This is a genomic window from Streptomyces sp. NPDC002911 (assembly GCF_053591835.1).
The window spans coordinates 113,069-196,335 of record NZ_JBSFUO010000013.1; the positions used below are offsets into that span (position 1 = coordinate 113,069).

The window sequence follows — 83,267 nt, forward strand, 5'->3', positions numbered from 1 at the left end:
GCGGCTGCGGAATCGGGTCAGGCGCGGGGCCGGGCGGCACAGGGCCCGGCGGTACGGGCGGTGGGGAGGGAACCGGTGTCGGCGGCCCCGGCACGGGCGGGGGCGTCGGCGCGGGCGGTACGGGGTCGGGATTCGGGTGGGTCATCTCGGTCCTCCAAGGGCGGCGAACGGGACGAGTGGATCTCATCTCCACCGTCTCCCGGAGCGGCTGCCCGCGCCTGCCGAGTCCATACGTATGCGCCGTGACTCCTGTTCCCGGACGCTTCCCCGGCCGACCTCAGAACAGCTCGGGATGAGACTCGAGCTGCCGCTCGGCCCCGCGCATCAGCTCTTCCGGGGCCTCCGGCGCCTCCTCCGGATGGCGTCGGGCCCACCTGACGACGTAGGAGCAGAGAGGGGCGACGGGCACCCCTTCCCGGGCCGCCATGGCGTAGAAGGACCGCGCGAGGGCACCGCCGATGCCCTCGCCCTCGTGTTCCGGCTCGACCCTCGTACGGTGGACGGCGTGAGCGGCTCAGCTCCGCGCGGGCACGGCCTGCGGGCTGCGCTCGGTGGGCGTACCCGGCACGGGCGCCGAGGCGTCGTCTCCCAGCTCCACGATGCGGTTCCCGGCGTCCACGTGCACGACGCTGGGCACGAGCGCACGCGCCTCCGCGTCGTCGACCTGTGCGTAACTGATGAGAATGACCAGGTCACCGGGGTGTACCAGGTGGGCGGCGGCGCCGTTGATCCCGATGACACCGGAGCCGCGCTCCCCCTCGATGACGTACGTCTCGAGCCGGGCGCCGTTGTCGATGTCCACGATGTGAACGAGCTCGCCGGGCAGCAGATCCGCGGCGTCCATCAGGTCGGCGTCGACCGTCACCGAGCCGACGTAGTGCAGGTCGGCCTGGGTCACGGTAGCTCGATGGATCTTGGACTTGAACAGAGTGCGCAGCATATGGGACTCCTGGAAGACGGCTCCCTGCCTGCTCTTTGCAGGTCAAGGGCGATCTTCACTGTACATCGACATGTATTCGACTCGAAGACTTTCCAGAACATCGTGCGCCGTGGGGAGCGGGCTTCTCACCCGCGCGATCCATGCAGAACAGGCTGCCGCGGAGCCATCAACCGGGAGTATGTACGGAGGACCACCCCGTCCGCTCTGAAGCGCACGTCAGAGCAGCCTCGTGATGCGTGCATCCCCGGCGGGGACTCCAGGGCCTTCTGCAAGGACCCCGGCAAGCCCACCTGCCGGAGACCAGGCGAAGTGAGCCAGGAGTCCCCTCCGCCAGGAGAGGGAGGAGTCAGCAGGGCTACTCAGCCTAGCTGCGTCTTCAGCCACCGCAGGACATCAGGTGTAACCGGGTCCGTGATGTCCGCGAACTCATCGTGCCGCTTGAGGAACTTGGCGACGTAGGGGCAGACCGGGACGATCCGCATTCCGGATGCGCGCACGTCGACGAGTGCCTGCTGGACCAGCTGTGGGGCCAGCCCCTGGCCGGCGAAGGCCTCGTCGATCTCCGTGTGGAAGAAGACACGTTGCACACCCAGGTCACGGTAGGCGGTCAGACCGGCGCGTTGGCCGTCGACCAGGATCTCGTACCGGTGGTCGGCGTCCGCACGCTCGACGACCGTGGTGGTGGAGGGCTCGCTCATGGTGTGCCTTTCGCGAGGGAGGTCACCGGGCCGGTGGGTTCCGGCGCGGTGCGATGACGGCGTTCGGCAGGGCCGGTGCGGGCAGGGGGCCGCCGGGAAAGTCCTCGATGACGCCGAAGCGGTCGGAGGAGGCTTCCCAGTCCTCGCGGGCTTTCACCATGTCCTCGTGGCTGCGGCCGACGAAGTTCCACCACATGACGATCTCCTCCCCGAAGGGAGGTCCTCCGATGAGGATGGCCCGCGCCGGGGCGTCGGTCTCGTTCACCATGGTCAGGGTGTCCGCGCCGCGAGGGACGTAGCCGAGTTCGGCAGGCCGCAGCACAGTGTCGACCATGCGGATGTCTCCGCTGTCCACGAGGAGTCCGTGCTCGAAAGTCGCGTCCACGGCGAGAGTGAGCGTCACATGGGGTTCGATGACGATCTCGGCGCCGAGCAGCGGCGTGAAGGTCCGGGCCAGGGAGGTTTGGCCGACGAGCGAGCCCAGGAAGACCCTGATCTCAGCGCCGTCTACCCGCGCGGGTTCGGGCACGTAGTGCTGGAAGTCCCGGGCAGCGTGGCGGTGTTCCTCGGGCAGCGCGACCCACAACTGGACGCCGTGGAGGACGGCGGTGTTCGGGGTGGAGACCTCTGAGTGGGCGATGCCATGTCCGCCGGTCATGAGGTTCATCTCACCGGGCCGGATCAAGGCATGGGTGCCGAGAGTGTCGCGATGTTCGACCTCTCCGCTGAACAGCCAGCTCACCGTCTGCAGTCCGGTGTGCGGATGCGGGGGCATGTTCATGCCTCCCGATACGGCGACCTGGTGCGGGCCGTAGTGATCGGCGAAGCACCAGGCGCCGATGAGTGTGCGCTGCCGCTGGGGCAACGTCCGCCGCACGCTCATCGCGCGTGGACCCCCGAGAGGAACTTCGCGCGCCGATAGGACATCGACCCTGGGGACTCCTGCCGGCCGGTCGCCTTCGACGAGCGCACCGCAGCGCAGAGCCGCGGCATCGGTTTCCGCGTTGCTCACCGAGAGCACCTCCCACACGATTTAGTTGTCACGTCAACCATCATGCCACAGTGCAGGCCGATAGCCAAAGCACCCGCACGAACACAGGCCACTCCGAGCGTGGCCCGAAGGAGGCCCCGACGTGAGCGACCGCACCCGCTTGTCCCCGCCCCGCAGGATCTTCATCGACAAACAGAGCCCCGAGGTCTCCCATGCCCTGGTCCAGGTATCGGAGGCGGTCCGAGCAGCCCCCGAGGCCGGACTCGACCACACCACCACGGAACTGAGCAACCTCCGCGTGTCGCAACTCGACGGCTGCGCCTACTGCCTCGACGTGCACACCAGAGCGGTCCTGTGCGCCGGTGAATCACCACAGAGAATCGGAATTCTGAGCGCGTGGCGGGACGCCGGCCTGGTCACTCCCTCGGAGCGCGCCGCCCTGGCTCTGGCCGAGGCCACAACCGATCCGGTGAACGCCACGACCCACGCATCCGCTCACGAGGCCGTCCGGGAGGCTCTCTTCGAGGACCAGATCTCAGCCGCGATCCGGGTGGCGCTCACCATCAACGCGTGCAATCGCGTGTCGATCATGAGCAAGCACCCCGTACCGTCGCTTCACAACAAGTGGAGGTGGCCGGCCCGCCCCACCGCTGCGTCACGGAGAGGTGTTGCGACGACCGCCAGAACCCAGAGGGCAAGCCGGGGTCCAGGATGTACGTCATCTCGTAGGTGAGCCGCTCAGTGCTGATGCCGGCCTGATCCCACGGCGGCCTGGGCACAGTGGACCGCGCCGGTGCCCGTCAGACGGCCGGGGACATGAAACCGGTCTCGATCTCGCTGTGGACGGAGACCGCCTCAGGGGCGGGGCAGGTTTCGCAGGTTGGCGCGGGCAAGGTCGAGCATCTTGCCGACGCCGCCGTCGAGCACTGTCCGGCCCGCGGCGAAGGCGAATCCCTTGACCTGGGCGGCCGAGACGTGCGGCGGGATCGACAGCGCGTTGGGGTCGGTCACCAGGTCGACCAGGAACGGTCCGTCATGGGCGAGCGCCTGCTTGAGTCCCTGGACGACATCCCCGGGGCGCTCGATGCGGATCGCATCGATGCCCGCACTGCGGGCTATCGCCGCGTAGTTCACCGGCTCGTGGTCGGTCTCGTGCTCGGGCAGCCCCTCGACCAGCATTTCCAACTTCACCATGCCCAGGGAGGAGTTGTTGAAGACGATCGTCTTCACCGGCAGATCGTGCAGCTTCACCGTGAGCAATTCGCCCATGAGCATGCTCAGTCCACCGTCACCCGACATCGAGATCACCTGACGGCCGGCGTATGCGAACTGGGCGCCGATGGCGTGCGGCAGCGCGTTGGCCATCGTGCCGTGCAGGAACGAACCGATCACCCGGCGCCGTCCGTTGGGGGTCAGATAACGCGCCGCCCAGACGTTGGACATGCCAGTGTCCACGGTGAACACGGCGTCGTCGGCCGCGAGTTCATCCAAGACGGAGGCCGCGTACTCAGGGTGGATCGGGGTGTGCCCCTCAACGTCGTGGGTGTAGGCGGAGACCACCCTCTCCAGCGACTTGGCATGCTTGTGCAGCATCCGGTCCAGATAGGTACGGTCCCGCTTCGCCTCGATCAACGGCAGCACAGCCCTCAGCGTCTCCCGGACGTCTCCGTGGACCCCGAGTTCGAGAAGAGTGCGACGGCCGAGCCGGCCCGCATCGTGGTCGATCTGCACGGTACGCGCCTGCGGCAGGAAGTCGTTGTACGGGAAATCGGTACCGAGCAAGACGACCAGGTCGGCATCGTGCATCGCGTCGAAGCAGGCGCCGTAGCCCAGTAGACCACTCATACCCACGTCGTACGGGTTGTCGAACTGGATCCATTCCTTGCCCCGCAGGGTGTGCCCGACGGGGGCGGCAGCCTTCTCTGCGAGCGCCATGACCTCAGCATGCGCGTCCCGCACTCCCGCACCGCAGAACAGCATCACCTTCCGTGCCGCGTTCAGCTTCTCGGCCAGCACCCGGACCTGCCTGTCCGGCGCGACGACGCGGCCGCGCTCGGTGACCAGGTCGCTGCTTCCCGTCGGGTGAGTCGCCTCGTCGTGCGCGACATCGCCCGGTATCACCAGGACTGACACGGCACTGTTACCAAGAGCCCGCTGCATGGCGATCCGCAGAACCCGGGGCATCTGCTTGGGGGTGCTGATCATCTCGCAGTAGTCACTGCACTCCGTGAACAGCCGTTCCGGGTGCGTCTCCTGGAAGAAGCCGGTACCGATCTGATGGGACGGGATGTGTGAGGCGAGTGCCAGCACGGGCGCACCGGAGCGGTGCGCGTCATACAGTCCCTGGATCAGATGGGTGTTTCCGGGGCCACAGCTTCCGGCACACACCGTGAGCCTGCCGGTCAACTGGGCCTCCGCTGCCGCAGCGAAGGCGGCAGCCTCCTCGTTCCGTACATGCACCCACTCGATGCCGTCGGTACGACGCACCGCGTCGACCACCGAGTTCAGACTGTCACCCACCACGCCGTAGATCCGCTCCACGCCCGCCTGGCGCAGAATGTCCACCATCTGCTGGGCCACTGTCATATTTCGCATCATCGGCCTTCTCCCCTCGCTGCGCACCTGTCCCACATGACTCTCGCCGGCCAATATAGTTGATGGATCCACTTTCGAAGTATGGGCGCCGGGAGTACTCCAGTACGGTTTCGTGATCTATCCAGCAGATTCGTCGGTGGTCCGTCGTTGGTAGTGGCTGCGTCGGGCTGTTGCCTGGTGGTGTCTGCGCCAGTTGGACCAGTGCACCAGCCTGGCCGGCGGGTGGAAGACGGCGGCGAGGAGGTGGCGGATCTCCGGGACGGTCAACGCGATGGGAGCGCTGATGCGGGCGGGCCGGTGCTGGCCGGCGGGCCGCTGTGGTGCCGCATCGGCGGTGAGGGCGGTCAGGAAGGCCAGGGCGAGCATGGCGAGGGTGATGTGTCGGTGCCATGAGGTCCAGTGGCGGACCTGGTAGTGGTCGAGTCCGACCTGGCCCTTGGCGGCCTGAAGGCACTCCTCGACGCTCCAGCGGACACCTGCGACGCGTACCAGCTCCGCAAGGGTGATCGTGGCGGGTGACCAGCACAGGTAGAAGGCGAGTTCGCCGGTGGTTCGGTTGTGGCGGATGAGCAGGTGACGGTGCTCGTCGGTGCCGATGTGGATCCAGGCCCAGTCGTAGTGGCGCGGGCCCTTCGCGCCGTTGCCCGCGTTGTGGCGTTGTCAGGCGGTGGCGGGCAGGCGGGCGGCGACGTTGTCCGCGCGGACAGGGGTGCGGCCGTGGTTGATCCGCACCCGCGTCGAGCAGGCGACGGCCATCACGTAGCCGGTGCCGCGTGTCTCCAGGGCGGCACGGAGCTGCGGGTCCTGCCCGTAGGCTTCGTCGCCGGTCACCCACCGTGCCTTCACCCCGGCCTCCAGCGCGGAGACGATCATTCCCCAGGCCAGGCGGGGTTTGGTCGCGAACTGCACCCCCTCGGGTGTCCCGGTCGTCCGGCGTCGCTCAGGATCGCCGCACCAGGAGTGCTCGGGCGGGTAGAGCCGGCGGTCGACCAGTGCCCGCCCGCGCACCGCCCGCTGCGGTTTCCGCCCTCCCCGAACGGCCGGGCCGAGACGTTGTCCGCGGACAGTGCAAACAACCCTGTCACCAGCCACGAAGCTGGTTCAGCTTGCCTGCGTCCGGAGGGCGCGCGCCGTCCACCGGTCCTCCAACCGCCCTCTCGCCGGGCGGTGTTGAAAGGCGCCGCCGTTCGCGCCCGACCTGAACCCCGTCGAGGCCCTCTGGTCACTCGTGCGCAGAGCTATGACCAACACCGCCTTCGACACACCCGACGACCTCGGCCGTGTCCTCCGCCGAGAACTACGCAGGATCCAACTCCGGCCCCACCCTGAAAACCTCAGTAACGCTGCCCTCGAAGGGCAGTGGGCCGCACCGTCAGTTCTCCCCGGTCACCATCTACTCTTGAGCCGTTACGGTGGCGGTGGTGCCGGTCTGCCTGATCGTTTCGCTCATCAACCCGCGGATGCTTGGGCTGATGGACGCCTGGAGGCCGCCGGACCGCCGGATGATCCAGTGATCGACCGCTGGGAGGACCACCCTCGACTGCCCGCGTGCCGACGGCTGATCGGCCCGGAAGACCGCCCGCTACCCCGCCGGCCCTGGACACCCTGACCCGCATGCTCACCGGAGTGACCGCGTCCACCGCCGAAGCGGAGCCGGCCTGAAGCCATGGACGAACGGGCCGGCTCAGCCGGGGAGACGGGTGAACTCATTGCGGAGATGGCTGATGAGCCCCTGAGCATCGAGCGTGGCGTGTTCCACCCCGGCGACGGTGATGAGGCTGCCGTCCGTCTTGCGTGCCGCGCAGACCCACTCGGCCCTGAGCGTGCCGTCATCAAGGACCGTGGTGTTCCAGAAGTGCTTCATTTCGGCGTGGGCGGCGAAGTGGGCATGGTAGAAGGCTGCGATGGCCTCACTGCCGTGCGCCGGCTCCGGGCCGATCTCGACGGTCGCGTCCGCCGCGAAGAGCGCCAGCGCTTCGTCCAGAGCCACTTCGTCATGGACCGCCCGGTCGGACAGACCTATGTAACGGTCCAGTGCGGTGGAGGTCGTGGTCATGGTCATGATGGCCGTCACACTCTTCTCGTCATGTTGGGGTTCTTGAACGATCAGCCCGACGGAGCCGTGAGCACCGTCAGGTGCTCCTCGGTACGGAAACCCGCGGAGGCGCAGAGCGGCTCCCCATCGAGCTCGCGTACGGGTACGCGGTTCCGACGCCCGCGGCCAACTTCGCGCGGAGCCTTCTACGCGCGTTGGTACTCCAGTGTGACTTCGCGATCTTGTCGCGGACCCGGCTGGGGACGGGTGCGGCCATCGCGTGCCCATCGATTGGTGTCACGGGTGCCGCACTCGGAGAACTGCACTGCCGTGTCACTGACCGCAGGACCCCGCGTGGTCGCAGTACGGCTGGAGACGGCTCCGCCCGCAGCCGCACAGCACGACCCTGGTCTCGGCGCGTACGCCCTGCGGCGTGTCCACACTCAGGTCCCCGCGCACGGTCAACTGCCCGGTGGCACTACGGGTGATCGTGGTGGGCCGGTCGGGGGTTTCCGTCCCGCCCTCTACGAGTTCGTACCGAAGCGCGCCCGAGGGACAGCGCCGCACCACTTCCGCCAGGCGTTCGGCCGTGGATTCATCCGGCTGGATCCACGGCCGCTTCGTCGTGTCGAACACCTCGGGCAGGCCATGGACGCATTCGGCGGCATGGAGACAGCGCCCGGCCTCGAAGGTCACCGTCATCGACTCCATCCGGTATGCCTTCAGCTCGGATTCGCCGCTCATGCCCGACTCCCTCACTGCCATGCTCGGCTTCTCAGTCACTGACCTTGCTGCGGGACTGGTACAGCAGGTCCTGGTACTCGGGGTGCCGGCTGATCCAGCCCCCGAAGAAGGGACAAGTGGCCAGCACCCGCAGGTTCGCGGCGCGTGCCTCGTCAAGGGCGGTGCGGGCCAGCGCGGACCCGACTCCCTTGCCCTCGTACTCCGCCTCGACCTCGGTGTGCACGAACGCGACGAGCTCCGTCGTACGGATGTATTCCGCGACGCCCGCCACTTTGGACTCTCCATCGACGCGGGCCTCATAGCGCTTCGCCTCGGGCACGTCTCTCACTTTGACCGTCATGCGTCCTCCTCGTAAGTCCGATCCCGCTCGACTCGGCAGAATCCCGTCAGCCGGGATATCAACCTAGCCCCATCAGGTTGATGGATCAACTTAATGGTCGACGAGGGAGCGAGCACGCGATGCAGGAGATCCGCAGACACGTCCTGGAACTTGACCCGCAGGAGACGGGGCTCGCACCACTCGCCCTTGACTTCGAACCGGACAATTTCGGCACGTTCTCCACCCGCCCGACGGACATCGACCCCGGCACCTTCCCACTCGCACGCCAAGGCCCGGTCTGCACCGAAGCATCTTGGTCACGACGGACGCGGCCTCGCCGAAGGTCACGTCGCCGCCACCGCGAGTGGATGAGCTGTCAACAACTTCGTTAGACCGCCCTCACGGACGCACCACCACGCTGGTTCGACCCAGAAGAAGACCGCTTGGGACAACTTCATCCGCATGCGGATGAAACTCGTCGGACGGCTGTCCCGCCACCTCCAGGCCGACTCCGGAATGTCCGCCTCCGACTACATCGTGCTCGTCAGCCTCACCAAAAGGGGCGACGGGCGGATGCGCTTCGTGGACCTGGCCAAACTTGTGCAGTGGGAGAAGAGCCGGATGTCCCACCAGGTCACGCGGATGGCGAAACGCGGGCTCTATCCAGGGAGGAATGTTCCGACGACGGACGCGGAGCATTCATCGTCGCCACCCCGGCCGGTTACAAGGCGATCGAAGAGGCCGCGCCCCAGCACGTCGAGCACGTCCGCCGCCTGTTCATCGATGCCCTGACCCCGAACCAGCTCAGCACACTCGCCCGGCTCAACAAGCGCGTCCTGGACCACATGGAGAAGCAGCCGGACCGACCGGGTGAGGGGATGCAGCTCCCTGGATCACTGGACGGCAGCCCTGCACCAGTCCGGCAGGGACGTCCTGGTGCGCGGGCCGCCGGCCGAGTTCGCGACGGGCGCGCTCATTGCTGAGCCACTCGCCCGGGTCAGAGGGCCGGCCGGCAAGCCGAGCATCCCGCGGGCCTCCTCGAGCACCGGATGGTGTCTCTTGCCAGGGGCCTCAGAGGCCATGGCTGACGTTCCGACGACGGGACAGTTCCTCGCCGCTCTCACCCACGTCGTTTCGATCCGCTCGTCGGAGCACGGCGCTGGGACGGCCCTGACCGGCGCACCCTCGCAGGGGGTTAGTTACCCGTCGGTGCGGGAGCTGGGACCGGACCCAGGTAGAACCGTGACCGGGCGATCCGTCCGTCTCGGGTCCATATGATGGCAGGCCCGCCCAGCACCACCGTCGCGCCGTCCGGCCCGGTACCCACCATCTCCCACTCTGTCCAGAATTCCGGGCCTGCGGTGGCACGGCGCAGGAGCTGTGCCCGTATGTCAGGAAGCCGGCCGTAGATTGCGGTCCAGTTGGCGAGTACATGTTCGTTGCCAGTGAACCCTTCCGCTGGGCGATGCGGCACCTCGGCTACGTAGTCCAGGGTGAAGCAGTCCGCTACCCGCTGAGGATCATGCGAGTTGATCGCGTCCCTGAGGCGCTCGACCGGGTCCTGTCGGCTCATCGTGCTCATCTCCATGTCGTCCATCATCGACTCCGTCCCTTCGACGTCTTCCGGCCATTGGGCTCCCGGTACCACCGGCTCGCATGGCCACGGTCAGGCGGCGCGGGTCTCCGACTCGGTCGCGCCGACGCCGAGTTACGTCTCCTGGTAGTGCACGCCAACATGGTTGAGGAGACGCTGCCAGATCCGAGCCCGGCCGATGTCCAGACCGCGCGAGACACGCTGGTCGAGCTGACCACTGCGGTGACGCACCACAGCTTCGACGACATCGATACCCGCCTTGCCCCGGCCCTCGCCCAGGCGGCGAAGAACCTCGCGGAGGAGCGGCTCGCCGATGTCGATCTCTCACCAGCGATGCCGGCCCGAGAGCTGAACGTTTCTGTGCGTACTTTGCAGCGTGCGTTCGCAGCGGGTGGAGAATCGGCGATCGCCTACATCCGCGAACGGCGCTTGGAGTCGGCCAGACAGGCGCTGTTGGCGTCTCGGCTGACCGTCTCGGAAATCTCCCCGCACCGACAGTTCGCCGACGGCAGCCACTTCATCCGCGCCTTCAAGCAGCGCTATGAGCTGGCACCTGCCGAGTTCGTCCGGAAGAGTACCTCATCAGAGGCTGGCCGCCGCCGCGTTTGCCGGGTTGTGACTATTGCCGGAACCAGCTCATGATCGTCGAGGCTATCTCATTCGATCTGTTCGAAAGCGGGTTACCGCTCCGCGACGAAGCTCACCGGCGCATCGCTGTGCCCGCACCCGGCGCAGAGCATGGGTCACGTCTCGCCCAAGGTGGCGACCAGCGCATGGCCGGCAGTTGGAGTCAACGCATAGAGGCTCCGCCGATCGTGGAGCGGCTCATTGCCCAGTCGGAAGATGTCGACGATCACCACCGGGCCGGGCCCCGGCCGCGGACGAGGCTGTGCGTGAACACGGGGCCGCCCTGGGCTGCGATGCGCTTCGGCTCCCAGGAGAATTCCTGCGTGCCGGCCACCGCAGCGCGCAGTGCGTCAAGGCCGTTGGCCATGTGCGGGCCGTGCCGCACATACGGCTCGGCCCAGCATCTGGACCATACGATCGCCTGAGTCCCGTCGAGCCTGTTGAGAGTGGCGACCCCGGTCGGCGAACCGCCCGACCAAGCCGCGGCCGACCCGATTGTGGACCAGGCACCGACTCGCTGACGTGCAGCTGCACCAGCCACGCCACGATCTAGTTGACATGACAACAATGGGGTGTCATGTTTACGCACCAACTAGATCGGTGGAGGTGGTGTGGGTGACGCAGGGGCCTGCGAGACGAGTCCTGTTGTTCGGGTTGGAGAGCGGGGATCACACCTGCACCTCATGAGCGGGCGGGAGATCGAAGGCCAGGTCGACCGACACAGACGTCCCGCCCGCTCGTCACGAACCACGCACTGCCACACCCCGACACAACGAAAGCGTTGAACGAAGTGAACACGATGGATGTCTCGCAAATGGAGTTCGGTATCGACAGTTTCGGAGACCTGCCCCGAAACGACCGGGGCATAATCGTCTCGCATGCGCAGGCGATCCGCGCTGCAGTGACCGAAGCGGTCCTTGCCGACCAGGTCGGTATCGACGTCGTTGCGTTGGGCGAGCACCACCGATCCGAGTATGCGATCTCCAGCCCTGAGACAGTACTGGCGGGCATCGCGACGGCCACGAAGCGCATCCGGCTCGCCTCGGGCGTGACAGTGCTGTCCTCGGACGACCCGGTGCGAGTGTTCCAGCGGTTCGCCACGGTCGACGCACTCTCCAACGGCCGCGCCGAGGTGATCCTCGGACGCGGTTCCTTCACCGAGTCGTTCCCCCTGTTCGGGTACGACCTGAAGGACTACGAAGTTCTGTTCGAGGAGAAGATCGATCTTTTCCATCGACTCCTGGACGAAAAGCCGGTCACTTGGGAGGGCACCACGCGAGCCGCCCTGCACCATACAGACGTGTACCCGAAGACCGATTCGGGACGCCTCAACACCTGGGTAGGGGTTGGCGGGTCACCGCAGTCCGTGCTCCGCACCGCTCAATATGGCTTCGGGCTCATGCTCGCCATCATCAGCGGCACCCCCGACCGGTTCGCGCCCTACGTGGATCTGTACCGGCGTGCCAGCGAAGAGTTCGGCACGGCCGCACAGCCGATCGGAATGCATTCGCCCGGCTTCGTCGCCTCCACCGACGAAGAAGCCAAGGAGCTCTTCTACCCCGGGTACAAGGAAATCCGCGACCGGATCGGGGCGCAGCGCGGCTGGCCGCCGCTCCGCCGGAAAGAATTCGACGCCGAGGTGGACAACGGATCACTGTATGTCGGCTCGGTCGAGACGGTCGCGACCAAGATCGCCCATGCTGTCCGGGTACTGAACGCGGGCCGGTTCGACATGATCTACTCCGCCGCCGGCACCGTTTCAGCCTCCGCACGTCTACGTTCGGTCGAGTTGTACGGCACCCAAGTCATCCCTCGGGTCCGCGAGCTTCTGACCGAGCAGCCCGGGGTCACAGCGGGAGCGACACGATGACCAACCCCGTCACCACTATCGGGATTCTGGGAGCCGGGAAAGTCGGCACCGTCCTGGCGCGCCTGGCGGTCGCCTCCAGCTTCCGAGTCCTGATCTCCGGGTCCGGTGACCCCTCCAAGATCGCGCTGACCACCAGAATTCTCACCCCTGGAGCGACCGCCGTGTGGCCGGCCCAGGCCGCGAGTGCCACCGACGTGGTGGTCCTGGCTCTCCCGCTTGGCAAACATCGCAACCTCCCGGTTCCGCAACTGGAAGGAAAGCTGGTCATCGATGCGATGAACCACTGGTGGGAGGTCGACGGTCGCCGCGACGCGATCCTCCCGCCCGACACCTCATCGAGCGAAGTCGTTCAGCGGTTCCTGCTGGGCGCGCGTGTCGTGAAAGCCCTCAACCACATGGGCTACCACGACCTCGAAGACGAGGCTCGTCCAGCCGGCCACCTCGGACGCAAGGCCATCGCAATCGCCGGTGACTCGCTCGAGGATCTCGCCATCGTATCTGCGCTGATAGACACTCTCGGGTTCGACCCACTCACCATCGGCGACCTCGCAGCGGGCGTGCGACTCGAGCCCGGAACTCCCGCCTTCGGAGCCAATGTCGACGCCGACCGGCTCCGCGTGCTTACCGCCGCCCTTGCTCCGACAAGACTCTCTGAGCACTCGTAACAGAAAAACAGAAACACCGCGCGAATTGGAGAACTGTGGCCACGCTGCGACGCTCTCTAAAGAAAGACAGTCGGATGACTCAAGAATTGACCGGCAACACCGGTGCATCCATGACAGTCGAGCTCGATCTCGCCAGCCCGATCAGCTCCTACTCCATCAGACGCGCCGACAAAACACCCGTCGGCACGGCCGACTTCGTCGCCATATCCGATGTACGCGAAGATCGGATATTTTTTCATACCGAGGTGTTCCAGGTTTTCGGTGGACGTGATCTGGTTGAGCTTCTGGTGAGCAAGGCGCTCACTGACAGCATTCGCGAAAATGCCACCGTTGTGCCCTTATGTCCGATGTTTGCTCGCCATCTGCGGGTACATAGCGACCAATTCATCGCGAGTGGTGGCGTGTTCCGCCAGCCGATACCTGGCGACATAGGAATAATCACGCGCGCCGCGCTTGGCGAGGCGTGAAGTCATCTCCCCGATGCATCGACAATGTGACGCGGTGAAGCGCTGCCAGGTGTAGCCTCGCGTTACGGCGGACACAGCAATTACGCATGGAGGACGAATGCGGCCAATAATTCCGGACTATCTGGCCGAGGCGCTCGGAGATGTGAAGTCGGACACGTCCGGAAGGCCGGCGGGATATATACCTGAGCTCGCAGCTGCGGACCCCGAGCGCCTCGGCGTGGCTTTTGCCATGCTTGACGGAAAAGTATATGGCGCCGGTGACATCGATATCGAGTTCACGATCCAATCGATCTCCAAGCCGTTCGCATATGCCCTGGCACTTTCTGATCGCGGATTCGACCCCGTGCTCGCCAAAGTCGGTGTCGAGCCCTCTGGAGAAGCGTTCAACGAGATATCACTCGAAAGCGGTACCGGGCGACCTCTCAATCCCATGATCAACGCTGGCGCGATCACCGTCCACTCACTGGCCGGCGCAGAGGACCTGAATCCGGCAGGACGCGTGGAGCGCGTGCTCCACGGCCTCTCAGCGTTCGCCGGTCGTCGACTGGAGATCGATGAAACGGTATACGCGTCAGAGATCGAGCACGCGCACCGCAACCTCGCCATTGCACACATGCTCCGCAGCCACAACGTCCTCACCGGGGACGCGAGAACCGTCGTGGACGGCTACACCCGCCAGTGTTCCGTGCTCGTCACCACGCGAGACCTGGCCATGATGGCCGCGACGTTGGCCAACCGCGGGATAAATCCTCTTTCGGGTGAGCGGGTGGTGCCTGAAGCGGTGGTGCGTCAGGTGCTGAGCGTCATGTTCACCTGTGGAATGTATGACGCCGCTGGTGACTGGGCGACCCAGGTGGGAATTCCGGCAAAGAGCGGGGTGGCCGGGGGCCTGATCGGTGCGCTCCCCGGACAGATCGGCATCGCCACGTACTCACCACGATTGGACCCTCACGGGAACAGCGTTCGCGGGGTGTCACTGTTCGAACGATTCTCTTCAGACATGGGTCTGCATGCGATGGATGTTCCCGTCACTGCGCTTGCGGTCGTGCGATCCAACCATGTCGTAGGCAGCGGACCGAACGCGCTCCGGGTTCTGCAACTGCAAGGTGGAATCGGTTTCGCCGGAGCCGAAAGGGTGGTCAAGGAAGCCGTGGACACCTCGCCTTGGGAAGTCAGGGTGGCTCTGGACCTGACAAGGGTCTATTCAATCGACGACGTGGCACGGCGCATGCTGCTCGAGGTCGCACGCCGGCTGACGCTGAGCGGTCACGACGTCTACCTCGTCGACCCAGAATCGGTCATGCCGGATCCCGACCCCGGCGATGGTGGCCGAGTCACAGTCGTGGACAACGTGGATCAAGCCGCGATTCCGACGCGGGGTGGCTCAGCACAAGAGCCAGCCTGATGCGGAACGGCGAAACCTCTGACCCGCCTCCGGTAACACAGTTTCCGCACACAGATATGGCCGAAATTCATTTTCTTCGGCAAGGAGGGAAAGAAATCATGGGTTACATCACCGTCGGCACGGAGAACAGTACGCCGGTCGAGCTCTATTACGAGGATCAGGGTTCTGGGCAGCCGGTCGTCCTGATCCACGGGTATCCACTGAACGGGCACAGCTGGGAACGTCAGACGCGCGAACTGTTGGCCCAGGGCTATCGGGTCATCACTTATGACCGTCGTGGCTTCGGTCAGTCGTCGAAGGTGAGTTCCGGTTACGACTACGACACCTTCGCCGCTGACCTGAACACGGTCCTTGAGGCCCTCGACCTGACGGATGTTGTCCTTGTCGGCTTCTCGATGGGCACCGGGGAACTTGCCCGATACGTGAGTCGCTACGGTCATGAGCGTGTCGCGAAGCTCGCCTTCCTCGCCTCGCTCGAGCCGTTTCTCGTCACCCGCGACGACAACCCCGACGGGGTGCCGCAGGAGATCTTCGACGGCATCGCCGCGACCGCAAAGGAGGATCGGTACGCTTGGTTCAAGCAGTTCTACGCGGACTTCTACAACCTCGACGAGAACCTCGGCACCCGTATCAGCGAGGAGGTCGTGACCGGTAGCTGGAACGTCGCGATCCGCAGCGCTCCGGTGGCTGCGTATGCGGTCGTACCGGCATGGATCGAGGACTTCCGCGCTGACGTCGAGGCGGTCCGTCTGAGCGGCAAGCCCGCACTGATCCTGCACGGAACAAACGACAACATCCTCCCGATCGACGCCACTGCGCGCCGATTCCACAAAGCACTCCCCGAGGCCGACTACGTCGAGGTCGAAGGAGCGCCGCACGGCCTGCTATGGACCCACGCCGACGAGGTCAACACCGCGCTACGCGACTTTCTCTCGAAGTGACGGTGGATGACTGAGCGTTTTCAGAGTGCCCACCGGTCGGGTGACGGGGTGGTCTCCCAACAACGCACAAGGCTCCTGTGCCGTTGAGAGAGGTGCCGACCTGCACGCCGTTGCGGCCCCGAACGCAGCCCACTCGCTCAGGACCCGTGCCGCGGACGAGCTGTCGAGTCACGCAGCGACCCTCCCAAGCGGGAGCCAGGCACCTGTGTCCACGTCCCCCGTCATGGCGGTCACCCGGTCAGCAAGCTGAAACCCTCCCGCACCCCATGCTGACCGTTGGCTGACCCGACCAGCTCTACCACGCCTCCGACCTGCACAAACATCCGCACGCTAGATCTTGGACTTGAACATGGTACGCATCATGGAGCTACTCCCGGGCTAGGCTTCCTGCCTGCGTTTTTGCAGGTCAAGTGCTGTTTCCCTACCTTACAACGAGTCGCAGGTCCGGTCAGCTTCGTGGGCCCGCTCACGGGAGGGCCTCGACCAGCAGGCTCGCGGCCACCGCCGCTCCGTCGGTGCGGATCCGGCTTCCCAGAGCCTTTGCCCGCGCCTGGGTCTCGGGTGTCAGGGCCGTCCTGAGCGCGCCACCCAGGGACTCGACGGTCGGAGGCGGACCATCGAGTGCCGCACCGATGTCCAGGTCCGCCACCCGGCCGGCCCAGTACGGGTTGTCCGACAGCTGGACAGGTATCACCACTTGTGGCGCGCCGGCCCGGGCGGCCGTCAACGTCGTGCCCGCGCCGCCGTGGTGCACCACGGCGGCCACCCTGCCGAACAGGCGCTGGTGGTTGACCTCGCCTGTGGCGAAGCAGTCGTCTCCCTCGTCGGCCAGGTCCTGGTCCGCCCAACCGGTTGATACGAGAACACGGCGTCCCTGTGCGCGGATCGCCTCGACGGCCATGCGGACGATGTCCTGCGACGGGCGCAGGCTGCCGAAGCCCACGTAGACCGGCGGCGCGCCCGCGTCCAGGAACGTCATCAGGTCGCCCGGCAGCGGGCGTTCGTCCGCCAGGCTCCATGCACCTGTCTGCACGACGTCGAGGCCCGGGGTCTCCCGCCACGGTCCCAGGACCGGGTCCGCAGCCAGCCACGGCTGGCCGGTGAAGACGTGGTCGCGGACGTTGTCCACCGGTGGCAGAGCGATCGCCGCCCGGTGGGCGTTGAGCGTCTCGCTGAACTGGGCGTTCACATGGTGGGCGTCCAGCTCCCACAGCGTCCGGTTGTCGTTCGCCTCCGGCTCCGGCCAGCCCGGCCGCGGTGGCGGCGCATGGTGCGGCGACGGCAGGTGTACCGCCGCATAGCTCGCGTACACGTAACGGATGCCCGCAGCCTCGGCCACAGACCGTGCGGCGATCTGTGCAAGGCCGGCCGCCACCAGTGCGTCACACCCGTCGACCGCCGTGGGGAAGACGCTGAACTGTGTCTCGACCAACTCGGTCCTGTACCGGGACAGGTCCGCTGCCGACGGCAGAGTCGTCCCGCGCATCAACTCCCGCACCGGTGGCCCGACCGGCACCAGTTCCACCCCGAGACCTGCGAGCCGCTCAGCGAAGTCCTCGTCCGGCGGGGCGCACATCCGCACCTCCACACCGAGCGCCCGCAATCGCACCGCGAGTGTCACCAGCGGTTCGACATCGCCACGCGTCCCGTATGTGGACAACAGCACTCGCATCCCGCGTCCTCTTCCGTTGAGTCTTCCCATGCTGCCCGTTGACGGCGATGTATCGGTGGTCAAGAGTATGCGGCAGCAGTCCAGGTCGCGGGATGCTGAACGCGGCGGTGGTCCCCCACTCCCGTGATGACGGCGCCGCGCACGGCCCGTCCTCGCCCAGGTCGATGAGCAAGTGAACTCTGCCGGAACGGAGATGGCTCTGATGACGGTAGGCGTCCGGAGGTGCCCGCTACGGACTGGGAGGTGGTCGGTCGCGTCCTTCTCACGAGTCAACCAGACGATCCCGGGGTGAACTTGTGTGTCCTGGAGCAGCGGCGAGCTTCCGCCGGGCCCTCCGCGGACGATCAGGTCCATCAACGCTACGTTTCCCTCGTGGGAGCCGGCCTCAGCGACTACGTTGAGCGCCAGCGTGTCTTCGGGCCGACGGTGCAACGTCGACCTGCCTTGGGCTGCCCGTACCGGCGAGGTACATAAGGTTCCCGATCGTCAACACAATCGGAGAGCTACTCAATGCGGAGTTCGTCCGTGGTTGTCCCTGATGTTTCGGTCATCTTGCCCTGCGCTGGATTCGGAACGCGTTTCGGGGCGCCCTACCCGAAGGAGCTGCACTGTCTGGCTCCTGGGGTCACCGTGCTGGACCGCAGTCTGGAAGCCGTTGTCGAACTGGCCAAAGGCGGCCTCAATGTGCGCGTGGTTGTCGTGTTCGGGACGCACAAGCTGGAGACGGTGAGTTACCTCACGCGCTACGCCCGAGACCTTTCAAATGGTTTTCGTCTACCAGGACGAGCCGTACGAACCAGGTCTCGACGGCGCGATCCGGTCTGCCCTGCCGATGACACAAGGGCCAGTGGCCCTTGTCCTGCCTGACATCGTTGTTACCGGCGCGGACACGGCCGGCGTTCTCCTCGCCGCGGTGCGGCGAACAGAGGTGACCGGTTGGAGCGTAGTGGCCACTGAAGAACGGGATCCCGACAAACTGCAGCAGATGGGCGCGCTGGCCGTGGCCGAGGTAGGCGGTGTCGTGACAGTGGGGGCGGCCACCGACAAGCCGGTGGACCCTTCGGGCTTCAACGCGTTCTGGGGCATGGTGGCAGTCGCCGAGGACGAGGCGCACAGGCTGCCTGATGTCGTGGGGAGAGGGGTGGCCAGCCCTCTTGCCGGTGCGGCCGCCCTCATGGTGGAAGGGATCGTCAACTACAACACCGTCGCGGGCTGACGCTCCGCACACCGGCGGACTCGTGCGTGGATGGCCCTGCGCACGCTCGATGCCCGGGCCCGAGCTGGAGCGTTCGCCCACGCTGAAAGGGCCGGTCCCGCGCCGCAGGCCGTCGCCGCGGCAAAGCCGGCCCGGCTCATGGGGGCCGCCACAAGCCGCTTACGCCAACGGTTCGGCACGTGATCGGGGCCGGCCGCCCAGGAGGCCCGAGGGCGCCTTCGTGACGGCTTCCGACGCGGTGGGCCCGCCACGGGGCCGTGAGCAGGGACCGGCGAGGCGTGTGCACGGGCCCCACGGTCCCGCACAACGCCTCCTCCGGTCGCGCCGTCAGCCCTTGACCGGGCCGCCGTTGATGGCGATGCGCCGGCCGTAGCGGGAGTAGGGGTAGTAGTCGTACGTCGCGTGGTGCTGAACGCAGCGGTTGTCCCAGATGACGAGGGTGCCCGGGGTCCAGCGAACGCGGCAGTGCAGGACCGGCCTGCTGGCGATGGTGTCGAAGAGCATGTCGAGCAGGGCCCGGCTCTCGTGGGCGGAGAGCTGCGGGATGCGGCTGGTGTAAGCCTTGTTGACGTAGAGCAGCTTGCGGTCGGTCTCGGGGTGCCGGGCGACGAGCGGGTGCTCGCTCTTGGGGATGACGTAGTCCGCGGGCGGGGTGTAACCCGCCAGAGCCTGGGCGCCGTCGTGCAGGGCGGTGAGCTGGTCCAGCAGGGAGCGCATGGCCGGCGAGAGCATGTCGTAGGCGAGGTGCATGTTGGCGAAGAGGGTGTCGCCGCCGCAGCCCGGCTCGGGTATCTCGGTGATGTAGAGCATCGACCCCATCGACGGTTCGGCGTCGGCGGTGCCGTCGGCGTGCCAGCCGTTGCCCGCGACGTCCGCCGCGGCTGATGTCGTGCGGATCTCCAGGACGTAGGGGTCGCCCTCGGGCGGCGGCGGGTTCACGGGACGCAGCTCGCCGAAGGCTGCGGCGAAACGCCTGTGGTCCTCGACGGTGATCGTCTGATCGCGGAAGACGAGGACGTGGTGATCGCGGAAGGCGGTGCGTATCTCATCCAGTTGCTCCGCCGGAATTTCCTTCGACAGGTCGACGCCTGAGACCTCCGCTCCCAGAACGGGAGTGATCCGTTCGACGGTGAGCGTGCGGTGCGCGTACACCGGACGCGTGGTCACCGCTTCCAGTGCTTCGCGCTCGTATGACTCCATGACATCCTCCAGAGGGGGTTACAGGCCTCGGTCGAGCAGTTCGACGAGGATGATGCGGCCGGAGGCGAGGTCGCCGTGGACAGCGTCGTCCGCCTCGCACAGCTCGGTGCGCTGCCGTCCGTCCGAACCGGTGGTCCGGCGGTACAGGTCCACGATCCCGGGCTCCTCGATGTCCAGTGGATCCGGCTCGGCGACCACGGGCCTCCGCAACGGCCGGACGGGCAGAAACCGGCAACGGTTCACCGGGCGCGCTCCGAGTCCTGCTCGCGGCAAATACCGGCTGCCGGGTCCGCCAGCGTTGCGGTGATGGTCTCGGCCACCGTGTGCACATGGGGCGTGGCGACGATGCCGTAGTGGTCGGTGGGCAGGTACCGCCGCACGGCGGAGGGGGGCAGACAGGCACTCCACTGCCGGTCCGTCTCCTGTGGATCGCCGGGCGCGGGCATACCCGCCGTGGGTTGTTCGGCCAGCCACAGGAACGTGGGGATGGACACGAGCGGCCGCACCCGGTGCTCACCCAGGCTGCGGAGGTTCGCCCGGCAGCAGCGGGCCAGCCTTTCGGCGTACGCCTGCGCGTGATCCGCCGACGTAGCCGGGACGCCGGTGCCGAGTTCGGCGGCGAACACCTGCTCGAGGTGAGTCTCGTCGTAGGCGGCGAGCAGCCCGTCCGCCCGCGGCACTGGTGGGTCCAGCAGGTGGAGCGCCTCCAACGGCCGCCCGGTCGACTCGGCCAGGCCGGCCATCTCCATGGCCACCCGGGCGCCGAAGGACCACCCGGCCAGGTGGAGCCGGTGGTCAAAACCGCCGAAGTGGTGACGAAGTTCCGCATCGTAGTGGCGGGCGCGTTCGGCGAGTGACCACGCGGGCATCGCGGAGTCGCGGAGTCGCGGATCGGCGATGAGGCACACGGTCGGTGCCGGCCCGAGCGCTGCCACCAGTGGCCGGTAGGCCTGGATGTCTCCGCCCACGGGGTGTACCAGACACAGGACAGCCGAGCCGGTTCCCTCCTGCCAGATGTCCAGGGCGACCTGCGAGGCGGTGTTCCTTGCCGCGCTGGCGGTGGGTTCGGCGCAGGTGAGGGCTGTCTCGATGTGTTTCAGGATTTCGGCGAGGCTGACCCGGTGGCTGAAAGAGGCCAGGTCGAATTCGACGCCGTAGTCGTCCTCGATCCGGGCGATCAGAGTGATCAGGGTCAGCGAGTCGGCGCCGAGGTCGTACAGGGAGTCCTCCGGCTCCAGTTCGTCCACGCCCAGCAGATCCTGGACCACCCGGGCCATGGCGCCTGCTCGGTCCGCGTCACTGTCCGGGTCCGAAAGGCCCGCCTCGCCGTCCGTACGGTGCGCCGGCCCGGGCCCCGGTGCGAGTTGTTCCGCACGGCCGCCGGCGGACGGTTCGTAGAACGCGCGGGAGGCATCGATGTCGGTGGTGGAGACGAGAAGCTGCGGCAGTTGCAGAGCCAGGGCTTGGGCGAAGACGGCTTTGCCTTCCTCGACCGTCAGACCGACCTCCAGGTGGGCCTGATGGCGGCTGTCCGTGTCGAGGACCCGGGTCGCCATTCCGGTCTCGCTCCAGACGTCCCAGTCGATGCCGATCCGGACGGTCGTCTCCGTTTCTCCGGCACGGTGGTGGGCGAAGCCGTCGAGGAGGCTCGCGCCGGCCGCGTAGTCGCTCTGACCGACGCCGCCGAGCAGGGCGGACATCGAGGAGCAGTAGACCGCGATCTCCGGATGGAAGGTCTCGATCAGGTGCTCCACGACGAGCGCGCCCGTCTCCCGGGCCGCGGCGGCCTCGCGCATCGCCGTGGTGTCGCGTCGTACGAGCAACCCCCCGTATCCGAGGCCGGCCGCGTGGATCACGCCGTCCAGCCGCGGTGTGTGCTCGGCGACGGCCGCCACCACTTCGTGCACGGGCGTGGCCGCCAGATCCGCTGGTACGAGGCCGACGCGGTCGCCCCAAAGGGTCAGTTCCGCGGGCAGCCGCGGATTCCTCGACAACAGCAGTACCCTGCCGCCGGTGTGCTCCAGCAGCCACGCGGCGATGGCGCGGCCTATGCCACCTGTGCCGCCCAGCACCAGGTGGACCGTGTCGTCACCGGACGGTACGAGGGGCTGCGTGTCGGACGACGCCTGCACGGGCGTGGTGCCCGGTCGCCACCAGTAGCCCTGCCGCAGCGCGAGCTGCCGGGGCAGAGCCCGGCCGGCAGGATGTCCGGCTCGGCCTGCTTCGGCGACGGCCGAGGCCACGTGTCCGGCCCAGCGGGTGAGGTCGGCGTCGGGGAGGTCCAGCCAGTGGCCGTCCAGGGCAGCCTCCTGGGGAGCGACCTCGACCGGGCCGGCGAGGAGGGCCAGTTCGGGCCTGTCCACCGTCCCGGCCACGGGCCGGGCGCCGTACGACAGCCACCACACGCGCGGGGAGCCGGTCCGCCCGAGCAGCGCCTGGGCCAGGGCAGCCGTGGTGTCCAGGCAGGCGTGGCGGGCATGTCCCAGCGTGCCGGGACCGACCGGCCCCGTCACGTCCAGGGGCAGCGCGTGCACCCACTCCGCGTCGGCAAGGAGGTCGTCGGTGCTGTCCTCGGACAGTGCGTCGAGCAGCAGGCGCAAGGACGCCGGGTCGGCCGGGTCGGCGTCGAAGACGTCGGGCCCCCTGCGGGCGAAGGCGTCGGACGGGTGCACTCGTACCACGCGTGTCGCCACGGCCTGGAACGGCACGAAGGCTGCCTGCGGCGTGCTCCGGGAGGCGACGACGACCACGACGGACGCGCGGTCGGCTCGTGCGGTGGTACCCGCGATGGTGGCGCGGCGCAGCCGGACCCAGTGCGGCTGGTGCAGCCAGTCGGCCTGGGGCAGTCGCTGGGGTTGTGCAGTCAGAGCCTGGGGCGTGCGGTCGAAGTCGTACTCCCCGAGCGCGAAGGCCGGGGGCGGGAAGTCCCAGGGCGCCGGGGCGGAGCCCGTCTGCCAGTCGACGGATCTTCCGGCTGTCCACACCTCGGCGAGGTCGTGGGCGGTGCGGCCGACGGCGGAGATCGGCGCGGTGTCCGGGTCCGCAGTTCCGTGCGCGATCTCTCCCCCGGCCACCGCGCGCAGCCAGTGCGCGGCGGCGGCGGCGTCCTCGAGGGGTGCCGCGATCCGCAGGTGACGGGCCGTACGTCCGGTCTGCAGATGGCGCAGCACGGACTCGTAGCGCTCGGGCCGCAGTTGAAGGTACTCGGCGATCCGGGCGGCGTCGGCGGCGAGGGCGTCCGCGCTGGAGGCGGACAGCACCAGGCACTTCGGTACCGTGCCGGTTGCGGCGGTGCCGGTCCCGGAGCCCTGTTCCACGATGACGTGGGCATTGGTGCCGCCGATCCCGAAGCTGCTCACGGCGGCCACCCGTTCGCGTCCCGCGGGCCAGGGCGTGGCCTGGGCCGGGACGTGGAAGGGGGTGGGGTCGGGGCCGATCTCCGGGTTGAAGGCGCGGAAGTTGATGTGGGGCGGGATGCTGCTGTGGTGCACGGCGAGGACGGCGCGCACGAGGCCCACCACACCGGCGGCCGCGCCCATGTGGCCGAGCTGGCTCTTGACGGAGCTGAGCGCGCAGCGACCGGACTCGCTCACGTCGAATGCCTGTCGGAGCGCACCCACTTCGATCGGGTCGCCCAGCCGGGTCCCGGTTCCGTGCGCCTCCACGTAGCCGAGGTCGGCACCCGTGCGTCCGGCGCGGGCCAGGGCGGTCCGGATCACCTCGCGCTGCCCGGCCAGGGAGGGTGCGGTGTAACTCATCTTCTTCGCACCGTCGTTGTTGACAGCGGAGCCTGTGATTACCGCGTAGACGGTGTCGCCGTCGCGGCGTGCCTGCCGCAGCGGCTTGAGGACCACGACGCCGACGCCGCTCGCGCCGACCGTCCCGGTCGCGTCGTCGCTGAAAGGGCGGCAGTCGCCGTCCGCGGAGAAGATGTGCTGTGGGCGGTAGCGGTAGCCGCCGGTCAGCCCCGGGTCGACGAGGACCCCTGCGGCGAGCATCGTCTCGGCCTCGCCCTGCCGGAGCATGCCGGCCGCGAGGTGCACGGCGACCAGGGAACTCGAGCACGCGGTCTGGGCGCTGAAGACGGGCCCGGTCAGCCCGAGGTGGTAAGCCACCTTGGTGGCCAGGAAGTCCTTTTCGTGGTGCAGGGCGAGCTGGAAGCCGTCGGGCAGCCGGCCGGGGTCGGCTTCCCGCAGCACGGACTGGAAGTAGGTGCTCTCCCCGGCGCCGGCCACCAGGCCGACGCGCGCGGCCGAGGTGTCCGCGACTCCGGCGTGTGCCAGTGCTTGCACGCAGGCCATCAGCAGGTGACGCTGCTGGGGGTCCATCAGGCGCGCTTCTTGCGGGCTGATGCCGAAGTGGCCCGGGTCGAAGTCGAGCATTCCGTCGAGGGTGCTGTGCGCGCCGATGACGCCCTCCGGGGCGTCGACTCGCCGGATACCGGTGCCGCCGGAGACCACCAGGTCCCAGAAGGCCGCCAGGTCCGGGGCACCGGGCACCCGCACCGCCATGCCGACGACCGCGATCGGTTCGTCCGGCTCCGGGGCCCCGCTGTTTCTCCTGGCCGGTGCGGCAGGTGTCCCGGTCCCGGGGAGGTCGCCGGCGGCTAGGTGGCGGGCCAGGGAGCGGACAGTGACGTGCTCGAACAGGTCCGCGACGCTGAAGCGCAGACCGAGTGCCGTGGTGCAGCGCAGGTGGAAACGCATGAGCGTGAGGCTGGAGGCACCCGCCTCGAAGAAGGTCTGGTCCGGTTCGATCGTCGCCCCGGTGACTTCTTCGAAGGCGGCGGTGAGCCGCTTCTCCGCGGTCGACAGCCCGGTGCGGGCGACAGGCGAACGGCCTATCTCCCCGCTCGGTGCCCGAAGCGCCGCCTGCCGGTCCAGCTTGCCGCTGGGGGTGCGCGGCAGCGTCTTCAGTCTGCGGAAGCGGTCCACGCGAACGTAGGAGGGCAGCAGAGCGGAGAGATGTGCGGTCAGGTCGTCGGCGGACGGGGCTTCGCCACGGACCTCCAGACAGGCCGTCAGCCGGTCGTCCTCACGCGCGACGACGGCGTTGGCCACCGCGGGATGGCGGAGCAGGGCCGCTTCGACGGCGCCGAGTTCCAGCCGGTGTCCGCTCATTTTGATCTGCTGGTCGTCGCGGCCCGCGTAGTGCAGCAGGCCCTCGCGGTCGAACCACGCCCGGTCGCCGCTGCGGTAGAACAGACCCTCACCGGGCACCTCGACGAAGCGGGTGTCGTCGAGAGCGGGTTCGTCGAGGTAGCAGCGGGTGGTCATGGTGCCGCCGATCAGCAGCTCGCCGGTGCACCGGGACGGCACCGGGTCGCCCTGGGCGTCCACCACACGCAGGTCGGCGCCGGCCACCGGGTGTCCGATGGCGGGCAGCTCGGGCCACTGAGCCGGGTCGCCGTCCAGGCACAGAGCGCTGACCACATGCGTCTCGGTCGGCCCGTAGTGGTTGAACAGTCGGGCGCCGGGGAGCCCGGCGAACCAGCGACGGATGGTGTCGGTGCACACGAGCTGCTCCCCCGCGGTGACCACCTCGCGCAGCCGGGAGGGGAACCTGCCCAGGCTGACCGCGTATTCGGCGAGCAGTTGCAGGGCCACATAGGGCATGAAGATCCGCTCAGTCCCCGCAGACTCCAGTCGCTCCAGCAACGCGGGGGCGTCCTGGCGCCACTCGGGGCGTATGAGCTGGAGGCTGCCGCCGGTGCACAGCGTCCCGAAGATCTCCTGGAAGGACACGTCGAACGCCAGCATCGAGAACTGCTGGGTGGCCGCCGGGGAGGTCAGGCCGCCGGGGCCGGACTGCCACTGGATCAGGTCACAGAGCGTGCGGTCGGAGATCTGGACGCCTTTGGGGACGCCGGTGGAGCCAGAGGTGAACAGTGTGTACAGCGGTCGGGTGCCGTCGTGCGGGCGCCCTTCGTACGGTGCGCTCGCGCCGACGCTCTCCTGCGGCGCCGGGTCCGTCAGGACGACGGGGTGGCGCACCACGCCGTCGGGGAGCAGCGTGTCCAGCGTCGGCGCGCCTCCGGGCGTGACCAGGACGCACAGCGGGTCGACCCGCTCCAGTACGCCGCGCAGCACGTCGACCGGGTAGGAGGGGTCGAGAGGGACGGCGGTGACGTTCAGCAGCGCCAGCGCCAGCAGGGCCACCACGTGCTCGGCGGACGGGTCCAGGTACAGGGCCGCCCGGCAGGGACTGCCGTCGGCCGGGATCGGGTAGCGGTCGGCCAGTTCCGCGGCGAGGGCCACGGCGCGGGCGTCGAGTGCCGCGTAGCTCAGGGTGCTCCCGTCGGCCGTGATCACCGCGGGGGTGTCCGGTGTGCGGGCGACCTGCCGTGCGAAGCCCTGGGCGATGGTGGTGAATCCCGGTTCCGGGACGGGCCCGCGCCCGTGCTCCGGCAGGGACCGCCGGTACGGCGCGACCAGCTCCCGCGCGGTGGAGCGGCCTCCGGACGCGAGCGCGTCCACGCCCCGCCGGAACAGCTCGGCCATCGCCTCGACGGCCTCGCCGGTGAATCGGTCCTCGGCGTACTCCCACAGCAGGTCGAGTCCGTCGGGATGCTCGAGAACGGAGACCGTCATCGGGCACTTGGCCTCCGGCGCGGCCCACCAGAGGGGGCGCTGGACGCAGCCGGGCAGCCGCAGCCCCCCGAAGTCGGTGTTCTCCAGGACGAACAGGAGATCGAACGGAGTGCCGTCGCCGACGGCCTCCCAGCCGGTCAGTACGTCCGCGAGCGCCACGTCCTGGTGTCGGAGCACCTGCCCGGTGCCGGTCGCTGTGCGGGCGAGGTGCGAGCGCAAGTCCTCACCGGGCGCGACCGTCACGGGCAGCAGCACGGTGTTTGCCATCATGCCCACGCTGTCCGCGAACTCACGCACCGGGCGGTTGGCGACCGGGGCGGCGATGCGCGGGCGGACCACCCCGGTCACGCCGTACAGACTCCAGGAGAACACGCTCAGCAGCACCTGGAAGCGGGTCAGCCCGAGCTCGGCGCAAAGCTGGTTCACCTTGGCCCGGCGTACGACGTCGAGTGACATGTGCAGCAGCCGCGCCCGCGGTGCCGGATCCGCGTCCTGGGCGGGCAGCGGTTCCTGGGGCTCCTCCAGGCCCCGGTAGTACGCCAGGAGTTCGTCGCGCTGTGCCTGGTAGGCCGGAGTCGCGAACCAGTCGCTCTGCCAGGCGGCGAAGTCCAGTGGGGTCGGAGCTGGTGCCCTGTTCCGGCCGGTTTCGGCGCCGGCGCCGGCGCCGGTGGTGTCGGCGTAGGCGGTGGACAGGTCCTGCAGCAGGATGCTCAGTGACCAGCCGTCGACGGCGATGTGGTGCAGGTGCAGCAGAAGCGTTCCGCCTCCGTCGCGGGGCAGCCAGCAGGCTCGGAGCATGCGGGGGTCGGCGAGGTCGAAGGGCTTGGCGAAGAAGGCGTCGGCGAAGGCGCGCGCTTCGTCCTCGTCCCATGCCTGCTGTGTGCCCGGCTCGTGCCAGGGGTCGTATGGTTCGCCGGCTGTCTGGCGGAGTCCCTGCGGCCCGAGGGTGAAACCTGTCCGCAGTGCCGCGTGGCGTGTCACCAGGGTACGCAGGGCCCGCCGGAGGGCAGCGGCGTCGACGGGCCCGTCCACGCGGAAGGCCTGGTTGACGGAGTATGCGCCGGATTTTGGTGCACTGCGCTGGAGCAGCCACAGCCGCTGCTGCTCGCTCGTCGCGGGTGCCGAGTGGGCGCCTGCGACCACCGGTGCCGGATAGACGCTTTCCTCGTCAGGGCCAGCCGTGGTGACGGCCTGGGCGATTGCGGCCAGGTCGCTGCGCAGGACGGTCGCCTGTGTCAGGTCGTGGCCCCACCGCTGCCGGATGGCGAAGCGGAACCGCAGGGCCTTCAATGAATCGCCGCCGCTGGCGATCCACCGGTCGCCGAGCCCCAGGCCGGTGACACCCAGGATCTCCTCGGCCAGCTCCAGGACCTCGCGCTCCGCACCCGTCGCGGCCGGTCCGTCGGAGGCGGCTGGCCGCCAGGGCCGGTCAGCCCGCTCGAGCAGCGCGGCCTGGTCGACCTTGCCGTTGGCGTTGAGCGGCAGCTCCTCCACGAGATGAATCTGGTGCGGGCGCATGTAGACGGGCAGGAGGGCAGCGAGGTGACTGTCGAACTCTTCGTAGGACAGCTCCCGTTGCAGGACGACGAACGACAGCAGTTCGTTCGGCCCCTCGTGGCCCGCGCGGCGAGTGCACACATAGGCCCGCCGGACCGCCGGGTGGGCGAGAACGAGCCGTTCCACCTCACCGCACTCGATCCGGAAGCCGCGGACCTTGACCTGACGGTCGGTTCGACCGACGTATTCCACCCCGCCCTCGTCGTCGGCTCGTACGAGGTCACCGGTGCGGTAGTACCGCTCCTCGCCGCCGTCGAGCCATGTGAGCCGTACGAAACGCCGCTCGGTCTCCTCTGGAAGGTTGCGGTACCCCACCGCAAGCCCTGCGCCGCTCAGCAGGAGTTCGGCGACCTCACCGGGTGCGGCGACCCTCTCCTGGCCCGGCACGACCAGGATGGCGCCGGTCTGCGGCAGGGGCCGGCCGATCGGCACCACGTCACCGTCGAAGTCCCTCGGGATCGGATGGAACAGGGCGAAGGTGGTGGACTCCGTGGGCCCGTAGACGTTGAACAGGCGGGTGCTGCTGTCGGCGTTGTCCCGGTACCAGCGGCGCATCACCTGTGGGGTGAGCTGCTCACCGCCCACCAGAACCTCGCCGGCCGTGGCGAAGCAGTCCGGCACGGCCGTGACCATCATGTTGAACAGTGCGGTCGTGATGAAGACGGTGTCCACCCGCTCGCGCCGCAATGCCGTGGCGAGCCGCTCGGGGGTCTGCACGTCCCCGTCGCGCAGGACCACACAGCAGCCACCGGTCAAGAGAGGCGTCCACACCTCGAAGCTCAGCGCGTCGAACGCCGGATTCGCCAGACAGGAATAGCGCAGACCGGGCTCGACACGGATGTAGCCGGGCCGTGCCAGCCGCATGACTCCGGCGTCGCGGACCTCTACACCCTTGGGCCGTCCGGTCGTCCCGGAGGTGTAGAACAGGAAGGACACCCCGCCGGGGACGGGCGGCGTCTGCACGGTGGCCGCGACATCCGGGAGTCCGGGCAGCAGACTGTCCAGGGCGAGCGCCTTCATGCCCGGCGGAAGCTCGGTAATACTCTCGGGGGCGGCGTACACCAGGGCGGCCGCTGCGGAATCCTGCAGGATGAAGAGGCGGCGTTCGGCAGGGCTCTGTGTGTCCAGCGGCACCACCTGAGCACCCAGCCGCAGAATGCCCAGCATCACGCAGACCAGCCGCCACGAGCGCGGCAGCGCCACCGCTACGGCCTGCCCGGCAGTCACGCCCCGGCGGCCCAGAGCCTCGGCCACGGCGGCGGCGGCGGCGTTCAACGCCGCGTAGTCCAGCCGTACGTCGCCGTCGGCCACCGCATCCGCCTGCGGTGAGCGCAGGGCCTGGCGGTGTATCTCGAGGGCGAGCCCGACCGGTGCACTCAGGCCCTCGGCCACGCCGCCAGGGGAAGGTTCGACACGCGGTTCCATCATGCCTCCGACGTACCAGAAAGTGTCGTGCGCTCCGGCTCGGTCCCGCCCGGACCCGTGGCCAGCCGGTTCAGTTCCGCGGTGAGGACGCCTGCAACGCGTGGCAGTTCGTCGCTCTCCAACATGTCCCAGTGGCCGCAGGCCACCGGCTCGACGACGAACTCACCGCTGACGCGGCGCCGCCAGAACGCCCGCAGGCGGGTGGCCGTGGCGTCGCCGTCCTCGTCCTCCACTGCCGTCGCCTGCAACAGCACGACACGAGCCGGCGATTCAGGCACGGCGTAGTCGCGCGCCGTCTCGCGGTGGTGGTTGTAGACGGTCAGGTATCGGGCCACCTGGTCGTCGTCGATGCCCGGGTACATGCCGTTGAAGCGCACCAGCTTCTCCCGGAACTCTTCCATGCCGATCGGCACGATCGCGGCGCGCTGCTCCACGTCCTCCGTGCCATGGGTGTCGAGCAAAACCACGCTCACCCTCGCATGTCCGGCCGCCACCAGGTGGCGGCCCATCTCGTACGCGATCAGACCGCCGTAGGAAAGCCCGCACAGCACCAGCGCCTCGTCCGGGCGGGGGCCGACGAGCCGCAGATACTCCTGGGCCATCGCCTCGACACCGGGCAGGGTGGGCTCGCCGGGGTTGATGCCGGGCGCCTGCAGTCCCACCACGCCGACGTCGTCGGGCAGCGCCGTGGACAGCGGCAGATAGCAGAACGCGGTGCCGCCGGCGGGATGTACGCACACCAAGCGCTGCCGGCCGCCGCCGACGCGGAATTCCACCAGACTGCTGGCCTCCGCAGACCGCGAGGCCTCGGCGCCGTTGCTGCGCAGCCGCTCGGCGAGCGCCTCGATGGTGGGGTGCAGCATCACGTCCCGGACCGGCAGCGTCACGCCGAGTTGCTCCTGGACGGCGGACGTCATCTTGATCGCCGAGATCGACGTGCCGCCGAGCTCGAAGAAGTTGTCGCCGATTCCCACGTCCGGGTGCAGCAGCACCCGCCGCCAGATCCGGTACAGCGCCATCTCGATGCGGTCGCGGGGAGCCGCCATGTTGACCCGCCCGGAGCGGGCCCCTGCCACGGCTCGCAGCACTGCTGTCCGGTCCACCTTGCCGTTGCGGTTGAGCGGCAGCCGCGGGAACTCTGCCACCACGACGGGGATCATGTAGTCCGGCAGGCGGTCCTTGAGGGCTGCGCGCCACTCGTAAGCCGTCCGCGTGGCTTCGGCGTCACATCCCACGCCGGCGACCAGGTGGGGGCCGTCCGGGATGTCGTGGTCGGCCAGCACCACGGCCTCCCGGACGCCAGGCACCGCCAGCAGCGCTGCCTCGGCCTCGCCGGGTTCGATGCGGAAGCCCCGCAGCTTGAGCTGGTCGTCGCGGCGGCCGACGTACTCGGCGTTGCCGTCCGGCAGCCAGCGCGCCAGGTCGCCGGTGCGGTAGACGCGTTCGCCGGGCACGAACGGGTCGGGTACGAAACGCTCGTCGGTGAGGTCGGACCGGTTCAGATATCCGCGGGCCAGGCTCGCTCCGCCGATGTAGACCTCGCCGGGGGCCCCCACCGGTACCGGGCGCATGCGGTCGTCGAGCAGGTAGAGGCGGGTGCCGCGCAGTGGCCGCCCGATGGGGCACGACCGCTCGTACGGCTGCGGGTCGGTGTAGGCGGTGGAGTAGAGCGTCGCCTCGGTCGGGCCGTAGCCGAAGCAGATACGCAGGCCGGGCAGCAGCTCGCGCATGCGGTACAGGGCGCTCTCGGGCAGCGACTCCACTCCGGTGAGGAGGTGGCGCAGGCTCAGCCCGGCCAGTCGCGTGGCCGGATCCTCGTCGATCCACAGGACGTAGGACGGAGGCAGGAACGCCTGGGTCACGTTGTGTTCGCGCAGCCAGCCCATCAGTGCTTCGGGGTCGCCCCGGAGCTCGTCGGGGACCATGTGGAGCACCGCTCCGGTGGTCAACGGTACGAGGAGCTCGTGTACCGACGCGTCGAAGCCGATACTCGACCAGGCGGATGACGCCTCACCCGGGGCGTCTCCCATGAGTTCACGCCAGTGCTCGAAGAGATTGACGACGCTGCCGTGCGTCACCGCCACACCTTTGGGGCGGCCGGTCGATCCCGAGGTGTAGATGACGTAGGCGAGCCGGGTGGGGTCCGCGTCGATGGCCGGCGTTTCGTCGTGCGTTCCCTCGGCCTCCACCTTCGCCAGGTTCTCCCACAGTTGCCGGTCGTCGCCCGCGGCGTCCGTCCGGTCGGTCAGCACGAGTACCGGTGCGGCGTCGCTCACCATGGCAGTGAGCCTCTCCGAGGGCTGTCCGGGGTCGAGGGGCAGGTAGGCGGCCCCGGCCTTGAGGATGCCGAGCACGCCGACGACGAGTTCGGCCGTGCGTCCGGCGTGCAGGCCCACCACTCGGTCGGGCCCGGCACCGCGGGCGATCAGCGCGCCGGCGAGCCGGTTGGCACGGCGGTCCAGCGTCGCGTAGTCCACTTCCCCGTCCCCGGCCACCACCGCGGGCTGCTGCGGACGTTCGCGCACCTGCGCCGCGAACCGCTCCAGCAGGCCCGCCGGTGCCGGCACGCTCGGTACGGCCGCGACGGGCCCCGCGCTGAAGGTGGCGAGGAGTTCCCGCTGCTCGTCCTCGTCCAGCAACGTCAGGTCGGCGATCTCGGCTTCGGGGCGTTCGGTCATCAGACGCAGCACGCGGAGGAACTGGCGTACGTACCGTTCGACGGTCGTCCGGTCGAAGAGCGCAATCGCGTAGTCGATCTCCCCGGTGAGGTGTCGGCCCTCGTCGGCAAGGGCCAGGGCCACGTCGAACTTCGCGGGAACATGAGCGGCGTCTTCCCGCAACTCGACCTTTGTGAAAGGGAGTGCGAGTTCCCTCCGCATGGAGGGGACCCAGGCGAACATGGTCTGGAACAGTGCGGTGTAGGCAGGGCTTCGCGGAGGGTTGATCAGTTCCACGACCCGCTCGAAGGGCAGGTCGACGTGTTTGAGGGCGTCGCGGATCCGCTGGTTCACCTGCTTCAGGGCGTCGTTGACGCTGGGGGAGCCGGACAGGTCCGCGCGAAGGGCGAGAGTGTTGACGAAGAGGCCGATCAAGCCCTCGACGTCTCCGCGACGACGGTTGGACGTAGGGGCGCCGACAACGATGTCGTCCTGTCCGGAGAGCAGGGACAGCAACACCGTCCAGCCGGTCAGGACGGTCGCGTACAGGGAGACACCGTTGTCTGCGGCGAGGTCGCGCAGGGCCTGTGTCAGGTCCTCGTCCACGGTCACGGACACCCGGTCGCCGTGGAAGACCTGCTCGGGCGGGCGCGGCCGGTCGGTGGGCAGGGAGAGTACGGCCGGGGCTCCGGCCAGTGCGGCGGCCCAGTAGTCGGCGTGCGCGGCGGGCTCTTCACCCGACATCCAGTCCCACTGCCAGCGGGTGTAGTCGCTGTACTGCCATGTCAGTTCCGGCAGTGACGCCTCCCGCCCCTGCTGGAGCGCGCTGTACAACAGGCCCAGCTCTCGCAGCAGCAGGGTGCGCGACGAGCCGTCGAAGACGATGTGGTGAGCGGTCAGGAGCAGCACGTGGTGGTCCGGTTCGAGCGTCACCAGGCAGCCGCGCACCATGGGTTCCTCGCCCAGGCTGAACGGGGCGCCTTCCACCTCCTGCCGTATCCGCGCGAACCGCTCGGCCGCGTCCGGCAGACCCGTCAGATCCTCGAAGGTCACCGGAAACCCGGTCTCCGGAGCATCGACGACCTGGAGAGCCGAGCCGCCGGAGGGCACCAGCCGGGTGCGCAGGGCCTCGTGCCGAGCCGCGAGCAGGTGCAGAGCCTGGATGAGCAGGTCACGGTCCAGCGACCCCCGGATGTCGAAGGGCATCGGCTCGTTGTAGGCGGCGCTGGCGTCTCCGTCCATGCGCGCCGCGACCCACAGCCGCTCCTGCGCCAGTGACAGGGGCGCGGGAGACGTCTCTCTGTCGGAGTGATGGGTGACTGTGATTCGGGGGGAAGGCACGGGTTACCCCTCACTAGAAAAAACGCGGTGAAAACGAATACTGCATTTCCGGAGGAACCAATGGTTCTGGCATCGCGCGCAAGTACGCCCCGGCATGGCGCTTTTAGAGCGATTCAGCCCCATGTCCGGCATGTGTACACAGAATATAATGCGCACGACAGAGGGACTCCGGCGGGACTGCAGCGGGGGCGATCGGCGTTCTGACGTGGCCGATTCCCTTGCGGAGCCGTTTTGCGAACAACACGGAGACCCACTGCGACTCTCGGGCAGATATCCTCACGGGTACAGCGGCGCCTCGCGCGAGCTTGCTGGATATCGCCATTCCTTACCAGAAGTCGTAAAATGTGTGTCAGAGGCACGGGGAGGAGACCAGCTGAGGAAGTGTCCGTTTTTCGACTTCCCCTACGGTGGCTCATTTCCGCCGATATTAAATGCCCGCCGATTGGATGGTCAACAGTGACCCGCGCCACACTTCTTCGGTGACGGGTCCTCACGTACGGGTGGCGGGCAGACATCAACGCCCTGTCCAGCAACGGGTTATGATTGTATGTCATAAGTGGGAAATTGGTACTTTGCCATGCCCGCGCGGGCGTCGGCCTTTGGTCCCGCAAGCGTTCGCGGCGGAGGAGATGGGTGCCGGATCCCACTGTCGGCCGGGCCGCTGGCGTTCGCCGCCATCGTGGTGGACCTCCGCTCCACCGCCGGTCCGCGAGAAGGCCAAAGCGCCGCGGCTCTCCCCCTCCCCTCCTTGTACGCGTCCCCGACACCACCGGAGTGGTGCACCCGGCCCACCACGCTCCCGCATCCAAGCAGTTGACCAGCAAGGATGAAGAATTTCGGCTGGAGTACCAAGGGCTGCCCCGTCATTCCTGGTGGATCGGGCGTGGGCGGCAGATGCTGTGCGTCGCACGGCGGAGGGACGTGCGCGTACTGGTTGTACGCGGCCGTTCCGACAACGCGGCACGGAGCCGTAACTGTCGTCGCGCGCCCGCCAGGGATGACGGGACGGTTCTCAGGACCGGGGCAGTTCCGGGCGGGCCACAAGGATCTCGACCCCGTCGGCCTGGAGTGCGTCGAGGTCGAAGGCCGGAATGCCGGAGTCGACGATGACGAGGTCGAAGGCGGTCACAGGGGCCAGCTGATAGAGGCCGCGGCGGCGGAACTTCGTGTGGTCGACCAGAAGGATCTTGCGCGCACAGGCATCCATCAGGGCCCGCTTCACCGCCACCGTCTCCTGCGACTGGTGGTAGCAGTGGCCACGGGTGATGGCGGTCGTGGACGCGAAGAGCGTGTCGGCGCTGAGACTGGTCACGGCATCCACGGTGCGCAGGCCCAGGTACGCGTCGTAGGCGGGGTAGTACGTACCGCCCAGGCAGATGAGCTCGATGCCCGGGCTGTCGGCCAGCATCTGGGTGACGGGGACGAAGTTGGTGATGACGGTCAACGGTGCGTGCCGCTCCAGGAGACGGGTGAGTGCCAGAGCCGTCGTACTGTCGTCGATGACAACCGCCTGCCCGGGCTTGACCAGAGGCAGGGCAGCGCGGGCGATGGCCTCCTTCGCCGCAGTCATGGCGCGGGCACGGTGGCGGACGTCGCCGTGGAAGGCGGTCGAAGGCTGGGCGGTCGCGCCTCCGCGGACCTTTCTCAGCCAACCGCGATCCTGCAGGTAGTCGAGGTCCCGTCGGATGGTCATCGCGGTCACGCCCAGCTCGTCGGCCAGCTGCTCGATCCGGACGAACCCCCTGTCCACGACGCGGCCTTTGATCCGCTCCCTCCGTTCGCGGGGTTTCCCGCTACTCGTGTCGGCCGGCTGCCGGTCCCCTGCTGCCATAAAAGCTCCTGTTCATTTTCTGTGAAGTGAACACCCTCGGACCTGCCCCCCGTCACCTCTTTCGCCGTTCCTTCCGGAGAGGCCGACTGTGCACCTGCGGACGCTGTCGCCGCGCTTCGGAGCGTTGGCCGTCGACCGGCCTCCGCATCCTGCGACCCGGATCCCGTACGCCGAGCGAACATCGAAGTCCAAAGAAGCGGCACAGCAATTGTTCAATTACTGCGGCCCGTTGACACAAATGAAACATCTGAGTTTCCTGAGCGTTGCCTTCAGCGTCCATGAGCAAGGAGTGGAACATGAGAAGACCGACACGTCTTGCTCTCACCGGCATCCTCGCCATAGGCGCGCTCGTGTCGTGCGCGGAGGAACCAGCCGCGACCGGTTCCGGCGGCGGGCGCGGCATGGGCAAGGTCGCGTTCCTGATGCCTGACCTCGCCTCCACCCGGTACGAGCGGTACGACGCCCCACTCTTCAAGAAGCACATGGGGACGCTCTGCCAGGAGTGCGAGGTCATCTACCAGAACGCCGACAGCGACGCGTCGTTGCAACAGCAGCAGGCCAACTCCGCGATGGCGCAGGGCGCCAAGGTGATCGTGCTGGACCCGGTCGACTCCGACTCGGCGTCCACCGTTGTGCAGATGGCGCATTCCCAGGGCGTCAAGGTGATCGCCTACGACCGCCCGGTGTCCGAGAAGCCTGCGGACTTCTATGTCTCCTTCGACAACGAGGCAATCGGCGAGTCCATCGGCCGGTCGCTGGTCGGCCATCTCGAGACGACGGGAGCGAAGGGCGGACTGCTCCAGGTCAACGGTTCTCCGACCGACGCCGCTGCCGGGCTGATCAAGAAAGGCATCCACAAGGCGATCGACGACAGCGGGTTCGATCTGCTCGCCGAATACGACACCCCGGACTGGTCACCGGAGAAGGCACAGCAGTGGGTGAGCGGGCAGATCGCCCAGTACCGCGGCCGGATCGCGGGGGTGGTGGCCGCCAACGACGGCACCGGGGGCGGGACGATCGCGGCCTTCAAGAGCGCCGGGGTGAAAGTCCCTCCGGTCACCGGCAACGACGCCGAGCTGGCGGCGGTGCAGCGCGTCGTCTCGGGCGACCAGTACAACACCATCTCCAAGCCCATCAAGACGGTCGCGGAGGCGGCGGCGGAGGCCGCCCATCAGCTGATGGAGGGCGAAACGCCCAACGCGGACTCGACGCTCTTCGACACGCCTGCGCAACTGTTCGTACCGACGGTGGTGACGCGGGAGAACCTCAAGGAGGTCGTCTTCGGACCCGACGGGGTGCTCAAGGCGAAGGACGTCTGCACCCGCGTGTACGCCGACGACTGCCGGCGCCTGGGCATCGGGTGAACCCCGTGCCGGAGCGAGAGAGGGTGCCCGTGACAAGCTCCGCGATCCCCGGCACTGCCCCCGGTACGCCTTCGGGAGCGGGCACTGCAACCGGCGTGCTGGCGCTGAGGCATGTGAGTAAACAGTTCGGCGCGGTCGCCGCGCTCAGCGGGATCGACCTCGATGTCGCGGCCGGTGAGGTGGTGGCCGTGGTCGGGGACAACGGCGCCGGGAAGTCCACCCTCGTGAAGGTCCTCTCGGGGGTGTACGCCCCCGACGCGGGGGCGGTCTTCTTCCACGGCCGGGAGGTCTCCTTCGATTCTCCGCGCGCCGCGCACGCGCTGGGTATCGCGACGGTCCACCAGGACCTGGCGCTCTGCGAGAACCTCGACGTCAAGTCGAACCTCTTCCTGGGCCAGGAGCTCCGGCCCTGGATGCTGGACGACGTCGCCATGGAGAAGCGGTCCTGGGAACTGCTGCGTGAGCTGCGAGCCAGGGTCCCCACGCTCGACGTCCCGGTGGCCGCTCTCTCGGGCGGCCAGCGGCAGACGGTGGCGATCGCCCGGGCCCTGCTCGGCCGGCCGGAGGTCATCCTGCTCGACGAACCGACGGCAGCCCTCGGTGTCGCGCAGACCGCCGAGGTACTCGACCTCATCGAGCGGCTCAAGGGCAACGGGCTCGGCGTCGTCATGATCAGCCACAACATGGAGGACGTCCGGGCGGTCGCGGACCGGGTGGCCGTGCTCCGGCTCGGGCGCAACAACGGTGTGTTCGACGCCCGGGAGGTCTCCTCCGAAGAAGTCGTCGCCGCGATCACCGGCGCCGCCGACAACGCCGTTTCGCAGCGCGCCGCGCGCCGCGCGGCCATTTCCCGGGCAGAGGAGCAACAGCCGTGACCTCTCTCGGTTCTCCGGTGGCGGCGGCCGCCGACCGGCACGACGCGCCTCCGGCGGCACGGCACGGTTTCCGCGACAGCGTCCGCAGCACGATCTCCCGGGCCCGGGACGGCGACCTGGGCATGCTGCCGGTCGTCGCCGGTGTCGTGGTGATCTGGACGATCTTCCAGTCGCTGAACCGGACCTTCCTGTCCAGCACCAACCTGGTGAACCTGGCCTTCGACATGGTGTCCCTGGGGGTGATCGCGCTCGGCGTCGTGTGCGTCCTGCTGGTCGGCCAGATCGACCTGTCGGTGGGCTCCGTGAGCGGTGTCGCCGCCGCGCTGACGGGTGTGGTGATGGTCCGTCACGAGCAGGCGGTGTGGCTGGCGATCCTGGTTGCGGCCGGTGTCGGCGCGCTGATCGGCTGGGTGTACGGGCAGGTGCTCAACCGCTTCGGTGTACCGAGCTTCGTCGCCACCTTGGGCGGCCTGCTCGCTTTCCTCGGCACCCAGCTCTGGCTCCTGCGCGGGCAGAACGCCATCAACCTGCCGTACGACTCCGGCCTGGTGAAGTTCGCCCAGGTGTGGTTCGTCCCCGAGGCGCTGTCCTACGCCTTCATGCTCCTGACGGCCGGGGGGTTCCTCGCCGTCAGCCTGGCCCGTACCCGCAGTCGCCGCCGTGCCGGGTTGTCGTCCGTTTCGCCGCAATGGCTGGCGGTGCAGTCATTCGCCCTGGCGGCGGCACTGCTGTTCGCGGTGTACTACTTGAACCGCACCCGCGGTGTGCCGTGGATGTTCATGCTTTTCGTCGCCCTGGTCCTGGCCCTGCACTACGTCCTCACCCGGACCAAGTTCGGCCGGTCCTTGTACGCGGCGGGCGGCAACGCGGAGGCGGCCCGCAGGGCCGGCATCGACGTACGCGCCGTGTACACCGCCGCGTTCGTCATGTGTTCCACACTCGCCGCGACCGGCGGGGTCCTGGCCGCCGCCCGTCTCGCGGCGGCCAATCAGAGCACCGGCACCGCGGACGTGAACCTCAACGCCATCGCCGCCGCGGTGATCGGCGGGACCAGCCTCTTCGGCGGCCGGGGTTCCGCCTTCGCCGCCCTGCTCGGCGTTCTCGTCATCCAGTCGATCTCCAGCGGGCTGACGCTGCTCAATCTCGATTCGTCGTACCGCTTCATCATCACGGGCTGCGTGCTGCTGGTCGCCGTCGCCCTGGACTCCGCCGCCCGCCGCTCGCGGCAGGCACACGGAAGGGGCTGAGGGCATGACGTCGCTGGCCATCGATGCCGGCACCACCACCGTCAAGGTGGTCGGATACGGCTCGCAGGGTGAGGAGTTGACGATCTGTCATCGTCCGACCCGGGTACTACGGCCCCGACCGGGCTGGGCGGAGCAAGACATGGACCACTTCTGGGACGCGGTCGCTTCCGCGACCCGCGAGGTCGTGGCCGCGCTGCCCGAGCCGCCCGAGCTGGTCGCCGTCACCGGGCAGGGCGACGGGGCGTGGCTCGTCGACGACCGGGGCCGCCCCACCGGGCCTGCCGTGCTGTGGAACGACGGCCGGGCCGCCGGCCTGGTCACCGGGTGGGAGCGCGACGGCACCATGGAGCAGGCCTTCAGAATCTGCGGCTCCCGGCTGTCCACCGGCATGCCCAACGCCGTACTCGCCTGGATGCGGGAGCACGACCCGGACCGGACGCGCCACTCCCGCCACCTGCTGACCTGCGGCGGCTGGCTCTTCCTGAAGCTGACGGGAGAGGTGGCCGTGGACGAGTCGGAGGCATCGGCTCCCTTCCTGGACATCGAGCACCGCACGTGGTCCGAGCGGCTGTTCGAGCTGTACGGCGTGGAGTGGGCTCGTGACCTGCTTCCCCCGCTCCGGGACGACGACCACCGAGTGACCGCGCTCAGCACCACCGCCACCGCCGAGACGGGGCTGCCCGCGGGCATCCCGGTGGTGCTGGCGCCCTACGACATCTGCGCCACCGCCATCGGCTCCGGCGCGGTCAGCACCGGCCGGGCCTGCACCGTGCTCGGTACCACGCTGTCCACCGAGATCGTCACCGACTCCGCCGACTGTGTGCTCACCGACGAGCCGGTGGGCATCACCGTCACCCTGGGAGTCCCCGGGCACTATCTGCGCGCCTTTCCCACCATGAGCGGCGGCGACATGCTGCACTGGGTCGCACGGCTTCTCGGGCTCGCCTCGGTCACCGACCTGATGGCCCTGGCCGAGCGCGGCGCCGAGAACACGGCCGGAGTGCGGTTCCTGCCCTACGTCTCCTCGGCCGGGGAACGCGCCCCGTTCTTCGACCCGGGAGCCCGTGGTTCCCTGTCGGGTCTGTCCCTGGACAGCGGCCGGGAGGATGTCGCCCGCGCGGTGGTGGAGGGCGTCACCATGGCCATCCGCGACTGCCTCGCCGCCTCCACGGCCGCCCCGGAGCTGTTGACCCTCAGCGGCGGCGGTGCCCGGAGCGCGTACTGGACGCGGCTGATCGCGGATGTCGTCGGCCTGCCGGTGGTGATCCCCGCCGACACGGAAACCGGGGCCCGTGGCGCCTGGCTGACCGGCATGATCGCGACCGGCCGCGAGCCGGACTTCGCCACCGCGGCGGCACGGTACGTTCGGATCTCCGCGACCTGCGAGCCCGACCCGGTCAAGGGCCGTGCCGTGAAAGACCGTTATGCGGAGTTCCTCCGGCTGCGGGAGCTGCACCGGCCGATCTGGGCACTGGGCAGCGGCGGCGCGGGCCTCGGCGGCGGAGCCGGCGCATGACCGGCGCCGAGACGGACGGATGGCTGGGTATCGACCTGGGCACGCAGGGCGTCCGCGCGGTTGCCGTGGCCTCGGACGGCCGGCTGCTCGGCTCGGGATCGTCGTCGCTGACCAGTAACCGGCGGGACGGACGCCATGAACAGGACCCGGAACAGTGGTGGCGTGCGGTCTGCTCGGCCGTCGGGCAGACCTTCGCCGGCGGCGCCGACCCGCGTCGTATCCGGGCCGTGGCCGTCGACGCCACGTCCGGCACCGTCACCCTGACCGACCGGCACGGCCGGTGCGTCACCCCCGGCCTCATGTACGACGACGGCCGGGCCGGGGTGGAGGCGGAGCAGGTCAACGCGCTGGGCGAACAGCAGTGGGCCAAGGCCGGCTACCGGCGGATGCAGCGTTCCTGGGGGCTGCCCAAGCTCCGCTGGCTGCTCGACCGGTACCCGCACGCGGTGACGGACGGCTGGCGCCTTGCCCACCAGAACGATGTGATCAACCGCAGGCTCGTCGGGCACGAGGTACCCACGGACACCAGCAACGCCCTCAAATCCGGGGCCGACGCCGTGACGCTGACCTGGCCCGAACAGGTCTTCGCCGCGCTGGACATCCCGGTCACTGTGCTGCCCGGCCTGGTGATGCCCGGCACCGTCATCGGCGAGGTCTGCTCCGGTGCCGCGGCGGAGAGCGGGCTGGTCCCGGGCATCCCCGTGGTCGCCGGAATGACCGACGGCTGTGCGGCGCAACTTGGCTCCGGAGCGACCGCGGTCGGCAGCTGGAACTCGGTCCTGGGCACCACCCTCGTACTCAAAGGAGTCACCGAGGACCTGCTGCACGACCCGAACGGTGTCGTCTACTCCCACCGCTCACCCTGCGGCCACTGGCTGCCCGGCGGTGCCTCCAGTACCGGTGCCGGCCTGGTCGCCAGAGAATTCGCCGACGCGGGCCTGGACCGGCTGACCGAAGAGGCGGCGCCCCTGCTGCCCACCGGGCTGCTGCGCTATCCGCTGGTCTCGCCCGGGGAGCGGTTCCCCTTCGTCGCCCCGGAGGCCGTAGCGTTCCGTAGCCGGGAACCGGCGGGCCGCGCCGAGGACTTCGCCGCGCTGATGCAGGGCGTCGCGTACATCGAACGGCTCTGCTTCGACTACCTGGACCTGCTCGGCGCGCCCACCGGCGGGGCCGTCGTCCTCACTGGCGGCGCAACCCGCAACCCGGTGTGGAACCAGCTCCGCGCCGACGTGCTGTGCCGGCCCGTGGCCCTGCCCCGCCATGCCCAGCCCGCGCTCGGCATGGCCGTACTCGCCGCCTCAGCCTGCGGGGAGCACGGCCCCGCCGAGCGCGGGCTGGACAGCGCCGCCACCGCGATGGTGCGACCCGGCCTGGTCCTGGAGCCGCGGGCCTCACATCGATCCGCCCATGACGAGGGCTACGCCCGGCTGCTCGGTCTGCTGGTCCGGCGTGGCTGGCTGCCCGGGGCCGTCGCGGCCCACGCACGAGAAAGGACCGCACGATGAGCCTCCATGTCATCCTCGTCCGGCACGGGGAGAGCGTCTGGCATGACGAGAACCGCTACGCCGGAGTCACCGACATCGATATCTCCGAGCACGGCCGCGCCCAAGCTGCCCGGCTCGCCGCCTGGGCAGGGCGGGCTGATCTCACGGCGGTGTGGTCCTCCCCGATGCGACGCTGCCGGCGGACCGCGGAAGAGAGCGCGGCCCGTGCCGGTCTGCCACTGATGATCGAACCACGGTTGCGCGAACTCGATTTCGGTATCGCCGAGGGGATGACCCGCGCCGAGATGCGTGAGCGCCTGCCCGGCGCACTCAAGGCATTCGAGGCCGACCCGGTCGGCAGCCACTTCCCGGAGGGAGAGGACCCCGCCGCCGTCGGCGAACGCTGTGCCGACTTCCTTGACGGCCTGCGGGCCGATCACCAGGAGGGACGCGTTCTCGTCGTGGCCCACTCCACCGCGATCCGGCTCACCCTCTGCCGACTGCTCGGTGTGCCGCTGCGGGACTACCGCCGTATCTTCCCCTACCTGGCCAACTGCGCGTTGAACGAACTGATCCTCCGCGACGGCACACCCTCGCTGCTGACGCTGAACCAGCACGTGACCCGAGGAGTACCGAAGTGATCACCATTCTCGCGGCCGGCGACCACTTCGTCCACAACTCCCTGTTCACCGACCGCCTTCGGCCGGTCGCACCCGAGGCCACCTTCCGCGAGCTCACCCTGCCCTGGCCCGTCGAGCCCTTCGGCGCGGTGGCCGAGGTCCAGGAGGCCTCCGGCACCGAGGACCAGCTCATCGAGGCCCTCGACGGTGTGAACATCTGCGTCACCCAAATGGCACCGCTGACGGAACGGATCCTCGATGCGAGCCCCGATCTCCGCCTGTTCTGCGTCGGCCGCGGCGGCCCGGTCAACGCCAATCTCGCGGCAGCCACCCGGCACGGTGTCGCGGTGACCTTCGCCCCCGGTCGCAACGCCACCGCCACCGCCGAGCACACGGTCGCCCTGATGCTGGCGGCCACCCGCCGCGTCCCCACCACCCACCAGGACCTCACCGCGGGCATCTGGCGGGGCGACTACTACCGCTACGACAGCGTCGGCCCCGAACTGGAGGGCAGCACGGTCGGCATCGTGGGATACGGCGCCATCGGCTCCCGCGTCGCCCGCATCGTCCGCGGATTCGGCGCTCGTGTCCTGGTCGCCGACCCGTACACCGGCGAGGCCGACCTGGCCCCGGCGGACCGGGTGGACCTCCCCGAACTGATGCGCCGCTCCTCCTTCGTCACCGTGCACGCCCGCGCCACCCCGAAGACCGAAGGGCTGCTCTCCCGCGAGCTGATCGGGCTCATGCCTCCCGGCGGTGTACTCGTCAACTGCGCCCGCGGCTCCCTGCTCGACTACGACGCCGTCTGCGACGCCCTGGACGAGGGCCGGCTCTTCGGCGCGGCCTTCGACGTCTTCCCCGAGGAGCCGCTCCCGGCCGGCTCCCGGCTGCGCCGTACCCCCAACATCGTCATGACCCCGCATCTGGCCGGCGCCAGCAAGCAGACCGCTCACAACGCGTCCGCCCTCGTGGCCGATGAGGTCGCCCGGTTTCTGGCCAGCCGCGCCCCGGCCCACTGCGCGAACCCGGAGGTGCTGCGGACCTGGCCCTGACCGGCACACGAAGTCCTCCCGGCCCGGCCGCCACCGGTCGCCTCCCGCCCGCCCCTCAGACGTCGCGGAACACCCCGGTGGAGCACGACCCACGATCTCGTGGAAAGGAAACCGCGTGCGCGTCAAGCTCCGGACGTTCCGAACCGCTCTCGTCGCCGGAATCCGTGTCCCCATAACGCCACCAAGGGTGACCGGGCCGGCCGACAGCCCGTGCTGCCGGCCTACGTATACGGCACTTGCAAGGCGTGACCGTGGACCGCAAACGCGGGTTCGTCCACTGGTCGTTCACCCAGACACTGGTCAAGACCGACCTCGGCGGCAAGGCCGTAGGGACCATCGAGAGCACCGGCCACCTCGGATACGTTTGCTGCAGAACCGGCTGCGGGAGGCCGGGACTCATCTCGAACACCTCGCAATCATCCGGAAGACCGTCACCGCGCTCGCTGACCGGCCCGAGCACCCTGACTACCCCCGCATCCTCACCGTCTTCAACGAGACCACCCGCCCCCTCCGGACCTGTGAAGTCTGCGAAGTCCTCGGCCACGAACAACTGCCGAAGAACATCCGAAGGCACCCGCGCCGAGCTGAAGCCCTCGTCACACTCGACATCCTCAGCGAAGCCGACGACGGCAGCTTCACCAGGAAGCAGTAGCAACCCGAAGCCCCACGATCAGCAGCCCTGCACCGACTTCTTCACCAGGAAACAGCCATCACCTTACGAACCGCCCTCTGCCTGCCTGTAGACCGGACGTCGCGTACGCGTCGCGCGTGCATCGCGTTGGCCCGTCACGGAATTGGCTCATGGCGAGAGCGGACACTTGTCAGGTGGTCGGTGGCCTTGCCCTGTCCGGTTTCGGACCGGACCACCGTGTTCTTAAGGGCCGGCTGCGCGGTGATGGCCTAGCCGTGGGGCCGAGTTGAAGGTCGTCGCGTGCAGTCTGGGCCCGGCCAAGGCCGGGTCCGGGGCGGAGAGCCTCTGGTGTGCAACGGATGATCTGGATGTGCGCTGGGTTCGTGGGCCGTCGCAAACGCCTGTCGCCCCAAGGTCAGAAGCCCCGGAAGACGCCGTCGTCATTCGCGGCGTTGACGAAATTCGCCCAGTCCATGTTGCCGAGGTAGATGTTGTTCTCGATCGACCACAGTTCTTCGGCTATGACTCGCAGTTGGCCGTGATCCTGCTCCTCGTCGTCCTCATCCTCCTCGTCGTCCTCGCACTCCGTCTCGTCGTCATCCTCGGGCAGGACAGCGAGCAGCGGCATCTCCGGCGTGATGAGGGCGGTCTTGTCGGCCACGATCAGCAAGTCCCTGGTGGGGGCTAGCGCAATGACCTGTTCGGTCGTCAGCTCACTGTAGGCAGGATCGTCCACTATGTGAACATTCGCGAGGAAGTTGTCCTTGTTCGGCGTTGCGACTGCCGTGCGTAGTGCTTGCCAAGCCGCCTGGTCGGAATAGTCGGTGCGGATCAGCAGGGTGGTGTCCGTCTGCGGAAGGCTCTTCATGGATTCTCTCCGTGCGTGAGTTCGGCGGTGCATCGGGCTGTCCAGTCCGGGGGCGTGACCTCAGCGGTGACGCTATCCGTTGGGTCTGACAAGAAGACTCACTGGTTGTTGCTGGACGAATGAGAGGCCAGCCATATCCTCGTCGCGGACGCTGAAGCCGTGCGAGCGGAGCTAGGTGACGGCGTCCATGTACCGGGTGTCGCGTTGAGGACCAGGCGGAGGGTGCTGAGCTGGTCCTCCATGCCGTCCTGGTAGCGCTGGCAGAACTGCGCGATCGCGATCCCCAGTGGGGTCGCCGACGGTCACGGGACAGAATACGGATCACGTCGTAGACGCGGACGGCGCCGGTGTGGAGGGAACCGGTGATCCGCAGGATGTCCTCCCGGTGCCGCTCGATCCGGACCAGAGATCGTGAACGCGATCCACACGGCCTGGTGGCGCTCGAGTCGAATGACGCCGCGTTCAACCGCGCGGAGCCGAGCCCTACCGGAGGTCGACGGACGGCTCTGCCTGACGCTCCGCGACGACGACGGCACCAGCCGGTCCGATTACGGACGGAACCACCGGAGCGGGTCTGGGCCAACTTCTGCGCCGGCAGGACGCCGAGCGAGAACCCGAGGTGGACGAGCTCCGCAGGCAGCCCACCGTACTCCCGAAGGGCGGACAGCACTTCGGGTCTCCTGTCCGCCGCGTGGCGGCGTCGGGGTCGATCGGGGGCGGCAGCCGACGAGGCGGTGGCCATCGTCGCCTCCTTCCGCGCGGGTGAATGCTGCTACCGGACTTGCGAGCCCTCCCGCGCCGATCCCGCACGGACCGCCGCCGACCCCACACGGACCGGTGCCGACGAGGAGAAACCGGGTAGTGGTTCGAGGAAGGTGCCTGCGGCTCCAACGGGACCACCGGCACTCGATCGGGGCCCAGATGGCCGGACCACCGCCCACCCTAACCACGATGGTAATCATGTTCAACAGTCGTCGCTCCGGCCAACAGGCGTGGGCGGCGCGAACATTCACTCCCGCACTCACACCCGCCGGGGCAGTTGCCAGATCTCGTCGATCGCATCGCCGGTCAGCACCCCCCGTGGATCCCCCTCCCCCCACAGCCGCCCCTCCTGGAGGAGCAGGACGTGACCCGCGGACCTGGCCACCTCCAGGTCGTGGGTCGCCTGCACGACCGTCACCCCCTCCTCCGTCACCTCGGCCAGCACATCGGCGATGAGCCGCTGAGCCGTCGCATCGAGGCCGGTGGTGGGCTCATCGAGTACGAGCAGATCCGCCTCCTGCGCCAACCCTTGTGCAACGAGGGCGCGCTGACGCTGACCGCCCGACAGCTCCCCCAGTTGACGGTGAGCGAGGGAGCTGATGCCGAGCCGGCTCATGCTCGCCTCCACGACGTCCCGGTCCCGCTGCGACAGCCGCCGCCACAGCCCGCGACGCCCCCACCTCCCCATCGCCACGGTGTCCCGCACGGTCAGTGGCAGCACATCGGCCGCCCTGCTGCGCTGCGTCACGAACGCCGCACGCCTGCCGGTTCGATGCTCCACCTCACCGGCTGTCACCTGGATCACTCCCGCGATCACACCGAGCAGCGTGGACTTGCCCGAGCCGTTCGGCCCGACCACGGCAGTGGTCGTGAACGCCGGTATCCCCAGCGTGAGTTGATTCAGTACCGCACGGTTCGCATAACCGGCCGACACGCCGTCGAGTCCTACCTGCCGCTGCATCTCCCGAGCCTCTTTCCGCCGCACCTGATTGTAGTGATAATCGTTTTCATTGTAGTGTCCTGTCGCATGGAATGGTTGATGGGCCCCTTCGAGGTGACCTTTGTCCAACGGGCCCTGTGGGGCGGCATACTCGTGTCGCTGATCTGTGCGCTGGCCGGTACGTGGGTCGTTCTGCGCGGGATGGCGTTCTTCGGAGACGCGATGTCGCACGGCATGCTCCCCGGAATCGCGCTCGCCTCGCTGCTGGGAGGCAATCTGCTGATCGGCGCGGCCGTGAGTGCGGCCGTCATGGCCCTCGGTGTCAGCGTCGTCGGCCGGTCACCCCGACTGTCGCAGGACACCAGCATCGGCCTGCTCTTCGTGGGGATGCTGTCGCTGGGCGTGATCATCGTGTCGCGTTCGCAGTCGTTCGCGGTCGACCTGACCGGCTTCCTCTTCGGCGATGTACTCGCCGTGCGTTCGGCCGACCTGGCCTACCTCGGAGGCGCGCTGGTCATCGCGCTGATGATCTCCGTACTCGGATACCGGCCGTTCGTCGCGCTGGCCTTCGACGAGCGCAAGGCACACACCCTGGGGCTCCGGCCGCACCTCGCACATGTGGCTCTGCTGGCCCTACTCACGCTGGCCATCGTCGCGTCGTTCCACGTGGTGGGGACTCTGCTGGTCTTCGGCCTGCTGATCGCGCCGCCCGCAGCCGTACTGCCGTGGGCTCGGCGCATCCCGGTGATCATGATCGGCGCCGCCTGCCTGGGAGCGAGCGCGACGTTCATCGGTCTGCTGCTCTCGTGGCACCTTCACACGGCTGCCGGGGCGAGCATCGCGGCGACGGCAGTGGTCCAGTTCCTGCTCTCCACCGCCGCCTCCGGCCTCCGCAACCGGTGGGCGCGGTCCGCTCCCCCGACATCCCCTCCCGCCGCCTCGGCTCTCCCCACCTCCGCGCCCGAGCGCCCGCACATGGAATACGGACATCCGTCATGACACCCAGAAAGATCCGAACTGCCACAGCACTCTCCTGCGCCGCCCTCGCCGGTGCCGGACTCCTCGTGGGCTGCCAGAGCGCCAGCGACGCGAAGGCTCCATCGAAGGCCTCGGCCTCGGCGAAACCCCACGGGTACGTCGAGGGAGCCGAGGAGGCCTCCGAGCAGCAGTCCCGGCTCGTTCTCGCCGACGCGGGCACGGGGGCGGTCAAGGTCCTGGACCTGATCACCGAGGACATCACCTCGCTCAAAGGCGGTGACGACGTACAGGGTCTGCGCACCGACGGCCGGTTCGCCTACCTGAACACCGCCGACGGCACCCACATCGTCGACAGCGGCGCCTGGACGGTGGAACACGGCGACCACGTCCACTACTACCGCGCCGCCATTCGCGACGTCGGACCCATCGCGGGGTCGACCGCCGCCCACATCCACAGCGACCAAGCCGTCACCGCGGTGTCTGCCTCGAAGGGCGGCACGCACCTGCTCGACCGCAAGAAGCTCGAGGACGGCACCGTTCCCCGGGGCAGCGCGCTGACCGGTGCGGGCAGCGGGGCGGTCGTCCCCTACAAGGAACATCTGCTGGCCACAGGGGCGGGTGCCGAGAAGGACACCGTCGAGGTCCTCGACCGGAAGGGGACGCGTGTCGACACGTTGGAGGAGCCGTGTGCGCAGGTACGCGGTGAGGCCGTGACCCGCCGGGGTGTGGTCTTCGGATGTGCCGACGGCGCGCTGCTGGTCACCGAGGACAAGGGCACGTTCGACGCCGAGAAGATTGGGTACGGCACGGCGGTGAAGGCCTCGGAACGGGCGGTCGACTTCCGTCACCGGTCGGGCAGCGCCACGCTCGCGGCCAGGTCCGGCAATGACGCCGTATGGGTCCTCGATGTCACCGACCGCACCTGGACGCGCATCGAAAGCGGCCCGGTCGTGGCGGCCAACACCGCCGGAGAAGGTTCCCCGCTGCTCGCGCTCGGCAAGGACGGTGTGCTCACCGCCTACGACATCACCACCGGGAAGAGCCTCGCCCGTAAAAAACTCCTCCCGACGGGGGCCGGGTCCGCCGCCGCCATCGAGGTCGACACCACCCGCGCGTACGTCAACGACGCGGCGGCACGGAAGGTCTACGAGATCGACTACAACGACCGGCTCAGGCTCGCCCGGACCTTCCCTCTCGAATTCGCCCCGACGTACATGGTGGAGACCGGCCGATGAGCATCGATTCCCCGACCGGGCACAGGCACCGGATGCCTGCGCGTCTCCTTCTCGCCTCCCTGGCCGGAGTTCTGCTCCTGGGGGCGAGCGGCTGCGCGGGGAGCGAGCAGGGCCGCCCCTCGGTGGTCGTCACCACGAACATCCTCGGTGACATCACCCGCAACATCGTCGGCGACGAGGCCGAAGTGACCGTACTGATGCAGGCCGGCGCCGATCCGCACTCCTTCGGGGTCTCGGCTCCGCAGGCGGCCTCCATCGAGCAGGCCGATCTGGTCGTCTACAACGGTCTCGGCCTGGAGGAGAACGTCCTGCGCCATGTGGAGGCCGCCGAGGAGGCCGGCGTCTCCACCCTCGCGGTCGGGGACGCCGTGGATCCGCTCACCTATACGGCGGGGGAGTCCGCCGACGAGCCCGACCCGCACTTCTGGACCGACCCCGAGCGGGTCCGCAAGGCCGTCGGGCTCATCGCGGATCAGGTCACCGAGCACGTGAGGAGCGTCGACAAGGCGGTCGTCGGGAAGAACGCGTCCGCTTATGGAACGCAGGTCACCGAACTGACCACGTGGATGCGGAAGCAGTTCGACGACATTCCCTCCGATCAGCGCAAGTTGGTGACCAACCACCATGTCTTCGGGTATCTGGCCCAGCGTTTCGGATTCCAGGTCGTCGGCGCGGTGATCCCGAGCGGGACCACCCTCGCGTCGCCGAGCGCCTCGGACCTCAAGTCCCTGTCGACCGCGATCGAGACGGCGGGCGTCAAGGCGATCTTCGCGGACTCGTCGCAACCCGACCGACTGGCCCAGGTACTGAAGCGCGAGAGCGACATCGAGGTCGACGTCGTGCCGCTGTTCTCCGAATCCCTCACCGAGAAGGGAAAGGGAGCGGCCACCTACCTGGAAATGATGCGCGCCAACACCCGGTCCATATCCACCGGACTGGGCACCGAATAGCCACGCTGTCGCCGGTCATGGGTGACAGCCCTGGAGAGGAAAGACACGTAATGAAGCATGTAGCACGCCCGAGGACTTCGGCTGCCGTCGCCACCCTTCTCGCGGCTTCCGTCGCGCTCACCGCCTGCGGGGCCGACAACAAGGAGCCTGCCGCCAAGTCGACGGACAAGGCTTCGGGTTCACCGGCCGCCCAGGTCGCGGACCCGATCGTCACCACGTACGACGGTGGCTTGTACGTACTGGACGGGAAGACGCTGAAGCTCGCCGAGGACATACCGCTGGAGGGCTTCAATCGGGTCAACCCCGCAGGCAACGACCGCCATGTGATGGTCTCCACCTCGACCGGATTCCAGGTGCTGGACGCCGCGGGACGCAAGCTCACCGACGTCGAGTTCGAAGGCAGCAAGCCTGGCCACGTCGTCCGTCACGCGGGCAAAACCATCCTTTTCGCCGACGGCACCGGAGTCGTCACGGTCCTCGACCCGAAGGATCTCGGTGACACGAAGCCGAAGGCCGAGACGTACACCTCCGCCGCCCCGCACCATGGTGTCGCCATCCAGCTCGCCGACGGCACACTGGTGACCACCCTCGGCACGGAGGAGAAGGGGGTCGGCATCGCCGTACTGGACAAGGACCGCAAGGAGATCACCCGCAGCGAGGACTGCCCCGGCGTCCACGGGGAGGCGGCCGCGCAGGGCGAGGCGGTCGTCATCGGCTGTCAGGACGGCGTCCTGATCTACAAGGACGGCGTCATCAAGAAGGTGAAGAGCCCCACGGAGTACGGCCGGATCGGCAACCAGGCCGGCTCCGACGAGTCGCCCGTCGTCCTCGGGGACTACAAGAAGGACAAGGACGCCGAGCTGGAACGCCCGGAGCAGGTGTCGCTCATCGACACCGAGACCGGCAAGTTGCGGCTCGTCGACATCGGTACGAGCTACACCTTCCGTTCGCTGGCACGCGGTCCGCACGGTGAGGCGCTCGTTTTGGGCACGGACGGCAAGATCCACGTCATCGACCCGACCACAGGCAAGGTGACCAAGAAGATCTCCGCCCTCGGATCGTGGCAGGAGCCGCTGGACTGGCAGCAGCCTCGCCCGGCGCTGTTCGTGCGCGACCACACCGCGTACGTCTCGGACCCGTCGAGCAAGAAGCTGCTGGCCATCGACGTCGAGTCGGGCAAGCAGCTGGCCTCGACGGAACTGCCGAAGGCCCCCAACGAGCTGAGCGGCGTCAAGCAGCACTGACCTTCTCCCCCAGACGAGGAGCGCGTTCCCGCCGGGCGGGAGCGCGCTCCTCGTGCTGTCCTGCGAGACCCCCACGCGGCGGCGTGCCCGACGGCCGGGAAAACGCCGACGGGTGGTGTCACGGCCCGAAGGCCGCACACCACCCGTCGTGGACACTGGGGTGTCACCAGGAGGACTTGGTAACTCCGGGAAGGAAGCCGGCGTGTGCCTGTTCACGCATCCGGACCCGGGACAGCCCGAACTTCCGCAGGTGGCCGCGTGGACGGCCGTCCACGCTGTCCCTGTTACGCACCCGGGTCGCGCTGGCGTTGCGCGGCTGGCGGCGCAGTTCCTCGACGGCCGCGACCCGCTCGCCCTCCGGGGTGCCGCGCCTGCGGATGATCTCCTTCAACTCCGCACGCCGCGCGGCGTACCGCTCGACGGTCGCCTTGCGCTTCTCGTTCTGCGCGATCTTGCTCTGCTTGGCCATCAGACCTTCACCCCCCGCGCCCGGATGCGGGCGACCGCTGCCTCGATGCCGATGGTGTCGATCACCTTGATCGCCCTGGCGCTCAGCACCAGACGTACATGCCGGCCTTCGCTGGGCAGCCAGTAGCGCTTGCGCTGGATGTTCGGGTCGAACCGGCGCGACGTGCGCCGGTGCGAGTGGGAGATCTTGTTGCCGAAGCCCGGCTGTGCACCGGTCAGTTGGCAGTGTGCGGACACGAAGTTACCTGCCTCTCATTGGGTCGGCCCCCATGTTGAACATGGAAACCATTGTCATATACTAGCGGCATGGCTCGCAACGAACTACGCCCGATCATCAAGCTCCGCTCCACCGCGGGAACGGGCTACACCTACGTCACCCGCAAGAACCGGCGGAACGACCCCGACCGGCTGGTGCTGCGGAAGTTCGACCCGCTCGTCCGCCGCCACGTCGACTTCCGCGAAGAACGCTGACACCACAAGCCCACCGCTCCCCCTCCCGACTCCTAGGACACCGCTATGAAGCCCGGAATCCACCCTGCCTACGGCCCCGTCGTCTTCCGCGACAAGGCCGCCGCCTTCGCCTTCCTGACCCGCTCCACCCTGACCAGCGACCGGACCGTCGAGTGGGAGGACGGCAACACATACCCGGTCGTCGACGTGGAGATCTCCTCCGCGAGCCACCCCTTCTACACAGGGACCGCCCGTGTCCTGGACACCGCAGGACGCGTCGAGCGCTTCGAGCGGCGCTACGGCCGCCGTGAGGGCCGGTGATGCAGGACAAGCTCACGCTCCCCGTCGTCATCGTCAGCGGGCTGCACTCGGACGCACGCCACGAGGTCGTGGAGGGGCTGCTGAGAGACGTGCCTCACAGCGTCGCGCTGCACCACGACCTCGCGACAGCGGAGAAGGGCACGGTGCACCGAACCGTGCGCGACACCTCCGGGACGCTCTCGAGCGGCGAGGCCCCCCTGGTGAACGACTGCGCCTGCTGCGCCCTGCGCGAGGACCTGATGCCGGAGCTGGAGCGCCTGGCGGCCGACGGAGTGACCAGGATGGCCGTCGTCGAGCTGTGGGACTCCGTCGAGCCCAGGGCGATGGCCGAAGTCATCGCCGCACACGGTGAGGGCCTGCTCGAGGTGACCGGTGTGATCACCGCCGTCGATCCCGCCCTCGTCCTGCCCTGTCTCGTCAACGGCGACGACCTCGCCGAGGCGGGACTGGCAGCCGCGGCCACCGACCAGCGGACCGTCGGCGACACGTGGGCCCGGCAGTTGGAGTACGCGTCGGCGGTCGCCCTCGTCGACGACGGCCGGGCGGACGAGGAGGACCGGGCACTGATCGGCCAACTGCACCCGACCGCGCCTCAGGCCGCAGCCGGTTCGCAGGAGCTGACGAGGCTGGCACTCGCGGGGTTCGACGTGGAAGCGGCCGGCGCCGGCCAGCATCCGGCCTGCGCCCTGCTTCCCCAGGAGGCCGAGGAGGCCGGCGTCAGCACTCTCGTGTGGCGCAAGCACCGCCCGTTCCATCCCGAGCGCCTCTACGACGCGCTGGAGGACCTGAGTTGCGCGGCCGCCCGCAGCCGGGGCCGGTTCTGGCTCGCAGACCGCCCCGACACCCTCCTGTCCTGGGACGCGGCGGGCGGCGCGCTCTGTGTCGAGAACAACGGCCCCTGGCTCGCGTCCCTGCCGGACGCCGCCTGGGACATGATTGCGCCGGTCCGGCGGGCGGCCGCCGCACTGGACTGGCATCCCGAGCATGGCGACTGCTGCCAGCACCTGGTCTTCATCTCTCCCGGACTCGACCGGGACGGACTGACCGCCCTGCTCGATTCCTGCCTGCTGACCGACGACGAGTATGCGGCGGGCCGCGCGGCATGGAGGGCCCTGCCTGCCGCGTTCGACGCGCTCCTCCCCCCGATCCACTGACCACCTCGCGCACGCCCTCACTCAGCTCTGCAAGGGAAGAACCATGGCCCGACGCCAGGAACCCCGTAAGCCCGCCAAGGACCGCCCGAACCCGCTCGACGCGGCGAAAATCACGCACATCGACTACAAGGACACCGATCTGCTGCGGAAGTTCATCTCCGACCGGGGCAAGATCCGCAGCCGCAGGGTCACCCGCATCAGCGCCCAGCAGCAGCGACAGGTCACCGCAGCGATCAAGAACGCACGCGAGATGGCGCTGCTGCCGTACACCGGCTCCGGCAAGTGATCCACGGCCCGGGGCAGCCGTCGCTGAACTGCCGGGGTGACGCGCGAAAGCCCCGGGTAACAGGCCGGCGACCCGGCAGCGCGCCCGGAGGTGTCCGCCCGCCCGGCCAGGCTTACGCTGCGAGATAGGCCGGACATGTCTGCCGGACTTCTCCGGCGGGCGGGTCCGGTGTCTCTCCGGCAGCGAACCGACGAAGGAGCCGGCGAGATGTCCACGACCACGGCGCACCACCCCCACCTCGCGCACGCGCACCGGCACGTCCCGGGGTGCGGCCACGTGGCGATCCCGCACAACGACCACGTCGATTACGTCCATGACGGGCATCGGCACGCCTCGCGCGACGGGCACTGGGACGACCACTGACCCATCACTGCCGCCGCGCCCGTCGGTATCGGCTGATCGGGTGACAAGCGCGCATACGACAGGCGCCGGTGCGGGAGTCCCCCACCGGCGCCTGTCGCTGCTCACGTTCATACATGAAGCAGGCATAGAGGCCGCTCGGCCTGGACATCATGGATACGACAATCATCCCGATGAACTGCCCCATCATCTGCGGCGGCGCCGACCTGTGCCCACGACAGTCGAGCTGCCGCTCCCCCTCTGAGAGGCGAGTGCCGCTGTTGGCTGACCCCTTGTCCCTGGACCCGAAACTCGAACCGCCCCTCACGTCCCTACTGACCTCCTCCCGTTTCCTGCACAGCCTCGTGGACGGGCTGGGGTCGCCCCTCAATGTGGTGCTTCCGGACCGGATCGCCGAGAACGTCGCACGGTTCCGGTCCGTGTACCGCCGCCACCATCTGGAAGGGGAGATCTGCTTCGCCCACAAGGCCAACAGGTCGAGCGCGCTGGTCCGCCGGCTGACGACCACCGGCGCGGCCATGGATGTCGCCTCGCTCGGCGAACTGCAACACGCGCTGGCCTGCGGGTTCACCCCGGGCCGCATCGGTGCGACCGGGCCGAAGGAACCGGAGTTCCTCTGGCTGGCCGCACGCACCGGCGTCACGGTGAACATCGAGGGCCACGCCGAACTGGAAGCACTCGCCGCGCTCGTGCGTCGCCACGAGCTGCCACGGGTGCGGGTCCTGCTGAGGCTGTCGGACTTCTCAGGCACCGCGGTGAAGGTCCTGAGCCGCCGCAGCCGATTCGGCTTTCCCACATCGGAGCTGGCCGGCTTGCTGGATGCCTGCGAGCGGCACCACGGGGCCGTGGAGGTCATCGGGGTCTCCTACCACCTCGACACCATCAGCCTCGAGGAGAAGGCCCTCGCGCTGGAGGGCTGCGTACGGGCCATGGACGAGTGCCGGGCCCGGGGAATGCGGCCGCGGGTGATCGACATCGGCGGCGGATTCGGGGTCAGCTATCTCGCCGACGGGGCGCAGTGGGAGCGCTACACCAGCCAGCTGACCCTGGCGGCCATGGGCCGGCGCGAGGCTTTGGCCTGGCGCAATCACTCGTACGGGCTGAGCAGCGAAGGGGGAACCCTCCGCGGCAGCCTGGAGCTGTACCCTTCCTATCGCCCGGTCGCCGGGGCCGACTACCTGGACGAGCTGCTGCGCAGTCCCGCCCCCACGCTCGGCCGCCCGCTGGCGACGCTGCTGCTGGAGAACCTGTACGACCTGTGCGTCGAGCCGGGCCGGGCCCTGCTGGACCAATGCGGACTGACCTTGGCACGTGTGCTGGAGACGCGTCTCGAGACGGACGGAACCCACTCGATACGCCTGGCGATGAACGCCGACGACTGTGCTCTCGAGGAGCACGGCATCCTCATGGATCCGATCGTCCTCCACCGCGACAAGCCGTCGACGGCGACGGAGAGTTCCGCGGAGTCCTTCGGGGTCCACCTCCACGGGAACCTGTGCCTCGAGTCCGATCTCATCACGCGCAGGCTGGTCTTCCTCCCCCGCCTGCCGGCCAGGGGTGACCTTCTGGCGTTCCCCAACACAGCCGGATACTGCATGGATTTCAAGGCCCATCACGCCCAGCAACGCCCACTCGCCCGCAAAGTCGCGGCTTACCGAGGCTCCGACGGCTGGGAGTGGCGTCTCGACGATCAGTACTGGCCCATACATTCTGCAAGGGACGCGCATGAGGTATGACAGCATCATCGAAACTGTCGGCAACACGCCCTTGGTGCGTATCGACCCTCATGTCCATGGTCTGCAGAACATCGACCTCTACGCGAAGCTCGAGTTCTGCAATCCTTTCGGTTCGCTGAAGGACCGGGCAGCCTGGAACATGGTCCAGCCAGGACTCTCCTCGGCAGTCCTTCAGGGTAGTCAGATCGTCGAGTTGTCCAGCGGAAACACAGCCAAAGCCCTTGCCGCCATAGCCGGGATGCACGGAATCGGATTCAAGAGCGTCACCAACCGCATGAAGATTCCGGAGATCAAGGAGATGCTCCTTCTGCTGGGGGCCGAGATCGAGGAACTGCCGGGGCAGACCGAGTGCCTCGATCCCACGAACTCGGAGGACCCCCTCACCCTTTTCCACCGCAGCCTCAGCGAACCGGGGAGCACCTACCTCCACACCGATCAGTACTACAACGCACGCAACCCGGAGGCCCATGAGACCGGCACCGGGCCCGAGATCGTGGCAGACCTCGACGGACGGGCACCGGACTGGTTCATCTCCGGCGTCGGCACGGCCGGTTCCTCCACCGGGGTGGCGCGGGCGTTGCGGGACAGGAATCCGAAGGTCGGCGTGATCGGACTCGTCGCGGACAAGTCGGATTTCATTCCGGGTATCAGGAACATCGATGAGGTACAGGAAGTCGGGATCTTCGATCCCCTCACGTATGACGCCATCGAGAAGGTCACCTCCTCCGAGGCCATCGACGGAATGCTGGCACTTGTCCGGCGGTGCGGAATACTGGCTGGACCCACCGGTGGAGCGGCGTACTTCGGAGCAGTCCGGCATCTTCGGGACATAGGACCGCAACTCACCGAACCCGCGACGGCCGTCTTCATCGTGTGCGACCGCGTCGAGAGCTATCTGAGTTACATCAGGAAGCGCCGCCCCGAACTCCTGGGGCAGCAGCCGCGGAACAACTCGGCTGCTTCCGTGTCTGCCGAGGAGCTGAGCGGCACCGCCGCCGTGGGAGTCGCCGATGCCCAGAAATGGATGGCCGAGGAGAAGCCCCTCGTCGTGGACATGCGCAGCCCCTACGCCTATGCGGCCCTGCATATCGACGGGTCCATCAACATCGTTGACGAACTGTTCGAGGACCTCATACGCGGAGGGCTGCCGTTCAGCAAGTCCCAGCCGGTGCTGCTCGCGTGCCCCGTCGGTGAGAAGTCGCTGAAGTACGCGGCCCTCCTGACCCGGATGGGGCACCCGGATGTGCGCAGCCTCGCCGGGGGCATCATCGCCTGGCGGGACGCGGGCGCACCGCTGGTGCGGGAGTGACCCCCGTGCCGAGCGACGCGGCGGACATGAGGACGGAGGACCTGGCCGCCTGGAGCAGTGCCCTCCGTGCGCAGTTCCCGATCGTGTCGGGTCACCCCGGTCAGGCCTATCTGGACAGCGCCGCGACCGCGCAGAAGCCGCAGGCGGTCCTGGACGCGGTCCAGCATTACCTGACGACCTCCAACGCGAACGCGGGGCGCGGTACCTATCCGTGGGCCAACCGGACCACCAGCCTGATCGAGGAGACCAGAGGGCGGGTCAAGACTTTCCTCGACGACCCGGATCCGGGCACCTCGGCGGTGCACTTCGTCAGTGGGGCCACCGAAGGGCTGCGCCGGGTGGCCCTGGACTGGCTCGCCCATGAACTCCGTGAAGGGGACGAGATCATCGTGCCCTTCGCGGATCACGAGGCGAACACGTCGCCCTGGCTGGAGGCGGTCGAGTCACTGGCCCGCCAGGGCACCCGCGTCACCGTACGGGAGATGCCCTACCAGACCTCCTCCGGCGACTACGACACGGAGGAACTCGCCGCGCTCGTCTCCCCCCGCACACGGTTCGTGGCGGTCACCCACGTCCACCACGTCTACGGCGGGGACATGAACGTGCACCGGATCCGCCGGGCGGTGGGACCCGATGCGGTGATCTGCATGGACGCCGCCCAGAGCGTCGGCCATCTACCTGTCTCCATGAGGGTGCTGGACGTCGACTTCGCCGTATTCTCCGGGCACAAGGCACTGGCGCTGCCCGGCTCCGGAGCCGTCTGGTCCCGTGGCGTACGCGGAGCCCCTTTCGCTCCGCGCGGCTGGAGCGGCACACCGAACACCGTGGGCATCGCCAGCCTGGGTGCCGCACTGGACTGGCTCGACGGGGCCGGGCTGGAGCGGATCGAACGGTGGACCGTGGAGCTGGCCGCCCGGTTGACGGACGGGCTGCGCACGCTGCCGCCGTACGACGTGGTGGGGTGCCAACTGAGCCTGGCTAAGGGCTCCTCGATGCAGCAGCGGCACGGCATCGTGACGTTCAGACACCGGGACATCGATTCGACCGACCTTGGCTTCATCCTCTTCAGCCACGGCTTCATGGTGCGGGCGGATGGCCTCTGCCAAGGCCGGGCCGGCGAAACCCGCAGCTCCGTACGGGTCAGTCTGCATGCCTACAACACCCGGCAAGAGGTAGACCGGTTACTTCAGGTACTCGCCGAGCTGAGCCAGCGCGGATGACAATCGTTTTCACCTGTAGATTCGGGGTCACGTAGCGGAACCGAGCGCGTAGAGGTGGTACAACAAGATGAGCGTGAGCATGTCGACGGCCCAGCTGTGGGTGGACCGCTGGGAACAACAGCAGCAGCGATACGCGATCGACCGGGAAGAACGCTTCACCGTGGTCGCGGATGTCGTGGAACACGTGACGGCCGGTCACGAGAGCCCTCGCGTGCTGGATCTGGGGTGTGGTCCCGGCTCGCTTCCCGCACGGCTGATCGAGCGCCTGCCGCAGGCCGAGATCGTCGCCGTCGACATGGACCCGTTGCTGCTGGCACTCGCCCGCGCCCGCCATCCGGACGCCGCGCGGTACGTCGAGGCGGTGATCGGCGAGGAGGGCTGGACGAGTGCCCTCGGGCTCCAGGGGCCTGTCGACGCGGTCGTGTCCACGACCGCGCTCCACTATCTCCCCGAAGGGCTGCTGCGGAGCACCTACGCGGAGCTGACCGCGCTGCTGCGGCCCGGCGGCGTACTGATCAACGCGGACCATCTGTCGCAGGACGGGGCCGGGTTCGCGGAGATCGCGGAGTTCGTCGGGGTCCGCCGGGCCGAGCGCCGGCACGCCTTCGATCACGAGGACTGGGAGACGTGGTGGTCCGCCGTCGAGAACGAGCCCGAACTCATGGGGCTGTGTGCGGAGCGCCCTAAGCCGGGCTCCGTCCACGCCGACTGCGCCGTCACGCTCGGCCGGCACGTCGAGCTGCTGACCGAAGCGGGCTTCGGCCATGCCAGCCCGGTCTGGCAGGTGGGCAACAGCTACGTCCTGGTCGCCATCCGGCAGTAGACGCGGGTGAGGGCGGGGGCGGCGTCGAACGCGGCGCCGCCCCCGCCCTCACCGCAGGCGCGCCGTCACCTCTCGGCATACCTGATGTGGGGAGCGACGCCGCGCAGCTTCTCGCACGTCTCCTCGATCTCCCGTGCGGGAACGGACTGGCCTGTGACGCCGGCACCCGCACGGAGCCACGTCCTGTCACCCTCACCCAGCAGGGTGCGAAGGACCAGGGCCGCGTCCAGCGAACCGTCCGTGCCCCCTCGGAAGACCGCGCCGCCGTACAGGCCCCGGGGCCCGTCCTCGTATCGCGCCAGCGCGCTCAGTGCAGCGCGCTTCCGCGAGCCCGTGGCGGTGATCGCGGGGAAGAGCGAGGCGAAGGCGGCCCACGGTCCGGTACCGGGCCGGAGCCGGCCCGTGACGCGCGAGGCGAGATGCTGCACCGAACCGCGTGGCCTGACCGTCATGAACTCCTCGACCACGACGGACCAGGGACGGCAGACCGCCGCCATCTCGTCACAGGCGAGCCGTACGCAGACGGCGTTCTCGTGGATTTCCTTGGGGTCCGTGAGGAGTTCCTCCCGCAGCCGGTCGTTCTCCGCCGGATCTTCCCCCAGGGCTCGGGTGCCCGCGAGCGGCTGCGTGCTGACCCGGCCGTCCTGCCGGACCTCCAGGACCGTCTCCGAGCTGAATCCGGCCGCCCTGCGTCCGCCGAGGTCGATGAGGAAGGAGCGAGCGGGAGTGTTGGCCCGCCGTCCGGCGAGATAGGTCGCGGCGAAGTCGGCGACCGGTCCGGCGGGCAGCACGACCGCTCGCGAGACGACGGCCTTCTCCAACAGACCCGCCCGGATGTCCGCGATGGTGCGGGCGACCGCTTCGCCGTAGACCGCGGTACCGCCGGTGACGAGCTGTTCGGCCCGGTCCGGTGCCACCCCGCCGGAAGCGGGCCCGGCGACGGAGGCGGAGGACTCGGCGAGCAGGTCGGCGGCGCGTTGACGCCGGCCGCCGGAGAGCGCTACCGCCCTCCCCCACCCTGGTGGCCCAGCCGGCGGGCAGTTCCTCGATCACCCGGTCGAGCCCCGGAGAATGCCGAGGCCCTGGCCAGCAGCTCGTGACCGGCGTCCGGGGCTCCGATCCTGACGTTGTCCTCTGTCGTGCCCTCGAAGATAGACGTCCTGGAACACCAGGGAGACGTGAGCGGCGAGTTCCTCGGGTGCGATATCCCGTACATCGACGCCCCCGACCCGGACGGTGCCGCCGGTGGTGTCCCAGAAGCGGGCGAGCAGCCTGGCGACGGTGGTCTTGCCCGCCCCTGACGGCCCGACCAGAGCCGTCATGCTGCCTGCGGGCAGCCGGAAGCTCACGTCGCTGAGTACGTGAGCGGGTGGCGCGCCCCTCCTGCTGGGCCTTCTCCTGCTCGGCGGAACGGAACTCGACTCCTTCGAAACGGACTTCGGCCCCTTGGGGTACCTGGGGCTCGGCGGGCTGCGGGAATGACTGCTCGTCGAGAACCGCGGCGAGTCGCTCCAGGCTGTCACGGGCGATACGCCCCTGCGCCGACGTCGGCCGCCCCCGAAAGGCTGTCGCCCAGACGGGCCGTCAGGACCAGGAGCGCTAGCAGGGTGGGGACCGTCAGCGAGCCGTCCAGTTGCCAGGACACGCGCGCTGCCAGCAACAGGGCGAAAACCAGCCGGGCGGCGAAGGCGAAGGAGACCAGGCCGGGCAGGCCCCGGACGATGAGACGGCGGTCCGCACGCGCTTCCGCGACCAGGGCGTCGTCAAGCGCTCCGTAGCCTTCGGCGGTCCGGCCTAAGGCCGCGAGCTGATGAAGGTCCGCAGCAGGTGGGCGGTGGCCGGGCGTGAACTCGCCGAGGCGGAAGGGCCCACAGCTGGGCATCCCCTCGGCGAAGCGCCGCGTCCCGTCCTTGACGATCAGGAAGTTCCCCTGACACAGGATCATGCGGCCGTCCCTTACGGGCCGGAGTGTGGGCAGGACGACCTTGAGGTCACCGTCCGCCCTTGCGGCCGAAAGGTCGAAGTTCACGGCGGCCAGCTTGTACACGGGCAGCATGTTCCTGCCCGCGAGGGCGGACAGCGAATGCAGGATGTCCGCGGAGGTCAGCGTCGATCCGTCGGTGAAGCGGACGCCAGGCCGGACGTGCAGGGTGTACGTGGACAGGTCCTCGGATATGTCGATCCCCCTGAGCACGCCGTAGCGCACGCCGTCCGGGGCGGAGGGATCGAGGTTTCCGAGGGTGCCGTGCCAGGCGCGGGCGCGGACCAGATCCAACGCCGAGGGGCCGTTGAAGAAGTCGAGCGTCTCGGAGGCGCCGCCCCCGACGAAGGCCGCACGGAGCGTGCCACCCGTGCGCGGTGAGGAGCCGGCGCGCCCCTTCCCGGAGGTGGAGGGGTCATCGGTCGAGCACGCCGCCAGCAAGCCGGGCCCCACGGCCAGGGCCACGGCTCCCGTGGCGCTGCGGCGCAGGAAAGCACGGCGGTCGAACTGTCTGGAGGTGCTTCTCCTTGACGAGGTACTGATCAGAGATGAGAGGGACGGGGAACGGGCGGTGGCCGCCCGCAGGCCGGTGCGGGGCACCGGCACCCGGATCTTCGCGGAGGCGCTTCGAGCCGGAGACCGTGCGGATCAGTGCACCGCGTCCCGGCGCAGGGCGACGGCACCCGACGGACACGCCCACACGGCATCGCGTACGGCGGGCAGTTCGGCAGCTGGCGGCGTGCCGTCCAGTACGCGAGGCCCAGACCGTCGTCGACGGCCTGGCCGAAGACAGCCGGTGCGGCGAGCACGCATTGCCCCGCCCCCACGCAGAGGTGCCGCTCTGCACTGACCCGCTCCGGTCCGGCCGGTCCGCTCGTCGCGCTCACGCGGACTCCTTCCCCTGCGTCATCGAGTGACGTCGGTGCCGTCACCACCTCCACAGCAATTGATCACGATATTCATATTCAACTTTCGGATCATCTCTTCCCGCTCATGGCGCCGGAGCCACGGCGGCCCTCGCCAGCTCGCCCGTGACGACGAACCCCAGCCGCCGGTACATCTCCACAGCGCCCGGCTCCGCGCCCAGGGTCATCGTCCGCAGCCCGCGGGCGCGGGAGTCCGCCAGCGCCGCCCGGCTCACGGCCAGTCCGTGCCCCCTGCGCCGTGCGGACGCAATGGTGGCGACGTTGTAGAGGCCGCCGACGCCTCCGTACGAGAACACCGAGGCGGCGGAGAGCACCTCGGCGCCACGCTTGACGAGGAAGTGCCGGAGAGGCGCCTCTTCGGTGAGCGGTAACGACTCCCATACGCACCGCGTGAAGTCCGCCTCGGCCTCGGACATTTCGTAGGCCGCCCGGTGCACGGAGACGAAGTCGGCCAGTTCCGACTCGCAGCGCACGCGCACGACACGGGCCCCGGAGTGCGAGCCCGCCCCCTCCGGGGCGGGAATCCTCGCGGTCAGCGGTGCTGACATGAGCTGGATCGACGGCATCGTCCGGAAGCCCGCGTGCGCCAGCGACCGGGCCAGGCCGGCCGGTGTGGCCGCGGGCCCGAGCCACCACACCGCATCGAGGCCCTTGGAGGCATGGATCCGCGCGACCTCCCTAAGTCGGCGTTCCAGGCCGTCCGGCGCGAAAGTGGCTGCGAACACGGTGTTGTAGGGGCGCGCCCGGGTCGGCGCACTCAGCAGTGCGCAGTCCGGTTCGAGGTCCAGCCGGACGAGTGGGGAGGACGCGAGGTACCTGAGGTAGGCGTACGCGTTGGATTCCGGCCCGGAACGTTCGACGGCGCCGACGGCACCGTCCACTCGATGCGTCAAGTGGTTCTCCTCATCAGGGGTAAGGCATTGCACGTGACTTTCACTCGGATCAGTGTCCTGGCGCGGGGCCGCCACGCGTCCTGACGGAGCCGGAGGTGACGGCCGGCAACATGTCCGCGAGCGGACCGCCATGGCCTGGGCACGCCTCCGGGACGGCCCCCGCTTGTCTTCGCCCCCGCCTGGCACTACTGTCGCCTCGCCTTGGTGAACGGGAAATCCGGTGCGATGCCGGTGCGGCCCTCGCCACTGTGATCGGGAAGTCCGGCTCCGGCCCCTGCGGGCAGCCACTGGGTCCTTGTGACCCGGGAAGGCGGAGTTCGGGCGGTGGTACCCGTAAGCCAGGAGACCGGCCAAGGCACTTCAACCATCCACGAGGTGCTGGAGAGGGTCTGCTGAGTCATGCACATAGCCGAGGGTTTTCTGCCTCCGGCGCACGCGATCGTCTGGGGTGTCGCGTCCGCGCCGTTCGTCGTCCACGGAGTCCGGTCCCTTACACGTGAAGTCAGGGAGAACCCTGAGAGCACGCTGCTTCTGGGGGCTTCCGGGGCCTTCACGTTCGTTCTTTCCGCTTTGAAAATTCCCTCCGTGACGGGGAGTTGTTCGCATCCCACAGGCACGGGGCTGGGGGCCATTCTGTTCCGTCCGCCGATCATGGCGGTCCTGGGCACCATCACCCTGCTGTTCCAGGCGCTGCTGCTCGCCCACGGCGGCCTGACCACGCTCGGCGCCAACGTCTTCTCGATGGCGATCGTCGGGCCCTGGGCGGGATACGCCGTCTACAAGCTGCTGCGCAGGTACGGCGTGCCGCTGATGGTTGCGGTGTTCTCCGGCGCATTCGTCGCCGACCTTTCCACCTACTGCGTCACCAGCATGCAGCTGGCGCTCGCCTTCCCTGACCCGAGCACCGGATTTCTTGGTGCGCTCACCAAGTTCGGCTCCATCTTCGCCGTCACGCAGATCCCTCTCGCGGTGAGCGAAGGACTTCTGACCGTGCTGGTGATGCGACTCCTCGTCCAGTCCAGCAAGAGGGATCTGACCCGGCTCGGCGTGTTCCTCACCGGCAGGCAGACCCGGACCGGGACAGCCGAGACCGAGGCGGTGGCGTGATGAACAGGGACACGAAGATCAACGCCCTTCTGCTGCTCGTCGTGGCCGCCCTGGCCGTTCTGCCTTTGGCTCTCGGCCTGGGTGACGGCGAGGAAGAGCCGTTCGCGGGCTCCGACGCCCAGGCCGAGACGGCGATCACCGAGATCGATCCCGACTACGAACCCTGGTTCGCCCCCTTGTACGAACCGCCGTCCGGCGAGATCGAGTCGGCACTCTTCGCCCTGCAGGCCGCACTCGGCGCGGGCGTCCTCGCCTACTACTTCGGACTGCGGCGCGGGCGCCGTCAGGGCGAGCTGGGGGCGACGGCGCAGCGGGACGGCGGTGGCGCCGCAGACAATGCCGGGGACCCCGCGACCCGGGGGAACTGAGCACACGTGCTGCCGATCGACGCGGCGGCGCACAGCAGTCGCTGGCGCCGCCGCCATCCCGCGGACAAAGCCGTGCTCGGCCTGGGGCTCACCATTCTGGCGATCTCGTTGCCGCCCTGGCCCGGCGCGGCCCTGGTCCTCGTCGCCTCCCTCGCCGTGCTGCTGGGGCCGGCGGGAGTGACCGTCCGCCATCTGTGGCGGGCGTACCGGGTGCCCCTGGGTTTCTGTGTCACCGGGGCGGCCACACTCCTCATCCAGATCGGCGGGCCGGGCGGGCCGGTCACCCTGGCCGACGAGGGGCCGGTCCGCGCCGGGGAGCTGTTGCTGCGTACCTCGGCCGCCTCGCTGGGCGTCCTGCTTTTCGCCTTCACCACCCCGATGTCCGACCTGCTGCCTCGCCTGGTCAGGGCGGGGGTGCCCGCACCGGTGGTGGACGTCGCGCTGGTGACGTACCGCATGAGCTTTCTGCTCCTCGACTCGGTGCGCCGCATCAGGGAGGCCCAGGCGGCCAGGCTCGGACATACCTCTCGGGCGGCCGCCTGGCGGTCCCTGGCAGGGCTCGGAGCCACCGCGTTCATCAGGGCCTTCGACCGCGCGGCGCGGCTCCAGGCGGGGCTGGCCGGGCGCGGCTACGACGGGACCCTGCGCGTCCTGGTGCCTGCGACCCCCGTCTCCGTCCGGTTCGTGGCCGTGAGCGTCACACTGCTCGGGGCCCTCACCGCCCTGACCTTCGCCCTGGAAAGGACCCTGTCTTGAGCGAGTCCGTACTGCTCGCCCTGCGGGGCGCGTCCTTCACCTATGAGGACGGCCCTGCCGTGCTGAGCGGCCTCGACTTCGAGGCGCACGAAGGGCGTGCGCTCGCCCTGCTCGGCCGGAACGGCAGTGGGAAGACCACGCTGATGCGGCTTCTCAGTGGCGGACTGCGTCCGCGCGACGGGCAGTTGACGGTCGAGGGCCGTCCGGTCACGTACGACCGAAGAGGGCTGACCCTGCTGCGTACCACCGTCCAACTGGTGGTGCAGGACCCCGACGACCAGCTGTTCGCCGCGTCCGTCTCCCAGGACGTGTCGTTCGGACCACTGAACCTCGGTCTGCCCGACACCGAGGTGCGGGCCCGGGTGGACGAGGCGCTCACCGCCCTCGACATCACGGCCCTGGCGGACCGGCCCACCCACCTTCTCTCCTACGGGCAGCGCAAACGGACGGCCATCGCGGGTGCGATCGCGATGAGGCCCCGTGTGCTGATCCTCGACGAGCCGACCGCCGGGCTCGATCCGGACGGTCAGGAACGGCTGCTCGCCACGCTCGGCTCCCTGCGCGACAGTGGCACCACCGTCATGATGGCCACCCATGACGTCGATCTCGCCCTGCGCTGGGCCGACGACGCCGCGCTCCTCACCCCTGCGGGTGTCCGCGCCGGATCCGCGCCCACGATGCTGGCCCGTACGGATCTCCTGCGGGATGCCGGGCTGCGGCTGCCGTGGGGCATAGCGGCCACCCGGATGCTGCGTGCGCACGGTCTGCTGGACGGCGCGACTCCCGGCCCCCGTACCCCGGAACAGCTCGCGGCGGGCTTCGCCACGCCGACCGACGACTGACTCCACTCGTGCCTGTTCGGCGTAAACGCACCGCATAGGGCCTTCGATAAACGCCGACTGCCTTTCTCGCGAGTTAACAGCCACTCACGATGCGAACGAACGTACGAATAGGACCGAAATCGCTCGACCGACATATGCATGAGCCACACAGGCACAGTTGATCTCAAATACTGAGAACCGATAGTGAGGCACATCCCAGGCCACAGGGCTCCGCCACATAATTCGGCTCGATGGGCATCTACTTTCGGACTCTTCACAAAGGGTTAACTCCATAATCCCTCCGGCCTGTTAGCGTCGCGAAGGAGGAGCGAAAGCACAGCAGGAGGTGAAGGGTGCGAGCAGCGGCGGTCCGGTGCGTGCTCGCGTTCCTGATGGGCCTCCTATTGGCCCCGTCCTCCGGCACGCCGTCAACAGATGTGCACGCGTACGCTTCGGAAATGCGGGGGGACACTCCGGCGAATGCGAGCGTGGGAGCCGCGCACGGGGGGTACGGGGAGTACGGGGCCTGTGGCACATCCGATCGCGGGGGCGAGCCGAACGGCCTTCTGCGCCATCGTGACCGGCATCGCTCCGCGACCGTTCCCGCTCCCGAACTCCCTTCGCGCTCCGCGGTGACGAGCGACGTCGGCGGCGCGCTCGCTCCGGCCGCCGTCGCGGCGATGGGCAACGCCCATCACGCCTCCAGATCCTCGACCGCGCACTCCTCCCCCGTACTTCAGGTGTTCCGCTGCTGAGCTGAGCCCAGGCGCTCGGAGACCTGCCCCTTGTCCACGGTCCTGCGGGACTCGTCGTCATGGGGTCATGCCGAGCTGCCCGCCGCGCACCCAGTTCTCGTACGCATGCCGACGCGCCGTCCTCCGGCGCGCCAGGAGGAACCGCTGCTATGCAATCTTTCGCCGACCACCCCACGGAACAGGTCCCAAGGATCAGCGACAGCGCCGTCTGGGCACCCCCGCCCGGCGACGTGCGTTCGGCCCCCTTCCGCACGGGATGAGGACCGCCATGGACCGTGTCAGCAAATTCCCCCACCTGCGGCAGGATTTCGCCGCGTCACTCGTTGTCTTCCTGGTCGCCCTGCCGCTGTGCGTGGGCGTCGCCGTCGCGTCCGGGGTCCCGGCCGAACTGGGCCTGATCACCGGCATCGTGGGCGGTCTCGTCACCGGCTTCATGCGGGGCAGCAGCCTCCAGGTGTCAGGGCCTGCCGCCGGTCTCACCGTGCTCGTCTTCGAGGCCGTCCAGACCTTCGGACTCCCCGTGCTCGGGGTGATCGTGCTCATCTCCGGGCTGCTGCAGCTCGCCATGGGCGCGTTGCGGCTCGGCCGCTGGTTCCGGGCCATCTCGGTCTCGGTCGTCGAGGGCATGCTCGCAGGCATCGGCCTGGTCCTCATCGCGGGTCAGCTCTACGCGGCCGCAGGCGTCGAGGCACCGCTCTCCGGTACCGGCAAGATGGCCGGCATCCCGGGGCTGCTGGCCGACGTCATGTCCAGTCCCGCGGCTCTCGCTTCACTCGCGGTCGGCGCCGCGACCATCGCCCTGATGGTGGGGTGGAACAAGATGCCGAAGCGGGTCCGGGCCGTGCCGGGCGCACTCGCCGCGGTCGTACTGGCCACACTCGTCACGCTGGCGTTCGGCCTGCCGGTCGAGACGGTCCAGGTCCAGGGGCTGCTCGACGCCGTCCAGATCCCCGCCCTGTCCGAGTTCGGCGGGCTCGCGAGCCCGAGCCTGCTCGGAACAATCGCGGCCTTCACCCTGATCGCCTCCGCGGAGAGCCTCTTCAGCGCGGCCGCGGTGGACCGGCTGCACGACGGGCCGCGTACCGAGTACGACAAAGAGCTGATGGCCCAGGGCACGGGCAACACCGTGTGCGGATTCCTCGGCGCACTGCCGATGACCGCGGTCATCGTGCGCAGCTCCGCCAACGTACAGGCGGGCGCACGGACCCGGGCCTCCCGGGTGCTGCACGGTGTGTGGCTGCTCCTGTTCGCAGCACTTCTGCCGTCCGCGCTGGGTCTCATCCCGCTGCCGGCCCTCGCCGGCATCCTCATCCACGCCGGATGGAAGCTGATCCCGCTGCGCCCGCTCGTGAAGCTTTGGCGTGAGCACCGCGGTGAGGCGCTGATCCTGGTCGTCACCGCCGTGGCGATCGTGACGGTGAACATGTTCGAGGGTGTGCTGACGGGGCTGGCCCTGTCGGTGGCCAAGGCGGCCTGGGACGCGTCACACATCAAGCTGGAGATCGTCGACAGCAGTGCCGAAGGTGTCCGGGCCCGGCTGTCCGGCAACGCGACCTTTCTGCGGCTGCCGAAGATACTCGACAGCCTGGAGGCACTGCCCAAGGACCGGCCCATCGCGCTGGACCTGTCCGGCCTGAACCACCTGGACCATGCCTGCCGCACGGCGCTGGAGAGCTGGGCCGAGCGGCACAGCGCGTCCGGTACCGAGCCCGTGCGGCTGACCCGGTCGGACTCGGTGACGGCTGCGCCCTGAGAGCGCGGACGACTCGCCGGGCGCCTTCGGCAGGCGTCCAGGCGAGTCGTCAGCGGCGGTCAGCCGTTGGGCAGAATGACGGCCCGGCCGTTGATCTTTCCGGCGTGCAGTCGCTCGTAAGCGAGCGGGGCCTCGTCGATGGAGTACGTCTCGACGTGGACGTCGACGGAGCCGGCGTGGGCGAGCTCGATGACTTCGGCGAGCTCCTTTCGCGAGCCCCAGTACGGCGCGGTGACCGACGTGGAGAACGGCAGGACACCGAATCCGACGGGCAGCAGTCCGCCGCCGATGCCGACGATGGTGACGTCGCTGTCGACGGAGGCCATCGCTCCGGCGGTCTTCACGGTCGGTTCGGAGCCGACGAAGTCGAAGACGACCTTGGCACCGATGCCGCCGGTGAGCTCGCGGACCTTGGCGGCCGCGCTCGCGTCGGAAAGCACTGCCTCGTGGGCGCCGACGGTCCGGGCGAGCGCGAGCTTCTCCTCCGTGACGTCGAGGGCGATGACCCGTACGGCGGTCATGGCGCGCAGCAGCTGGATGGCGACGTGGCCGAGGCCACCGGTACCGATGACCACGGCCGTGGCGCCGGGCAGCAGCTTCGGCAGCGACCGTTTGATGGCGTGGTACGGAGTGAGGCCCGCGTCGGTCAGCGAGACCGTCTTGACCGGGTCCAGGTCACCGATGGGCGTCAGGTGACGGGCGTCGTCGACGATCATGTACTCGGCCATGGCACCCGGGTTGCCCAGTCCGGGCGGGTTGATGCCGAGGTCGGCCGCACGCAGGCAGTAGTTCTCCCGGCCCTCGGCGCAGTTCACGCAGGTGCCGCAGCCCCAGGGGCCGTAGACCGCGACCGAGTCGCCCACCGAGAAGCCCTCGGCGCCCTCGCCGAGCGCGGCGACGGTACCGACACCCTCGTGTCCGAGTGTGAGCGGCAGCTCGTAGGGGAATCCCTCCGCGGGCCAGCTCATCACGGCGATGTCCGAGTGGCAGACGCCCGCAGCGCTGACCTTCAGCAGAATCTGGCCTGGCCCCGCCACGGGCTCGGGAATCTCGACGACCTCGGGCGCGGCGCCGACGGTGCGGTACTGGACGGCTTTCATGTCTCTCCTTCGTTCTCCGTACTTCCTTTGTGACCCTGGTGGTGGCGATGCGCCACTCCGGGGATCAGGAGGCGGAGTAGCCGCCGTCCACCAGGTGGTAGCTGCCGTGGATGAAGGAGGCGCGGTCGGAGAGCAGGAAGGCGGTGAGCTCGGCGACCTCCTCCGATGTGCCCAGGCGGCCTGCCGGGTGCAGGGAGATCAGGTGGTCGCGGGCCGGGGAGTCGGTGTCGCGGAGCAGCGGGGTGTCGATGAAACCGGGGCCGACCGCGTTGATACGCACGTTCTGTGCCGCGTACTCGAGTGCGGCGGTCTTGGTGAGGCCGACGACGCCGTGCTTGGCCGCGGCATAGGCCGGGGAGTTCGCGAAGCCGTTGGTGCCGAGGATCGACGACATGTTGACGACGGCGCCGCCGCCTGCGGCCAGGATGGCCGGGAGCTCGTAGCGCATCGAGTAGAAGACGCCGCTGAGGTTGGTGGCGACTACCTTGTTCCAGTCCTCGATCCCGTACTCGCCGGTGGTCTGCGCGGGGCCGCCGATGCCGGCGTTGTTCACGGCGAGGTGCAGGGCGCCGAACGTGTCGACGGCGAACCGGACACCGGCCTCGACGGAAGCGGGGTCGGTGACGTCGAGGGCGACCGCGGCGGCGCGGGCGCCGGTGGCCCGCAGCTCGTCGGCCGCGTTGCGGGCGCTCTCCTCGTTGTAGTCGGCGACGACTACGGCCGCGCCGCTCGCGGCGAGCCGCCGCGAGAGGGCCAGGCCGATGCCGGACGCGCCGCCTGTGACGAGGGCGACCTTGCCGGCGAACTCGGTCTCGTAGGCGGTGGGGAGGTTGGTGCTCATGGTGTGCTTCCTTGCGTGGTGCTGTGGGGCGCCGGCCCGTCCCGCCGGAATTCCAGCAGGTTCGCGGAGAGGGCGTCGAAGGCTTGTACGACGAACTCGGGCAGGGCTGCCGGCCGGCCGCCCCGTACCCACGCCGCCTGGGCCGACAGGAGCGCTCCGGCTCCCGCGGCGACCGCCACTGCCGGACGGAGGTCCCGCCGTGGATCGACACCGAGCCGTTCCGCGATGATCCCGACCGACTCCTCCTGGGCGCCCACACGGATGTGGTGGTACGCCGCGTACAGAGCCGGTTCCTCCTCGGCCATGACCAGCAGGTCGAAGATGCGCGGCCGCAGATGCCAGGGCTCCGCCTCCGTGTCGTCGAGCCAGTCGAGGACGGCAAGACGATAGGCGGTGAGCGGTGGCTCGGCCGCGGGACGCTCGCGGAGCGCCCGGTTGATTCTTTCGCCGTCGCCCCGCACTGCGTCGAGGACGGCGGCCTCCTTGTTCGGGAAGTGCCGGCTGAAGGTGCGCCGGTCGACGTCGGCCGCCTGCGCGATCTCTTCGACCGTCACGCTCCTCAGGCCGCGCTCGAGTACCAGATCGAACGCGTGCTGGGCCAGCGTGTCCCGGGTCCTGCGCGCCTTGCGGCTGCGCCGGACCGGGCCGTTCCCTGTCGAACTCATAGCTGCATCGTACACAGAAAAATGTCCCGGTGGGACTTTCGTCTCACCGGGACACGGAGGGCCTCACCTCTCGAAGCGGTGCCGTGCCGCCCTCTCAAGGCGCGGACACGGACTCACCCCCCGCCGGCACTTCCCTCTCGCCCCGGCTGAGCACGCCCGGCCACCAGGCGGTACGCCCGATGTCACGGACGAGAGCGGGCACCAGGAGCGAGCGCACCACGAGGGTGTCCAGCAGGACGCCGAACGCGACGATGAACGCGATCTGGACCAGGAAGGCGAGCGGGATGACCCCCAGAGCCGCGAAAGTGGCCGCCAGTACGACCCCGGCCGAGGTGATGACCCCGCCCGTGGTGGTCAGTCCGCGGAGTACGCCCTGCCGGGTTCCGTGGATCAGGGACTCCTCGCGGACCCGGGACATCAGGAAGATGTTGTAGTCGACGCCGAGCGCGACCAGGAAGACGAATCCGTACAGCGGCACGGAGGAGTCGGTGCCGCTGAAGCCGAAGACATGCTCGAAGACCAGCGACGAGATACCGAGGGTGGCGAGGAAGTTGAGCGCCACCGTGGCCACGAGAAGCAGGGGCATCAGCAGCGAACGGAGCAGGCCGATCAGGATGACGAGAATGATGACCAGCACCACCGGCACGATGATGTTGCGGTCGTGCTCGGCGGTCTTCTGGGTGTCGTACTGCTGAGCGGTGTAGCCACCGACGAGTGCCTGTGCGCCGGGAACGGCATGGACCGCGTCGCGCAGCTGTGTGACCGTCTCCTTGGCGGCGTCGCTGTCCGCCGCGTCCGCCAGGGTGGCGTCGATACGGACCCGTCCGTCCACGACGAGCGGTTCTCCACTGTCCGGGCGCCCCGAGGCCGTCTTCACGGAGACGCTCGCGACACCGGGGACTTCTTCGGCGGCGGCGACCACCTGCTTCGACCGGTCCGCGCCGGCGATCACGACGGCGGGGTTGCCCGATCCACCGGGGAAGTGACGGCCGAGGGTCTCCTGCGCGGTGACGGACGGTGTGTCGTTGACGAAGATCTCCTCGAGGGGCACCCCCTTGGAGTTCAGCGTGGGCATGAAGGCCGCGCAGGCCACGAGGCCGACCAGCGTGACGGCCCACACCTTGCGCGGGGAGCGGTCGACGAGCCCTGCGATCCGCGACCAGATGCCCGTCGAACCGGTTTCGGGCTCGGTCTGCCCCTTCTTCGGGCCGGACGGCCAGTACGCGGCCCTGCCGAGCAGGACCAGGACGGCGGGCAGGAAGGTGAGCGCGCTCAGGACGGAGCACACGATGCCGATGGCACCCACGGGTCCGAGCGCGCGGTTGTTGGTCAGGTCGCTGAGAAGAAGAGCCAGCAGTCCCAGGGCGACGGTGGCGGCGCTGGCCGTGATCGGCCCGACGGACTCACGGAGAGCGGCGCGCATCGCGGCCCACCGGTCGGGCTTCCGCCCGAGCTCCTCACGGAAGCGTGCGGTGAGCAGCAGCGCGTAGTCGGTGGCGGCACCGATGACCAGGATCGACAGGATGCCCTGGACCTGGCCGTCGACCCGGAGGACGTCGTGGTCGGCCAGTACGTAGACGATCGCGCAGGACACGCCGAGCGCGAAGACCGCACCGACGATGATGATGAGGGGCAGCAGGACGCTCCGGTAGACCAGGAGCAGAATGACCAGCACGGTCACCAGTGCGACGCCGAGCAGCAGTCCGTCGATCCCGGCGAAGGCGTCCGACAGGTCGGCCTGGGAGGCCGCGGGGCCCGCCAGCCCGACCACCGTTCCCGGGACGTCCTCCGCAACGCTCCGGATATGTGCGAGGGCGTCAGGAAGTCCGTCCTCCAGATCCGGCCTCAACTGGACGACGCCTTGCAGCGCCTTGCGGTCCTCGGACAGCAGCGCGGGGCTCACCTTGCCGGTCACTCCCGGTCCGCCCTCGACCGAGGTGAGCGCGGCAGTGGCCGCCTTCTGCTGTTCCGGGCCGATCTCCTCGCCGCCCTCGCCCGACGTCCATACGACGATGGCAGGCACGGTCTCCTGCCGGCTGAACGCCTTCTGGGCTTCGACGACTCGAGTGGACTCGGCGCTCTGTGGCAGGAACGAGGCCTGGTCGTTGGTTGCTACTTCCCCGAGTTTCCCGGCGTACGAGCCGAATGAGCCGCCGACGACCAGCCAGGCGAGTACGAGGAACACAGGGATAAGAATCAGCCGGCGAACCGGCTTCGATGCGGTGGACATGGCACTCCTGGGTCGGCCGCTATCTCTCAATCATGATGTATCTCAATGATTGAGATTACATGGCTCACGGCATGCCTCTGCACCGGCGTGGTGCTTCAGCGCCGAGGAACCTGCATGCGGGCGAGTTCACTGTTCATCCGGCCGAGGAAACGGAGCGCGGCCTCAAGCTCCTGGGGCTCGGACGCCGAGCGCGCCCCCGCCGCCGCCTCGGCGAGAGGCATGAAGAAGGTGCGGGCAGCCGACTTGGCCCCGGATTCGTAGTACAGATGCACGACACGGCGGTCGGAGCTCTCCCGCGCGCGCCGGATGTGACCGGCGCGCTCCAGTCGGTCCAGGCACGCGGTGACCGCGCCGGACGTCAGGCCGAGGTGGTCGCGCAGCCTGCCGGGGGTCAGCGGTATGTCCGCGTCGAGGATCGCACCCAGCGCCTGCACGTCGGTGGCATGGAGGCCCTGCGCATGCGCGAAAGCGTGAACCAGGCGGTTGATCTCGCCGTTCATCCGGCGCAACTCCACGGCGAGCGCCTGGAGATCCGACACCCCGGTGACACCGGGGGGCACTCCGTCACGAGGGTCGTCCGCACTGTTCACCGCCCCATACTAGGGCGCGGACCCGAGGGGCGGTGGCGCCACTTCACCCGCCGTCCCGCCTCTATACTTCTACAGTTGTGTAGAACTCTGCTGAACGCGTTCTTCGCGTACGGAAGAAGGAGCGGACGCCACGATGGTGTTCAAGAAACTGCTCGGCTCGCTCGGCGTGGGCGGCCCTACCGTCGACACGGTCCTGGAGCTCGAGGCCGTCACTCCCGGCGGCAGCCTCGGCGGCCAGGTCCGACTGAAGGGCGGCAGTGCCGATTTCACGATCGAGCACATCACGCTGGAGCTCGTCGCGCGCGTCGAGTCCGAGCACGAGGAAGGCGAGTCCGAGGGCGCTGTCGCCTTCGAGCGCTTCACTGTCAGCGGCGGGTTCACCCTGGCCGCGGACACGGAGCACAGCATCCCGTTCACGGTGACACTCCCCTGGGAGACCCCGGTCACCGAGCTCTACGGACAGGACCTCGGGATCGTCCTCGGCGTACGCACGGAGCTCTCCGTCGCGGGCGCCAGGGACAAGGGAGACCTCGACCGGCTCACCGTGCGCCCCCTGCCCGCCCAGGAGGCGGTACTCGAGGCGTTCGGACAGCTCGGGTTCGGCTTCAGGTCCGCCGACCTGGAGCTCGGGCACATCCGCGGCAGCGGGCAGCGGCTGCCCTTCTATCAGGAGATCGAGCTCTCGCCCGCGCCGCAGTACGCGGACCGGGTCAACGAGGTCGAGGTGACGTTCCTCGCCGGAGCCGACGGCTTGGAGGTCGTGCTGGAGGCCGACAAGCGGGGAGGCCTCAACTCCGGCGGCGGTGACACCGTCAGCCGTTTCACCATCGGCGCGCACGAGGTCCAGGGCCGCGACCTGGCCGCCGAGATCGACCGGTGGATCCGGGCGCTGACCGAAGCCCGCTCGCTGTACGGCCCCCTGGGGGCGCACGGCCACGGTGACGGGCCTGCGCATCACTCGGGCCCGGGCCTGGGCACCGCGGTGGCAGTCGGAGCGGCAGGTGTCGCCGTCGGTGTCGTGGGCGGGTTGGTCGCCGCGGAAGTCATCGACGAGGTGGGCGACTTCTTCGAGGGCGACGAAGAGGAAGAGGAGGGCGACGAGGGCTGACGTCCGGACCGGGAGACACCCTGACGCCGTCTTCTACAGTGCTGTAGATTTGGCCCGCCCGGGCGCCCCAGGGCATCTTCGCGGTCGCCGTGAGAGCGGCCCACACCGTCAGGGAGAGACAGTCGTCATGTTCGGAATCAGCGAGATCGCCATCTTCATCGTCCTCGCCGTCCTGGTCTTCGGCGCCAGGAAGCTCCCCGAACTCGCCCGCTCCCTGGGCAAGTCGGCCCGGATCCTGAAGAGCGAGGCGCGGGCCCTGAAGACGGACGGTGTCTCCCCTGCCGACCCGGCGGACCCGCGCGTCATCAAGGGCACCGCCACCGCAAGAACCGAACAGCACTGACCTCCGGCCCGCCCCGCCACCCGGTGGGGTGGGCTTCGGCGTGTCAGGGCCCCTTCGGCAGACGGAATCCTCCGCACGGGTGACACCGTGGACGAAGGACACACGAGCCGGAGCGAGGGGCCATGGACAGCAGGGACGACAGCGGCGGACTGCGGTGTCTGGTGACCGGCGCGACGGGATACATCGGGGGCCGCCTCGTACCCGAACTGCTGGACGCGGGCCACCCGGTGCGCTGTCTGGCGCGTACGCCGGAGAAACTGCGGGACTATCCGTGGGCGGGCGAGGTCGAGGTCGTCAAAGGTGATGTGGCGGACGCGGAGTCCGTGCGCGCGGCGATGGCGGATATCGACGTCGCGTACTACCTGGTGCACGCGTTGACCAGCGGACACGGTTTCGAGACGACTGACCGCGAGGCGGCCCGGACCTTCGGCGAGCAGGCGCGGGCCGCCGGGATCCGGCGCATCGTGTATCTGGGCGGACTCACTCCCGCCGACGTCCCCGAGCGGGACCTGTCCCCGCATCTGCGCTCGCGCGCCGAGGTAGGACGCATCCTGCTCGAATCGGGTGTGCCCACGACCGCGCTGCGCGCCGCGGTGATCATCGGTTCGGGTTCCGCGTCCTTCGAGATGCTGCGCTATCTCACCGAGCGGCTCCCCGTCATGGTCACCCCCAGTTGGGTGTCTACACGGATCCAGCCGATCGCGGTCCGGGACGTCCTGCGTTACCTCGTGGGCAGTGCCCGCATGCCCGCCGATGTGAACCGCGCCTTCGACATCGGTGGCCCGGACGTCATGACCTACCGCGACATGATGCAGAGGTACGCGGAGGTCGCCAAGCTCCGCCGCCGGCTGATCCTGCCGGTGCCCATGCTGTCGCCGGGTCTGTCCAGTCACTGGGTCGGACTGGTCACCCCCGTACCCGCGTCGATCGCCCGCCCGCTCGCGGAGTCCTTGCGCTACGAGGTCGTGTGCCACGAGCACGACATCGCCGGCCATGTGCCCGACGGCCCCGGGCGGCCCTTCTCCTTCGCCACCGCGCTCTCGCTGGCCTTGCAGAGGATCCGCGAGGCGCGGGTGACGACACGGTGGTCGTCCGCCTCCACTCCCGGCATCCCCAGTGATCCGCTGCCCACCGATCCCGACTGGGCGGGCGGCAGTCTGTACACGGATGTGCGTGAGCTCGATGTGGACGCGACACCCGACGCCCTGTGGCAGGTCATCGAGGGGATCGGCGGCGACAACGGCTGGTACTCGTTCCCTCTGGCGTGGGCGGTCAGGGGATGGCTGGACCGGCTGATCGGCGGGGTGGGCCTGCGCCGGGGCAGGCGGGACGCCCAACGCCTGAGGGTCGGCGACTCACTGGACTTCTGGCGGGTCGAGGAGATCGAGACCGGGCGGCTGCTCAGGCTCCGCGCGGAGATGCGGCTGCCCGGCCTGGCATGGCTGGACATGTACGCCGAGCAGGGCGAGGGCGGCCGGTCCCATTACCGGCAGCGGGCCGTCTTCCACCCCTACGGGCTGGCCGGCCACGCGTACTGGTGGATTGTGTCCCCCTTCCACGCGGTGGTCTTCGGCGGGATGGCCCGCAACATCGCACGGGCCGCCGTCAGGAGATCAGCGAGGGGAAAGTCATGAGCGTGGCAGTCGTCCTGTTCACCGCCGATCTGCGGCTGCACGACCATCCGCCGCTGCACGCGGCTCTCGCGTCGGCGGACGAAGTGGTTCCCCTCTTCGTCCTGGACGACGCCGTCGAGGCCGCCGGATTCGGCGCGCCCAACCGGCGCGCCTTCCTGGCCGACTGCCTGCGTGACCTGGACGAGGGTCTCCGCGAGCGCGGCGGGCGTCTGGTCCTGCGGGAGGGTGACGTCGCGGCCGAGGTCGGGCGGATCGTCACGGAGACCGGTGCGGACGCGGTGCACATGGCGTCGGACGTCAGCGCGTTCGCGCATCGCCGCGAGGAGCGGCTGCGCGAGGCCCTCACGTCCGTGGGCTGCCGACTGCGCGTACACGAGGCCGTGGTCACCGCGGTCGCGCCCGGTGCGGTGGTGCCCTCGGGCGCGGGCAGGGACCACTTCTCCGTCTTCACCCCGTATTTCCGCCGTTGGTCCGAGGAGGGCATCCGCGCCCCGTTCCGTGCGCCTCGCAGCGTACGCGTGCCGGCGGGCCCGGTTTCCGCCGCGCTGCCCTCGCGGACGGACACCCCAGGGCTCTCCCCCGGCCTCGCCGAGGGCGGGGAGGCGGAGGGGCGGAAGCTCTTCGCCGCGTGGCGCCGGAACGGGCTCGCGGCGTACGAGGAGCGCCATGACGACCTCGCGGGCGACGCGACCTCGCGGCTCTCCCCGCACCTGCACTTCGGCACGCTCTCCCCCGCCGAGCTGGTCGACCGGTCCCGGGCCGCGGGCGGCCCGGGCGCGGAAGCGTTCGAACGGCAGCTTTGCTGGCGGGACTTCCACCGGCAGGTCCTGGCCGCTCGCCCGGCGGCCTCCCACTCCGACTACCGCCCCCGGCAGGACGGTTGGCGCACCGGGCGGGCGGCGTCGGACGACACTGCCGCCTGGAAGGAGGGCCGCACCGGCTACCCGGTGGTGGACGCGGCGATGAGGCAGCTGCTGCACGAGGGCTGGATGCACAACAGGGGCCGACTGCTGACGGCGAGCTTCCTGGTGAAGACGCTGTACGTGGACTGGCGGACCGGAGCGCGTCACTTCCTGGAGCTGCTCGTGGACGGGGACATCGCCAACAACCAGCTCAACTGGCAATGGGTGGCCGGGACAGGCACGGACAGCCGGCCCAACCGCGTGCTCAATCCGGTGACACAGGCCAAGCGGTACGACCCGGACGGCACGTATGTACGCCGCTGGGTGCCCGAGCTCGCGGAGATCTCCGGGCCCGCCGTGCACGAGCCGTGGAAGCTGCCGGAGACGGAACGCTCACGCTGCGGCTACCCGGAGCCGGTCGTGGGCCTTTCGGAAGGGCTGGCCCGGTTCAGGGACGCGCGCGGACTCGACTGAGCAGATGCGGCGGGGCGTCACACGGAAGGGGTCCGCCTATGGGCACTGCTCCGAGGACTCCGCTCAGATCTTTCGATAGCGGGCGTTGGCCCAGGAGAAGAGGCCGAAGGCTGCCAGGCCGACCGCGATGAATGCGAGCAGCCAGGGCCCCGCGGGCGTCTCGGTGAAGGAACGCAGGGTGTCGTCCATGCCCTTGGCGCGGCCCGGTTCGTGCTGGACGGCGGCTGCCACGGCGAAACCGCCCGCTGTGGCGAAGACCGCGCCCCGGACGGTGCCGCCGAAGACGCCGGTGACGTCGACGGCCTGACGGACCTTCTTCGTCATCACGCCCGTCTTCAGATGCTTGTGGTACTTACGAGCGAGGGCCCTGTACGCCATCCAGACACCCGCACCGATCACGGCCGCGCCTGCGATGCCCACGATCCACTGGCCGCCGGTCCACTGCAGGGCGCGCGCCGTGACGTCGTCGGTCTGCTGGTCGCTCGATCCGCTGCCGCTGCTCCGGTCACCGGCGGCGTAGGAGAGCACGGAGTACGACACGAAGGCGTAGAAGAGGAAGCGTCCTGCGGCCGTAACCCGCTTGCTCGCCTTGTTCCCGTCGGGGCCGGCCTGGCCGAAGAGCGCCTCGGACAGGCGCCACAGAGCCATGCCGGCCAGTGCCACGCCTAGTGCCCACAGCAGGATGTTGCCGAAGGGCTGCTCCGCCAGCTCCGCGATGGCGCCGCCCCGGTCGGCCTGCTGCCCGCCTCCGTCGGAGAAGGCGATGCGCAGGGCGAGCAGCCCCACCAACAGGTAGATCACCCCGCGCGCCACGAACCCGGCGCGGGCCCCCACGTCCATGGCGCGGCTGCGCGCGGCTCTTCTGGCCTGACCACGTGCGTTCATAGACAGTGCGTTCGCATTCATGCACTGCCGATTGCCCCTGAAACGGCGATCAATGCGAGAGAGTTACGCCTCCTCGTCGCCTTGCTCGTTCCGGGCCGCCGTCTGCCCCTTGGCACGTCGGCCGACGACGGCCGCCGCTGCCAGGGCGCTGCCCGCGAACGCGAGGGCGACGACCCACGGCCGGTCGAGGACGTGCCCGGTGGCATGGTCCAGGGAGTAGCGGCCCGCGCCGGTCACTCCGATCGCGGCAGCGGTGAAGCCGAGGAACGCCGGGTACTCGTAGCCGCCGCCCATCGCGAAGAAGCCGGCGGGCGCGTGCACGGCGACGGCGCCCGCCATCGTGCCGGCCGCGGCGGCACCGGCCGCGGGGGTGGCGAGGCCGAGGGCCAGCAGGACTCCGCCGCCCGCCTCGCCGAGGCCGGCCGCCAGGGCGCTGTGCTTCGGTGGGTGGAAGCCCATGGCCTCCATCGCCGCGGTGGTCCCTTCGACGCCTCCGCCGCCGAACCACCCGCCCAGCTTCTGGCTGCCGTGGGCCGCCAGGACGGCTCCCGTGCCGACCCGGAGTACGAGAAGCCCGAGGTCACGCCGGTTGATGCAGGTCATGGGTGTCTCCTGTCGGCAAGGAGGAACAGCGGCGACGAGCCGCACGGATCCACTGTCGTCCGGGCCGGGCTGCGGGGTCCGGTGGTGTTACGCCATTCGTGGGCCGCCCGCGTCAGGACTGCGACGCACATCATTGTGCAACTAGTTGCATAGCCCTGTCCGAGTGGTCTACAACTGGCTCGACGACACCTGCGAGGAGCCCCGGATGAGCCCGTACCCCACCCTGCTGAGCCCGCTCGACCTCGGATTCACCACGCTCCCGAACCGGGTGCTGATGGGCTCGATGCACATCGGCCTCGAGGAGGCCGAGCGCGGTTTCGAGCGGATGGCCGCCTTCTACGCGGCCCGCGCACGCGGTGGGGTGGGCCTCATGGTCACCGGGGGGATCGCGCCCAGCGAGCGTGCGTGCTCCTTCCCCGGCGGCGCCATGATGACCACCGAGGCGGAGGCGGAGCAGCACGCCGAGGTGACGGCGGCCGTGCACGCCGCCGGCGGCCGGATCGCGATGCAGATCCTGCACTTCGGGCGCTACGCCCACCACTCGGACCTGGTGGCGCCGAGCGCGCTCAAGGCCCCCATCAGCGGGTTCACTCCGCACGCGCTGACGGACGACGAGGTCGAGGAGACCGTCGAGGACTTCGTCCGGGCCGCGGAGCTGGCGCGGCGCGCGGGCTACGACGGTGTCGAGATCATGGGCTCAGAGGGCTATCTGATCAACGAGTTCATCGTCACCGCGACCAACCACCGCGAGGACCGCTGGGGCGGCTCGTACGAGAACCGCATCCGCTTCCCCGTCGAAATAGTGCGGCGCGTCCGCGAACGGGTCGGCCCCGACTTCATCCTGATCTACCGGCTGTCCATGCTGGACCTGATGCCCGGGGGGTCCACGCTGGAGGAGGTCGTCCGTCTCGCACGCGAGGTGGAGGCGGCCGGTGCGACCATCATCAACACGGGCATCGGCTGGCACGAGGCCCGCATCCCGACCATCGCCACCTCCGTGCCACGCGGAGCCTTCACCTGGGTGACGGAGAAGGTGCGGGGCGCGGTCTCCGTACCGCTGGTGACCAGCAACCGCATCAACACCCCCGAGCTGGCCGAGGAGATCCTCGCCTCAGGCCGCGCGGACATGGTGTCCATGGCGAGGCCCTTCCTCGCCGACCCCGACTTCGTCGCCAAGGCGGCGGAAGGCCGCGCCGACGCGATCAACACCTGCATCGGTTGCAACCAGGCCTGCCTGGACCATGTCTTCAGCCTGCAGATCACCTCGTGCCTGGTGAATCCGCGCGCCTGCCACGAGACCGAACTGGTGCTTGCGCCGACCCGCGTCCGCAAGCGCGTCGCCGTGGTCGGCTCCGGCCCCGCGGGGCTGGCGTGCGCGGTCACGGCCTCGGAGCGTGGGCACGCGGTGACGCTGTTCGACGCGGCCGACGAGATCGGCGGTCAGCTGAACGTCGCTCGCCGGGTCCCCGGCAAGGAGGAGTTCGACGAGACGCTGCGCTACTTCCGCACCCGGCTCGCGGAGGAGGGGATCGAGCTCCGGCTCGGCACCCGGGCCACCTCCGCCGCACTCGAGGGATTCGACGAGGTCGTGCTGGCCACCGGCGTCGAGCCCCGCACCCCCGCGATCCCCGGCGTCGGGCACCCCAGCGTGATCAGCTACCTGGACGTCCTGCGCGACGGCGCGGAGGTCGGTGACCGGGTGGCGGTCGTCGGGGCGGGCGGAATCGGCTTCGACGTCGCGCAGTTCCTGACCGACGGGGGCGACGCGGCGAGCCTGGACCCGGAAGTCTTCTTCCGCCAGTGGGGTGTGGACACGGACTACACGGACCGGGGCGGGCTGCGGACCCCGGAACGCCCGAAGCCTCCGCGCACCGTGCATCTGATCCAGCGCAAGGCGAGCAAGGTAGGCGCCGGGCTCGGGAAGACGACCGGCTGGATCCACCGCACCGAACTGCGCCACCGTGGCGTGACGATGATCTCCGGCGCCTCCTACGACCTGATCGACGACGAGGGCCTGCACCTCACCGTGGACGGCGAGCAGCATCTGCTGCCGGTCGACACCGTGGTGCTGTGCACGGGTCAGGAACCGCGCCGTGAGCTGTACGAGGAGCTGCGCGCCGCGGGCCGCCCGGTGCACCTGATCGGCGGCGCCGACGTGGCCGCCGAGCTGGACGCCAAGCGGGCGATCCGGCAGGGCACGGAGCTCGCCGCCGAGCTGTGAGCACCCGGCGCTGCCTTCTCCAGGATTCAGTCCATGTCACTCACGCACGCGATCCTCACCGCCCTGCTCGAGAAGCCGTCGTCGGGTCTCGAACTGACGCGCGGGTTCGACCGGTCGATCGGCTACTTCTGGCCGTCCACGCATCAGCAGATCTACCGCGAGCTGGGAAAGCTGCAACAGGTCGGTCACATCCGGGGCCTGCCCACGGCGCACCCGGCCCGTGGGCAGAAGAAGGAGTACGGGGTGCTCCCCGCGGGCCGCGGGGAGCTGTCGGCCTGGGTTTCGCGCGCCGAGGACCCGCGGGCCGTCCGCGATCCGCTGCTGCTGAGAATGCGGGCGGCCGCCGTGGTCGACGCCCTGGGGACGGCCGGGGAGCTGCGCAGGCACTTGGCCCTGCACCAGGAGCAGCTGGCGGAGTACCTGGAGATCGAGCGGCGTGACTTCCCTCCGGAGCGGACCGCGGACGAGGACCGGCTGCGCCACCTGGTCCTGCGCGGGGCATCGATCTGGAGACGTTCTGGACCCGGCCGGCTGGCCAGGGCGATCGAGGAGCTTTCCGGACCGGAAGGCGCGCCGTGCCCCGCCCCTCGGACGGTTCCTGACCGGAGCCGGACGGTTCCTACCCGGGGCCGCCCGCCGTCCCGACCGGCTCCGGGCGCAGCGAGAGCGGCTCCCCGGCGCGTGGGGCGGCGAGGGCCGGGCCGGTGATGACGACCCTCGACTGCGGCCTCGTGACTGCCGGGGCGGGAACGGCCTCGGCCGTGGTCCGCGCCTGCGCCCGGCTGAGCAGGAGCACACCCCGTACAGCGGCAGCAGCCCCGATGAGCGCCGGGATCAGGCCGAGCAGCCCGCCCTGGAGGCGTTCTCCGAGCAGGACCAGGCCGATCGCGGCGGCGGCGACCGGGTTGGCGAGGGTGGGGGGCGGGCCCGGATGAACGTGGGCCGTCGCCCGAGCGGATGACGATTGGCCCACCCGCGCGCCGTACCGTGGGGACGGGAACGGCGCACACCCGGCCGGCCGGTGGTCTCCGAGGAGAC

General features: G+C 69.1%; 66 protein-coding genes, 8 pseudogenes and 1 riboswitch. Of the genes and pseudogenes, 42 read left to right on the top strand and 32 right to left on the bottom strand.

Annotation, left to right across the window (positions count from 1 at the left end):
- Window positions 1–277: 277 nt before the first annotated feature.
- The 4 genes and pseudogenes from ACWD04_RS21185 to ACWD04_RS21200 form a co-directional block, all read right to left on the bottom strand.
- Window positions 278–505: pseudogene (locus tag ACWD04_RS21185) on the bottom strand (GNAT family N-acetyltransferase); the annotation flags it as partial.
- A gap of 9 nt (window positions 506–514) precedes the next feature.
- Entirely contained in the window at window positions 515–940 is a 426-nt protein-coding gene (panD, locus tag ACWD04_RS21190) for an aspartate 1-decarboxylase (RefSeq protein ID WP_451134089.1), read from the bottom strand.
- A 359-nt stretch (window positions 941–1,299) separates the two neighbouring features.
- Window positions 1,300–1,638, bottom strand: a complete 339-nt coding sequence (locus tag ACWD04_RS21195; RefSeq protein ID WP_451134091.1) for a GNAT family N-acetyltransferase — start codon at window positions 1,636–1,638, stop codon at window positions 1,300–1,302.
- 22 nt (window positions 1,639–1,660) lie between these two features.
- Window positions 1,661–2,650 carry a pirin family protein gene (locus ACWD04_RS21200; RefSeq protein ID WP_451134093.1) on the bottom strand — a complete coding sequence of 330 codons (990 nt, stop codon included), beginning with the start codon at window positions 2,648–2,650 and terminating at the stop codon, window positions 1,661–1,663.
- Window positions 2,651–2,771: 121 nt separating this feature from the next.
- Here ACWD04_RS21200 and ACWD04_RS21205 point away from each other — a divergent pair, with 121 nt between their 5' ends.
- Window positions 2,772–3,362, top strand: coding sequence for a carboxymuconolactone decarboxylase family protein (locus ACWD04_RS21205; RefSeq protein ID WP_451134095.1), 591 nt, complete (start codon window positions 2,772–2,774; stop codon window positions 3,360–3,362).
- A 122-nt stretch (window positions 3,363–3,484) separates the two neighbouring features.
- Here ACWD04_RS21205 and ACWD04_RS21210 read toward each other — a convergent pair whose 3' ends face one another.
- Window positions 3,485–5,224, bottom strand: coding sequence for a pyruvate dehydrogenase (locus ACWD04_RS21210; protein ID WP_451134222.1), 1,740 nt, complete (start codon window positions 5,222–5,224; stop codon window positions 3,485–3,487).
- Window positions 5,225–5,341: 117 nt separating this feature from the next.
- Window positions 5,342–6,229: pseudogene (locus tag ACWD04_RS21215) on the bottom strand (IS701 family transposase); the annotation flags it as partial.
- Window positions 6,230–6,398: 169 nt separating this feature from the next.
- Here ACWD04_RS21215 and ACWD04_RS21220 point away from each other — a divergent pair.
- A pseudogene (locus tag ACWD04_RS21220) lies at window positions 6,399–6,548 on the top strand (IS630 family transposase); the annotation flags it as partial.
- Window positions 6,549–6,908: 360 nt separating this feature from the next.
- Here the strand turns inward: ACWD04_RS21220 and ACWD04_RS21225 are convergent.
- From ACWD04_RS21225 to ACWD04_RS21235, 3 genes are all read right to left on the bottom strand, one after another.
- A complete protein-coding gene (locus tag ACWD04_RS21225) occupies window positions 6,909–7,286 on the bottom strand; it encodes a nuclear transport factor 2 family protein (protein WP_451134097.1) in 378 nt (125 codons plus the stop codon).
- Between the two features lie 306 nt (window positions 7,287–7,592).
- Entirely contained in the window at window positions 7,593–8,003 is a 411-nt protein-coding gene (locus ACWD04_RS21230; RefSeq protein ID WP_451134099.1) for a (4Fe-4S)-binding protein, read from the bottom strand.
- A gap of 31 nt (window positions 8,004–8,034) precedes the next feature.
- Complete coding sequence (locus ACWD04_RS21235; RefSeq protein ID WP_451134101.1) at window positions 8,035–8,343, bottom strand: GNAT family N-acetyltransferase; 309 nt, start codon at window positions 8,341–8,343, stop codon at window positions 8,035–8,037.
- A gap of 383 nt (window positions 8,344–8,726) precedes the next feature.
- Here ACWD04_RS21235 and ACWD04_RS21240 point away from each other — a divergent pair.
- A pseudogene (locus ACWD04_RS21240) lies at window positions 8,727–9,185 on the top strand (MarR family winged helix-turn-helix transcriptional regulator); the annotation flags it as partial.
- Between the two features lie 332 nt (window positions 9,186–9,517).
- Here ACWD04_RS21240 and ACWD04_RS21245 read toward each other — a convergent pair.
- Window positions 9,518–9,922, bottom strand: coding sequence for a nuclear transport factor 2 family protein (locus tag ACWD04_RS21245; RefSeq protein WP_451134103.1), 405 nt, complete (start codon window positions 9,920–9,922; stop codon window positions 9,518–9,520).
- Between the two features lie 135 nt (window positions 9,923–10,057).
- On the opposite strand from ACWD04_RS21245, the gene ACWD04_RS21250 reads away from it, so the two are divergent.
- The gene (locus tag ACWD04_RS21250; RefSeq protein ID WP_451134105.1) at window positions 10,058–10,558 is read left to right on the top strand and encodes a helix-turn-helix transcriptional regulator; all 501 of its coding nucleotides are present in this window, start codon (window positions 10,058–10,060) and stop codon (window positions 10,556–10,558) included.
- 211 nt (window positions 10,559–10,769) lie between these two features.
- Here the strand turns inward: ACWD04_RS21250 and ACWD04_RS21255 are convergent, their stop codons facing one another.
- Complete coding sequence (locus ACWD04_RS21255) at window positions 10,770–10,910, bottom strand: hypothetical protein (protein WP_451134107.1); 141 nt, start codon at window positions 10,908–10,910, stop codon at window positions 10,770–10,772.
- Window positions 10,911–11,342: 432 nt separating this feature from the next.
- On the opposite strand from ACWD04_RS21255, the gene ACWD04_RS21260 reads away from it, so the two are divergent.
- From ACWD04_RS21260 to ACWD04_RS21280, 5 genes are all read left to right on the top strand, one after another.
- Window positions 11,343–12,413, top strand: coding sequence for an LLM class flavin-dependent oxidoreductase (locus ACWD04_RS21260; RefSeq protein ID WP_451134224.1), 1,071 nt, complete (start codon window positions 11,343–11,345; stop codon window positions 12,411–12,413).
- Window positions 12,410–13,078, top strand: coding sequence for an NADPH-dependent F420 reductase (locus ACWD04_RS21265; protein ID WP_451134109.1), 669 nt, complete (start codon window positions 12,410–12,412; stop codon window positions 13,076–13,078). Before ACWD04_RS21260 ends, ACWD04_RS21265 begins: the two co-directional genes overlap by 4 nt.
- A gap of 74 nt (window positions 13,079–13,152) precedes the next feature.
- Window positions 13,153–13,545: an N-acetyltransferase gene (locus tag ACWD04_RS21270; protein WP_451134111.1), complete on the top strand. Its 393-nt coding sequence runs from the start codon at window positions 13,153–13,155 to the stop codon at window positions 13,543–13,545.
- Window positions 13,546–13,642: 97 nt separating this feature from the next.
- Window positions 13,643–14,950: a glutaminase gene (locus ACWD04_RS21275; RefSeq protein WP_451134113.1), complete on the top strand. Its 1,308-nt coding sequence runs from the start codon at window positions 13,643–13,645 to the stop codon at window positions 14,948–14,950.
- A gap of 98 nt (window positions 14,951–15,048) precedes the next feature.
- On the top strand, window positions 15,049–15,891 hold the full coding sequence (locus ACWD04_RS21280) for an alpha/beta fold hydrolase (protein WP_451134115.1): 843 nt from the start codon (window positions 15,049–15,051) through the stop codon (window positions 15,889–15,891).
- 466 nt (window positions 15,892–16,357) lie between these two features.
- Here ACWD04_RS21280 and ACWD04_RS21285 read toward each other — a convergent pair whose 3' ends face one another.
- Entirely contained in the window at window positions 16,358–17,563 is a 1,206-nt protein-coding gene (locus ACWD04_RS21285) for a glycosyltransferase (RefSeq protein ID WP_451134117.1), read from the bottom strand.
- Between the two features lie 763 nt (window positions 17,564–18,326).
- Between ACWD04_RS21285 and ACWD04_RS21290 the strand changes: the two genes are divergently transcribed.
- The gene (locus tag ACWD04_RS21290) at window positions 18,327–18,779 is read left to right on the top strand and encodes a hypothetical protein (RefSeq protein ID WP_451134119.1); all 453 of its coding nucleotides are present in this window, start codon (window positions 18,327–18,329) and stop codon (window positions 18,777–18,779) included.
- A gap of 327 nt (window positions 18,780–19,106) precedes the next feature.
- Here the strand turns inward: ACWD04_RS21290 and ACWD04_RS21295 are convergent, their stop codons facing one another.
- The 5 genes from ACWD04_RS21295 to ACWD04_RS21315 all read right to left on the bottom strand — a co-directional run bounded on the left by ACWD04_RS21295 (window position 19,107) and on the right by ACWD04_RS21315 (window position 35,299).
- Complete coding sequence (locus ACWD04_RS21295; protein ID WP_451134121.1) at window positions 19,107–19,979, bottom strand: TauD/TfdA dioxygenase family protein; 873 nt, start codon at window positions 19,977–19,979, stop codon at window positions 19,107–19,109.
- Window positions 19,980–19,997: 18 nt separating this feature from the next.
- The gene (locus tag ACWD04_RS21300; RefSeq protein ID WP_451134123.1) at window positions 19,998–20,177 is read right to left on the bottom strand and encodes a hypothetical protein; all 180 of its coding nucleotides are present in this window, start codon (window positions 20,175–20,177) and stop codon (window positions 19,998–20,000) included.
- 41 nt (window positions 20,178–20,218) lie between these two features.
- Window positions 20,219–29,554, bottom strand: a complete 9,336-nt coding sequence (locus ACWD04_RS21305; protein WP_451134125.1) for an amino acid adenylation domain-containing protein — start codon at window positions 29,552–29,554, stop codon at window positions 20,219–20,221.
- Window positions 29,551–33,549: a non-ribosomal peptide synthetase gene (locus ACWD04_RS21310; RefSeq protein ID WP_451134127.1), complete on the bottom strand. Its 3,999-nt coding sequence runs from the start codon at window positions 33,547–33,549 to the stop codon at window positions 29,551–29,553. The genes ACWD04_RS21305 and ACWD04_RS21310 overlap by 4 nt, the downstream gene beginning before the upstream one ends.
- A 1,012-nt stretch (window positions 33,550–34,561) precedes the next feature.
- A complete protein-coding gene (locus tag ACWD04_RS21315) occupies window positions 34,562–35,299 on the bottom strand; it encodes a DeoR/GlpR family DNA-binding transcription regulator (RefSeq protein ID WP_451134226.1) in 738 nt (245 codons plus the stop codon).
- Between the two features lie 377 nt (window positions 35,300–35,676).
- On the opposite strand from ACWD04_RS21315, the gene ACWD04_RS21320 reads away from it, so the two are divergent.
- The 8 genes from ACWD04_RS21320 to ACWD04_RS21355 all read left to right on the top strand — a co-directional run bounded on the left by ACWD04_RS21320 (window position 35,677) and on the right by ACWD04_RS21355 (window position 44,190).
- Entirely contained in the window at window positions 35,677–36,744 is a 1,068-nt protein-coding gene (locus ACWD04_RS21320; RefSeq protein WP_451134129.1) for an ABC transporter substrate-binding protein, read from the top strand.
- Between the two features lie 23 nt (window positions 36,745–36,767).
- Window positions 36,768–37,619: an ATP-binding cassette domain-containing protein gene (locus ACWD04_RS21325; protein WP_451134131.1), complete on the top strand. Its 852-nt coding sequence runs from the start codon at window positions 36,768–36,770 to the stop codon at window positions 37,617–37,619.
- Window positions 37,616–38,866, top strand: coding sequence for a sugar ABC transporter permease (locus ACWD04_RS21330; protein WP_451134133.1), 1,251 nt, complete (start codon window positions 37,616–37,618; stop codon window positions 38,864–38,866). The genes ACWD04_RS21325 and ACWD04_RS21330 overlap by 4 nt, the downstream gene beginning before the upstream one ends.
- Window positions 38,867–38,870: 4 nt before the next feature.
- Window positions 38,871–40,382: an FGGY family carbohydrate kinase gene (locus ACWD04_RS21335; protein ID WP_451134135.1), complete on the top strand. Its 1,512-nt coding sequence runs from the start codon at window positions 38,871–38,873 to the stop codon at window positions 40,380–40,382.
- Window positions 40,379–41,887, top strand: a complete 1,509-nt coding sequence (locus tag ACWD04_RS21340) for an FGGY-family carbohydrate kinase (RefSeq protein ID WP_451134137.1) — start codon at window positions 40,379–40,381, stop codon at window positions 41,885–41,887. The genes ACWD04_RS21335 and ACWD04_RS21340 overlap by 4 nt, the downstream gene beginning before the upstream one ends.
- Window positions 41,884–42,507, top strand: coding sequence for a histidine phosphatase family protein (locus ACWD04_RS21345; RefSeq protein ID WP_451134139.1), 624 nt, complete (start codon window positions 41,884–41,886; stop codon window positions 42,505–42,507). The genes ACWD04_RS21340 and ACWD04_RS21345 overlap by 4 nt, the downstream gene beginning before the upstream one ends.
- A complete protein-coding gene (locus ACWD04_RS21350; protein ID WP_451134141.1) occupies window positions 42,504–43,538 on the top strand; it encodes a 2-hydroxyacid dehydrogenase in 1,035 nt (344 codons plus the stop codon). The genes ACWD04_RS21345 and ACWD04_RS21350 overlap by 4 nt, the downstream gene beginning before the upstream one ends.
- A 364-nt stretch (window positions 43,539–43,902) precedes the next feature.
- Window positions 43,903–44,190, top strand: a complete 288-nt coding sequence (locus tag ACWD04_RS21355; RefSeq protein ID WP_451134143.1) for a hypothetical protein — start codon at window positions 43,903–43,905, stop codon at window positions 44,188–44,190.
- A gap of 394 nt (window positions 44,191–44,584) precedes the next feature.
- Here ACWD04_RS21355 and ACWD04_RS21360 read toward each other — a convergent pair whose 3' ends face one another.
- The 3 genes and pseudogenes from ACWD04_RS21360 to aztA form a co-directional block, all read right to left on the bottom strand.
- Window positions 44,585–45,037, bottom strand: coding sequence for a DUF6924 domain-containing protein (locus ACWD04_RS21360; protein WP_451134145.1), 453 nt, complete (start codon window positions 45,035–45,037; stop codon window positions 44,585–44,587).
- Between the two features lie 84 nt (window positions 45,038–45,121).
- A pseudogene (locus tag ACWD04_RS21365) lies at window positions 45,122–45,443 on the bottom strand (Tn3 family transposase); the annotation flags it as partial.
- Between the two features lie 615 nt (window positions 45,444–46,058).
- Window positions 46,059–46,760 (bottom strand): zinc ABC transporter ATP-binding protein AztA, encoded by a 702-nt coding sequence (gene aztA, locus ACWD04_RS21370; protein WP_451134147.1) that lies wholly within the window; start codon window positions 46,758–46,760, stop codon window positions 46,059–46,061.
- Window positions 46,761–46,826: 66 nt separating this feature from the next.
- Between aztA and aztB the strand changes: the two genes are divergently transcribed.
- From aztB to aztD, 4 genes are read left to right on the top strand one after another with little or no spacing between them, the layout of a single operon-like run.
- Window positions 46,827–47,738, top strand: a complete 912-nt coding sequence (aztB, locus tag ACWD04_RS21375) for a zinc ABC transporter permease AztB (protein WP_451134149.1) — start codon at window positions 46,827–46,829, stop codon at window positions 47,736–47,738.
- Complete coding sequence (locus tag ACWD04_RS21380; protein WP_451134151.1) at window positions 47,735–48,952, top strand: hypothetical protein; 1,218 nt, start codon at window positions 47,735–47,737, stop codon at window positions 48,950–48,952. The genes aztB and ACWD04_RS21380 overlap by 4 nt, the downstream gene beginning before the upstream one ends.
- Window positions 48,949–49,902: a zinc ABC transporter substrate-binding protein AztC gene (gene aztC, locus ACWD04_RS21385; protein WP_451134153.1), complete on the top strand. Its 954-nt coding sequence runs from the start codon at window positions 48,949–48,951 to the stop codon at window positions 49,900–49,902. Before ACWD04_RS21380 ends, aztC begins: the two co-directional genes overlap by 4 nt.
- Before the next feature lie 50 nt (window positions 49,903–49,952).
- Window positions 49,953–51,146 carry a zinc metallochaperone AztD gene (gene aztD / locus ACWD04_RS21390; RefSeq protein WP_451134155.1) on the top strand — a complete coding sequence of 398 codons (1,194 nt, stop codon included), beginning with the start codon at window positions 49,953–49,955 and terminating at the stop codon, window positions 51,144–51,146.
- A 163-nt stretch (window positions 51,147–51,309) separates the two neighbouring features.
- Here the strand turns inward: aztD and rpsN are convergent, their stop codons facing one another.
- Window positions 51,310–51,615, bottom strand: coding sequence for a 30S ribosomal protein S14 (gene rpsN, locus ACWD04_RS21395; RefSeq protein WP_451134157.1), 306 nt, complete (start codon window positions 51,613–51,615; stop codon window positions 51,310–51,312).
- Window positions 51,615–51,851, bottom strand: coding sequence for a 50S ribosomal protein L28 (gene rpmB / locus ACWD04_RS21400; RefSeq protein WP_359465241.1), 237 nt, complete (start codon window positions 51,849–51,851; stop codon window positions 51,615–51,617). The genes rpsN and rpmB overlap by 1 nt, the downstream gene beginning before the upstream one ends.
- A 69-nt stretch (window positions 51,852–51,920) precedes the next feature.
- Here rpmB and rpmG point away from each other — a divergent pair, with 69 nt between their 5' ends.
- From rpmG to ACWD04_RS21445, 9 genes are all read left to right on the top strand, one after another.
- The gene (gene rpmG / locus ACWD04_RS21405) at window positions 51,921–52,085 is read left to right on the top strand and encodes a 50S ribosomal protein L33 (RefSeq protein WP_033303001.1); all 165 of its coding nucleotides are present in this window, start codon (window positions 51,921–51,923) and stop codon (window positions 52,083–52,085) included.
- 45 nt (window positions 52,086–52,130) lie between these two features.
- On the top strand, window positions 52,131–52,385 hold the full coding sequence (locus ACWD04_RS21410; protein ID WP_451134160.1) for a type B 50S ribosomal protein L31: 255 nt from the start codon (window positions 52,131–52,133) through the stop codon (window positions 52,383–52,385).
- A complete protein-coding gene (locus ACWD04_RS21415) occupies window positions 52,385–53,539 on the top strand; it encodes a CobW family GTP-binding protein (RefSeq protein ID WP_451134162.1) in 1,155 nt (384 codons plus the stop codon). Before ACWD04_RS21410 ends, ACWD04_RS21415 begins: the two co-directional genes overlap by 1 nt.
- A gap of 43 nt (window positions 53,540–53,582) precedes the next feature.
- Window positions 53,583–53,825, top strand: coding sequence for a 30S ribosomal protein S18 (gene rpsR, locus ACWD04_RS21420; protein WP_451134164.1), 243 nt, complete (start codon window positions 53,583–53,585; stop codon window positions 53,823–53,825).
- A 207-nt stretch (window positions 53,826–54,032) separates the two neighbouring features.
- A complete protein-coding gene (locus ACWD04_RS21425; RefSeq protein ID WP_451134166.1) occupies window positions 54,033–54,188 on the top strand; it encodes a hypothetical protein in 156 nt (51 codons plus the stop codon).
- A gap of 257 nt (window positions 54,189–54,445) precedes the next feature.
- Complete coding sequence (locus tag ACWD04_RS21430; RefSeq protein WP_451134168.1) at window positions 54,446–55,921, top strand: Y4yA family PLP-dependent enzyme; 1,476 nt, start codon at window positions 54,446–54,448, stop codon at window positions 55,919–55,921.
- Window positions 55,911–57,230 carry a pyridoxal-phosphate dependent enzyme gene (locus ACWD04_RS21435; protein ID WP_451134170.1) on the top strand — a complete coding sequence of 440 codons (1,320 nt, stop codon included), beginning with the start codon at window positions 55,911–55,913 and terminating at the stop codon, window positions 57,228–57,230. Before ACWD04_RS21430 ends, ACWD04_RS21435 begins: the two co-directional genes overlap by 11 nt.
- Window positions 57,231–57,256: 26 nt before the next feature.
- Complete coding sequence (locus ACWD04_RS21440; protein WP_451134228.1) at window positions 57,257–58,450, top strand: aminotransferase class V-fold PLP-dependent enzyme; 1,194 nt, start codon at window positions 57,257–57,259, stop codon at window positions 58,448–58,450.
- Between the two features lie 67 nt (window positions 58,451–58,517).
- Entirely contained in the window at window positions 58,518–59,273 is a 756-nt protein-coding gene (locus tag ACWD04_RS21445; RefSeq protein WP_451134172.1) for a class I SAM-dependent methyltransferase, read from the top strand.
- Between the two features lie 65 nt (window positions 59,274–59,338).
- Here the strand turns inward: ACWD04_RS21445 and ACWD04_RS21450 are convergent.
- A pseudogene (locus ACWD04_RS21450) lies at window positions 59,339–61,770 on the bottom strand (salicylate synthase); the annotation flags it as partial.
- 475 nt (window positions 61,771–62,245) lie between these two features.
- The gene (locus tag ACWD04_RS21455) at window positions 62,246–63,073 is read right to left on the bottom strand and encodes a GNAT family N-acetyltransferase (RefSeq protein ID WP_451134174.1); all 828 of its coding nucleotides are present in this window, start codon (window positions 63,071–63,073) and stop codon (window positions 62,246–62,248) included.
- A 185-nt stretch (window positions 63,074–63,258) separates the two neighbouring features.
- Window positions 63,259–63,442: riboswitch (cobalamin riboswitch) on the top strand.
- 30 nt (window positions 63,443–63,472) lie between these two features.
- Here ACWD04_RS21455 and ACWD04_RS21460 point away from each other — a divergent pair.
- From ACWD04_RS21460 to ACWD04_RS21480, 5 genes are all read left to right on the top strand, one after another.
- Window positions 63,473–64,180 carry an energy-coupling factor ABC transporter permease gene (locus ACWD04_RS21460; RefSeq protein WP_451134176.1) on the top strand — a complete coding sequence of 236 codons (708 nt, stop codon included), beginning with the start codon at window positions 63,473–63,475 and terminating at the stop codon, window positions 64,178–64,180.
- Entirely contained in the window at window positions 64,180–64,548 is a 369-nt protein-coding gene (locus tag ACWD04_RS21465; RefSeq protein ID WP_451134178.1) for an energy-coupling factor ABC transporter substrate-binding protein, read from the top strand. Before ACWD04_RS21460 ends, ACWD04_RS21465 begins: the two co-directional genes overlap by 1 nt.
- Window positions 64,549–64,554: 6 nt before the next feature.
- Window positions 64,555–65,304: a cobalt ECF transporter T component CbiQ gene (gene cbiQ, locus ACWD04_RS21470; RefSeq protein ID WP_451134180.1), complete on the top strand. Its 750-nt coding sequence runs from the start codon at window positions 64,555–64,557 to the stop codon at window positions 65,302–65,304.
- Complete coding sequence (locus ACWD04_RS21475; protein WP_451134182.1) at window positions 65,301–66,146, top strand: energy-coupling factor ABC transporter ATP-binding protein; 846 nt, start codon at window positions 65,301–65,303, stop codon at window positions 66,144–66,146. The genes cbiQ and ACWD04_RS21475 overlap by 4 nt, the downstream gene beginning before the upstream one ends.
- Window positions 66,147–67,148: 1,002 nt before the next feature.
- Window positions 67,149–68,633 carry a SulP family inorganic anion transporter gene (locus ACWD04_RS21480; protein WP_451134184.1) on the top strand — a complete coding sequence of 495 codons (1,485 nt, stop codon included), beginning with the start codon at window positions 67,149–67,151 and terminating at the stop codon, window positions 68,631–68,633.
- Window positions 68,634–68,692: 59 nt separating this feature from the next.
- Here ACWD04_RS21480 and ACWD04_RS21485 read toward each other — a convergent pair whose 3' ends face one another.
- The 5 genes from ACWD04_RS21485 to ACWD04_RS21505 all read right to left on the bottom strand — a co-directional run bounded on the left by ACWD04_RS21485 (window position 68,693) and on the right by ACWD04_RS21505 (window position 74,059).
- On the bottom strand, window positions 68,693–69,733 hold the full coding sequence (locus ACWD04_RS21485) for an NAD(P)-dependent alcohol dehydrogenase (RefSeq protein WP_451134186.1): 1,041 nt from the start codon (window positions 69,731–69,733) through the stop codon (window positions 68,693–68,695).
- A 64-nt stretch (window positions 69,734–69,797) separates the two neighbouring features.
- Window positions 69,798–70,574 carry an SDR family NAD(P)-dependent oxidoreductase gene (locus ACWD04_RS21490; RefSeq protein ID WP_451134188.1) on the bottom strand — a complete coding sequence of 259 codons (777 nt, stop codon included), beginning with the start codon at window positions 70,572–70,574 and terminating at the stop codon, window positions 69,798–69,800.
- Entirely contained in the window at window positions 70,571–71,239 is a 669-nt protein-coding gene (locus tag ACWD04_RS21495; protein WP_451134190.1) for a TetR/AcrR family transcriptional regulator, read from the bottom strand. Before ACWD04_RS21495 ends, ACWD04_RS21490 begins: the two co-directional genes overlap by 4 nt.
- Window positions 71,240–71,333: 94 nt before the next feature.
- On the bottom strand, window positions 71,334–73,469 hold the full coding sequence (locus ACWD04_RS21500; RefSeq protein WP_451134192.1) for an MMPL family transporter: 2,136 nt from the start codon (window positions 73,467–73,469) through the stop codon (window positions 71,334–71,336).
- A gap of 95 nt (window positions 73,470–73,564) precedes the next feature.
- On the bottom strand, window positions 73,565–74,059 hold the full coding sequence (locus tag ACWD04_RS21505; RefSeq protein ID WP_451134194.1) for a MarR family winged helix-turn-helix transcriptional regulator: 495 nt from the start codon (window positions 74,057–74,059) through the stop codon (window positions 73,565–73,567).
- Window positions 74,060–74,192: 133 nt separating this feature from the next.
- Between ACWD04_RS21505 and ACWD04_RS21510 the strand changes: the two genes are divergently transcribed.
- From ACWD04_RS21510 to ACWD04_RS21525, 4 genes are all read left to right on the top strand, one after another.
- The gene (locus tag ACWD04_RS21510; RefSeq protein WP_451134196.1) at window positions 74,193–75,167 is read left to right on the top strand and encodes a sporulation protein; all 975 of its coding nucleotides are present in this window, start codon (window positions 74,193–74,195) and stop codon (window positions 75,165–75,167) included.
- 127 nt (window positions 75,168–75,294) lie between these two features.
- Window positions 75,295–75,510, top strand: coding sequence for a twin-arginine translocase TatA/TatE family subunit (locus ACWD04_RS21515; protein ID WP_451134198.1), 216 nt, complete (start codon window positions 75,295–75,297; stop codon window positions 75,508–75,510).
- 122 nt (window positions 75,511–75,632) lie between these two features.
- Entirely contained in the window at window positions 75,633–77,144 is a 1,512-nt protein-coding gene (locus ACWD04_RS21520) for an SDR family oxidoreductase (protein ID WP_451134200.1), read from the top strand.
- Window positions 77,141–78,520 (top strand): cryptochrome/photolyase family protein, encoded by a 1,380-nt coding sequence (locus ACWD04_RS21525; protein ID WP_451134202.1) that lies wholly within the window; start codon window positions 77,141–77,143, stop codon window positions 78,518–78,520. Before ACWD04_RS21520 ends, ACWD04_RS21525 begins: the two co-directional genes overlap by 4 nt.
- A 63-nt stretch (window positions 78,521–78,583) precedes the next feature.
- On the opposite strand, the gene ACWD04_RS21530 is transcribed toward ACWD04_RS21525, so the two are convergent.
- A complete protein-coding gene (locus ACWD04_RS21530; protein ID WP_451134204.1) occupies window positions 78,584–79,405 on the bottom strand; it encodes a DUF1206 domain-containing protein in 822 nt (273 codons plus the stop codon).
- Window positions 79,406–79,468: 63 nt separating this feature from the next.
- Window positions 79,469–80,008: a DoxX family protein gene (locus tag ACWD04_RS21535; RefSeq protein ID WP_451134206.1), complete on the bottom strand. Its 540-nt coding sequence runs from the start codon at window positions 80,006–80,008 to the stop codon at window positions 79,469–79,471.
- Window positions 80,009–80,213: 205 nt separating this feature from the next.
- Here ACWD04_RS21535 and ACWD04_RS21540 point away from each other — a divergent pair, with 205 nt between their 5' ends.
- Together ACWD04_RS21540 and ACWD04_RS21545 are read left to right on the top strand one after the other, a co-directional pair.
- Window positions 80,214–82,229, top strand: a complete 2,016-nt coding sequence (locus ACWD04_RS21540; protein ID WP_451134208.1) for an oxidoreductase — start codon at window positions 80,214–80,216, stop codon at window positions 82,227–82,229.
- Between the two features lie 33 nt (window positions 82,230–82,262).
- Window positions 82,263–82,793: pseudogene (locus ACWD04_RS21545) on the top strand (PadR family transcriptional regulator); the annotation flags it as partial.
- A 55-nt stretch (window positions 82,794–82,848) separates the two neighbouring features.
- Here the strand turns inward: ACWD04_RS21545 and ACWD04_RS21550 are convergent.
- Window positions 82,849–83,267: pseudogene (locus tag ACWD04_RS21550) on the bottom strand (hypothetical protein); the annotation flags it as partial.

Excerpts from the sequence above, each read along its gene's own strand:
- aztC (WP_451134153.1), top strand. The coding sequence starts at position 48,949 with ATGAGCATCGATTCCCCGACCGGGCACAGGCACCGGATGCCTGCGCGT.
- aztD (WP_451134155.1), top strand. The coding sequence starts at position 49,953 with ATGAAGCATGTAGCACGCCCGAGGACTTCGGCTGCCGTCGCCACCCTT.
- ACWD04_RS21415 (WP_451134162.1), top strand. The coding sequence starts at position 52,385 with ATGCAGGACAAGCTCACGCTCCCCGTCGTCATCGTCAGCGGGCTGCAC.
- ACWD04_RS21280 (WP_451134115.1), top strand. The coding sequence starts at position 15,049 with ATGGGTTACATCACCGTCGGCACGGAGAACAGTACGCCGGTCGAGCTC.
- ACWD04_RS21270 (WP_451134111.1), top strand. The coding sequence starts at position 13,153 with ATGACTCAAGAATTGACCGGCAACACCGGTGCATCCATGACAGTCGAG.
- aztA (WP_451134147.1), bottom strand. The coding sequence starts at position 46,760 with ATGCAGCGGCAGGTAGGACTCGACGGCGTGTCGGCCGGTTATGCGAAC.
- ACWD04_RS21535 (WP_451134206.1), bottom strand. The coding sequence starts at position 80,008 with ATGACCTGCATCAACCGGCGTGACCTCGGGCTTCTCGTACTCCGGGTC.
- ACWD04_RS21335 (WP_451134135.1), top strand. The coding sequence starts at position 38,871 with ATGACGTCGCTGGCCATCGATGCCGGCACCACCACCGTCAAGGTGGTC.
- rpsR (WP_451134164.1), top strand. The coding sequence starts at position 53,583 with ATGGCCCGACGCCAGGAACCCCGTAAGCCCGCCAAGGACCGCCCGAAC.
- ACWD04_RS21295 (WP_451134121.1), bottom strand. The coding sequence starts at position 19,979 with ATGGAGTCATACGAGCGCGAAGCACTGGAAGCGGTGACCACGCGTCCG.
- ACWD04_RS21435 (WP_451134170.1), top strand. The coding sequence starts at position 55,911 with ATGAGGTATGACAGCATCATCGAAACTGTCGGCAACACGCCCTTGGTG.
- ACWD04_RS21225 (WP_451134097.1), bottom strand. The coding sequence starts at position 7,286 with ATGACCATGACCACGACCTCCACCGCACTGGACCGTTACATAGGTCTG.
- ACWD04_RS21530 (WP_451134204.1), bottom strand. The coding sequence starts at position 79,405 with ATGAACGCACGTGGTCAGGCCAGAAGAGCCGCGCGCAGCCGCGCCATG.
- ACWD04_RS21520 (WP_451134200.1), top strand. The coding sequence starts at position 75,633 with ATGGACAGCAGGGACGACAGCGGCGGACTGCGGTGTCTGGTGACCGGC.
- ACWD04_RS21380 (WP_451134151.1), top strand. The coding sequence starts at position 47,735 with ATGACACCCAGAAAGATCCGAACTGCCACAGCACTCTCCTGCGCCGCC.
- ACWD04_RS21275 (WP_451134113.1), top strand. The coding sequence starts at position 13,643 with ATGCGGCCAATAATTCCGGACTATCTGGCCGAGGCGCTCGGAGATGTG.
- panD (WP_451134089.1), bottom strand. The coding sequence starts at position 940 with ATGCTGCGCACTCTGTTCAAGTCCAAGATCCATCGAGCTACCGTGACC.
- ACWD04_RS21250 (WP_451134105.1), top strand. The coding sequence starts at position 10,058 with ATGGTTGAGGAGACGCTGCCAGATCCGAGCCCGGCCGATGTCCAGACC.
- ACWD04_RS21285 (WP_451134117.1), bottom strand. The coding sequence starts at position 17,563 with ATGCGAGTGCTGTTGTCCACATACGGGACGCGTGGCGATGTCGAACCG.
- ACWD04_RS21265 (WP_451134109.1), top strand. The coding sequence starts at position 12,410 with ATGACCAACCCCGTCACCACTATCGGGATTCTGGGAGCCGGGAAAGTC.
- ACWD04_RS21305 (WP_451134125.1), bottom strand. The coding sequence starts at position 29,554 with ATGATGGAACCGCGTGTCGAACCTTCCCCTGGCGGCGTGGCCGAGGGC.
- ACWD04_RS21485 (WP_451134186.1), bottom strand. The coding sequence starts at position 69,733 with ATGAAAGCCGTCCAGTACCGCACCGTCGGCGCCGCGCCCGAGGTCGTC.
- ACWD04_RS21235 (WP_451134101.1), bottom strand. The coding sequence starts at position 8,343 with ATGACGGTCAAAGTGAGAGACGTGCCCGAGGCGAAGCGCTATGAGGCC.
- ACWD04_RS21360 (WP_451134145.1), bottom strand. The coding sequence starts at position 45,037 with ATGAAGAGCCTTCCGCAGACGGACACCACCCTGCTGATCCGCACCGAC.
- ACWD04_RS21410 (WP_451134160.1), top strand. The coding sequence starts at position 52,131 with ATGAAGCCCGGAATCCACCCTGCCTACGGCCCCGTCGTCTTCCGCGAC.
- ACWD04_RS21445 (WP_451134172.1), top strand. The coding sequence starts at position 58,518 with ATGAGCGTGAGCATGTCGACGGCCCAGCTGTGGGTGGACCGCTGGGAA.
- ACWD04_RS21340 (WP_451134137.1), top strand. The coding sequence starts at position 40,379 with ATGACCGGCGCCGAGACGGACGGATGGCTGGGTATCGACCTGGGCACG.
- ACWD04_RS21210 (WP_451134222.1), bottom strand. The coding sequence starts at position 5,224 with ATGCGAAATATGACAGTGGCCCAGCAGATGGTGGACATTCTGCGCCAG.
- ACWD04_RS21460 (WP_451134176.1), top strand. The coding sequence starts at position 63,473 with ATGCACATAGCCGAGGGTTTTCTGCCTCCGGCGCACGCGATCGTCTGG.
- ACWD04_RS21425 (WP_451134166.1), top strand. The coding sequence starts at position 54,033 with ATGTCCACGACCACGGCGCACCACCCCCACCTCGCGCACGCGCACCGG.
- ACWD04_RS21465 (WP_451134178.1), top strand. The coding sequence starts at position 64,180 with ATGAACAGGGACACGAAGATCAACGCCCTTCTGCTGCTCGTCGTGGCC.
- ACWD04_RS21320 (WP_451134129.1), top strand. The coding sequence starts at position 35,677 with ATGAGAAGACCGACACGTCTTGCTCTCACCGGCATCCTCGCCATAGGC.
- ACWD04_RS21540 (WP_451134208.1), top strand. The coding sequence starts at position 80,214 with ATGAGCCCGTACCCCACCCTGCTGAGCCCGCTCGACCTCGGATTCACC.
- ACWD04_RS21510 (WP_451134196.1), top strand. The coding sequence starts at position 74,193 with ATGGTGTTCAAGAAACTGCTCGGCTCGCTCGGCGTGGGCGGCCCTACC.
- ACWD04_RS21290 (WP_451134119.1), top strand. The coding sequence starts at position 18,327 with ATGGTTTTCGTCTACCAGGACGAGCCGTACGAACCAGGTCTCGACGGC.
- ACWD04_RS21255 (WP_451134107.1), bottom strand. The coding sequence starts at position 10,910 with ATGGCCAACGGCCTTGACGCACTGCGCGCTGCGGTGGCCGGCACGCAG.
- ACWD04_RS21260 (WP_451134224.1), top strand. The coding sequence starts at position 11,343 with ATGGATGTCTCGCAAATGGAGTTCGGTATCGACAGTTTCGGAGACCTG.
- rpmG (WP_033303001.1), top strand. The coding sequence starts at position 51,921 with ATGGCTCGCAACGAACTACGCCCGATCATCAAGCTCCGCTCCACCGCG.
- ACWD04_RS21440 (WP_451134228.1), top strand. The coding sequence starts at position 57,257 with ATGAGGACGGAGGACCTGGCCGCCTGGAGCAGTGCCCTCCGTGCGCAG.
- rpsN (WP_451134157.1), bottom strand. The coding sequence starts at position 51,615 with ATGGCCAAGCAGAGCAAGATCGCGCAGAACGAGAAGCGCAAGGCGACC.
- ACWD04_RS21490 (WP_451134188.1), bottom strand. The coding sequence starts at position 70,574 with ATGAGCACCAACCTCCCCACCGCCTACGAGACCGAGTTCGCCGGCAAG.
- ACWD04_RS21195 (WP_451134091.1), bottom strand. The coding sequence starts at position 1,638 with ATGAGCGAGCCCTCCACCACCACGGTCGTCGAGCGTGCGGACGCCGAC.
- ACWD04_RS21245 (WP_451134103.1), bottom strand. The coding sequence starts at position 9,922 with ATGATGGACGACATGGAGATGAGCACGATGAGCCGACAGGACCCGGTC.
- ACWD04_RS21525 (WP_451134202.1), top strand. The coding sequence starts at position 77,141 with ATGAGCGTGGCAGTCGTCCTGTTCACCGCCGATCTGCGGCTGCACGAC.
- ACWD04_RS21345 (WP_451134139.1), top strand. The coding sequence starts at position 41,884 with ATGAGCCTCCATGTCATCCTCGTCCGGCACGGGGAGAGCGTCTGGCAT.
- ACWD04_RS21500 (WP_451134192.1), bottom strand. The coding sequence starts at position 73,469 with ATGTCCACCGCATCGAAGCCGGTTCGCCGGCTGATTCTTATCCCTGTG.
- ACWD04_RS21495 (WP_451134190.1), bottom strand. The coding sequence starts at position 71,239 with ATGAGTTCGACAGGGAACGGCCCGGTCCGGCGCAGCCGCAAGGCGCGC.
- aztB (WP_451134149.1), top strand. The coding sequence starts at position 46,827 with ATGGAATGGTTGATGGGCCCCTTCGAGGTGACCTTTGTCCAACGGGCC.
- ACWD04_RS21515 (WP_451134198.1), top strand. The coding sequence starts at position 75,295 with ATGTTCGGAATCAGCGAGATCGCCATCTTCATCGTCCTCGCCGTCCTG.
- ACWD04_RS21480 (WP_451134184.1), top strand. The coding sequence starts at position 67,149 with ATGGACCGTGTCAGCAAATTCCCCCACCTGCGGCAGGATTTCGCCGCG.
- ACWD04_RS21230 (WP_451134099.1), bottom strand. The coding sequence starts at position 8,003 with ATGAGCGGCGAATCCGAGCTGAAGGCATACCGGATGGAGTCGATGACG.